This is a genomic window from Klebsiella sp. JB_Kp042, assembly GCF_040065275.1.
GTDB lineage: Bacteria > Pseudomonadota > Gammaproteobacteria > Enterobacterales > Enterobacteriaceae > Klebsiella > Klebsiella quasipneumoniae.
The window spans coordinates 1-104,421 of record NZ_JBEAJL010000008.1 but is presented as its reverse complement, the minus strand read 5'-3'; the positions used below and the strand labels follow the sequence as shown (position 1 = coordinate 104,421).

Below are 104,421 nucleotides of genomic sequence, written 5' to 3'. Positions count from 1 at the left end.
GCGCGTTATCGATCTGGTCGAATGCGCGAGCGGAACCACCGTAGGTTTTAGCCAGAACGGTAGTGATGGCAGCAGTCAGGGTAGTTTTACCATGGTCAACGTGGCCGATAGTACCAACGTTGACGTGCGGTTTTGTACGTTCAAATTTTTCTTTAGACACGGCTATATTCCTTACTATAGTGCTCTCCCCTTCGGAGAGAGCACGGGACTTAGGTTTTAATCCTGTGGATTATTTACCACGGGCTTCAATAACGGCCTGAGCAACGTTGTTCGGCGCATCATCATACTTCAGGAATTCCATGGTGTATGATGCACGACCTTTGGTCAGAGAACGCAGCTGAGTTGCATAACCGAACATTTCGGACAGCGGTACTTCAGCGTGGATCTTAACGCCGGTTACTTCGGATTCCTGACCGCGCAGCATACCGCGACGACGGCTCAAGTCACCGATAACGTCACCAGTGTTCTCTTCCGGAGTTTCTACTTCAACCTTCATGATCGGCTCAAGCAGAACTGGTTTTGCTTTCTTAAAGCCTTCTTTAAAGGCAATAGACGCAGCCAGTTTAAACGCCAGCTCAGAGGAGTCAACGTCGTGGTAAGAACCGAAGTGCAGACGGATACCCATATCAACTACCGGGTAACCTGCCAGCGGACCAGCTTTCAGCTGTTCCTGGATACCTTTATCAACGGCCGGGATGTATTCGCCAGGAATTACACCACCTTTGATGTCGTTGATGAACTCGTAACCTTTCGGGTTAGAGCCCGGCTCCAGCGGGTACATGTCGATCACAACGTGACCGTACTGACCACGACCACCAGACTGCTTGGCGTGTTTACCTTCGATATCGGTAACTTTCGCGCGAATTGCTTCACGGTAAGCAACCTGAGGTTTACCGACGTTCGCTTCAACGTTGAATTCACGCTTCATACGGTCAACGATGATGTCGAGGTGCAGCTCACCCATACCGGCGATAATGGTCTGGTTAGACTCTTCGTCAGTCCATACGCGGAAAGACGGGTCTTCTTTAGCCAGACGACCCAGAGCCAGACCCATTTTTTCCTGGTCAGCTTTGGTTTTCGGCTCAACGGCGATGGAGATTACCGGCTCAGGGAATTCCATACGCTCCAGAATGATCGGCGCATCCGGGTTACACAGGGTGTCACCAGTAGTTACGTCTTTCAGACCGATTGCAGCAGCGATGTCGCCCGCGCGAACTTCTTTGATCTCTTCACGTTTGTTAGCGTGCATCTGTACGATACGACCGAAACGCTCACGTGCAGCTTTCACGGAGTTCAGTACGGTATCACCAGAGTTAACCACACCGGAGTACACGCGGAAGAAGGTCAGGTTGCCCACGAACGGGTCAGTAGCGATTTTGAACGCCAGTGCAGAGAACGGCTCGTCGTCGCTTGCGTGACGCTCAGCCGGAGTATCTTTACCGTCGTCCAGGATGCCGTTGATCGCCGGAACGTCAACAGGGGATGGCAGGTAGTCAATTACCGCATCCAGCATCGCCTGAACACCTTTGTTCTTGAACGCAGAACCACAGGTTACCAGGATGATTTCGTTGTTCAGAACGCGCTGACGCAGAGCTTTTTTGATCTCTTCTTCAGTCAGTTCTTCACCACCCAGGTATTTTTCCATCAGCTCTTCAGAAGCTTCAGCTGCGGACTCGATCAGGTTCTGGTGCCATTCGTCAGCCAGATCCTGCATGTCAGCCGGGATATCTTCGTATTCGAAGGTTACGCCCTGGTCTGCATCGTTCCAGTTGATGGCTTTCATTTTCACCAGGTCAACAACGCCGGTGAAACCTTCTTCAGCACCAATTGCCAGCTGCAGCGGAACCGGGTTCGCGCCCAGACGGGTTTTGATCTGACCAACAACTTTCAGGAAGTTAGCGCCCATGCGGTCCATTTTGTTAACGAACGCGATGCGCGGAACTTTATATTTGTTTGCCTGACGCCATACGGTTTCAGACTGCGGCTGAACACCACCAACTGCGCAGTAAACCATTACCGCACCATCAAGAACACGCATGGAACGTTCTACTTCGATAGTGAAGTCAACGTGCCCCGGGGTGTCGATGATGTTTACACGGTGCGGTTCATACTGCTTAGCCATACCAGACCAGAATGCAGTAGTCGCAGCGGAAGTGATGGTGATACCACGTTCCTGCTCCTGCTCCATCCAGTCCATGGTAGCGGCGCCGTCATGAACTTCACCGATTTTGTGGTTTACACCGGTGTAGAACAGAATACGTTCGGTAGTAGTGGTTTTACCGGCGTCGATGTGCGCACTGATACCGATGTTACGGTAGCGTGCGATGGGTGTTGTACGAGCCATTTGATTCCTCGTTTATTTCTTTAGGCGTTCAGTTAAGTTATCCAGAGCGGGCGACTCATCTGAAGCGCCCGCCTGGTGACTATGACTCCGAAGGGATTACCAACGGTAGTGAGCGAACGCCTTGTTGGCTTCGGCCATACGGTGAACGTCTTCACGTTTCTTAACTGCAGTACCTTTGTTGTCTGCAGCATCAGTGAGTTCGTTCGCCAGGCGCAGAGCCATGGATTTATCACCGCGTTTACGAGCAGCTTCAACGATCCAACGCATTGCCAGGGCATTACGACGGACCGGACGAACTTCAACTGGAACCTGATAAGTAGAACCACCTACGCGGCGGGACTTAACTTCGACAGTCGGGCGCACGTTTTCGAGCGCAACTTCGAAGGCTTCCAGTTCAGATTTACCAGAACGCTGAGCCAGGGTCTCCAGCGCGCTGTATACGATAGTTTCTGCAGTAGATTTTTTACCATCTACCATCAGGATATTGACAAATTTAGCCAGCAGTTCTGATCCGAACTTCGGATCCGGCAGAATTTTACGCTGACCAATGACGCGACGACGTGGCATGGAAATACTCCGTTGTTAATTCAGGATTGTCCAAAACTCTAAGAGTTTAGTATGACATTAAGATAAATCAGTTTGGCCTTACTTAACGGAGAACCATTAAGCCTTAGGACGCTTCACGCCGTACTTGGAGCGAGCCTGCTTACGGTCTTTAACGCCGGAGCAGTCAAGCGCACCACGAACGGTGTGGTAACGAACACCCGGAAGGTCTTTAACACGACCGCCACGGATCAGGATCACGGAGTGCTCCTGCAGGTTGTGACCTTCACCACCGATGTAGGAGGTGACTTCGAAACCGTTAGTCAGACGCACACGGCAAACTTTACGCAGTGCGGAGTTCGGTTTCTTAGGAGTGGTGGTATATACGCGAGTACATACGCCACGTTTCTGCGGGCAGGCTTCCAGCGCTGGCACGTTGCTCTTTGCAACTTTGCGCGCGCGTGGTTTGCGTACCAGCTGGTTAATTGTTGCCATTAAATAGCTCCTGGTTTTAGCTTTTGCTTCGTAAACACGTAATAAATCGCCTCATATATTATGAGGACGCAGAATTTTAGGGCGGTGCCGAAAAGGTGTCAAGAAATATACAACGATCCCGCCATCACCAGGCCAACTGACCGGCATGTTTGACTGTGAGTCTGACGAAATCAGTATAGCTAACCCTGCCGACACTGTCCGCAATTTGACCAGTTAGCCCGCGGGCGTCAACGTCGTCTTGCAGCACGTAAAGGGTTATGGGGGCGGATTGCAGGATCTCAAGGAAGCGACCGCCGGCGATAGCCGCCGCGACGCCATCAGACAGCAGTAACAGATCGTCACCCTGCTCCATCAAGCGAAGCATTGCTGCGATATCGGCATGCCAGGGAGAAACACTGAGCGTATGGAGCATGGGGGCCTCAGAAACGCAAAATCACATCAAATTCATGCAGACGGGCGCGCAGGGCATCCGGCGCCAGGCATTCGACATCCACCACCCACGGTGTCGCGGGGTCCAGGCCGCGCTCTCGCGCCGACTCGGCGCACAGCCAGCACTGGTCGATATCATATAGCGACAGCAGTTTAAAAGTGGCGATGTAATCGCGGGCCAGCACAGCGCCAGGCCGCTGGGCGGGCAACAGCTGAAACACGCCGTCGCCCACGAAAAATACGCCAATCTCGTCGGTGAGGGCGGAGGTGGCTAATAAGGCGTCGAGGCCTTCCCTGCCGGCGGCGCTGCCGTGCGGCGCGGAGGAAAAAACGAAAGCCACACGTTTCATCAAAACTGTACCATCCGATCGCAAGTAAGCGCCGCTTCCGCCAGCGCGCCAAGTCCGCTCAACGTAAAACCCGGCTGCAGATTATGGCCAGGCAGAGCGAGCTGTTGCGCTTCGCGCTCGTCCGTTACGCCACGACGCAGGGCGGCCGCCACGCAGATATGCAGCGCGACGCCGTGCTCATCGTGGAGGGATTGCCACCCGCGCACCAGATCGAACTCATCGCTGGCGGGCGCCGTCAGCTGGTTAGCGTTAAGCACGCCTTCGCGATAGAAAAAAACGCACGCCAGCTCATGGCCTTCCTGCAGCACGGCCTGCGCAAATTGCCAGGCGCTGCTCGCCTGCTGCGTGCCATAGGCAGGGCCGGTCACCGTGAGGGCAAAACGCATTACTTATCCAGCCCCTGGAAATCGCCGCTTTTGAACTGGCGAATATAGAGGTAGACGGTGTGCTTGGAGATGTTCAGACGATCGGCCACCTGGTTAATGGCGTCTTTAATATCGAAGATCCCTTTCTCGTAGAGATTCAGCACGATTTGACGGTTTTTAGCATTGTTGGACACGCTGCGATCGGCATTCACCTCTTCGATGGTAAATTCCAGAGTCTGGGCGACCAGATCGTCAACCGAGGAAGCAAAGTTCACCGGCGAGTTAACCTCGGGCGTTTCTGGCGGAATAAAGGTGCTCATGATCTGGGAAAACGGCACATCCAGATTCATATTGATGCACAGCAGACCAATCACCCGGTGATCGCGGTTGCGGATGGCAATCGTCACCGACTTCATCAGGACGCCGCTTTTGGCGCGGGTAAAGTAGCATTTGGAAACGCTGCTATCGGCGCCCGTCATATCGTGCAGCATGCGCAGCGCAAGATCGGTAATCGGTGAACCGATTTGGCGGCCGGTATGTTCACCATTGGCGATACGGATGGCAGAGCATTTCAGATCCTGCAAAGAATGCAGCACGATTTCACAGTGCGAACCGATGAGCATCGCCAACCCGTCCACCACCGCTTCATAAGATTTAAGAATATCGAAATCGGTCTGGTCAAAGGGACGTTGATCCAGCAGGTCAAGCTCGCTGGTTTCGTTGGTTAAAAGCGACCTGGACATGAAAAAAAGCACTCCTTTTCAGGAGCCTGTCGTTATTGTCAGGGCAGGCTCATCATCATTATTAAGCTATCTAAAGTAATACAGCGCCTGAGGATCTTTCCAGTTTTAATTATATCTGCGCTCAATAAAAAAGCCGCCGCCTCTGACGAGACGGCGGCCTGAACCCGATTACTTCTTAGCGTCAGCTTTCGCGTCCGCGGCTTTCGCATCGCCAGCGGCTTCCGGCTGAGCATCTGCCTTCGGCGCCGGTTTGATATCCAGCAGCTCTACATCAAAGACCAGCGTAGAGTTGGCCGGGATGCCCGGGACGCCGGTTTTGCCGTAGGCCAGATCTGGCGGAATGACCAGCTTGATTTTGCCGCCTTTCTTGATGTTCTTCAGGCCTTCAGTCCAGCCCGGGATCACCCCGTCGAGACGGAAAGAGAGCGGCTCGCCGCGGGTATAAGAGTTATCAAACTCTTTGCCGTCGATCAGCGTACCTTTGTAGTTAACCACCACGGTGTCGCTGTCTTTCGGCGCATCGCCAGTGCCTTCTTTCTCGACTTTATACAGCAGGCCAGTTTTCGACGTTTTCACGCCCTTCTCTTTGGCAAAGCTGTCACGGAAAGCTTTACCTTTGGTTTCGTTCTCAGTGGCGTCTTTTTCCATTTTCTGCTGAGCCGCGGTCTTCACGCGCGTTTCAAAGGCCTGCAGAGTCTGTTCGATCTCCTGGTCGGACAGTTTGCTCTTATCGGCAAACGCGTCCTGTACGCCGGCGATCAGCTGGGCTTTATCCAGCTTAATGCCGAGTTTTTCTTGTTCTTTCAGGGAGTTTTCCATGTAACGCCCCAGGGACGCGCCCAGCGCATAGGCCGATTTCTGATCGTCATTTTTAAATGCCGATTTACTCTCAGCCGCCGGGGCTGCTTTCGCCGCGGTATCTGCAGCAAAGGTCAGCGGTGCATTCAGGGCGACGGCCATTGTGGTCGCCAGCAGCGTTACTTTAAACAGTGATTTCATCCATTTCTCCAGGGCCGGGGCCTCTCACCCCAGGGTTATCGTAAAAAGCAAAAAACGTACTATAGAACGTCGCCGTTAAAATCTACATACGGACGTTCCTGAATATCGCCTCTTTTAGGACTATTTTTGTATGAATAAGTTTCCTGTAGGACGCAGCGATGCTGCGCGCCGGGGGAAACTTAAGTAGAATCCGCCCGCAGGATCAGACTAAAGAGGTTACCCATGCACGATAGCACATTAGAAACGCGCCTTGCGGAGCTGGAAAGCCGGCTGGCGTTTCAGGAAATCACCATCGAAGACCTCAATAAAACCGTGACCGCCCACGAGATTGAGATGGCGAAGATGCGCGAGCATATGCGTCTGATGATCGAGAAGCTGAAGGCGACCCAACCCTCCCATATCGCCTCCCAGGCCGAAGAGACGCCGCCGCCGCATTATTGAGGCGTAAAAAAAGCGGGTCTCCCCGCTTTTTTGTCGTCTTCGTGCCAAAGCGCGAAGATTAGTGGCAACCGCAGCCACCGTGGCCGCCGCAGCCGCCTTTACCATGGTCGTGGCCATGATCGTGGTCGTGACCGTGACCGCCGCAGCAGCCATCGTGACCATGATCGTGGTCGTGATCATGACCATGCGCGCCGTGCACGTGACCGTGCTCCAGCTCTTCAGCGGTCGCTTCGCGGATGGCGACAACTTCCACATTGAACTTCAGGTTCTGGCCTGCCAGCATGTGGTTGCCATCAACCACAACGTGGTCGTCTTCAACTTCAGTAATCTCTACTGGTACCGGACCCTGATCGGTTTCCGCCAGGAAGCGCATGCCAACCTGCAGTTCATCAACGCCCATGAAGACGTCTTTCGGTACACGCTGCACCAGGTTTTCGTCATACTGACCGTAAGCGTCGTTAGCGCCAACGGCTACGTCAAATTTGTCGCCCACTTCGTGGCCATCCAGCGCGTTTTCCAGGCCGGAAATCAGGGAGCCGTGACCGTGCAGGTAATCCAGCGGCGCGCTTACCGGAGACTCATCAACCAACACACCGTCTTCTGTACGTACCTGATAGGCCAGGCTGACCACCAGGTCTTTTGCTACTTTCATGATATCTCCTGAGATGGGAAGAATAGTGGCGCAGATTGTAGCGGAATTCTGCTGCCGTGTACCCTTTAGCTTAAAAAAAGCCGACGGATAACGCTAGTCGGGATGAAAAATGCCAATCACCTGCTCCTCTTTGCGTACATGCTCACGGGCCTCTTTATCCGCCTCACGCATCTGATGACCGCACTTAACGCATTCAACAACATCGACATTATTTTCACGCCACATCGCCAGTGAATCCTGCGCCTGGCACGCCGGACATTTCGCCCCGGCAATAAAACGTTTACGTACTGCCATATGATTTACCTTTATTCAAACTCGTCCCAGCCGTCCAGCTGCCGGCTCTCTTTCTGCATTTCGCGCTGAAAAATCTCTTCCAGTTCGCGCCGGGCTTCCCGCACGCGTGATATCTGTACCGTATCAGTATGCACCGGCATTAACTCACGCAGCATTCGCATATCGAGGCGTCGGAAGTGCAGCTGCGCGCGCTGGGCCTGGTGAGGATGCATCCCCAGGGTGATGAGCGCTTTACGCCCCAGCTCCAGCGCGCTGGAGAAAGTCTCACGGGAAAACTGCGTCACGCCGGCCTGCAGAAGCTCATGCGCCTCGACGCGCCCGCGAGCGCGCGCCAGGATGTGCAGATGTGGAAAGTGTTGTTGACACATCTCCACCAGCCGCATGGTGTCTTCCGGCTCATTACAGGTAATGACGATCGACTGCGCCTCCTCCGCCCCCGCCGAGCGCAGCAGTTCCAGCTGGGTGGCGTCGCCAAAATAGACTTTATAGCCATAGTTGCGCATCAGATTCACCGCGCTGATGTCTCGCTCCAGTACCGTAATACGCATCTTATTGGCCATCAGCAGGCGACCGATGACCTGGCCGAAACGGCCAAAGCCAACAATAATCACCTGCGGTTTATCGTCCTCTACCCACGGCGCCTCATCGGTATCCTCCGCTGGATTCAGGCGTCGCGACAGTATCTTATCGATCCCTTTCATCAGCAGCGGCGTGGTCATCATCGACAAGGTGACGGCCACCAGCAGCAGCGCCATCTGGTCGTGCTGGAACAACCGCTGAGAAGCGGGCAGCGAAAAGAGGACAAACGCGAACTCGCCGCCCTGGCTTAATACGCCCGCAAACTGCATACGCTCGGAACTCCGCAGGCCATAGAGACGGGCCAGTAGATAGAGCACCAGCATTTTTACCGCCACCAGCACCGCCACGCTCACCGCCACCCACAGCAGATGGGTGTACAGCACGCCAAGGTTCAGCGCCATACCGACGGAGATAAAGAACAACCCAAGCAGCAGCCCCTTGAACGGATCGATGGCGATCTCCAGTTCATGGCGATACTCACTTTCCGCCAGCAGCACGCCGGCGATAAAGGTACCCAGCGCCATCGACAGCCCCAGCGCCTCCATAAACAGGGCTGATCCAAGGACCAGCAGCAGCGTGGCGGCAGTGAACACTTCCCTGACCCCGGAGCTGGCGATAAAGCGGAACACCGGCCGCAGTAAATAGCGTCCGCCAATCAGCATCCCGGCAAACGCCAGGACCTTCATGCCGACCGTTAGCCAGTTCACATGCTCATCCGCGGAACCCGCCAGCAGAGGCACCAGCGCCAGCGCCGGGATCACCGCCAGATCCTGAAACAGCAGGACCGAAAAGCCTAACTGCCCTGATTCGCTGCGGCTCATTCCCTTCTCGCGCATCAGCTGCAGTGCCATCGCGGTAGAGGACATCGCCAGGCCGATCCCGCCGACCACCGCCGCCTGCCATGAAAATCCTGTCGTCATCAACAGACCGCCGAGGATCGCCGCGCTGAGCATCACCTGCGCCGCGCCAACGCCGAAGATGGAGCTTCGCAGCCGCCATAGCTTGGCGGGATTGAGCTCCAGGCCGATGATAAACATCAGAAACACCACGCCGAGTTCAGAGAAATGGAGAATTTCATCCACATCGCTGATAAACCCGAGCCCCCACGGACCAATGGCGATCCCGGCCAGCAGATAGCCCAGCACCGCGCCAATCCCCAGTCTTGAAGCCAGAGGGACGGCGATAACGGCCGCGAACAAAAACAGCACCCCTGCCAGCAGCAAATCAAATCCCGCCATGGACACCTCCGGCGGCAAGGGGGTTGGCCAGCCAGTCCCGATAGGCCAGGGCGCGGCTGCGCAGCTCCTCTGGCTGTTGCCGCCGGGCCCAGTAGACGATAATGGGGCTCATCCAGTGCATACGGCACATGCCGGCGGTCAGTTCAAAAGGACGTAAAATATCGTTCATCGGATAGCGATTCGCATCGCGACGGTAGGCGCTCTCAGGTTCGCCGGTGGTGATCACGCTGCGCCAGTACTTTCCCGCCAGTTCGTTCCCTCCGGCGCCGCTGGCGAAGCCGCGGCTTAAGACACGATCCAGCCACTCCTTGAGCAGCGCCGGACAGCTCCAGGTATATAAAGGATGCTGGAAAACGATCACCTCATGCTGGCGCAGCAGGTCCTGTTCGTGAGCAATATCGATAAAAAAATCCGGATAGTGCGCGTAGAGATCGTGCACGGTGACGTTTGGCAACTGTAAGGCCGGTTGTAATAAAACCCGGTTGGCCACGGAATCCTGAGATTCTGGGTGGGCATACAGCAGCAACACTTTCGCTGTCTGAGACATCATTCCCCTCCCGTAGGTCTTCTGGCGGCCTGCACAGCCCTGGCGTTTTGACACAGCCAGAATGACTTTGTGTATCGTCTTCGTTTTGGGCTACCATGGCGGCCCGGTGAAGCGATTCGCTTCCACACTACATTATCATAATGACAAATTAACATAGTCTGAACATACGGCGCCTTATGATTGTTTTCTCCTCGTTACAAATTCGTCGCGGCGTACGCGTCCTGCTGGACAACGCCACCGCTACCATCAACCCTGGCCAGAAGGTCGGTCTGGTGGGGAAAAACGGCTGCGGGAAATCGACGCTGCTATCGCTTTTGAAAAACGAGATAAGCGCTGACGGCGGCAGTATGACCTTTCCCGGCAACTGGCAGCTGGCCTGGGTGAATCAGGAAACCCCGGCCCTGCCGCAGCCGGCAATCGATTATGTCATTGACGGCGATCGCGAATATCGCCAGCTGGAAGCCGCGCTCCAGCAGGCTAACGAGCGCAACGACGGCCATGCCATCGCCACCGTCCACGGCAAGCTGGACGCCATCGACGCCTGGACCATCCGCTCCCGCGCCGCCAGCCTGCTGCACGGCCTGGGTTTCAGCAATGAACAGCTCGAGCGGCCGGTCAGCGATTTTTCCGGCGGCTGGCGTATGCGTCTTAACCTCGCGCAAGCGCTGATCTGCCGCTCCGATCTGCTGCTGCTCGATGAACCGACTAACCACCTCGACCTTGATGCGGTGATCTGGCTGGAGAAGTGGCTGAAGGGCTACACGGGGACGCTGATCCTGATCTCCCACGATCGCGATTTCCTCGATCCTATCGTCGACAAAATTATCCATATCGAACAGCAGACGATGTTTGAGTACACCGGCAACTACAGCTCGTTTGAAGTGCAGCGCGCCACCCGGCTCGCTCAGCAGCAGGCGATGTACGAAAGCCAGCAGCAGCGTGTCGCGCATCTGCAAAGCTATATCGATCGCTTCCGCGCCAAAGCCACCAAAGCCAAGCAGGCGCAGAGCCGTATTAAAATGCTGGAGCGGATGGAACTCATCGCCCCGGCGCACGTGGATAACCCGTTCCACTTCAGCTTCCGCCAGCCGGAGAGTCTGCCAAACCCGCTGCTGAAGATGGAGAAAGTCAGCGCCGGCTATGGCGAGCGTATTATCCTCGACTCCATTAAGCTCAATCTGGTGCCGGGGTCGCGTATCGGCCTGCTGGGCCGCAACGGCGCAGGGAAATCGACGCTGATTAAGCTGCTGGCTGGCGAACTCCAGCCCGTGAGCGGCGAGATCGGCCTCGCCAAAGGCATCAAGCTCGGCTACTTCGCCCAGCATCAGCTGGAGTTCCTGCGCGCCGATGAGTCGCCGCTGCAGCACCTGGCGCGCCTGGCGCCGCAGGAGCTGGAGCAGAAGCTGCGTGATTATCTTGGCGGCTTTGGTTTCCAGGGGGATAAGGTCAGCGAAGAGACCCGCCGCTTCTCCGGTGGAGAAAAGGCGCGTCTGGTGCTGGCCCTGATCGTCTGGCAGCGCCCTAACCTGCTGCTGCTCGACGAACCGACCAACCATCTCGACCTCGATATGCGTCAGGCCTTAACCGAAGCGCTGATCGACTTTGAAGGGGCGCTGGTAGTCGTATCGCACGATCGCCACCTGATCCGCTCCACCACCGACGATCTGTACCTTGTCCACGATGGTAAAGTCGAACCGTTCGACGGCGATCTGGACGATTATCAGCAGTGGCTCAGCGACTCGCAAAAACAGGAGTCCCAGAGCGGCGACACGCCAAAAGAGAGCGGCAACAGCGCGCAAGCGCGCAAAGACCAGAAGCGTCGGGAAGCGGAGCTGCGCAGCCAGACCCAACCGCTGCGCAAAGAGATCGCCCGTCTGGAGAAAGAGATGGACAAGCTCAACGCGCAGCTGGCCAGTGCGGAAGAGAAACTTGGCGACAGCGAACTCTACGACGCCTCGCGGAAAGCGGAACTGACTGAATGCCTGCAGCAGCAGGCCAGCGCGAAATCCGGGCTGGAAGAGTGCGAAATGGCCTGGCTGGAGGCTCAAGAGCAGCTGGAGCGCATGCTTCAGGAAGGCTAACGCCGCCTCATCATTCTGCCTGCGACGGCGCGGGCAGAATGGGTTTCTGCCATTCCCATGCTCAGGCCATCAATGACATCAATGGTTTGTTTTCGGTGTCACCGGGCGTCATTGGCCACAAGACCACATATTGGCTAACTCCCGCGCGCCCTGCGCGGTATAGTCATCATCACGTTTATTAATTATTCTGGTGCTATGGTTGAAATCATCCCCACAGACATGACGCCCCCCGAAAACGATTCGCGTGAGTTCCATCCCATGCGCGGCGTGGGCAATCGTCATCTGCAAACCATGCTGCCGCGGCTGATCCGCCGTAAATTGCGCTTTACCCCGCACTGGCAGCGCCTTGAGCTGCCGGACGGCGATTTTGTCGATCTCGCCTGGAGCGAAGACCCGCACCAGGCGCGCCACAAGCCGCGCCTCGTCGTCTTTCATGGTCTGGAAGGGAGTCTGCACAGCCCGTACGCCCATGGCCTGATCCACGCGGCGATGCAGCGCGGCTGGCTGGGCGTGGTCATGCACTTTCGCGGCTGCAGCGGCGAACCTAACCGCAATCACCGCATCTATCACTCCGGCGAAACGGAAGATGGCACCTGGTTTCTCCACTGGCTGCAGCGCGAGTTTGGCCCCGCGCCGACCGCCGCCGTCGGCTATTCGCTGGGCGGCAACATGCTGGGCTGCCTGCTGGCAGAAGAAGGCGACCGCTGCCCGCTGGATGCGGCGGTGATCGTTTCCGCGCCTTTCATGCTGGAAGCCTGCAGCTATCATATGGATAAGGGCTTCTCGCGAGTTTATCAGCGCTATCTGCTCAATCTGTTAAAAGCCAACGCCTCACGTAAGCTGAAAGCGTATCCTGGCTCGCTGCCCGTCGATTTACGCCAGCTCAAAGGGATGCGCCGCATCCGGGAATTTGACGATATGATCACCGCCAAAATCCATGGCTTCGCCGATGCGCTGGATTATTACCGGCAATGCAGCGCCATGCCGCGGCTCAGCGATATCACTAAGCCGACGCTCATCATCCATGCGAAAGACGACCCGTTTATGGACCACCACTCCATTCCCCCGCAGGAGCAACTGCCGGCGAACGTTGAGTATCAATTGACTGAACAAGGCGGCCACGTCGGCTTCGTCGGCGGCACCCTGCGTAAACCGGAGATGTGGCTGGAAAGACGCATTCCCGACTGGTTAAACCGCTGGCTGGAGGTTCCCGTATGATTATTCCCTGGCAGGATCTGGATCCCGAAACGCTGGATAACCTGATTGAAAGCTTTGTGTTACGCGAAGGCACCGATTATGGTGAACATGAACGTTCACTTGCCGATAAAGTCGCCGATGTAAAACAGCAGCTGAAACGCGGAGAGGCGGTCCTCGTGTGGTCGGAACTGCATGAGACAGTCAATATTATGCCGCGCGCCCTGTTTAACGGCTAAGGCGACGCCACTACATCGTTTAACCAGGGAGTTGTTATGTCTGCCAAACATCCGGTGATCGCCGTCACGGGCTCCAGCGGCGCGGGCACTACCACCACCAGCCTCGCCTTTCGCAAAATCTTCGCGCAGCTAAATCTGCACGCCGCGGAGGTGGAAGGCGACAGCTTTCATCGCTACACCCGCCCGGAAATGGACATGGCGATCCGCAAAGCGCGGGATCAGGGAAAACATATCAGCTACTTTGGCCCGGAGGCGAACGACTTCGGCCTGCTGGAGCAGACCTTTGTCGACTATGGCCGCCATGGCAAAGGCCAGTCGCGTAAATACCTGCACACCTATGACGAAGCCGTGCCGTGGAATCAGGTGCCGGGAACCTTCACCCCATGGCAGCCGCTGCCGGAGCCGACGGACGTGCTGTTCTATGAGGGGCTGCACGGCGGGGTTGTCACGCCGCAGCATGATGTCGCCAGCCATGTCGACCTGCTGGTCGGGGTCGTGCCTATCGTTAACCTGGAATGGATCCAGAAACTCATTCGCGACACCAGCGAACGCGGCCACTCCCGGGAGGCGGTGATGGACTCCGTCGTCCGATCGATGGAAGATTACATCAACTTCATCACCCCGCAGTTTTCCCGCACCCACATCAACTTCCAGCGCGTACCGACGGTGGACACCTCCAACCCGTTTGCCGCGAAAGCGATCCCCTCTCTGGACGAGAGCTTTGTGGTGATCCATTTCCGCAATCTGCAGAACATCGACTTCCCCTGGCTGCTGGCGATGCTACAGGGCTCGTTTATTTCGCACATGAACACCCTGGTGGTGCCGGGCGGTAAAATGGGGCTGGCGATGGAGCTTATTATGGCGCCGCTGGTCGAGCGTCTGATGGAAGGCCGAAAGATCGGCTAACAGAAAAAACCCCGGCCAGGCCGGGGTTGAGATCATTCACATCAGCAGGCGAAGACTACGCCTCGATCACTTCATAGGAGTGGGTGATCTTCACCGCTTTTTCCAGCATCAGCGCCACCGAGCAGTATTTCTCTGCCGACAGATCCACCGCACGGGAGACTGCGGCATCTTTCAGCGCCTTACCGGTGACGATAAAGTGCAGATTAATATGCGTGAACAGGCGCGGCGCCTCTTCCCGACGCTCAGAGGTCAGCTTCACTTCGCAGTTGGTCACGTCGTGACGACCTTTTTGCAAAATAGAGACCACATCGATCGCACTGCAACCGCCCGCCGCCATCAGCACCATCTCCATCGGGCTGGGCGCCTTATCTCCGGAGTTGCCATCCATCAGAATCTGGTGTCCTGACGCGGACTCCCCGATAAAGGTTAACCCTTCAACCCATTTCACACGCGCTTGCATAAAATTTAACTCCAGTATCGCAATATTCCTGTCAGATTACGCGCACATAACAATTCTCGCAACGGAAGGCGACCTGCGTCATGCTGAAGCGAGACACCAGGAGACATGCGGCGAAAGCTATGCTAAAACAGTCTGGATGCTACAGTAATACATTGATGTACTGCATGTATGCAGAGGAGTTCACATTACAGGCTGTCGAAAAATCATCAGCCAGCTTCCCAGGTATAGGGAAACAATACGATTGCATGCCCGGACGCCGTGTAGTGTCGGCGCCCGGAGATAGCTTATAACAGAGGATAACCGCGCATGGTGCTTGGCAAACCGCAAACAGACCCTACCCTTGAATGGTTCTTGTCTCATTGCCACATTCATAAGTACCCATCAAAGAGCACGCTGATCCACCAGGGTGAGAAAGCAGAAACGCTGTACTACATCGTTAAAGGCTCCGTGGCTGTACTCATCAAGGATGAAGAAGGTAAAGAGATGATCCTCTCCTACCTCAACCAGGGCGATTTCATCGGTGAATTAGGCCTGTTTGAAGAGGGTCAGGAGCGTAGCGCCTGGGTACGGGCGAAAACCGCATGTGAAGTGGCCGAGATCTCTTATAAGAAATTCCGTCAGCTGATCCAGGTGAACCCGGACATTCTGATGCGTCTCTCTTCGCAAATGGCTCGCCGTCTGCAGGTGACGTCTGAGAAAGTGGGCAACCTCGCCTTCCTCGACGTGACGGGCCGTATCGCCCAGACGCTGCTGAACCTGGCGAAGCAACCCGATGCCATGACCCACCCGGACGGTATGCAAATTAAAATTACCCGTCAGGAAATTGGTCAGATCGTCGGCTGCTCTCGTGAAACCGTTGGCCGTATTTTGAAAATGCTGGAAGATCAGAACCTGATTTCCGCCCACGGTAAAACTATCGTCGTCTACGGCACCCGTTAAGTTGCTAAGCGGCGTATTGCTCCTGCAGTACGCCGTTTTTGTTTTTCCCTCATGTGGCGCAGGCTGATTTACCACCCGGAAGTCAACTATGCACTGCGGCAAACGCTGGTGCTGTGTCTGCCTGTGGCCATCGGTCTTCTGCTCGGCCATCTCCAGCAGGGACTCCTGTTTTCCTTAGTTCCCGCCTGCTGCAACATCGCCGGTCTCGACACTCCGCATAAGCGCTTTTTTAAGCGTCTGATTATCGGCGGCTGTCTGTTTGCCGGATGCAGCCTGGTGGTGCAGCTGCTGCTCGCCCAGACCATACCTTTGCCGCTTATTCTCAGCGGCCTGGCGCTATTGCTCGGCGTCACCGCGGAAATCAGTTCGTTGCACGCGCGCCTGCTGCCCGCGTCGCTGATCGCCGCCATCTTTACCCTGAGCCTGGCGGGCAATATGCCCGTCTGGGAGCCGCTGCTGATCTACGCCTTCGGCACGCTATGGTACGGCGTGTTTAACTGGTTCTGGTTCTGGCTGTGGCGCGAACAGCCGCTGCGGGAGTCGCTCAGTCTGCTCTACCGGGAACTGGCCAATTATTGCGAAGCCAAATATAGCCTGTTGACCCAGCATACCGATCCCTCGACCGCCCTGCCGCCGCTGCTCATCCGCCAGCAGAAGGTGGTCGATTTAATCACCCAGTGCTATCAGCAGATGCATATGCTGGCCGCCAACCAACGTAACGACCACAAACGTCTTCTGCGAGCGTTCCAGATGGGGCTGGATCTACAGGAGCATATTTCGGTCAGCCTGCATCAGCCGGAAGAGGTGCAAAAGCTGGTTGAGCGCAGCCATGCCGAAGCGGTGATCCGCTGGAACGCGCAGACCGTCGCCGCCCGCCTGCGGGTGCTGGCGGATGACATGCTCTATCATCGTTTTCCGCAGCGTTTCCAGATGGATAAACAGATCGGCGCCCTGGAAAAAATCGCCCGCCAGCATCCGGATAACCCGGTCGGCCACTTCTGCGCCTGGCACTTCAGCCGCATCGCCCGGGTGCTGCATACCCAGCGCCCACTGTATGCCCGGGATCTGATGGCTGACAAAGAGCGTCGTTTACCGTTGTTTCCCGCGCTAAAGAACTATCTGTCGCTGAAGTCGCCCGCGCTGCGCAACGCCGCCCGCATCAGCGTGATGCTGAGCATCGCCAGCCTGATGGGCAACGCCCTGCATTTGCCGAAGCCCTACTGGATCCTGATGACCGTCCTCTTCGTGACACAGAACGGCTATGGCGCCACGCGGGTACGTATTGTCCACCGGGCGGCGGGGACGCTCGCCGGCCTGATCATCGCCGGGCTGACCTTGCACTTTCACGTTCCGGAGAGCTATACCCTGAGCGGGATGCTGCTGATCACCCTGCTCAGCTATCTGATCATCCGCAAACACTATGGCTGGGCGATGGTGGGGTTTACGGTGACGGCGGTATATACCCTGCAGCTTCTGACGCTCAACGGCGAACAGTTTATTATCGCCCGGCTGATCGACACGCTGATCGGCTGCCTGATCGCCTTCGGCGGGATGGTCTGGCTGTGGCCGCAGTGGCAGAGCGGCCTGCTGAAAAAAAACGCCCACGATGCGCTGGAGGCCGACCAGCAGGCGATTCGCCTGATCCTCAGCCCCGACCCCAAAGCGCCCGCGCTGGCCTACCAGCGCATGCGCGTCAATCAGGCGCACAACGCGCTCTACAACTCCCTGAATCAGGCGATGCAGGAGCCCGGGTTTAATACCCACTACCTGGAAGATATGAAGCTATGGGTGACGCACAGCCAGTTTATCGTCGAACACATCAACGCCATGACCACTTTGGCCCGGGAGCATACGATGCTCACCCCGGATCTTGCCCAGCGCTATCTCGAATCCTGTGAGATTGCCCTGCAGCGCTGTCAGCAGCGGCTGGACAGCGATGGTCCCGGCAGCGCAGGGGATGTCAATATTATGGAGTCACCGGAAAGCGAGGTGCCGATCGGTCCGTTAAGCACCCTGGAGCAGCATCTGCAACGCATTCTGGGCCATCTGAACACCATGCACACCATTTCGTCAGTGGCATGGCGTCAGCGGCCGCATCACGGCATCTGGCTGCGGAAGATCAGCCGTTAATCACCTTTGCCACGGCCTGGGCAAAGCGCGCCATCCCCTCGGCAATATCCTGCTCTTCGATGATCAGCGAGGGAACAAAACGCATCACGTCCGGCCCGGCGTTAAGCACCATGACGCCGGCTTCCGCAGCGGCATAGAGGAAATCACGCGCGCGGCCCTTGTGCTGCGGCTTGAGTTCGGCGCCAATCAGCAGGCCCATCCCGCGAATATCACTGAACAGATCAAACTCGGCATCCAGCTGCTGCAGGTGTTTGACGAACAGTTCGCGTTTGGCGTTCACGCCATCCAGCACCGCCGGGGTATTGATCAGATCGAAAGCGGCGTTGGCGACCGCGCAGGCCAGCGGGTTGCCGCCGTAGGTTGAGCCATGGGAACCCGCATGGAAGGCGCTGGCGATCTCGTGGGTGGTCAACATGGCGCTGACCGGGAAACCGCCGCCCAGCGCTTTGGCGCTGGTGAGAATATCCGGGATTACGCCATAGTGCATATAGGCAAACAGCGATCCGGTACGCCCCATTCCGCACTGCACTTCATCAAAGACTAACAGCGCCTGGTGTTGATCGCACAGTTCGCGCAGCCCCTGCAGGAACGCCGGCGTCGCTGCCGTCACGCCGCCTTCGCCCTGAATCGGCTCCACCACCACCGCGCAGGTGTGGTCATCCATCACCGCTTTTACCGCCTGCAGGTCGTTGAAGGGAACATGGACAATATCCGCCGGTTTCGGGCCGAAACCATCGGAGTACTTCGGCTGCCCGCCGACGGAGACGGTAAACAGGGAGCGACCATGAAAGGCATTATGGAAAGCGATGATTTTGGTTTTGTACGGGCTATGGCGGGTCACCGCATAGTGACGCGCCAGCTTAAAGGCCGTTTCATTGGCTTCGGTACCGGAGTTCATAAACACCACTCGCTCGGCGAAGGTGGCATCGACAAGTTTACGTCCCAGGCGCAGCGCTGGCTCATTGGTAAAGACGTTGCTGGTATGCCACAGCGTTTCGCCCTGCTCGTGGAGCGCCGCCACCAGCGCCGGGTGGCAATGGCCGAGCGCCGTCACCGCGATACCGCCGGCGAAATCAACATACTCTTTGCCCTGCTGATCCCAGACGCGGCTGCCTTTTCCCTTTACCGGGATGAATTCTGCCGGTGCATAAATTGGCAAAATAACTTCATCGAATGTGGCGCGGGTGATTGCCGGTTGTTCAGTTGCCATGTCTTGCCCATCCCTCTTCGTTATGCAGATGCGATTATGATAATCTAATCACAAAATATGCATAAAAAATCAGTCAATGGCAACCGAAATCACCGCTTAATAAAGTTCGCCAGCAATTGATGGCCCTGTTCGCTGAGGATGCTTTCCGGATGGAACTGCACGCCCTCGAGATCCCAGTCGCGATGACGGATCCCCATAATCTCACCGCTGGCGCTGCGGGCGGTGACGATAAACTCAGGCGGCAGCGTCGGCGGGTCAATCACCAGCGAATGATAGCGGGTCACCGTCAAAGGATTATTCAGCCCCTGAAACACCCCTTCGCCGTTATGCTCGATAAGCGAGGTTTTTCCATGCATCACCTGCGCCGCCCGCACAATGGTCGCGCCAAACGCCTGGGCTATCGCCTGATGCCCGAGGCAGACGCCCAGCAGCGGCGTTTTCCCTGCATAGTGACGGATTACCGCGAGGGAAATCCCCGCTTCATCCGGCGTACAGGGACCAGGCGAAATCACTATCTTCTCCGGCGCCAGCGACGCTATCTCCTCCAGCGTCAACGCATCGTTGCGCCTGACCAGCACTTCCGCCCCCAGTTCGCAAAAGTACTGATACAGATTCCAGGTGAAAGAGTCATAGTTATCGATAAGCAGGATCATAGCGGCTCCGGAACAATCAAACCGGGCTATTCTACTCAGATTCCCGCGCTTCGCTTACCACTTTGCGAAAGATCGCCGCCAGCGGGTCCGGATCGCCCATCGCGCCCTGCTGACAGGCGGTGCTCCAGGCGGCAGGATCGACGTCACGCCAGTCAAGAAGGTAGCCGGCATGTATCGCCAGCTGTTCAAAGAAAATGCGCTGGGTCAGGCCATTGCCGAGACGAAAAGGGTGCAGCACATTAATTTCACCATAGAACCAGCTCAGGCGTTCGATAAAGGTATCCCGCGGCAGGCCGCAGAGATAATCCTCCTGCTCCAGGGCCTGCATCAGGGCATTCCCCTCCTCTTCGATGCGGGCAAAGTGGCAGAACGGCGTATCGCCCAGGTAGAGGTTCACTTCACGCAGCCTACCCGCCCAGTCAAACAGATCCTGATACAGCTGATGATGAATAGCGCACAGATAGGGTAAGCCGCGCACCCGCGGGCCCAGCGGCAGGGTGGCCGCCCGCAGGGACGTCATCTCCAGGGCAGCCTGCTGCAGCGTTTTAGCCTGGCGGATGCCGAGGCGGTTGCGCAGGACGTTCAGCGCCGGATAGAGGTAAGGATCGCGTTCATCGCCAAATTTATCGCTCATACTCCCTCCGCAGCGTCGCGAGGCGAGCCTGCGCCTCCTCGGCAGTCAGCGTAACCAGCGGCACCGATACGCCTTCGAGGCGACGGCTGGCCTGAAAATTGCTATTACGTGTCTGTTCCCAGAGCCGGGATTTTTGCTTATCGGTGAGTGGACGCATCGTCGCCCCCCTTATCGTCCCCTGTGTGCCACAAGTATAAGCAGCAATTACAGGTTATGCCGGGAGGCAACCGGGCGCGGCGATAAACCACCGCGCCGCGGGAGGATTAGGGCAGCACTTTCGCAGAGAGGATAACAACCGGTTTAGTCGGCACATTCTGGTATGGGCCGACGTTATGGGTCTGGACCTGGGAGATCTTATCCGCAACGTCCATGCCTTTGACTACCTTGCCAAACACCGCATAGCCAAAGTCGCGCTGGCCATGGTCGAGGAAGGCGTTATCCGCCACGTTGATGAAGAACTGGCTGGTGGCGCTATCCTGATCGGCGGTACGCGCCATCGCGATGGTGCCGCGGGTGTTGCGCAGGCCGTTGTCTGCTTCATTCTTGATCGGCGGGTTAGGCTGTTTCTGCTGCATCTGCTCGTTAAAGCCGCCGCCCTGCACCATGAATCCCGGGATCACGCGGTGGAAGGTGGTGTTGTTGTAGAAGCCGCTGTTAACGTACTTCAGGAAGTTATCCACTGAAATCGGGGCTTTCTGGCTGTTTAACTCAAGCTCAATGTTACCTGCCGAGGTGGTCAGCAGCACATGCGGATCGCCCTTTGCCGCCATGGCCGGGGAGAAAGCTGAAATGGCGAAAACGGCAGCCATCGCCGCCAGTGTTGATTTGAGCATGGAAATTCCTTAACGGAGCAGAATAAAAGCGAGTGCCTTGATTCTAAAGAGCCTTTGCATCCTGGGCCAGCCTTTTACCAAATTTTACTTAGCTGTAATAATTGTAACCGCGCAAACGTTCTCCCTTGCGCCGAAAAAAGCGTGATGCAAGTCACATTAAAACATGCAAAAGATAACGTATTTCACAATAAACATTTAATTACATCACCTGAACGACTAAAATCTGTCCGCCCGGCGCAGCGTCAACGCGCTTTACCTTTCTATTCACAGGCCAGTCATGACTAACAGCAACCGTATTAAGCTCACATGGATCAGCTTCTTCTCCTACGCCCTGACCGGCGCGTTGGTGATCGTCACCGGGATGGTGATGGGTAACATTGCGGATTATTTCCATCTGCCCGTTTCCAGTATGAGCAACACCTTTACCTTTCTGAACGCCGGTATTCTGATCTCCATTTTCCTCAATGCCTGGCTGATGGAGATCGTGCCGCTGAAAACTCAGCTGCGTTTTGGCTTTATTTTAATGGTGCTGGCGGTGGCCGGCCTGATGCTCAGCCACAGCCTGGCGCTGTTCTCCGCGTCGATGTTCGTTCTCGGCCTGGTCAGCGGGATCACCATGTCGATCGGAACCTTCCTGATCACCCATATGTATGAAGGCCGTCAGCGCGGGGCGCGTCTGCTGTTTACCGACTCCTTCTTTAGCATGGCGGGAATGATTTTTCCGATGGTCGCCGCGGTCCTGCTGGCGCGCAGCATCGAGTGGTACTGGGTCTACGCCTGTATCGGTCTGGTGTATGTCGCTATTTTCGTCCTGACATTCGGCTGTGACTTCCCGGTGCTCGGCAAAAAAGCGCAGAGCGAAAACAGCCAGCCGGTGGTGAAAGAGAAGTGGGGCATCGGCGTGCTGTTCCTCTCCGTCGCGGCGCTGTGCTACATCCTCGGTCAGCTGGGCTTTATCTCCTGGGTACCGGAATATGCCAAGAGCCTGGGCATGAGCCTCGGCGATGCCGGTAAACTGGTGAGCGATTTCTGGATGTCCTACATGATCGGCATGTGGTCATTCAGCTTTATCCTGCGCTTCTTCGACCTGCAGCGCATCTTAACCGTCCTCGCCGGCCTCGCGACGGTGCTGATGTACCTGTTTATCAATGGTTCGCCGGAGCATATGCCGTGGTTTATTCTGACACTGGGCTTCTTCTCCAGCGCCATCTACACCTCGATCATTACGCTCGGTTCGCAGCAAACTAAAGTCGCTTCACCAAAGCTGGTGAACTTTATCCTCACCTGCGGCACCATCGGCACCATGCTGACTTTCGTGGTCACCGGCCCGATTGTGGCTGCCAGCGGTCCGCTGGCAGCGCTGCACACCGCTAACGGCCTCTACGCCGTGGTGTTCGTGATGTGCTTTATCCTCGGCTTCGTCTCCCGTCACCGCCAGAACAACGCGCAGGCGGCGTCTCACTAAGCCTTCGGCCCCTTTGCGTCCGCAAGGGGGCTGTTCCTCATAAAGGAGAGCGCCTCGCCACCGCGGTCGGTCTGGATCCAGGTTTGCGCCAGCTGGGTAATCGCGATCACCCTTCCCTGGCGAATTGACCAGCGCACCGGCACCTGGCAGCGTACCGCCTCAAAGCCATTCTCCGCCGGGAGGATGATCAGGTTAGCCGGGTTGCCGCTGACGATGCCGTAATCGGTCAGGCCAAACGTGCGGGCGCTGTTGTCAGTGATAAGCTGCAGGCCGTCGTTAATCTGCTGGTAGCCCATCAGCTGGCAAACGTGCAGCCCCATATGCAGGACCTGCAGCATATTACCGGTCCCCAGCGGGTACCACGGGTCAAAGACATCATCATGACCAAAGCAAACGTTGATCCCCGCCGCCATCAGCTCCTTCACCCGGGTAATGCCCCGTCGCTTCGGGTAGTCGTCAAACCGGCCCTGCAGATGAATATTGACCAGCGGATTGGCGACAAAGTTGATGCCGGAGAGCTTTAGCAGGCGGAACAGGCGCGAGGTATAGGCGCCATTATAGGAGTGCATGGCGGTGGTATGGCTGGCCGTCACCCGCGGCCCTATCCCCGCCTTCAGCGCCAGCGCGGCAACGGTTTCAACAAAGCGCGACTGTTCATCGTCAATTTCATCGCAGTGAATATCCAGCGGGCGGTCATATTTCTGCGCCAGTCGAAAGGCGATATGCAGCGATTCCACCCCATATTCACGGGTGAACTCAAAGTGCGGGATCGCCCCGACGACATCCGCCCCCAGCTTCAGGGCCTCTTCCAGCAGCGCCTCGCCGTTGGGGTAAGAGAGGATCCCCTCCTGCGGAAAAGCGACAATCTGCAGCTCGACCCATGGCGCCACCTCCATTTTGACCTCCAGCATCGCCTTCAGCGCCGTCAACGTTGGATCGGAGACATCGACATGGGTACGGACAAACTGCACGCCATTGGCGATCTGCCACTTGAGGGTTTTCCACGCCCGGGCTTTAACGTCCTCATGGCTGAGCAGCGCTTTCCGCTCCGCCCAGCGCTCAATCCCCTCGAACAGGGTGCCGGACTGGTTCCAGTTCGGCTCACCGGCCGTCTGGGTGGTATCCAGATGGATATGCGGCTCAATAAAAGGCGGGATCGCCAGGCCGCCGCGAGCGTTCAACACCTCGTAGCTTTCGTCCCGCGCCTCCCCCATCGGTGTGATCTCGCCAAAGCGGCCCTTATCTATCGCTATCTGCCACAGGCCGTCGCGGTCTGCCAGGCGTACGTTCTGAATCAACCAAAGCGGCGCTGCTGTCATATCACCCTCTCTATTCAATACGGCTTGTTTTCTACTCAACCCCAATCGCGACCCACCCAATTCTTGTACACAAAATCGGCAAAAAGGAAAAGCCAGCGTTTTCCACAACTTAGAAAATTACAGACAAATCAATTATATACCCATTAAGTGGTAGGTGAAGTTGTCATTGATTTGCATCAATAAGCCTGATGGCTGAATCGTTAAGGTAGGCGGTAATAGAAAAGAAATCGAGGCAAAAATGAGCAAAGTCAGAATCGCTATTATCGGTAACGGCATGGTTGGCCATCGCTTTATCGAAGAGCTTCTCGATAAGGCGCCTGCCGGACAGTTCGACATTACCGTGTTCTGTGAAGAACCGCGTATCGCCTACGACCGTGTCCACCTGTCGTCTTATTTCTCCCACCATACCGCAGAAGAGCTGTCGCTGGTCCGCGAAGGTTTCTATGAGAAACACGGCGTCAAGGTGCTGGTCGGCGAACGGGCCATCACCATCAACCGCCAGGAGAAGGTGATCCACTCCAGCGCCGGGCGCACGGTGTTCTACGACAAGCTGATTATGGCGACCGGCTCATACCCCTGGATCCCGCCGATTAAAGGCGCGGAAACTCAGGATTGCTTCGTCTATCGCACCATTGAAGATCTTAACGCCATTGAATCCTGCGCCCGTCGCAGCAAACGCGGCGCGGTGGTCGGCGGCGGCCTGCTCGGCCTGGAAGCCGCAGGCGCCCTGAAAAACCTCGGTGTCGAAACCCATGTTATCGAATTCGCGCCGATGCTGATGGCCGAGCAGCTCGACCAGATGGGCGGCGAGCAGCTGCGGCGCAAAATTGAAAGCATGGGCGTGAAAGTTCACACCAGCAAAAACACCAAAGAGATCGTTCAGCAGGGCACCGAGGCGCGCAAAACCATGCGCTTCGCCGACGGTAGCGAGCTGCAGGTCGATTTCATCGTCTTCTCTACCGGGATCCGCCCGCGCGATAAACTGGCCACCCAGTGCGGACTGGCGGTTGCCCAGCGCGGCGGCATCATGGTCAACGATAGCTGCCAGACCTCCGACCCGGATATCTATGCCATCGGCGAATGCGCCAGCTGGAACAACCGCGTGTATGGCCTCGTCGCGCCGGGTTATAAAATGGCCCAGGTGGCCGTCGACCACCTCCTCGGCAGTGAAAACAGCTTCACCGGCGCCGACCTCAGCGCCAAGCTGAAGCTGCTGGGTGTAGACGTGGGCGGTATCGGCGATGCCCACGGCCGCACGCCGGGCGCCCGCAGCTACGTCTATCTCGACGAAAGCAAAGAAGTTTATAAGCGTCTGATCGTCAGCGCCGACAACAAAACCCTGCTCGGCGCGGTGCTGGTCGGCGACACCAGCGACTACGGCAACCTGCTGCAGCTGGTGCTGAACGCCATCGAGTTGCCGGAGAATCCGGATTCGCTGATCCTCCCGGCCCACGCCGGCAGCGGCAAGCCGTCGATCGGCGTCGATAAACTGCCGGACAGCGCGCAAATCTGCTCCTGCTTCGACGTCAGCAAAGGCGACCTGATCGCCGCCATCAACAAAGGCTGCCATACCGTCGCGGCGCTGAAAGCGGAAACCAAGGCCGGTACCGGCTGCGGCGGCTGTATCCCGTTGGTCACCCAGGTGCTCAACGCCGAGCTGGCGAAACAGGGTATCGAGGTCAACAACAACCTGTGCGAACACTTCGCTTACTCCCGCCAGGAGCTGTTCCACCTGATCCGCGTGGAAGGCATCAAAACCTTCGACGAACTGCTGGCCAAACACGGCCAGGGCTACGGCTGTGAAGTGTGTAAACCGACCGTCGGCTCCCTGCTGGCCTCCTGCTGGAATGAGTACATCCTCAAGCCTCAGCACACGCCGCTGCAGGACACCAACGACAACTTCCTCGCCAACATCCAGAAAGATGGCACCTACTCGGTCATTCCGCGCTCCGCGGGCGGCGAAATCACGCCGGAAGGGCTGGTCGCCGTGGGCCGTATCGCTCGTGAATTCAATCTGTACACCAAAATCACCGGTTCCCAGCGCATCGGCCTGTTTGGCGCGCAGAAAGACGACCTGCCGGAGATCTGGCGGCAGCTGATTGAAGCGGGCTTCGAAACCGGCCACGCCTACGCCAAAGCGCTGCGGATGGCGAAAACCTGCGTCGGCAGCACCTGGTGCCGCTACGGGGTCGGCGACAGCGTCGGCTTCGGCGTCGAACTGGAAAATCGCTACAAAGGCATCCGTACGCCACACAAAATGAAGTTCGGCGTCTCCGGCTGTACCCGCGAATGTGCGGAAGCCCAGGGCAAAGACGTCGGGATCATCGCCACCGAGAAAGGCTGGAACCTGTACGTGTGCGGTAACGGCGGGATGAAGCCGCGCCACGCCGATCTGCTGGCCGCGGACCTCGATCGCGAGACGCTGATTAAGTATCTCGACCGCTTTATGATGTTTTACATCCGCACCGCCGATAAGCTGACCCGCACCGCGCCGTGGCTGGACAACATGGAAGGCGGGATCGACTATCTGCGCAGCGTCATCATCGATGACAAGCTCGGTCTGAACGACCATCTGGAAGAGGAGCTGGCTCGCCTGCGCGCCGCCTTCGCCTGCGAGTGGACCGAGACCGTCAATAACCCGGCGGCGCAGACCCGCTTCAAACACTTTATCAACAGCGACCAGCGCGACCCGAACGTTCAGGTGGTGCCGGAACGTGACCAGCATCGCCCGGCCACGCCGTATGAGCGCATCCCGGTTACTCTGGTGGAGGAAAAAGCATGAGCCAGTGGGTAAACATCTGCAACATTGACGACATCCTGCCCGCCACCGGCGTCTGCGCCCTGCTCGGTCAGCAGCAGGTGGCGATCTTCCGTCCCTATCATGACGACAGGGTGTTCGCCATCAGCAACATTGATCCGTTCTTTAACGCCAGCGTACTGTCTCGCGGCATTATCGCCGAGCATGACGGCGCCCTGTGGGTTGCCAGCCCGCTGAAAAAACAACGTTTCCGCCTGAGCGACGGCCTGTGTATGGAAGATGCCAGCCACTCTATCGCCCGTTTCGACGCCCGGGTAAAAGACGGCCACGTTCAGCTTAAGGCGTGAGTCCCGCGTCCTCCCCCCGGCCACGGGGGGAGATATAAGTAACACTTCTGACCGACAGCGCATGAGTGCGGGATATGTCGCATGTTTTGTATTACCTTTGCTGCTATTCTACGACCACTCATTTTCTACCCCTTATTTTTATGAGGTTATTCTGTGGATCACTTACCCATATTCTGCCAGTTGCGCCAGCGTGATTGTTTACTGGTTGGCGGCGGGGATGTCGCCGAACGCAAGGCCCGTCTGCTGCTGGATGCTGGCGCAAACGTCACGGTCAATGCGCTCGACTTTACCCCGCAGTTTCATGTGTGGGCCGATTCACAGATGCTAACCCTGGTGCAGGGGGAGTTTATCCCCTCGCTGCTGGACAACTGCTGGCTGGCCATCGCCGCTACCGATAATGAGACGGTGAACCAGCAGGTCAGCGACGCGGCCGAAGCGCGGCGTATCTTCTGTAACGTGGTGGATGCCCCGCGCCAGGCCAGCTTTATCATGCCGTCCATTATCGACCGCTCGCCGCTGATGGTCGCCGTCTCCTCGGGCGGGACATCCCCGGTGCTGGCGCGCCTGTTGCGCGAGAAGCTGGAGTCAGTCTTACCCCTGCATCTTGGCCAGCTGGCCCGCTACGCCGGCCATCTGCGCGCGCGCGTGAAGCAGCAGTTTGCCACCGTAGGCGAACGCCGCCGCTTCTGGGAGAAGCTGTTCGTTAACGACCGGCTGGCGCAGTCGCTGGCCAATGACGATCGGCAGGCGGTGGCGGATACCACCGAGCAGCTGCTGACCGAGCCGTTAGAGCATCGCGGCGAGGTCGTCCTGGTTGGCGCCGGCCCAGGTGACGCCGGGCTGCTCACGCTCAAGGGCCTGCAGCAGATCCAGCAGGCCGACGTGGTGGTCTATGACCGGCTGGTCTCCGACGACATTATGAATCTGGTGCGCCGCGATGCCGACCGGGTGTTCGTCGGCAAGCGCTCAGGCTATCACTGCGTGCCGCAGGAGGAGATCAACCAGATCCTGCTGCGCGAAGCGCAAAAAGGAAGACGCGTGGTCCGGCTGAAAGGCGGCGATCCCTTTATCTTTGGCCGCGGCGGAGAGGAGCTGGAGACCCTCTGCGAGGCGGGGATCCCCTTCTCGGTTGTGCCCGGCATCACCGCCGCCTCCGGCTGCTCCGCCTACTCGGGGATCCCGTTGACCCATCGCGATTTCGCCCAGGGCGTCCGCCTGGTCACCGGCCATCTGAAAACCGGCGGCGAGCTGGACTGGGCGAACCTGGCGGTGGAGAAGCAGACCCTGGTGTTCTATATGGGTCTGAACCAGGCGCCGGCGATCCGCGAGAAGCTTATCGCCCACGGCATGGCGGAAGATATGCCTGCCGCCATCGTCGAGAACGGCACCGCCGTGACGCAAAAAGTGGTCAGCGGCACCTTAGGACAGCTGGATATTCTGGCGCAGCAGATGGCCAGCCCGGCGCTGATCATTGTCGGCCGCGTGGTCGGTCTGCGGGATAAACTGAACTGGTTCTCGAACCACTAACCTTCGCATGACGGCGTGAACGACAGGCATTAAAAAGGGCGGGATATCCCCGCCCTTTTTAGCTGTTGCGTCGCTTACGGCTTGGCGACAAAGCCAATCGCTTCGTATACCGCTTTCAGGGTTTGAGAAGCGCGCGCGCTGGCCTTTTCTGCGCCGTCCTTCATCACCTGATTGAGAAACGCTTCGTCGTTACGGAAACGGTGATAGCGCTCCTGCAGGTCAATCAGCATGCCCGATACCGCTTCGGCGACTTCGCCTTTCAGGTGGCCATACATTTTGCCTTCGAAATGCTGCTCCAGCTCAGGAATGGTTTTCCCGGTGACCGCGGAGAGGATATCCAGCAGGTTGGAGACGCCCGCTTTCTCTTTCAGGTCGTAGCGCACCACCGGCGGCTCGTCGGAGTCGGTGACCGCACGTTTGATCTTCTTGACCACCGATTTCGGGTCTTCCAGCAGGCCGATGACGTTGTTGCGGTTGTCGTCGGACTTGGACATCTTTTTCGTCGGCTCCAGCAGCGACATCACGCGCGCGCCGGATTTAGGGATAAACGGCTCAGGCACTTTAAAAATATCGCCGTAGATGGCGTTAAAACGCTGGGCGATATCGCGGCTCAGTTCAAGGTGCTGTTTCTGATCTTCGCCCACCGGAACCTGGTTGGTCTGGTACAGCAGAATGTCAGCGGCCATCAGTACCGGATAATCAAACAGACCGGCGTTGATGTTCTCCGCGTAGCGCGCGGACTTGTCTTTAAACTGGGTCATGCGGCTCAGTTCGCCGAAATAGGTGTAGCAGTTCAGCGCCCAGCCTAACTGGGCATGTTCCGGCACGTGAGACTGAACGAAAATAGTGCTTTTCTGCGGGTCGATGCCGCAGGCCAGATACAGCGCCAGGGTGTCCAGCGTCGCCTTACGCAGCTGCTGCGGATCCTGGCGCACGGTGATGGCGTGCTGGTCCACGATGCAATAGATGCAGTGGTAATCGTCCTGCATGTTTACCCACTGACGCAGCGCACCCATGTAGTTGCCAATGGTCAGTTCACCTGAGGGCTGTGCGCCACTAAAAACGATGGGCTTAGTCATGTTTCAATTCCTGAGTTTCACTGTGCGGTAACCCGAGAGCGGGTAAGAGTTCATTAAACTGGTCGAAGAGATAGTCCGGCTCGCTCAGCGCAAGCGGTTCGCCATAGTTATAGCCGTAGGTCAGGCCAACAGAGCAGCAGCCTGCCGCTTTGGCCGCCTGAATATCATTACGTGAATCGCCGACGAACAGCAGCGCCTCCGGCGTCAGGCCGAGCTTTTGCGCCACCAGCAGCAACGGTTCCGGATGCGGCTTTTTGTTCTGTACGTCATCGCCGCCGAGCACCACGGTAAAGTATTTCGCAATATCGAGCGCGTCCAGCAGCGGGGCGACGAACGGCGTCGGCTTATTGGTCACCAGCGCCAGCGGCAGGCCTTTGGCCTGCAGCGCGCCGAGCGTATCGGCCACTGCCGGAAACAGGAAACTGCCCTCTTCCGCCGCTTCGGCGTAATAGCGGTCAAACAGTTTACGCAAAATGCGCAGCTGTTCGTCTTGCGGAATATCATGATCGTCGACGGAAGGCTTGCCCATCGCCGCACGTAACGTTGCACGCTCCTGACGAGCCCAGGTCAGCGCCCGCTCCATCAGAACATCGGCGCCGTTGCCGATCCAGGTCACGACGCGTTCTTCTCCCGCCACCGGCAGCTCCAGGGCGTAGAGGGCGTTATCAACGGCGGCGGTCAGACCCGGCGCGCTGTCCACCAGCGTGCCGTCGAGATCAAACGCGATGCCGCGGATCGCCTGTAATTTATCCATGACTTACCTTCGCTAATTCATTACGCATGTGATCAATGACTTTCTTGTAGTCCGGCTGGCCGAAGATCGCCGAACCGGCAACGAACATATCCGCACCCGCCGCGGCGATTTCGCCGATATTGCTCGCTTTCACTCCGCCATCCACTTCCAGGCGAATGTCGTAGCCGGACGCATCGATGCGCTGGCGCACTTCACGCAGTTTATCCAGCGTCTGCGGAATAAAGGACTGGCCGCCAAAGCCCGGGTTAACCGACATCAGCAGGATCACGTCCAGCTTATCCATCACGTAATCGAGATAGCTCAGCGGCGTCGCGGGGTTAAACACCAGGCCCGCTTTACAGCCGTGCTCTTTGATAAGCTGCAGGCTGCGGTCGACGTGTTCGGAGGCTTCCGGGTGGAAGGTGATGATGCTGGCGCCAGCTTCGGCAAAATCAGGAATGATGCGGTCGACCGGCTTCACCATCAGGTGGACGTCGATCGGCGCGGTAATACCGTAGTTACGCAGCGACTTCAGCACCATCGGGCCAATCGTCAGGTTCGGCACGTAGTGGTTGTCCATGACGTCGAAGTGCACGACATCCGCACCCGCCGCCAGCGCCTTCGCGGTATCCTCACCCAGCCGGGCAAAATCAGCCGACAGAATCGAAGGGGCAATCAAATACTGCTTCATCCGCATCTCCTTGAAATTTATTTGGTCTTAGGCGGACGGTAGAGCGCTAAGAGCTCGTCCACCTTTTTACGCGTACCACCGTTGCTGCTGATGCTGCGCCGAACCTTCACAATATGCGTTTCTGCCGCGTTTTTATACCACTCCTGCGTCAACGGCGTGCGGTGGTTGGAAATCAGCACCGGGATCCGTTTCTTCATCAGCGATTCCGCCTTTTGCGCCAGCAGCACCTGTTGCTCCAGGTTGAAGCTGTTGGTGTGGTAGGCGGTAAAGTTCGCCGTCGCCGTCAATGGCGCATAGGGCGGATCGCAATACACCACCGTGCGGCTATCCGCACGCTGCATGCACTCTTCATAAGATTCGCAGTAAAACTCAGCGTTTTGCGCCTTGTCGGCAAAATGATAGAGCTCAGCCTCGGGGAAATAGGGCTTCTTATAGCGGCCAAACGGCACATTGAATTCGCCGCGCAAATTGTAGCGACACAGGCCGTTGTAGCCGTGACGGTTCAGATACAGGAACAGCACCGCGCGACGCAGCGGATCCTGGCTCTGGTTGAATTCATCACGGTACTGGTAGTAGCGCTCAGCGACGTTGTTTTCCGGGGTAAACATCTCGCGGGCGGCAGCGACATACTCGTCGGTGCGCAATTTGACGATGTTGTACAGGCCGATTAAATCACTGTTGATATCCGCGAGGATATAACGAGAAAAGTCGGTATTGAGAAATACCGACCCGGCGCCCACAAAGGGCTCGATTAAGCACTCACCTTCCGGCAAATGCTTTTTAATATCGTCAAGCAGGGGGTACTTCCCCCCTGCCCACTTTAGAAAAGCGCGATTCTTTTTCATGCTGCCTAACTAATTACACATTCTCCGGCTGTGGAGAAAGCTCCGACAGCATCCTGCGCTTAAGACTACCCCACGGCATTATTTCAGATCAGCCTGAACCTGATGCAGTGGTTTTGCCCATGGATTTTTCGCCTGCACGTCCGGCGGCAGCGAGGTGACCGCGCGTTTCGCTTCATCTTTCGATGAATAGATACCGCTCACCAGCACGTACCACGGTTGGCCGTTACGCGACGTTTCATAGACAACATATCTGTCCAGCTTCTCTTTCTTCGCCCAGTTATTCAGGTTTTCATAGTTAGAGGAGCTGCTGAGCTGCAGGGTATAGTTACCCGACGGCGCAGATTTCATCGAGCTGACGTCACCTGCCGTTTTACCGCTCTTCGCCGCCGGCGCTGCCGCGGCTGCCGTTGCGGCTGGCGCTGCGGTCGTCGCGGTCGTGGCTGGTTTGCTCTGCGCGGTGGCTGCCGGTTTACTTTCGCTGACGGTCGTTTTGGCCGGAGCGGTAGTGGCCGCGCTTTCAACATGCTTCGGCTGGACCGGTTTCGTTTCTACCGGCGCTTTCGCCACCGCCTGTGGTTTCGGCTGCGGCTTCGCTTCGATGACGGTGTGCTTACGCTCGGCCGGACGCGGCGTTGCCGCCGTCTGACGTTCGGTCGTCTGGCGCGGCGCCGCGGCGCCACTGGCGCCATTACGGATCGGCGCGACGGTTGCCGGTTCAGTTGGCAGCGTCGAGTTAGCTACGGCGCCGTCCAGCTGGCCCTGCTGCTGGGTCAGCGCGTTATTCAGATCGCCCTGAACTTCAACACGCTGCTGGCCCTGCGGCTCTGCCGCTGCCTGGCCCTGGGTCGGGTTCGCGGCAATAGGCGGTACCGTGACGTCCTGCTGTGTGGTGGTATTGGCGGCTGTCTGATCCTGGCCGGCAGCTGGCGTGCTGGCGGACTGGTCGTCAGACAGATTAATGCTCTTCTCGCCGGAAGCGGTCTGCTGGCTGGACGAAGATGGCGATTTCAGCGCGGAACCGATACCTACGATTAACAGCAACAGCACCAGAATCCCCACGCCCATCATGATGTACTGGCGGGAAGCGGGTTTCGCCGGCGCTTTTTTACGCTTACGCGGACGACGCTCTACAGGCTGCTCTTCGAGCATCTCCTCATCTTCCGCATCCAGTTCTTCTTCGAACTCTTCCTCTTCACGCTCACGACGGGCCTTGCCGGCGCGCGTCGGACGGCCTTCATCGGCATCAAGATCGACATCGTCAAAATTGATCTGCGGATCGGCATCACGCTCGGAAGACTGACGGGAACGACCAGCACGACGATCGTTGCGATCGGCTTTCATATCGTCTTCTGGTTTGAAATCATCCATTTAACACCCCACTAAAAGGCTTATGCTCACGATTATTGCACATCACCCGAAATGATAACGCCGCGCGAACGCGGCCAGACCTTCTTATTGTTGCGCCTGCTGAGTATCAGCAATCGCGCCAAGAACCACATCATGCGGCACTCCGCCGCGCAGCTCGCTGCTTCCTATTGCGAGCGGGAGCACCAGCCGCATTTCGCCAGCCAGTACTTTCTTATCGCGCATCATATGGGGCAAATACGCCTGCGCACTCATTTCCTGCGGGCCGCGTACCGGTAAACCTGCACGCTTGAGCAGATCGATAAGGCGCTGAGTATCCTGCGCGCGGAACTGCCCCAGCCGCTCGGACGTATGCGCCGCCATCACCATACCTGCCGCCACCGCTTCGCCGTGCAGCCAGTTACCGTAGCCCATTTCCGCCTCGATAGCATGGCCGAAGGTATGTCCAAGATTGAGTAAAGCACGTAACCCGGTTTCACGCTCGTCAGCAGCCACAACTTCCGCTTTCAGCTCACAGCAACGGCGAATGCAGTACGCCATGGCCTTTTCATCCAGCGCCAGCAGGGCATCAATGTTGTTTTCCAGCCAGCTGAAGAATGCGCCGTCGAGGATCACCCCATACTTGATGACCTCAGCCAGTCCGGAAGCGAGTTCGCGCTGCGGAAGCGTCTTCAGACAGTTAAGATCAACCACCACGGAAACCGGCTGCCAGAAGGCGCCAATCATGTTTTTGCCGAGAGGGTGGTTCACTGCGGTTTTGCCGCCGACCGACGAGTCGACCTGCGACAGCAAGGTGGTAGGGACCTGGATAAAACGCACGCCGCGCTGATAGCTTGCCGCGGCGAAACCGGTTAAATCACCGATAACACCGCCGCCGAGCGCCACCAGCGTGGTGTCGCGGCCATGGGGTTTTTGCAACAGCGCGGTAAATACGGTATCCATCACCGCCAGGCTTTTATACTGTTCGCCGTCGGGCAGGATCACGCTGTCAACGTTGACCCCTGCCTGCTCCAGCGCAGAGCGGACGGTATCCAGATAAAGCGGCGCCAGCGTTTCGTTGGTGACCAGCATAGCCTGGTCGCCCGACTTGAGTGGCAGGAAGGAAGCTGGATCGTTAAACAAACCAGCCGCGATGGTAATCGGGTAACTACGTTCCCCGAGGGTAACAGTAAGCCTCTCCATAACGCGACATCCACCTCAATGACTTTTACTCTGACGCACTTTTATTAAGCCAGAATCAGTTGCTTTCCAGCATATGAATAATCTGGTTCGCGACGACTTTCGCACTCTGATCGTCTGTGCGGATAGTCACATCGGCGATCTCTTCATACAGCGGGTTACGCTCGTCAGCCAGCGCTTCCAGTACTTCACGAGGCGGCGCATCGACTTGTAGCAAAGGACGCTTTTTATCGCGCTGCGTACGGGCCAACTGCTTCTCGATCGTTGTTTCCAGGTAGACCACCACGCCGCGGGCGGAGAGACGGTTACGCGTTTCACGGGATTTTACAGAGCCGCCGCCAGTCGCCAGCACAATCCCCTGTTTTTCCGTCAACTCATTGATAATTTTTTCTTCACGGTCGCGGAAGCCTTCTTCGCCTTCAACATCGAAGACCCAGCCCACATCAGCGCCAGTGCGTTTCTCAATCTCTTGATCAGAATCGTAAAATTCCATGTTGAGCTGTTGGGCTAACTGGCGCCCAATAGTGCTTTTGCCGGCACCCATAGGCCCAACCAGAAAGATATTGCGTTTCTCTGCCATTTTTTCGGTACTACTAAGACTATTCGTTAATGATAAACCCGCTTCGCAGACACCCAGCGCCGCAGGGCATGAACTGAAACCTCATATGCAATAGAGCGAGAGTCAGACTAAAAATTATCTCAATACTCCGGCTGGTTTGGCAACTGAATAAAATCGCCGGACAATAAAGGGAGGATTGATGTCGTACCCGACTCTCAAATCGGTACCCCTTGTATGCTAAATCCGTCCTCACGTCAAACACCTGAAACGTGTTTAGCATGAAAAACCTGCTTAACGTACTGCCAGAATCCGTGGCGTAATAAAGACAACCAGTTCACGGCGTTCATTATCTTTCCCGTCGCGGCGAAACAGACGCCCTAGCACCGGGATATCGCCAAGCAGCGGGACGCTGTCGCGGGCGGTTTTGTTTTTCTGCGAAAAGATGCCGCCCAATGCCAGGGTCTCGCCGCTGCGGACTTCCACCAGGGTCTCGATCTCCTGTTTATCAATGGCCAGCGCCTCGCCGTTATCCTGCTTCAGCACCTGGCCTGGCGTGTTCTCGCTTATTCGCAGCTTCAACCGCACTCTCCCCTGCTGCAGCACCGTCGGCGTCACCTCCATGCCCAGCACCGCCTCTTTAAACTCCACCGACGTGGCGCCGCTTTCACCGCTGGAGACCTGATAGGGGATCTCGCTCCCCTGCTTGATGCTGGCGGGCTGCATATGGGAGGCGAGCAAACGAGGACTGGCGATAATCTCGACCTGCTGCTTGCGCTCCAGCGCGGAAAGCTCCAGCTCAAGCAAGCGCCCGTTAATTTTGCCGATGTTAAAGCCTGCGCGGGTGCTGGCATCGTTGACCGACACATCGCTGCTTAGGGTGGTGATGTGCCCGGATCCCGGGGTGCTTTCAGCCTCCGCCAGCCGCCACTTCACCCCCAGTTCACGCAGGCTGGTTTCGCTCATCGACACGATATGGGCGGCCAGCTCCACCTGTCCGACCGGCAGATCCATCTCCTGCGCCCAGGCCTTCAGCGCCGGCAGATGCCGCGCATCATCGCGGATCAGCAGCCGATTGGTCCGCTTGTCCGCCATCAGGTTTCCCCGGGCGCTAAGCAACTTACCGCCGCTTTTAGCCAGCTCCTCGGCATCGGCATAGTGCAGCGTCACGCTCTCCGCCAGCAGCGGCAGGTTCTGCAGACGTTTCGCCTGTTCAGCTTCGCGCTGCGCCAGATTGGCTTTTTGCCAGGCCTGCGTATGCGCGTAGATGACCGTCCCCTGCTGTTGCAAAGAGAGGCCTGCGCTATCCGCCACTGCCCGCAGCGCCTGGGTCCAGGGGACCTTCTGCAGGCGCAGGGAGAGCGTGCCGCTGACGTCCGGTGCGACAACGAGGTTCTTATGGTTCATTTCGGCCAGGGCTTGCAACACCTGGGCCACTGGCGCGTCGTCAACGACCAGCGAAACCGGCTTGTCATTTCGCGCGGCGACCACCGCCAGCGGTAGCAGCAGAAGCAGCAGGCTTATCCATCGCATCATCTTGTTTTCCTTCACGTTGCCAGCGCCACGCTGGCGGTTCACATCCCGGGGGCGTGACGATGTCCAGCTCGCCGGCCGTCAGCCGACTCACCCGCCAGCCCGTGGGCAATTGCTCATCCAGCCGTACCCGTCGCCACATGCCGCTTCCGTCCTGCAAAAACCCCGTCCAGCCTGCGCCATCGCCGGCCGCGCCGCCATAGCGCCATTGCGACAGCTGCGCCGTGCGGCAAGGATCTTCAACCGGCAGGAAAGGATCGCGCCCGCCCGCCAGCAGCGACAGCGGCAACCACAGCAAAATCCAGCATTTACCGCCCATCTTCCGCCTCCAGCTGCAGCCGCATGCGCAGCGCCTGCCCCTCGCGCTCCAGCGAGAACGAACGCGGGTTCATCCCGCAGCGCGCCAGCCATGAGAACAGGGCGGGTACCGTCGGCCAGGGGAGAGACAGCGCCATCTCACCGCCGCTCCCCTGCGGATGCCAGGCGATTAGCTTCGCGCCGGCGAGCGGAATGGCGATGGGCGAGAACGGCTGCTTGTCGATGCGTTCCTCGGAACTTTCACCGGCGGGGATGCGCAGCGCCATGATCCGCCGCCACTGCGTTTGCAGAGCGCCATCGCGGGACAGCGCCGCCAGCGGCGGGCGGGCATCGCGCCAGAGCGCCACGCCGCCCCCCATCAGCCCCATCGCGAGCAGGATCAACAGCCCCGCCCGGGTGCGCCGGGTGTTAATCCGCATCGGCGCGCGCTCCCGACAGGGTAAAACTGAACCGCCAGCGCCCCTCGGCGTCGCGCTGCGTTCCGCCGGCTTTAGCCGGCGCGAATCCCGCGACGCTGGCCAGAGCAGCCTCCACCCGGGCCAGCGCCTGCAGGTTGAGGGCCAGACCATCCAGCGTCAGGCGCGCCCCCTGGTACTCCAGCCGCGTCAGCCATGCCTGAGCGGGCAGGCCTGCCGCGAGCGCCATTAGTCGGGGTTGCCAGGCGGCGATCGTCGATCTGCGCTGGCGCTGCTCGCGCTGGCGTTGATGCTGCTGCCATGCCTCGCGCATCGCCTGTTCGCGCTGTTTGAGCGAGGCGAGCAACGCTGCGTCGGCTGTCCTGTGGATCCTCGCCAGGGCGTCGCGCTGTAGACCCGCTGTTCGCCCCGCCTGCAGAGTCGTCCCCACCAGCAGCACGATACCGGTGGCTAACAACAGGGCGTAGCGCAGGCGCTGGCGGCGACGCAGGTCACGCCAGGGGAGAAGATTAACGACATGCGTCATGGCGCCCGCCTCCCAGCGCCAGCCCAAGGGCAATGGCGTAGCGATCGCCGTCGGCTGGCAGCGGAGGCTGCCGGCGGTGAACCACCTGCCAGACATCAAAACGACTGGCCTCGTCGCCCGCATCAGCGCACAGGCGCAGAGGAACCTGAAGTTGCCCCGCCAGCTGGCTTAAGGACCCTATCGCATCGCAGGCGTCACAGCCCCAGGCCTCCTGGGTCGCCCATAGCCAGTACTTTTCATCCCGCCACGCCAGGCCTTGCTCTGCTGCCGTCATCCAGGGGAAAAAGGCGCCGAGCGCGCTGGCATCCGGTACGATGGCCGCCACCCGCAGCCGCAGCCGCCCTGCCAGCTCCCGCAGAACATTGATATCCAGCCGCTGCGCCGCCGTCACCTGCCAGCCGTCATCCCGCGAGGTGGGCGCATAATCAATACATAGAGAGGAGGCGGGCATCGCCAGCTGCTGGGTCATGGCGCTGGCTATCCACATCGCCTGTTCCCGCTCTCGCAGGGCGAACTGGGGATAAGGCAGGCGTTTTTGCAGCGTGCGAGCCGCGGGAAAGGCGATACTGATCTGATGCTGCGCCGGTAGCTCCCGCCGCCAGGCTGCCAGCCGTGAGCCGAGGGCGCTAACGTCCTCCACCATCCCCTGCCGCACCAGACCTGGCGGCAGCGGAATGCGCCACCAGCGGCGCAGTGCCCAGCGTGAGCGCTCATGCAGTAGCGCGACAATGGCAATGCTATCCTGTTGGATATGCATTCCGATCCGCCAGTTTCTGAAAGCCATGCTTACGATCTCCTTATCCGGCAAAACTGTCCGGCTATATCAATGCACCTGGCTTGCCTTTATACTACCGCGCGTTTGTTTATAAACTGCCCAAATAAAACTAAATGGGAAAACACCGGTGAAGTTCGTAAAGTATCTATTGATCCTTGCAGTCTGTTGCGTACTGCTGGGAGCAGGCTCGATTTTTGGCCTCTACAAATACATAGAGCCGCAACTCCCCGACGTCGCAACCCTGAAGGATGTGCGTTTGCAGATCCCGATGCAGGTCTATAGCGCCGACGGTGAGCTTATTGCGCAGTACGGCGAAAAGCGCCGTATCCCTGTAACGTTGCAGCAAATTCCCCCCGAGCTGGTGAAAGCGTTTATCGCCACCGAAGACAGTCGTTTCTATGAGCATCACGGCGTCGATCCGGTGGGTATTTTCCGCGCCGCCAGCGTGGCGATGTTCTCAGGCCACGCCTCGCAGGGCGCCAGCACCATCACCCAGCAGTTAGCGCGTAACTTCTTCCTCAGCCCCGAGAAGACGTTGATGCGTAAGATTAAAGAGGCCTTTCTGGCCATCCGCATCGAGCAGCTGCTGAACAAAGATGAAATCCTTGAGTTGTATCTGAACAAGATTTACCTCGGCTACCGCGCCTATGGCGTCGGCGCCGCGGCGCAGGTCTATTTTGGCAAACCTATCGACCAGCTGACCCTCAGCGAAATGGCGGTGATTGCCGGTCTGCCGAAAGCCCCGTCCACCTTTAACCCGCTCTATTCGATGGATCGCGCCACAGCCCGTCGCAACGTGGTGCTGTCGCGTATGCTGAGCGAGGGGTACATCACCCAGGCGCAATACGATGAAGCGCGCAGCGAACCCATCGACGCCAGCTACCACGCGCCGAAAATCGCCTTCTCAGCGCCTTATCTGAGCGAAATGGTGCGCCAGGAGATGGTGAATCGCTATGGCGAGCAGGCCTATGAAGATGGCTACCGGGTGTACACCACGATTACCCGCAAAAACCAGCAGGCGGCCCAGCAGGCGGTCCGCAATAACGTGCTGGATTACGATATGCGTCACGGCTACCGCGGCCCGGCCAGCGTGCTGTGGAAGGTCGGCGAAACGCCGTGGGAGGCGAAAAAGATCGTCGACGCCCTGAAGCGCCAGCCTGGCTTAGGCCCGCTTTCTCCTGCGGTGGTCACCTCCGCGAATGCCCAGGAGGCCGTCGCGCTGTTGGCTAACGGCGACTCCGTTTCACTGACGATGGACGGCGTGCGCTGGGCTCGTCGCTTTATCTCCGATACGCAGCAGGGAGCGACTCCGCGTAAAGTCAACGACGTCGTGCAGGCCGGGCAGCAGATCTGGGTTCGCAAAGTGGGTGACAGCTGGTGGCTGTCGCAGGTCCCGGACGTCAACTCGGCGCTGGTCTCCATTAACCCGCAAAACGGCGCGATTATTGCCCTTGTCGGTGGGTTTGACTTTAACCAGAGCAAGTTTAACCGCGCCACCCAGGCGCTGCGCCAGGTCGGCTCCAACATCAAGCCGTTCCTCTACACCGCTGCGATGGATAAAGGCTTAACTCTGGCAAGCATGCTCAACGATGTGCCAATCTCGCGCTGGGACGCCGGGGCCGGCTCCGACTGGCGGCCGAAAAACTCGCCGCCGCAGTATGCCGGTCCGATTCGTTTACGCCAGGGCCTGGGGCAGTCGAAAAACGTGGTAATGGTGCGCGCCATGCGCGCCATGGGCGTTGACTATGCCGCCGAGTATCTGCAGCGCTTTGGTTTCCCGGCGCAAAACATTGTCCACACCGAATCGCTGGCGCTGGGCTCCGCCTCCTTTACGCCTCTGCAGGTCGCCCGCGGGTATTCGGTGATGGCCAACGGCGGCTTCCTGGTCAACCCGTTCTTTATCAGTAAGATTGAGAATGATCAGGGTGGGGTCCTCTTCGAGGAGCGCCCGAAAATCGCCTGCCCGCAGTGTGATTTACCGGTGATTTACGGCGATACGCCAAAATCCAATGTGCTGGAAAACAAAGATGTGGAAGATGTCGCCACCTCGACGGAACCGCAGAATGGCAACGTGCCGCCGCAGCCGCAGCTGGAGCAGGCCAATCAGTCACTGGTGGCGCAGAGCGGCGCCCAGGAATACGCGCCGCATGTGATCAATACCCCGCTAGCCTTCCTGATCAAGAGCGCGCTGAACAGCAACATCTTTGGCGAACCGGGCTGGATGGGAACCGGCTGGCGCGCCGGACGGGATCTGCAGCGGCATGATATCGGCGGCAAAACCGGAACCACCAACAGCTCGAAGGACGCCTGGTTCTCAGGCTACGGGCCGGGCGTGGTGACCTCGGTTTGGATCGGCTTTGACGATCATCGTCGCGATCTTGGCCGGACCACCGCGTCAGGGGCGATTAAAGATCAGATCTCCGGCTACGAAGGCGGCGCCAAAAGCGCCCAACCGGCCTGGGACAGCTTTATGAAGAGCGTGCTGGAAGGCGTTGCGGAAGAGCCGTTAACGCCGCCGCCGGGAATCGTCACGGTGAATATCGATCGCAGCACCGGTCAGCTGGCGAACGGGGGCAACAGCCGGGCGGAATACTTTATTGAGGGTACCCAGCCCACGCAGCAGGCGGTCCATGAGGTGGGCACCACCTTGACGGACGGCGGCGGTGAAACCCACGAGCTGTTCTGACAAAAAAAGCGCCTGCGGGCGCTTTTTTATTGCTGCTTAGCGTAAACGCTCGTTCAGAGTCGGCCCTGGGCCTGCAGCCATTCCCGCACTAAAAACAGCGCGCTGACGTTGCGGGCCTCGTTAAAATCTTCTTCATCCAGCAGCGACATCAGCTGCGCCAGCGGCCAGCGCACCTGCGGCAGCGGCTCGGGCTCATCGCCCGGCAGCGACTCCGGATAGAGATCTTCCGCCACCAGGATGTTCATTTTACTGGAGAAGTAAGAGGGAGCCATACTGAGCTTCTTCAGGAACGTCAGCTTATTGGCGCCGAAGCCAACCTCTTCTTTCAGCTCGCGATTGGCCGCTTCATCCACGGTTTCACCCGGATCAATCAGCCCTTTGGAGAAGCCCAGCTCGTAGGATTCCGTCCCGACGGCATACTCGCGAATCAAAATAATATGATCATCCACAATCGGCACAATCATTACCGCTTCGCGGGTGGAAGGCCGCATACGTTCATAAACGCGACGCACACCGTTGCTGAATTCCAGATCGACGCTTTCGACATTAAAGAGGCGCGAACGGGCGACAGTTTCAACATTGAGAATGGTGGGTTTTTGTAATGATTTGCTCATTGTCATCGGTCTATGCTGTGATTAAGCAGTCATTGTGCGATACGCAACACGCTTTCGGCAATCCAAATCGCCACTTATTTACAGAGTTGTAACCTTTTCCCTGCAAAGGTGAAAGTAATAAAGATAAAAAAGTCAATAGCTTGAATTCTGTTTGAGAATTTACCGATTTCTGCGCTTTAACGTTTTTGGTAAGCTTATACACTGCTGCATGACATATTCACTACCCTGCAAGCAGGTGCGCCGCTAACACTGCAGCTTGACGTTAGTCTTCACGTTCGCCGACGATTTCGTAAGAAAAATATAACTATGATGGGATGGGCATGGGCACCTTTCTGATATTCCTTACAGCTCTGCTAATCTGCGTATTGCTCATTGGATGGTGGTATCGCACGCACGCCAGACGCCGCCGGCTCCCCCTACTGCACGCCTTTAGCGATGCCACCACGCGGCCGCTCCCTGCCGATGAGCGCCAGGCCATCGAAAAGTATCTTGCCGAACTGAGCCGCGCCCAGCAGGTGCCCGCGTCCGGCGCCACCAGCGCGCCCGTCGCTCTGGCGCTAAACGAACAGAGCGATACCGTCTATGGGTTGACGCGAGCCATCACCCGCTACGGGATCACCACCGACGCGCCGAATAAATGGCGCTATTTTCTCGATTCGGTGGAGGTACATCTGCCGCCGTTCTGGGAACAGCATATCAACGATGAAAACAGCGTCGAGCTGATCCCCACCGACAGCCTGCCGCTGGTTATCACCCTTAACGGTCATACCCTGAGCGACTATCGTCAGGAAGCGCAAAGCTACGCTCTGGAACGCGCCTCGGCCACCCAGGCCTCGATTCGCGGCGAAGAGAGCGAACAGGTAGAGCTGCGGCAGATCCGGCGGGAAAGCCCGGAAGAGCACGCCCTGAATCGCCCGGACGGTCTGCGGGAAGCGATCCTGATCGTCGCCTCTTTCCTGTTCTTTTATTTCAGCCTGATTGGGCCAGCCGTCTTTACCCCGTGGCTGGTGGCCGCCGGTTTGCTGCTGCTCGCCGCCGGCCTGTGGGGGATCTATGCCCCGCCGCGCCGCGCCGCGCTGCGCGAAATCCACTGCCTGCGCGGCGTCCCGAAGCGCTGGGGGCTGTTCGGCGAAAACGATCAGGAACATATCAATAATATCTCGCTGGGCATTATCGATCTCATCTATCCGCGCCACTGGCAGCCCTGGATCGCCCAGGACCTCGGACAGCAGACCGATATTGATATCTATCTCAACCGCCATGTGGCCCGTCAGGGACGCTACTTGTCGCTTCATGATGAAGTGAAAAATTTCCCGCTGCAGTACTGGCTGCGCAGCGCGATTATCGCCGCCGGCGCCCTGGTCGTGGTGATCATGCTATGGGCCAGCGTACCGCTGAATATGCCGTTTAAGTTCACCCTGTCGTGGCTGAAGGGGGCGCAGACGATTGAAGCCACGACCGTCAGCCAGCTGGAAAAGGCCCATGTGCGCATTGGCGATACGCTGCGCCTGACCGGTACCGGGATGTGCAATATCCGCACGCCGGGCAGTTGGACGGCCAAAGAGGATTCGCCGTTCCTGCCTTTCGATTGTTCGCAGATTGTGTGGAACGATGCCCCTCCTCTGCCGCTGCCGGAGTCTGACATTGTCAGCAAAGCGACCGCCCTGATGGAGTCCGTCCAGCGTCAGCTGCACCCGGAAACCGACGACGACTCCCGCGTCAGCCCGGCGCTGCGCTCCGCCATTCAAAAATCTGGCATGGTGCTGCTGGATGATTTCGGCGATATTGTCCAGAAAACCAACGATCTCTGCTCGGCAAAAGATGATTGCCTGCGCCTGAAGAATGCGCTGGTTAATCTCGGCAATACCCGTAACTGGGAGACGTTAACCAAGCGCGCGTCCGCCGGGAAACTGGATGGTGTGAACGTGCTCCTGCGACCAGTCAGCGCCGAGTCGCTGGAGAATCTGGTGACCACCTCAACCGCCCCCTTTGTAATGCGTGAAACCTCGCGAGCGGCGCAGGCGCTCAACAGCCCGGCCCCGGGCGGCTTCCTCATCGCCAGCGACGAGGGCAGCGTGCTGGTCAATCAGCCGTGGCCGGCGGTAAGCCTGTATGATTACCCGGCGCATGAGCAGTGGGGCGAACTGCGGCGGCTGGCCGGTATGCTGATGCATACCCCCTTCCACGCCGAAGGGATCGTCACCAATCTGTTTACTGACGCCAACGGCACCCAGCATATCAACCTGCACCGCATTCCCGACCGCAGCGGCCTGTGGCGCTATCTGGGCATCACTCTTCTGCTGCTGTCGATGGTGGGATGCATGGCTTACCACGGCGTGCAGGCGCTGCGTCGTTATCAACGCCATCGCCAGCGTATGGAAGAGATTCAGAAATATTACGAAAGCTGCCTGAACCCGGTGCTGCTCCCCTCGTCTGACCCGCAAGATTAATTTCCCCGGCGGCAGGGTGTGATACCCTGTCGCCCATTTCCCGCTCGCTGGAGAGTCATCATGCATTTTGATATCGCCTGGCAGGAGGTCGATACCGTTCTGCTGGATATGGACGGCACGCTCCTGGATCTCGCTTTCGATAACTATTTCTGGCAAACGCTGGTGCCGGAAACCTGGGGGGCCGCCCGCGGCCTCAATCTGCAACAGGCGAAAGAGGCCATGCACCAGGAGTATCATGCCGTGCAGCATACGCTAAACTGGTACTGTCTGGATTACTGGAGCGAGCGCCTGGGTTTGGATATTTGTGCGATGACCAGCGAACAGGGTCCGCGCGCCACGCTGCGTGAGGATACCGTGCCGTTCCTTGATGCGCTCAAGGCCAGCGGTAAGCGACGTATTCTGTTGACCAATGCCCATCCCCACAATCTGGCGGTGAAACTCAAACACACCGGCCTGGATGCGCACCTTGATTTATTACTTTCCACCCACACATTTGGTTATCCGAAAGAGGATCAGCGTCTGTGGCGCGCCGTGGCGGAGGAAACCGGCCTTGAGGCGCATAAAACGCTGTTTGTCGACGACAGCGAGGCGATTCTGGATGCCGCGAGGGAGTTTGGCATTCGCTACTGCCTGGGCATTACCAATCCCGACTCCGGGCTGGCGGAAAAGCAGTATCTGCGCCATCCGGGGCTGAATGATTACCGACGACTGATCCCTTCGCTTACCCCGAAGGAGAGGCGATGAAAGAGAAGCCTGCCGAAACCGTCAGACTGGATAAATGGCTTTGGGCCGCCCGCTTTTACAAGACCCGCGCGCTGGCGCGGGAGATGATTGAAGGCGGCAAGGTGCATTACAACGGACAACGCAGCAAACCAGGGAAAATCGTCGAACTGGACGCCATGCTGACGCTGCGTCAGGGCAACGACGAGCGGACGGTGCGCATCGTCGGTATCACCGAGCAGCGCCGCCCGGCAAGCGAAGCCGTCACCCTGTATGAAGAGACGGCGGAGAGTATCGAGAAGCGTGAAAAAATGGCCCTGGCGCGCAAAATGAACGCCCTGACCATGCCGCACCCTGACAGACGTCCGGACAAGAAAGAGCGCCGCGACCTGATGAGATTTAAACACGGCGAGAGTGAGTAACTCGCGCCAGAAAGAGAGATGATTATGACTCAACACGATCAATTACATCGTTATCTGTTTGAAAACTATGCCGTGCGCGGCGAGCTGGTGACGGTGTCGGAAACCCTGGAACAGATTCTGGCGAATCACACTTATCCCCAGCCGGTGAAAACGGTGCTGGCGGAGCTGCTGGTCGCCACCAGTCTGCTGACTGCGACCCTGAAGTTTGCCGGCGACATTACCGTGCAGCTGCAGGGCGATGGGCCTTTACAGCTGGCGGTGATCAACGGCAATAACCAGCAGCAGCTGCGCGGCGTCGCGCGCGTGCAGGGCGAGATTGCGGACGATGCGGATCTAAAAGCGATGGTCGGCAACGGTTATCTGGTCATTACCATCTCCCCGGAAGAGGGTGAGCGCTATCAGGGCGTGGTCGGTCTGGAAGGCGATACGCTGGCCGCCTGCCTGGAAGATTACTTCCAGCGTTCAGAGCAGCTGCCGACGCGCCTTATCATCCGCACCGGCGAACATGAAGGCCAGCCGATGGCGGGCGGGATGCTACTGCAGGTGATGCCGGCCCAGGATGCCCAGACTGCCGACTTTGAGCACCTGGCGACGCTCACCGAGACCATCAAGGCGGAAGAGCTGTTCACCCTGCCGGCGAACGATGTGCTGTGGCGTCTGTACCATGAAGAAGAAGTCACGGTCTACGATCCGCAAAGCGTGGAGTTCAAGTGCACCTGCTCCCGCGAACGCTGCGCCGGCGCGCTGAAGACGCTGCCGGACGAAGAGATAGATAGCATCCTTGCCGACGAAGGCGAGATTGATATGCACTGCGACTACTGCGGTAACCACTATATCTTCAACGCCATGGACATCGCCGAGATCCGTAACAACGCCTCTCCGGCCGACCCGCAGGTCCATTAATCCTCACTTCTTCTTCAGGCACCGGGCGGCGATGTGGTTTGTCGCCCGGTGCCTGACTTTTATTTATTCACGAGTTGAATCGATTCTCGCTGAAAGAGTTACGTAATTTTATTCCAGGAAAGCGATTACATTCACATTTCAGCAGTTTTTTTAATTACTTTTTAACCATTGAGAAACATCTAACCCCACCATCCGGCCATTTCCTGAGATAATCCACTTCACTTCGTGACAGGAGTCACCGTTTTTTTCGTCATTCTGCGGAATGTCGAGATACGTAAATCTATGAGCCTGGTCGCGGTCAATACCCGGTAATAAACCCTACAATTTACAGCAGTACATCTTGGCTAAGGAGCAGTGACATGCGCGTTAATCATGGTTTAACCCCGCAGGATCTCAAGGCTTATGGTATCAATGACGTTCAGGATATCGTCCACAACCCCAGCTACGACATGTTGTTTCAGGAAGAGCTCGACCCCAACCTGGAAGGCTACGAACGTGGCGTATTAACCAGTCTGGGTGCTATCGCCGTCGACACGGGCATTTTTACCGGTCGTTCTCCGAAAGATAAGTACCTCGTGCGCGACGACACCACCCGCGATACCGTCTGGTGGTCCGATAAAGGCAAGGGTAAAAACGACAACAAGCCGCTTTCGCAGGAAACCTGGCAGCATCTGAAAGGGCTGGTGACACAGCAGCTGTCCGGTAAACGCCTGTTTATCGTCGACGCCTTCTGCGGCGCTAACGCCGATACCCGTCTCAGCGTACGTTTCATTACCGAAGTGGCCTGGCAGGCGCACTTCGTGAAAAACATGTTCATTCGCCCGAGCGACGAAGAGCTGGCGGAATTCGCGCCCGACTTCATCGTGATGAACGGTGCGAAGTGCACCAACCCGCAGTGGAAAGAGCAGGGCCTGAACTCGGAAAACTTCATCGCTTTCAACCTCACCGAGCGCATTCAGCTGATCGGCGGCACCTGGTACGGCGGCGAAATGAAGAAAGGGATGTTCTCGATCATGAACTACCTGCTGCCGCTGAAGGGCATCGCCTCCATGCACTGTTCTGCCAACGTCGGCGAGAAAGGCGATGTCGCCATTTTCTTCGGCCTCTCAGGCACCGGCAAAACCACCCTTTCCACCGATCCGAAACGCCGCCTGATTGGCGATGACGAACATGGCTGGGATGACGATGGGGTGTTTAACTTCGAAGGGGGCTGCTACGCCAAGACCATCAAGCTCTCTGAAGCGGCCGAGCCGGATATCTATCACGCCATCCGCCGCAACGCCCTGCTGGAAAACGTGGTGGTGCGCGCCGACGGCACAATCGATTTCGATGACGGTTCAAAAACCGAAAACACCCGCGTCTCCTACCCCATCGACCATATCGATAATATCGTCAAGCCGGTCTCCAAAGCGGGTCACGCCACCAAAGTGATCTTCCTGACGGCCGATGCGTTCGGCGTACTGCCGCCGGTCTCCCGCCTGACCGCCGATCAGACGCAGTACCATTTCCTGTCCGGGTTTACCGCCAAACTGGCCGGCACCGAGCGCGGCGTGACCGAACCCACGCCAACCTTCTCCGCCTGCTTCGGCGCCGCTTTCCTGTCGCTGCACCCGACGCAGTACGCCGAAGTGCTGGTCAAACGTATGCAGGCGGCTGGCGCGCAGGCTTATCTGGTCAATACCGGCTGGAACGGCACCGGCAAGCGCATCTCGATTAAAGATACCCGCGCCATCATCGACGCCATCCTCAATGGCTCGCTGGACAACGCGGAGACCTTTACCCTGCCGATGTTTAATCTGCAGATCCCGACGGCGCTCCCGGGCGTGGATACCCAGATCCTCGATCCGCGCAGCACCTATGGTTCCCCGGAGCAGTGGCAGGAAAAAGCCGACCAGCTGGCGAAGCTGTTTATTGAGAACTTTGAGAAGTATACCGATACGCCAGCGGGCGCCGCGCTGGTGGCGGCAGGGCCGCAGCGCTAACGGACGCAGAGATGAAAAAGCCGGGCTTGCCCGGCTTTTTATTGCGCAACGTTTTGACCAGCCAACCGCGGGCGCGATCAGCTCTCTTTGGCCGGTTTCATCGGCGTCAGCACCCGGTGCACCGGCAGCCAGGCGCGGATCAGTAACCCGCCGCGTTCGCTGGAGCCAATCTCCAGCCGGCCGTTGTGATTGTCGATAATACGCTGAACAATCGCCAACCCCAGCCCGGTTCCGCTGGTGCTGCGGGCGCTGTCGCCGCGCACAAACGGCTGAAACAGGTGCTCCCGCTGCTCAGGTTTAATCCCCGGTCCGTCATCTTCAACCTGGAACCACGCCCGGCTCGCTTCGCTGCCGCTGCTGACCTTGATCCAGCCATTGCCATAGCGGGCCGCGTTGACCACCATATTCGCCAGCGCGCGCTTGATAGACAGAGGATGCATGCGTACCGGAATTTCGCCGGCCTGCAGGGCGGTGGCGATCTCCCGCTCATAGCCGCTCTCCGCAGCGATCACTTCCCCCAGCACCGCATTCAGATCCGCCAGCTCCAGCGGCATCTCCTGCCCGGTGCGCAGGTAGTCGATAAACTGCTCGATGATGGCGTTGCACTCTTCGATATCTTTGTTGATCGACTCTGCGAGATAGCCGTCCTGCTCGCCCATCATCTCGGTGGCCAGACGAATGCGGGTCAGCGGAGTACGTAAATCATGGCTGACCCCGGCCATCAGCAGCGTACGGTCGTCGGCCAGCTGCTTCACGCCCGCGGCCATGTGGTTGAAGGCGCGGGTCACCGATCGCACCTCAGAGGCGCCGTACTCGCGCAGCGGCGGCGGGATAATGCCGCGCCCGACCTGCAGCGCCGCATGCTCCAGATCCACCAGCGGGCGGTTCTGAATTCGGATAAACAGCCAGGCGCCGCCTATCGCCAGCAGCATGATCGCCAGGGTATAGCGGAACAGCGGCGAGAAGTCGCCCTGATGGATCTCGGTCAGCGGCACCCGCACCCAGATATTGGGCGACAGCCAGGTCTTCAGCCACACCACAGGGGAGCTTTTATTGACCTCCACCCGCACCTCAGTGGGGCCGCCAAGCTGATGAGCCATCTGCTGGCTCAAGAATTCATAATGCTGCGCCCAGCGCAGGCCTGCGTCTTCCGCCGCTTCATTGGAATAGAGCGAAATCCCCAGCTCGCGATAAATTTCACGACGAAACGCCGGGGGCACCACCAGTTGGGTGCCATCCTCCAGCTGCAGCTTATCGGTCATCAGCATACGCACTTCGTAGGCCAATACTTTATTAAACTGCTGGAGACTCGGCAGGATCGCGAAATTCAGTACCACCAGATAGGTCGTCACCAGGCTGACGAACAGCAAGGTGACGATCAGGAGCAGCGTGCGAGCAAAGGAGCTGCGCGGCGAAAAGCGCACGCGTTTCATGCCTTAGAACCGTCCGGGACGAAGACGTAGCCCAGACCCCAGACGGTCTGGATATAGCGCGGATGCGCCGGGTCCTCTTCCACCATGCGGCGCAGGCGGGAGATCTGTACGTCGATGGAACGCTCCATCGCAGAGTATTCGCGGCCGCGAGCGAGGTTCATTAACTTATCGCGCGACAGCGGCTCACGAGGATGGCTCACCAGCGCCTTCAGGACCGCGAACTCGCCGCTGGTCAACGGCATCGGCTCGTCTTCACGGAACATTTCGCGGGTGCCCAGGTTCAGTTTGAATTTACCAAAGGCGATAACCGCCTCTTCCTGCGACGGCGCGCCCGGCAGCTCGTTCGCCTGACGGCGCAGCACCGCGCGGATGCGGGCCAGCAGTTCGCGCGGGTTGAACGGCTTCGGAATATAGTCGTCAGCCCCGATCTCCAGGCCCACGATCCGATCGACCTCTTCGCCTTTCGCCGTCACCATAATGATCGGCATCGGGTTGCTCTGGCTGCGCAGACGGCGGCAAATCGAGAGACCATCTTCCCCGGGCAGCATCAGATCCAGCACCATCAGGTGGAAGGATTCGCGGGTTAACAGACGATCCATCTGTTCGGCGTTCGCCACGCTACGAACCTGGAAGCCCTGCTCGGTCAGATAACGTTCGAGCAGCGCACGCAGGCGCATGTCGTCATCCACAACCAGAATCTTATAATTCTCTTGCATTGTTTGTACTCCCAAAGGTTCACTGCAATAGTCAGTGCGTATTCTCAAAAAAGCCCGGCGCGCTCACCAGCTAAATCTGGTATACATTCCAGGCTAAATTGTTACAAAGCATATTTAACAGCAGGTTAAGTATACATTTAATCATAAGACACAGTATTTATCCTGTCGGTATTATTGCGCGCTACAAATTGTGCGCAACGACAGACTGTCAGAAGGTTGAACTCACGATGAAAACGCCGCTGATCACCCGCGAGGGATATGAAAAACTGAAGCAGGAGATGGACTACCTGTGGCGCCAGGAGCGCCCGGAAGTGACCAAAAAGGTGACCTGGGCCGCCAGCCTTGGCGACCGCAGCGAGAACGCGGATTACCAGTACAACAAAAAGCGCCTGCGCGAGATCGATCGCCGGGTCCGCTATCTGACCAAATGTCTGGAACAGTTAAAGATCGTCGATTACTCCCCGCAGCAGGAGGGCAAAGTCTTCTTCGGCGCCTGGGTAGAAATTGAAAACGATGAAGGCGATATCAAGCGCTTTCGCATCGTCGGTTACGATGAAATTTTTGGCCGCAAAGACTATATCTCCATCGACTCGCCGATGGCGCGCGCGCTGTTAAAAAAAGAGGTCGGCGATCTGGCCATCGTTAACACGCCGGCGGGGGAAGCCAGCTGGTATGTCAACGAGATCGAATACGTAAAATAGACAAGAACTTTCCGAGAGACGCCGGGCGCGGCTGGCATTTTCAGCCGCCAGTCCGTATAACTAGTCCCTGTTTTTTGACCCTAAAGATGAATTAAAAGCCATGATGAATGATTCGCTCTGCCGCATTATTGCGGGTGAACTTCAGGCCAGAGCCGAACAGGTAGAAGCTGCCGTTCGCCTGCTTGATGAAGGGAACACCGTGCCGTTTATTGCACGATATCGTAAAGAAGTCACCGGCGGTCTGGATGACACGCAGCTGCGTAATCTGGAAACCCGCCTCGGCTACCTGCGCGAACTCGAAGACCGTCGTCAGGCGATCCTCAAATCCATCGCTGAACAGGGCAAACTGACCGACGCGCTGGAAAAAGCCATCAATACCACGCTCAGCAAAACCGAACTGGAAGACCTCTACCTGCCGTACAAGCCGAAGCGCCGTACCCGCGGACAGATCGCCATCGAAGCCGGGCTGGAGCCGCTGGCTGACCTGCTGTGGAACGAACCGTCCCACGATCCGGAAACGGAAGCCGCAAAATATATTGACGCCGATAAAGGCGTGGCCGACAGCAAAGCGGCGCTGGATGGCGCGCGCTATATTCTGATGGAGCGTTTTGCCGAAGACGCCGCGCTGCTGGCGAAGGTCCGTGACTATCTGTGGAAAAACGCCCACCTGGTCTCCACCGTCGTCAGCGGCAAAGAAGAGGAAGGCGCCAAATTCCGCGACTACTTCGATCACCACGAACCGATCGCCGCCGTGCCGTCGCATCGTGCGCTGGCGATGTTCCGCGGCCGCAATGAAGGCGTCCTGCAGCTCTCTTTAAACGCCGACCCGCAGTTTGACGAGCCGCCGAAAGAGAGCCACGGCGAGCAGATTATTATCGACCACCTGGGCCTGCGCCTGAACAACGCCCCGGCGGACAGCTGGCGTAAAGGCGTCGTCAGCTGGACCTGGCGGATCAAAGTCCTGATGCACCTCGAAACCGAGCTGATGGGCACCGTGCGCGAGCGCGCCGAAGACGAAGCCATTAACGTCTTCGCCCGTAACCTGCACGACCTGCTGATGGCCGCGCCCGCCGGGCTGCGCGCCACCATGGGCCTTGACCCGGGTCTGCGCACCGGGGTGAAAGTGGCCGTGGTTGACGGTACCGGCAAACTGGTGGCGACGGACACCATTTACCCCCACACCGGCCAGGCCGCCAAAGCGGCCGTCGCCGTCGCCGCGCTGTGTGAGAAATACAACGTTGAGCTGGTGGCCATCGGCAACGGTACCGCCTCGCGTGAAACCGAGCGTTTCTTCCTCGACGTGCAGAAGCAGTTCCCGAAGGTCACCGCCCAGAAGGTGATCGTCAGCGAAGCCGGGGCTTCCGTTTACTCCGCCTCCGAGCTGGCGGCGCAGGAGTTCCCGGACCTCGACGTGTCGCTGCGCGGCGCGGTCTCCATCGCCCGCCGTCTGCAGGATCCTCTGGCCGAGCTGGTGAAAATCGACCCGAAATCCATCGGCGTCGGTCAGTATCAGCATGATGTCAGCCAGACCCAGCTGGCGCGTAAGCTGGACGCGGTGGTGGAAGACTGCGTGAACGCCGTCGGCGTTGACCTGAACACCGCCTCCGTGCCGCTGCTGACCCGCGTTGCCGGCCTGACCCGCATGATGGCGCAGAACATCGTCGCCTGGCGCGACGAGAACGGCCAGTTCCAGAACCGTCAGCAGCTGCTGAAGGTCAGCCGTCTGGGGCCGAAAGCCTTTGAACAGTGCGCCGGCTTCCTGCGTATCAACCACGGCGACAACCCGCTGGACGCCTCCACCGTTCACCCGGAAGCCTATCCGGTGGTCGAGCGCATTCTGGCCGCCACTCAGCAGGCGCTGAAAGATCTGATGGGCAACAGCAGCGAGCTACGGAACCTGAAAGCCGTCGATTTCACCGATGAGAAGTTCGGCGTACCGACCGTTACCGACATCATCAAAGAGCTGGAAAAACCGGGCCGCGACCCGCGTCCGGAATTTAAGACGGCGAAGTTCGCCGACGGCGTAGAGACCATGAACGATCTGCTGCCGGGGATGATTCTGGAAGGGGCCGTCACCAACGTCACCAACTTCGGCGCGTTTGTCGATATCGGCGTCCATCAGGACGGACTGGTCCACATTTCGTCGCTTTCTGACAAGTTTGTTGAAGATCCGCACACCGTGGTGAAAGCGGGCGACATCGTGAAGGTCAAGGTCATGGAAGTCGATCTGCCGCGTAAGCGTATCGCCCTGACCATGCGTCTCGACGAGCAGCCGGGCGACAGCAACGCCCGCCGCGGCGGCGGTCAGGATCGCCCGCAGGGCAATCGCCCGGCCGCGAAAGCCGCCAAACCCCGCGGTCGCGACGCGCAGCCTGCCGGCAACAGCGCGATGATGGATGCCCTCGCCGCGGCGATGGGTAAAAAACGCTAATCCCTCCCTGCCCCTTTTCAGGGGCAGTTTTCCTTTTCATTGTCACTGCCCTATAGCCGCCTTTTCGCGCAAAAGGCTCTCAGTTATTTCTGATAACCTGCATTTATTCCACGCCGGGCAGATAGCGAAATTAATATTTTCATTTCGTTAACTTAAGAAACCTTAATTAAACATTAGAGCGACGAAATAATATTTCGCATATTTTCGATCACAGGCGGACTTTGCGGCATATCAATAAAAAGGTGAATTTCACTTTAAAAATGGCATAAAGCGCATCATATGTATTGATGATAAAAACCATTCTCATTATCATCGCTTGCAGAATGTTTTTTCTTTTTCGTTGGCTACGGTCCCCGGCGCAACTGCCTCCAGGCGTCCGGAAAATTCTTCTTCGGTTAGCGATAGACAAGTAGGCCCTATGCAATTCACACCTGATAGTGCGTGGAAAATTACCGGATTTTCCCGCGATATTAGCCCAGCATACCGTCAGAAATTGCTCTCCCTCGGCATGCTGCCCGGATCCTCTTTTCATGTGGTGCGCGTGGCGCCGCTCGGCGATCCTGTTCATATTGAAACCCGACGCGTCAGTCTGGTATTACGCAAAAAAGATCTCGCCTTAATCGAACTGGAAGCGGTTGCACAATAACGGCTGACCCGGCACAAGAGTTTGAAATATGAAAAAATTAACCGTTGGTTTAATTGGTAATCCTAATTCCGGCAAGACTACCCTGTTTAATCAGCTGACCGGCGCCCGCCAGCGCGTGGGCAACTGGGCCGGGGTCACCGTTGAGCGTAAAGAGGGCGTGTTCGCCACCACTGACCACCAGGTCACGCTGGTCGACCTCCCGGGAACCTACTCTCTGACCACCATCTCTTCGCAAACCTCGCTGGACGAGCAGATCGCCTGCCACTACATCCTCAGCGGCGACGCCGACATGCTGATTAACGTGGTCGACGCCTCCAACCTCGAGCGAAACCTCTATTTGACGCTGCAGCTGCTCGAGCTGGGGATCCCCTGCGTCGTGGCGCTGAACATGCTGGATATTGCCGAAAAGCAGCAGGTGCGTATCGATATCGATGCCCTCGCCGCACGCCTCGGCTGCCCGGTCATTCCGCTGGTTTCGACCCGCGGACGCGGGATCGAAGCGCTGAAGATTGCCCTCGACCGTCATCAGGCGAACAGCGATATCGAGCTGGTCCACTATCCACAGCCGCTGCTGCGCGAAGCCGACCTGCTGGCGCAGCAGATGTCAGCGCAGATCCCGGCCCGGCAGCGGCGCTGGCTCGGTCTGCAGATGCTGGAGGGCGACATCTACAGCCGGGCCTATGCCGGCGACGCCGCCGATAAACTGGATATCGCCCTGGCGAATCTCAGCGACGAGATCGACGACCCGGCCCTGCATATCGCTGACGCGCGCTATCAGACCATCGCCGCCATTTGCGACGCCGTCAGCAACACCCTGACCGCCGAGCCGAGCCGTTTCACCGCGGCGATGGACAAAGTGATCCTCAACCGCTTCCTCGGGTTGCCGATTTTTCTCTTTGTTATGTACCTGATGTTCCTGCTGGCCATCAACATCGGCGGCGCGCTGCAGCCGATTTTCGACGCCGGCTCGGTCGCTGTCTTTATTCACGGTATTCAATGGCTGGGTTACACCCTGCACTTCCCGGACTGGCTGACCGTCTTCCTCGCCCAGGGGATCGGCGGCGGTATCAACACCGTACTGCCGCTGGTGCCGCAGATCGGCATGATGTATCTGTTCCTCTCCTTCCTCGAGGACTCCGGCTACATGGCGCGCGCCGCCTTTGTCATGGACCGCCTGATGCAAGCTCTCGGCCTGCCGGGGAAATCCTTTGTCCCGTTGATTGTCGGTTTCGGCTGCAACGTGCCGTCGGTGATGGGCGCCCGCACCCTCGACGCACCGCGCGAACGTCTGATGACCATTATGATGGCGCCGTTTATGTCCTGCGGCGCGCGGCTGGCGATCTTCGCCGTCTTCGCGGCCGCCTTCTTTGGTCAGAACGGCGCGCTGGCGGTCTTCTCGCTCTACGTGCTGGGCATTGTGATGGCCATTCTCACCGGCCTGATGCTGAAGCACACCATTATGCGCGGCGAAGCCTCGCCGTTCGTGATGGAGCTGCCGGTGTACCACGTCCCGCATATTAAGAGCCTGATTATCCAGACCTGGCAGCGCCTGAAAGGCTTTGTGCTGCGCGCCGGGAAGGTGATCGTCATTGTCAGCATCTTCCTCAGCGCGCTGAACAGCTTCTCGCTGAGCGGTAAGGTCGTCGACAACATCAACGACTCCGCGCTGGCCTCGGTGAGCCGGGTCATTACTCCGCTGTTTAAGCCGATCGGCGTGCATGAAGATAACTGGCAGGCCACCGTGGGTCTGTTTACCGGCGCAATGGCGAAGGAGGTGGTGGTCGGTACGCTGAACACCCTCTATACCGCCGAAGATATCCAGAACGAGGAGTTCAATCCGCAGACCTTCAGCCTCGGCGAGGAACTGCTGGCCGCCGTCGACGAAACATGGCAGGGACTGAAAGACACCTTCAGCCTCAGCGTCCTGGCTAACCCCATCGAAGCCAGCAAAGGCGATGGCGAAATGGCCACCGGCGCGATGGGCGTGATGGGCAGTAAATTTGGCAGCGCCGCGGCGGCTTACAGCTACCTGATCTTCGTTCTTCTCTATATCCCCTGCATCTCGGTGATGGGGGCCATCGCCCGCGAATCGAGCCGCGGCTGGATGACCTTCTCCATTCTGTGGGGACTGAATATCGCCTATTCGCTCTCGACGCTCTACTACCAGACCGTCAGCTTTAGCGACCATCCGCGCTACAGCCTGGTGTGTATCCTGGCGGTGATATTGTTCAACGTGGTGCTCTTCGGTCTGCTGCGTCGGGCGCGCAGCCGGGTTGACGTCTCGCTGCTGGCCACCCGGAAAACGCCGGCCTCCTGCTGTTCCAGCCCGGCTGGCGATTGCCACTAAGGAGGATCTGTGGCGTCGTTAATGGAAGTCCGCGATATGCTGGCCCTGCAGGGCCGCATGGAGGCGAAACAGCTCAGCGCCCGCCTGCGGACGCCTCAGCCGCTGATTGACGCCATGCTCGAACGCATGGAAGCCATGGGTAAGGTGGTACGGATCAGCGAAACCAGCGAGGGCTGTCTCTCCGGCAGCTGTAAAAGCTGTCCTGAAGGGAAAGCGGCGTGCCAGCAGGAGTGGTGGGCGCTGCGATGAAGGGAGTAAGGCCTGCCAGCGCCACGGGATAAAACGAGTGCGACAGCAGGGAAAAACGGGCCAGCAGGCCCGTTTTTTATGACTGGATTATTTATACACGTCAGCGTTAGCGTGAACGGTTTTTTCGTTTTTCTGCCCGGCAATCACCACAAAGTATTTTCCACCCAGCTCATCGGCTTTTTTCGACAGATCGCGTCGGGCGTCCATCGGCGAGGTCGTCCTTGAGGTCGTGATGCTGCCGACCTTGGTCAGATTCATCTTCGCCACGTCCTCTTTTTGGATCTCTTTCGCTGCGAATGCGCCAAAAGACAGACAGCCAATCACCAGAGATGCAACCATTCCTGTAACAAGTTTCATAGCCTCTACTCTCCATTAGGTTGTTATTTTAGGTCACGGTGGCGGAATGAAATAATCAACCACCGTAACAACCTAAGTATTGCTGTGAATGGCCCTTTTACCATGGCGCGGCAAAAAAAATTACCCCAGCCGTTTTTTCAACGCCAGCAGCGGCTCGCAGAAGGCCGCAGGATGGGAAACAAACGGCGCATGCGCTGCCTTGTCAAAGAGAATGGACTCACTATCCGGCCATAGCTTATCCAGCAGCGGGACAATCTTGCGCGGCACCAGCCCGTCCAGCCGACCGTACAGCCGCAGAAACGGCATCGGCAGTCCGACCAGCGCCTGACGCAGATCGACGGTTCTGAGGATCTCCAGACCGCCGTTCAGCGCCTCAGCGGAAGGCATCGGCAGCGAGAGCACCGTCTGCTTTAACGCCCGCGCATCCTGACGGGCGCTCTCCGTTCCCATGGTTTGCAGGGCGAGGAACCGCTCGACGGTACGCTGGAAATCCTCGCTCAGCTGCTGCTGAAACCCGGCCAGCACCTCCGGCTTGATGCCCGGCCAGTCCTCATGGGCCGCGAAACAGGGGGAAGAGGCGACCGTTACCAGCGCCTGCACCCGTTGCGGGCACCTTATCGCTATCTGGCTGGCCACCAGCCCGCCCAGGCTCCAGCCCAGCCACACCGCCTGAGGCGGAGCCTGCTCCAGCACCCGCTGCGCCATCGCCTCCAGCGACATCGCCCCAAACCCGCCGCTACGGCCATAGCCCGGCAGGTCCACCAGGTGAAGGGTAAAATGCGAAGCCAGCTGCGGCGTGATGCAATCCCAGACCTGAGCGTTCAGCCCCCAACCGTGCAGCAGCACAAGATGACAATCACCTTCGCCGATTGTTTGCCACCAGATGTCGTTCATCCGTTACCGTTCTCTTTTTTACTGGACAGAAGGCCAAATATGCTAACAGCACACAGCTTATGCTGGCTATGCCAAATGCCGCTGGTGGTCGCCCGCTGGGGGATCTGCTCTCGCTGCAGCCGCGCCCTGCTCGCCTGCCCCCCGCTCTGCCCGCAATGCGGCCTGCCGTCGGCAATGTCCCGGCATCCCTGCGGCCGCTGCCTGCAAAAGCCGCCTCCCTGGCATCGGATGGTGGCGGTCAATGACTATCGTCCGCCGCTGAGCGATCTGGTGCGGCAGCTGAAGTTTCACCATCGTCCGGAACTGGGCCCCGCCCTGGCGCGCCTGCTGCTGCTGCGCCTTAAACAGCGTGACGATTTGCCGCCGGTAGACGCGCTGGTCGGCGTGCCGCTGGGGCATCGCCGCCGCTGGCGCCGGGGTTATAATCAGTGCGATGAGCTTTGCCGACCGTTAGCCCGCTGGCGTGGGTGCGTCTGGCGTCGCGACGGCCTGACGCGCCAGCGAGCGGGCGCCGTGCAGCATTCGCTTAATGCCCGCCTGCGCAGGCAGAACCTGAAAAATGCCTTTCAGCTTGAATTTGCCGTGCAGGGACTCCATATCGCTCTGGTGGATGATGTCGTCACGACTGGCAGCACCGTCGCCGAGATATCCCGCCTGCTTTTGCGAAACGGCGCCGCGACGGTTCAGGTATGGTGTGTATGCCGTACCTTGTAGACCCCCGCTGATGGGCGTATTATAACCCAGTAAAATAGTCAACTATTAGGCCAACGCTATGATCCGTATTTCCGATGCTGCACAAGCGCACTTTGCCAAACTGCTGGCAAATCAGGAAGAAGGGACGCAAATTCGCGTATTTGTGATTAATCCCGGCACCCCAAACGCTGAGTGCGGCGTATCCTACTGCCCACCGGATGCGGTGGAAGACACCGACACGGCGCTGAAATTTGAACAGCTGACCGCCTATGTCGATGAGCTCAGCGCGCCCTATCTGGAAGACGCTGAAATTGATTTCGTCACCGACCAGCTTGGCTCGCAGCTGACCCTGAAAGCGCCGAACGCCAAAATGCGCAAAGTCGCTGACGATGCCCCGCTGATGGAGCGCGTCGAGTACCTGCTGCAGTCGCAGATTAACCCGCAGCTGGCCGGGCACGGCGGCCGCGTGTCGCTGATGGAGATCACCGACGACGGTCTGGCTATCCTGCAGTTCGGCGGCGGATGCAACGGCTGCTCGATGGTCGATGTGACCCTGAAAGAAGGTATTGAAAAACAGCTGCTGAACGAGTTTCCGGAGCTGAAAGGGGTTCGCGATCTGACCGAGCACCAGCGCGGCGAGCACTCCTACTACTAAGCCTTCCCTCCGGCGGCAGCCTGTCGCCGGCTCTCCTTTCTCCTTTCTGTGTTACCGCGCAACATCTCCCGCTACACGACCGGCAAAAACCGGGGAAAGAGTATGACTTAAGTCTCATATTTAACATTTTCCCCCGCCAGGTGATTCTCAACCCTCACATGTTACCCGTATCATCCCCTTCAGGCGCCACCGGCAAAAAAATAGCCAGCTATCCTTTCTCTGGGTAAGGATAATGCAAGCGTTTACGGTGCCAGACTATTTTGCTCCCTGACGGAGCGAATGTTGTAAAGGTTGAAACTTTGACGTTACCCATAACAAATTAAGGCCAGGTAAATCATGCCATTAATCATCGTTGCTATCGGGGTTGCCCTGTTATTGCTGTTAATGATCCGTTTCAAAATGAACGGCTTCATTGCGCTGGTTCTGGTGGCGCTCGCCGTCGGATTAATGCAGGGTATGCCGCTGGATAAAGTGATCGTCTCCATCAAGAACGGCGTCGGCGGTACCCTTGGCAGCCTCGCGCTGATCATGGGCTTCGGCGCTATGCTCGGTAAGCTGCTGGCAGACTGCGGCGGCGCTCAGCGTATCGCCACCACGCTTATCAATAAATTCGGTAAGAAGCATATTCAATGGGCCGTGGTCCTGACCGGCTTCACCGTCGGTTTCGCCCTGTTCTATGAGGTGGGCTTCGTGCTGATGCTGCCGCTGGTGTTTACCATCGCCGCCTCGGCCCGTATTCCGCTGCTGTACGTCGGCGTACCGATGGCCGCCGCGCTCTCCGTCACCCATGGCTTCCTGCCGCCGCACCCGGGTCCGACCGCGATCGCCACCATCTTCCACGCCGATATGGGTAAAACGCTGCTCTACGGCACCATTCTGGCTATCCCGACGGTTATTCTCGCCGGCCCGGTTTTCGCCCGATTCCTGAAAGGCATTGATAAGCCGATCCCGGAAGGCCTGCATAACCCGAAAGTGTTCACTGAAGAAGAGATGCCTGGCTTTGGCGTCAGCGTCTGGACCTCGCTGGTTCCGGTGATCCTGATGGCGATGCGCGCCGTTGCCGAGATGATCCTGCCGAAGGGCCACGCCTTCCTGCCGATTGCCGAGTTCTTCGGCGACCCGGTCATGGCCACCCTGATTGCGGTACTGATCGCGCTGTTCACCTTCGGTTTGAACCGCGGCCGCTCCATGGAGCAGATCAACGATACCCTGACCTCTTCGATTAAAATCATCGCCATGATGCTGTTGATCATCGGCGGCGGCGGCGCCTTCAAACAGGTGCTAGTGGATAGCGGCATGGATAAATATATCGCTTCTATCATGCACGAATCGAATATGTCTCCGCTGTTTATGGCCTGGTCCATCGCCGCGGTGCTGCGTATCGCGCTGGGTTCGGCGACCGTTGCCGCCATCACCGCGGGCGGGATCGCCGCGCCGCTGATCCCCACCACCGGCGTCAGCCCGGAGCTGATGGTTATCGCGGTCGGCTCCGGCAGCGTTATCTTCTCCCACGTGAACGATCCGGGCTTCTGGCTGTTCAAAGAGTACTTTAACCTGACCATTGGCGAGACCATCAGGTCCTGGTCGGTGCTGGAAACCATTATCTCGGTCTGCGGCCTGGTAGGCTGTCTGCTGCTGGGGATGGTGGTGTAAGGTTACTCCCGCCATAGAAAAAGGCCGGTCCGCATGATGCGGACCGGCCTTTTTTATCGGACATACTCTTCGCCGCGCTGAGGTGTGCGCGGCGGGGAGTCATCAGGAGGCGGCTTTTTTGCTCGCCGCCTTGCGCCGTTTATCCAGATCCTTAATCAGCTTATTGACCTGTTCATCGGCAAACATCTGCTCAAGGGTGACGGACAGCTTCCGGCGCCAGTTTGGGTACTCAGTGCTGGTGCCCGGAATATTGACCGGCGACGCCATCTCCAGCCAGTCTTCCGGCTGCAGGCCCAGCAGGGCGCTGTTGCTGTCGGCAATATAACGTTGCATCCCCCGGTTGAGGATCCCCGTCATGCTCATCAGGGAGGCCTTATGGCCGGCACGCTTGGGCAGACAGCCGTACTTATGCAGCGCATCCAGCAGCCCTTGCTTCGCCAGCTCACGGTCCTGGTACAGCCCGCGCAGCACCACCTCATCAGGATAGAGACCCAGCGCTTTGCCTAACGTCAGATCGCCGCTTTCCCAGTAGCCGCGGAGGGTGGGCAGGTCGTGCGTCGTCGCCACAGCCATTGATTGCTCCGGGTACAGCGCCGGCGCGCGGAACGTTTTCTCTGCATCACTCTCAAAATAGAGCACCTTATACGAATAGACGCCGCTGTTGCGTAACTTGCTGACGATCTCCACCGGTACCGTGCCCAGATCTTCGCCGATCACCATGCAGCGATGACGCTGGCTTTCCAGCGCCAGAAGCGACAGCAGATCGTCGACGGGATACTGAACGTAAGCGCCATGGTCGGCGGTTTCACCATAGGGGATCCACCACAGACGCAGCACCGACATCACGTGATCGATACGCAGCGCGCCGCAGTTCTGCATATTGGCGCGCAGCAGGTCGATAAACGGCTCATAGGCGCGAGCGGCAATAATATGCGGATCCATCGGCGGCAGGCCCCAGTTCTGGCCCAGCGGGCCCAGAATATCCGGCGGCGCGCCCACGGACGCTTTCAGACAGTACAGCTCACGGTCGCACCAGGTCTCCGACCCGCCTTCGGCGACGCCCACCGCCAGATCGCGGTAGAGGCCGATCGGCATCCCGTCGCGCTGGCTGGTTTCCCAGCAGGCGGCAAACTGGCTCCAGGCCAGCCACTGCAGCCAGAGATAGAAACTGACGTCGTCCTCATGCTCGACGCAGAAGGCTTTCACCTCCGGGCTGTCGATATCCTGAAAGGCCTTCGGCCAGGCCGGCCAGCCCCAGCGCAGCGGGTCCTGTTGAACCTGCCAGGCGTGCAGCGCATCGAAAGCGGCCTGCCAGTAGAGGCTTTCCCCTTCGCGCAGAACAAACTCGCGGAACGCCGTCATCTGTTCATCTTCACGACGGGAGAATCGTTTCCACGCCATACGCAGCGCGGTCATTTTCAGCGTGGTGACGGCGGTGTAATCCACATCATCCGTTTGCCGCGCCGCCTGCAAGGCCTGCTGGGTCGCAGCGGACTGCCACCACGCCTGCGCCTCTTCGCTACGCTGGAAATCTTCAACCGCGTTGACGTCGATGTAGATGACGTTCAGCCAGCGCCGTGAAGACGGGCTATACGGACTGGCGCTCTCCGGGTTCGCCGGATAGAGGGCATGGATCGGGTTGAGGCCAATAAACGACCCGCCGCGGCGGGCGATTTCCGGGAGCATGGCGCGCAGATCGCCAAAATCGCCGATCCCCCAGTTTTTCTCCGAACGCAGGGTATACAGCTGCACGCAGGTGCCCCACAGCTTTTTCCCCTCTTTCAGCGGCTGCGGCTCATAGCAGCGGGCCGGGGCGACGATGGTCCGGCAGTGCCAGCGCTCCCCCTCCTGGGTGAGCGTCAGGGAGTGATACCCCTCCGGCAGTCTGGCCGGCAGCGGCAGCGTCTCGCCGCCGCGGGTTTTACCCTGATACTGCTTACCGTCCTCAGTGGTCAGGATCCACTGATACTCACCGCGTCCTGCCACCGGCAGCGACATTTTTTTGCCGTGGGTGAAGATCTTCACGTTCGGCAGCGGGTTAACCGCCACTTTCGTGGCGGCGGTTGAGCGATGCATCGCATCCAGCAGACGCTGTTTGGTGACAGCCGCGATAGACTGCGGCTTGCCGTGCGCGTTGATATAGCTGGGGCTGATGCCCGCCGCCAGCGCGGCATTATCGAGGCGTTTACTCTCCATAGGCCTTCCTTTAGCGTTTCGCCTGCCAGATACGTTGCTGATAATCGCGGATCGAGCGGTCGGAGCTGAACATGCCGCAGCGCGCAGTGTTGAGGATTGTCGCGCGGGTCCAGGCCTCCTGGTCGCGATACAGCTCATCTACCCGTTTTTGCGCCGCCACGTAGGCTTCGAAATCGGCCAGCACCAGATACGGGTCGCCGCCCTGCAGCAGACTATGCAGCATCTGGTCGAAGGCATGCTTATCGCCGTTGCTATAGGTGCCGTTCTCCAGCTCCTTAAGCACTGCATCGAGCAGTTTGTCTTTTTTACGCCATTTCAGCGGATCGTAGCCTTTCGCTTTCAGGGCTTTCACTTCTTCTACCGTGTGGCCGAAGATAAAGATGTTCTCTTCACCGACCTGCTCGGCGATTTCCACGTTGGCGCCATCCAGCGTCCCGACGGTCAGCGCGCCGTTCAGCGCCAGCTTCATGTTGCCGGTGCCAGAGGCTTCTTTGCCCGCGGTGGAGATCTGCTCGGAGATATCCGCCGCCGGGATCAGTTTTTCCGCAGCCGATACACAATAGTCCGGCAGGAAGACCACTTTCAGCTTATCGCCGACTTTCGGGTCGTTGTTAATCGCTTCCGCTACCTTGTTGATGGCAAAAATAATGTTTTTCGCCAGATAGTAGCCCGGCGCCGCTTTCGCGCCGAACAGGAAGACGCGCGGAACGCGGTCGGCCTGCGGGTTTTCGCGGATCTCTTTGTACAGCGCAAGGATATGCAGCAGGTTGAGGTGCTGACGCTTGTACTCGTGCAGACGTTTGATCTGAATGTCGAAAATCGCCTGCGGGTTGATCTCAATCCCGGTACGTTGCTTCACAAACTCAGCCAGATGAACTTTGTTGGCCTGCTTGATATCGCGATAAGTCTGACGGAATGCCGCATCGTCAGCGTATTTTTCCAGATTGATCAGCTGGTCGAGGTCATTGGCCCACTCTTTTTTCAGCGTCTCATCCAGCAGCGTGGCCAGCGCCGGGTTGCACTGCTTGATCCAGCGGCGCGGCGTGATGCCGTTGGTCACGTTATGGAATTTGTTCGGCCACAGCTGGTTATATTCCGGGAACAGATCTTTCACCACCAGGTCCGAGTGCAGCGCCGCCACGCCGTTGACGGCAAAACCGCCCACCACGCACATGTTGGCCATCCGCACCTGCTTGTCATGCACCACCGCCAGTTTCGCCCAGACCTGCTTATCGCCCGGCCAGGTTTTGTCCACCAGCAGTTTAAATTTGTCGTTAATCGCGTTGATGATCTGCATATGGCGCGGCAGCAGCGCTTTCACCAGCTTCTCATCCCAGCACTCCAGCGCTTCCGGCATCAGGGTATGGTTGGTGTAAGCAAAGGTTTTGCTGGTGATCGCCCAGGCGTCGTCCCAGCTCAGCTGGTGCTCGTCGATCAGCACGCGCAGCAGTTCCGGGATGGCGATGGTCGGGTGCGTATCGTTCAGCTGGATCACTTCGTAATCCGCCAGCTCGGCCAGCTTGCGGCCTGCCAGATGATGACGACGCAGGATATCGGCCACTGAGCAGGCGCACTGGAAGTACTGCTGCATCAGGCGCAGTTTTTTACCGGCCTGATGGTTGTCGTTCGGGTACAGCACCTTAGTCAGTTTTTCCGCGTCGATGCCCTGCTGCTCGGCGCGCAGGAAATCGCCGTCGTTGAATTTGGTCAGGTTAAACGGATGGGCGTGTTTAGCCTGCCACAGACGCAGCGGCTGGGCGACGTTGTTGCGATAGCCGAGCACCGGCAGGTCCCAGGCTTCGCCGGTAATGACGAACGCCGGCTGCCATTCGCCGTTTTTGCTGACTTTGCCGCCGATGCCGACCTGGACATCCAGCGCCTCGTTATGGCGGAACCACGGGTAGCTGCTGCGACCCCAGTCGTCCGGGGCTTCCTTCTGCTGGCCATCGTCAAAGGATTGGCGGAACAGACCATACTGGTAATTGAGGCCGTAGCCGGTCGCCGACTGCCCCACGGTCGCCATGGAGTCGAGGAAGCAGGCTGCCAGACGGCCCAGGCCGCCGTTACCCAGCGCCGGGTCGGTCTCTTCTTCCAGCAGATCGGTGAGGTTGACGTCATAGCCTTTCAGCGCGTCGCTTACGCCCTCGTACCAGCCCAGGTTGAGCAGGTTGTTGCCGGTCAGGCGACCAATGAGAAACTCCATCGAGATGTAGTTAACGTGACGTTGTCCTTGCGCTGGTTTTGCCACCGGCTGCGCCGACAGAAGTTCCGCCAGCGCTCCGCTGACGGCGCGCCACCATTGACGCTGCGTCATCTCGGAAGCGGACTGTAAACCAAAACGCTGCCACTGACGCGTCAGTGCAGCCTGAAACTGAGCTTTGTTAAATGAAGTCTGTGACATAATGAGATCCGGGTCCTTTACTAAAACGATGGCGCTAGTGTGCCGACCTCCCGATTCATCGTCCTCATCCCGACGGGGATTAGACAGGGAGGAGTACCGGGGATGAGCGAAAAGTGTGATCCTGGCCACTATAGTGTGGGTGAGAAGGCCAAAATATGCTGTAAAAATCACCGCTGTATGACAGTTGAGATGTCACCTGTGCAGGGTAAAAATTTGTTACAGGCCACTACGCGGCAAAACGCTTCCCGCCTTTCGCCTGGTTATTAAAAAAATGAATTGCGACCTCCGGGAAAATAAGCACATTTCATCACATTAATCCGCAAAAAAGATTACTTCTAAGAAATCACTGACAATAATTTAATAAAAACAAACAACTACTCCCGATATAAAATAAATCTCTCCCCGCTCCGCCAGCTGCCGGCTAAAAACCGCTGAGGACGAGTCCTGCCTGCGATTTTTACCCATTCGCAACCAATGTCGAAATTTGTGACATAGAGCAAATTCAAGAGCATAAACTTCGGACATAACTTGCAATAAATTTCATAATCACCGACCTTATTAGATATTAATTACGAAGCGCAAAAAAAATCGCAACCTCTCTCTTGCACAGCGAAATGTAGAACTATGTTGATTCCGTCCAAATTAAGTCGTCCGGTCCGCCTTGAACACACCGTGGTTCGTGAGCGTTTACTGGCGAAACTTTCCGGCGCGAACAATTATCGTCTCGTGCTGATCACCAGTCCTGCCGGGTACGGTAAAACAACGCTCATTTCTCAGTGGGCCGCAGGTAAAAACGATCTTGGGTGGTTTTCGCTGGACGAAGGCGACAACCAGCAGGAGCGTTTTGCCAGCTATCTGATCGCGGCGATCCAGCAGGCCACCGGCAACCACTGCGCGGCCAGTGAAGCGATGGTGCAAAAGCGCCAGTACGCCAGCCTCTCCTCTCTTTTTGCGCAGCTGTTTATTGAACTCGCCGACTGGCAGCGCCCGCTGTACCTCGTCATTGATGATTATCACCTGATCAATAATCCGGTGATCCATGACGCGATGCGCTTTTTCCTGCGCCATCAGCCGGAGAATATGACCCTCGTGGTCCTGTCGCGGAACCTGCCGCAGCTGGGCATTGCCAACCTGCGCGTCCGCGATCAGCTGCTGGAGATTGGCAGCCAGCAGCTGGCCTTTACCCACCAGGAAGCGAAACAATTTTTCGACTGTCGTCTGACGTCGCCTATCGAAGCCGACGACAGCAGTCGGCTGTGCGACGACGTCGCCGGGTGGGCCACCGCGCTGCAGCTCATCGCCCTCTCCGCCCGCCAGAATAACTCCTCCGCCCAACACTCCGCCCGTCGCCTCGCCGGGATTAACGCCAGCCATCTGTCGGATTATCTGGTGGATGAAGTGCTGGATAACGTCGACGCCCGCACGCGCAACTTTTTGCTAAAGAGCTCTCTGCTGCGCTCAATGAACGACGCGTTAATCGTGCGCGTCACCGGCGAAGAGAATGGCCAGATGCAGCTGGAGGAGATCGAACGTCAGGGGCTGTTCCTGCAGCGGATGGATGATTCCGGCGAATGGTTCCGCTATCACCCGCTGTTTGGCAGTTTCCTGCGCCAGCGCTGTCAGTGGGAGCTGGCGGTTGAACTGCCGGAGATCCACCGCGCCGCGGCGGAGAGCTGGATGGCGCAAGGCTTCCCCAGCGAGGCCATCCATCATGCGCTGGCGGCCGGCGATGCCAAAATGCTGCGCGATATCTTGCTCAATCACGCCTGGGGCATGTTCAACCATAGCGAACTGGGTCTGCTGGAGCAGTCGCTGTCGGCGCTGCCCTGGTCAAATCTGCTGGAAAATCCGCGCCTGATCCTGCTGCAGGCCTGGCTGATGCAGAGCCAGCATCGCTACAGCGAAGTCAACACCCTGCTGGCGCGCGCCGAGCAGGAGATGAGCGTCGAAATGGATACCGCGATGCATGGCGACTTCAACGCCCTGCGCGCGCAGGTGGCGATTAACGACGGCGACCAGGACGAAGCGGAACGTCTGTCGATGGTGGCGCTGGAAGAGCTGCCGCTGGCCAACTATTACAGCCGCATCGTCGCCACCTCAGTACATGGCGAAGTCCTCCACTGTAAGGGGAAACTGACCAAATCTCTCGCCGTGATGCAGCAGACCGAACAGATGGCCCGCCGTCACGACGTCTGGCATTACGCCCTGTGGAGCATCATTCAGCAAAGCGAAATTCTGTTCGCCCAGGGCTTCCTGCAGGCCGCCTGGGAGAGCCAGGAGAAAGCCTTCCATCTGGTACGCGAACAGCATCTTGAGCAGCTACCGATGCATGAGTTCCTGCTGCGCATCCGCTCTCAGCTGCTGTGGGCATGGGCGCGCCTCGACGAGGCTGAAGCCTGCGCCCGCCAGGGGATGGCGGTTCTCTCAACTTATCAACCGCAGCAGCAGCTGCAGTGCCTGGCGCTGATGGTGCAATGCTCGCTGGCGCGCGGCGATCTGGATAATGCCCGTAGCCACCTGAACCGGCTGGAAAATCTGCTCGGTAACGGTCACTACCACAGCGACTGGGTCTCCAACGCCGACAAGGTGCGGGTGATCTACTGGCAGATGACCGGCGATAAAACCGCGGCGGCCAACTGGCTGCGCCAGACGCCGAAGCCGGAATTCGCCAATAACCACTTCCTGCAGAGCCAGTGGCGCAATATTGCCCGCGCGCAGATCCTGCTGGGCGATTTCGAACCGGCGGAAATGGTGCTGGAAGAGCTGAACGAAAATGCGCGTTCACTGCGTTTGATGAGCGATCTCAACCGCAACCTGCTGCTGCTCAACCAGCTGTACTGGCAGGCAGGACGCAAGAGCGAAGCGCAGAAAGCCCTGCTGGAAGCCCTGACGCTCGCCAACCGCACCGGCTTTATCAACCACTTTGTGATTGAAGGCGAGGCGATGGCCCAGCAGCTGCGCCAGCTGATCCAGCTGAACACCCTGCCGGAGCTGGAGCAGCATCGCGCCCAGCGTATTCTGCGCGACATCAACCAGCATCATCGCCACAAATTCGCCCACTTTGACGAAGGGTTCGTCGAGCGGCTGCTGAATCACCCCGAGGTGCCGGAGCTTATCCGCACCAGCCCGCTGACCCAGCGCGAATGGCAGGTGCTTGGCTTAATCTATTCCGGCTACAGCAACGAGCAGATTGCCGGCGAGCTTGACGTGGCGGCCACCACCATCAAGACCCATATTCGCAACCTGTATCAGAAACTGGGCGTCGCCCACCGTCAGGACGCGGTGCAGCATGCCCAGCAGTTGCTTAAGATGATGGGATACGGCGTCTGACGACGCCGTTGTCGCTTAGCACAGCTCGAGCTGGAGGTTGTTATCGGTGATGACCTTGAGCACGCCCGCCGGGGGCAGCACATCGGTATAGACCGCATCGACCATGCTGATGCTGCCCATGTTGACCATCGCGTTACGGCCAAACTTGGTATGATCCACCACCAGCATCACGTGGCGTGAATTCTCAATAATCGCGCGCTTGGTGCGCACTTCATGATAATCAAACTCCAGCAGCGAGCCATCGCTGTCGACGCCGCTGATGCCGAGAATGCCGAAGTCGAGACGGAACTGCGAGATAAAGTCGAGGGTGGCTTCCCCGATGATCCCGCCGTCGCGGCTGCGCAGTTCGCCGCCGGCGAGAATAATGCGGAAGTCCTCTTTCACCATCAGCGTGTTGGCGACGTTCAGGTTATTGGTCACAATCCGCAAATCGTTGTGATCGAGCAGGGCGTGCGCCACCGCTTCCGGCGTGGTGCCGATATCGATAAACAGCGTCGCCCCGTCCGGGATCTCGCTGGCCACCCGCCGGGCGATACGCTCTTTCTCCGCCGTCTGGGTCGCTTTGCGATCGTGCCAGGAGGTGTTCACCGAGCTGGAGGGCAGCGCCGCGCCGCCGTGATGACGGAGGATCATTTTCTGTTCGGCTAAATCGTTCAGGTCGCGGCGGATGGTCTGCGGGCTGACCGCGAACTGCTCAACCAGCTCTTCCGTGCTGACGTAACCCTGTTTTTTTACCAGCTCGATAATGGCGTCATGACGTTGTGTTTGTTTCATGAAATATCCCTGGAAAAATGTCGCCTACCCGACCCCTGTCGGTAAGTCTTTATGCGCGTTTTCGCCCATGCAAGGTATCGACAAACGCCATCGCCAGGCCGGTCGCCAGACCAGCCACGTGCGCGCCGTTAGCGATCGCCATGCCGAAAACGTCAAACCAGCCAGCAATTAACCACACTAAAGAGAAGAGTATCAACCCGCGCTGCAGATAAATACCGCTCTGCGGATCGCGCTCGCCCCGCAGCCAGACATAGCCCATCAGCGCGTAAACCACGCCCGACAGCCCGCCAAACCACGGGCCGCTAAACTGGTGCTGCACAAAGCCGCTCAGCAGGGCGCTGATGACGGTGATCACCACCAGCTTGCCGCTGCCGATGCGCTTTTCCACCGCGCCGCCGAGATACCACCACCATAGCAGGTTGAAGAGAATATGCATCAGCGAGAAATGCATGAAAGCATGGCTGAAATAGCGCCAGGCTTCGAACTGCAGCGAAGGATCGTAGGGCCAGGCCAGCCAAATCATCACCGGCTGATCGCCCAGCAGATTTTGCAGGATGAACACCGCGATGCAGATCAGCAGAATCGCCCAGGTGAACGGGCCGGCGTTATGCCGCAGCGTGGCAAAGAAAGGAAAGCGCTGATAGCGCAACCCGCTGTTGGTCTGTCCGGACTGCCAGCTCGCCGCCAGATAGCGCGGGTCCGCCGGGTTTTCGAGAAAACGCGCCAGCTCAGCCCTGACGCGCCCGGCCTGACTCTCATCAGCCAGCCAGACGTCGCTCTGGGTGTGCTGCTGGATAGTCAGGATAATCCCCTGCGTCGCCATATAATCGACAAACGCCTGGGCCACGCGCGGGTTGGCAAAAGAGGTAATCATTAACATGCAGCGAATCGCTTATTCCACACAAAGGGAGATAGTATACCTGCCAGTCGTTAAAACGTCCCGTGCGCCACTTCCGCCGGGAAATGGCGATGCCAGGCGTCGAACCCGCCGTCAACGCTGTAGACCTTATCAAACCCCTGCTGCAGCAGATACTGCGCGGCGCCCTTGCTGCTGTTGCCGTGATAGCACATCACCATCACCGCCGTGTCAAAGTCGTTGTCACGCATAAACGCGCCCAGGGTATCGTTGGTCAGATGAAACGCGCCCGGCGTATGGCCCATCGCATAGCTTTGCGGATCGCGGATATCGACCAAAACCGCCGTCTGCTGATGCAGTTTCTGGTGCGCTTCTTCAACGTTGATACATTCAAACTGTTCCATGGTTCTCTTCTCTTTCTCGTCATGACGGGCAGTGGCCGGCCCAATTTTACCCTGTAGTGTACCGTCAGGCGGTAAAGAAACGCCAATATGTTACACCCATCACTCCAAAATGTTTTTTTGATGTTACCAAAAGCGCGTTTGTTTGCTATAGTGAGCGATATCGAGCATTTGTGAGCTTAAACGAAAGTGTGAGAGGGTAAGAACGTGGAAACCAAAGATCTGATTGTGATAGGCGGAGGCATCAACGGTGCCGGTATCGCGGCAGATGCCGCCGGGCGTGGTTTATCCGTACTGATGCTGGAAGCGCGCGATCTCGCCTGCGCCACCTCCAGCGCCAGTTCCAAACTGATCCACGGCGGGCTACGCTACCTCGAACACTATGAGTTCCGCCTGGTCAGCGAAGCGCTGGCCGAACGCGAAGTGCTGTTAAAAATGGCCCCGCATATCGCCTTCCCGATGCGCTTTCGTCTCCCGCATCGCCCGCATCTGCGTCCGGCATGGATGATCCGCATCGGCTTGTTTATGTACGATCATCTGGGCAAACGCACCAGTCTGCCGGGATCCACCGGCTTGCGTTTTGGCGCAGAATCGGTACTTAAGCCGGAAATTGTGCGCGGTTTCGAATATTCCGACTGCTGGGTCGACGATGCCCGCCTGGTGCTGGCCAACGCGCAGATGGTCGTCCGCAAAGGCGGCGAGGTGCGGACCCGCACTCGCGCCATCTCGGCAAAACGGGAGAACGGCCTGTGGGTGGTGGAAGCGGAAGATATCGATAGCGGCGAGAAGTTTACCTGGAAGGCGCGCGGTCTGGTCAATGCCACCGGTCCATGGGTCAAACAGTTCTTCGACGAAGGGATGCATCTCCGCTCGCCTTACGGTATCCGCCTGATCAAGGGCAGCCACATCGTGGTGCCGCGGGTGCATACCCAGAAGCAGGCCTACATTCTGCAAAACGAAGATAAACGTATTGTGTTTGTTATCCCGTGGATGGATGAGTTCTCCATCATCGGCACGACGGACGTCGAGTATAAGGGCGATCCGAAAGCGGTGGCCATTGATGATAAAGAGATTAATTACCTGCTGAACGTCTATAACGCGCACTTTAAAAAGACCCTCAGCCGGGACGATATCGTCTGGACCTACTCCGGCGTCCGTCCGCTGTGCGACGACGAGTCGGATTCACCGCAGGCGATCACCCGCGACTACACGCTGGATATTCACGATGAGAACGGCCAGGCGCCGCTGCTCTCCGTCTTCGGCGGGAAGCTGACCACCTATCGCAAACTGGCCGAGCATGCGCTGGAAAAACTGACCCCCTATTACAAAGGGATCGGCCCGGCATGGACCAAAACCGCGGTGCTCCCAGGCGGCGATATCGGCGGCGACCGCGACGACTACGCGGCAAAACTGCGCCGTCGCTTCCCGTTCATCAGTGAATCACTGGCCCGCCATTATGCCCGCACCTACGGGAGCAACAGCGAGTGGATCCTCAAGGAAGCCAGCGCCCTGAGCGATCTGGGGGAAGATTTCGGCCATGAGTTTTATGAAGCCGAGCTGAAGTATCTGGTTGAGCATGAATGGGTGCGCAGCCTGGATGACGCCATCTGGCGTCGAACCAAACAGGGCATGTGGCTGAATGGCGAGCAGCAGGCGCGCATCAGCGAATGGCTGGCGCAGCATGCGGGAAAGTCTGAGCTGTCGTTAGCGTCTTAACGCGCCCGGCTGCGCGGGCCTGGGGAAACGCCTGAGGCCGGATCCAACCGCAATAATGAAACAACGGGGCCAAATGGCCCCGTTGTGTTGCGTTGACTGGCTTACAGCCTTACCGGGTCGATATGCCAGATATATTTCGCGTACTCCTGGATCGTCCGGTCGGAAGAGAAGTAGCCCATATTGGCAATATTCAGCATCGCCTTGTAGGCCCACTCTTCCGGATGTTGATACAGCTCGTCGACGCGATCCTGGCAGTCCACATAGCTACGATAGTCCGCCAGCACCTGGTAGTGGTCGCCAAAGTTAATCAGCGAATCCAGCAGGTCGCGGTAGCGCCCCGGTTCCGCCGGACTGAAAACGCCGGTACCGATCTGCGTCAGCGCCTGGTGAAGCTCTTCATCCTGCTCGTAATATTCGCGAGGTTTATAGCCGCTGCGACGCAGCTCCTCCACCTCTTCCGCGGTGTTGCCGAAGATAAAGATATTCTCTTCGCCCACGTGCTCCTGCATCTCCACGTTCGCCCCGTCGAGGGTGCCGATCGTCAGCGCGCCGTTAAGGGCAAACTTCATATTACTGGTGCCGGAGGCTTCCGTGCCTGCGAGCGAGATCTGTTCCGACAGGTCTGCCGCCGGAATGATCAGCTGCGCCAGGCTGACGCTGTAGTTGGGGATAAAAACGACCTTCAGCTTGTCGCCAATCTGCGGATCGTTATTGATCACCGCCGCCACATCGTTGATCAGGTGAATAATATGCTTGGCCATGTAGTAGGCTGAAGCCGCCTTACCGGCGAAAATGTTCACCCGCGGCACCCACTCCGCCTGCGGATCGGCTTTGATCCGGTTATAGCGGGTAATGACGTGCAGCACATTCATCAGCTGGCGTTTGTACTCGTGAATGCGTTTGATCTGCACATCAAACAGCGCCTTCGGATTCACCACCACATTAAGCTGCTGCGCAATATAGCTGGCCAGCCGCTGTTTGTTTTCCAGTTTAGCCTGACGCACTGCCTGATTGACCGTCGGATAGTCGATATGCTGCTTCAGCTCGTCAAGCTGGCTCAGATCGGTCCGCCAGGTGCGGCCGATATGCTCATCCAGCACTTTCGACAGCGGCGGGTTGGCCAGCGCCAGCCAGCGGCGCGGCGTGACGCCGTTGGTCACGTTGATAAAGCGCATCGGGAAAATTTTGGCGAATTCGGCAAACAGCGACTCCACCATCAATCGGGAATGTAGCTCCGACACCCCATTGACCTTGTGGCTGACCACCACCGCCAGCCAGGCCATCCGCACGCGACGGCCGTTTGACTCGTCGATAATCGAGGTCCGGCTGAGCAGCGCGGTATCGTTGGGATACTGCTCCTGCAGGGTCTTGAGGAAGTAGTCGTTAATCTCAAAGATAATCTGCAGATGGCGCGGGAGAATTTTGCCCAGCATATCCACCGGCCAGGTCTCGAGCGCTTCGCTCATCAGGGTATGGTTGGTATAAGAGAAGACCTGACAGGTCACCTCGAACGCCTCGTCCCAGCTGAATTTATGCTCGTCGATAAGCAGGCGCATCAGCTCCGGTATCGACAGCACCGGGTGGGTGTCATTCAGGTGGATGGCTATCTTGTCCGCCAGGTTGTCATAGGTCTTATGCAACAGATAGTGGCGGTTCAGAATATCCTGCACCGTGGCCGAGACGAGGAAATACTCCTGGCGCAGGCGCAGCTCGCGGCCGGAGTAGGTCGAGTCGTCCGGATAGAGGACGCGGGAGACGTTTTCGGAGTGGTTCTTATCCTCTACCGCGGCGAAGTAGTCGCCCTGGTTAAACTTACCGAGGTTAATTTCGCTACTGGCCTGCGCGCTCCACAGACGCAGCGTGTTGGTGGCGTCGGTGTCAAAGCCGGGGATAATCTGATCGTAGGCTTCGGCAATGATCTCTTCCGTCTCTATCCAGCGGGTTTTCTTCCCCTCCTGCTGAATGCGGCCGCCGAAGCGCACTTTATAGCGGGTGTTGTGGCGCTCAAACTCCCACGGGTTACCGTACTCCAGCCAGTAGTCAGGGGACTCTTTTTGCCGGCCATCGACGATATTCTGTTTAAACATCCCGTAGTCGTAGCGGATCCCGTAGCCACGTCCCGGCAGCCCCAGCGCCGCCAGGGAGTCAAGGAAGCAGGCCGCCAGGCGGCCCAGACCGCCGTTGCCAAGCCCCGGGTCGTTCTCTTCATCGATCAGCTCTTCGAGATCGAGCCCCATCTCCGCCAGCGCGCTGCTCACATCGTCATAGATGCCGAGCGACAACAGGGCATTCGAGAGGGTACGGCCGATCAGGAACTCCATCGACAGATAGTATACCTGGCGCACTTCCTGCGAGAGCTGCGCGCGGTTGGAGCGCAGCCAGCGCTCCACCATGCGATCGCGAACGGCAAACAGCGTGGCGTTAAGCCATTCATGCTTGTTGGCGATGGCCGGATCTTTACCGATGATAAACATCAGCTTATAGGCAATAGAATGTTTTAACGCCTCAACGCTCAGCGTCGGTGATGCATAGCTAAAGGGTACATTCATAACAATGACTCCAGTGATTACATCAAGCGTTGATAAAGTTCGCGATAGGAGTTCGCGGCAACCTGCCAGCTAAAATCCATATTCATCGCCTGACGCTGCACATAGCGCCAGAGCGATGGGCGCGACCAGAGGACAAAGGCGCGACGTATAGCGCGCAGCAATGACAGCGCATTGCTGTCCTCAAAGACAAAACCTGTCGCCAGACCATCGGCAAGGTTCTCCAGCGAACTGTCAGAGACCGTGTCCGCCAGCCCGCCGGTGCGGCGCACCAGCGGCAACGTACCGTACTTCAGACCGTACAGCTGGGTCAGGCCGCAGGGTTCAAAGCGGCTCGGGACCAGAATGACGTCGGCGCCCCCCATAATGCGGTGGGAGAAGGCCTCATGATAGCCAATCTGCACCCCCACCTTGCCCGGGTGTTCGGCAGCGGCGGCGAGGAACCCTTCCTGCAGCACCGGGTCGCCGGCGCCCAACAGCGCCAGCTGGCCGCCCTGCTCAAGCAGGCCCGGCAGCGCTTCAAGCACCAGATCGAGCCCTTTCTGGCTGGTGAGACGGCTGACGACGGCAAACAGCGGCGCTTTATCATCGACCTTCAGGCCCATGGCGATCTGCAGCTGACGCTTGTTCTCCGCCTTCTCCTCCAGCGTGTCGCGATCGTAGCGCATCGGCAGCAGGAGGTCGTTTTGCGGGCTCCAGATACCGTCGTCAACGCCGTTGAGAATTCCCGACAGCCGCCCTTCATGATGGCGCTGACGCAGCAGCCCCTCCATGCCGTAGGCGTACTGCGGCTCGGTGATCTCGCGCGCATAGGTCGGGCTCACCGCCGTAATATGGTCGGCGTAGTAAAGACCGGCCTTCAGAAACGAGATCTGGCCGTTAAACTCGAGGCCATGCATGTTGTAAAACGACCACGGCAGCTCGATATCATTCATATGCCAGGAGTAAAACATCCCCTGGTACGCCAGGTTGTGCACGGTAAAGACCGATTTAGCCGGACGCCCGCGCGCCGCCAGGTAGGCCGGCGTCAGGCCGGCGTGCCAGTCGTGGGCATGGACCACATCCGGGCGCCAGAACGGATCCAGTCCGCTGGCCATTTCGCTTCCCACCCAGCCCAGCAGCGCAAAGCGCAGAACGTTGTCGGTATAAGCGTGCTGGTTGGTATCGTGGTAAGGGCTCCCCGGCCGGTCATAGAGATGCGGGGCGTCTATCAGATAGATCCCCACGCCGTTAAAGTGGCCGTACAGCAGCGTGATCCGCCCGGCGAACGTATCCCGGCGGGTCACCACCTGGGCATCCACCACGCCGCGGCGGATATCGGGAAACGCCGGCAACAGCACGCGCGTATCGATACCCTCCGCGATTTGCGCCGCCGGCAGCGCGCCGATGACGTCCGCCAGACCGCCCGTCTTTAACAGCGGGAACATCTCAGAACATACATGTAAGACCTGCATTAGCGCTCCTGTTTGTGCCCCAATTTCCGCAGCATGTCGCGGGTCACCAGCACGATACCTTCCTCTGAGCGATAGAAGCGGCGTGCATCCTCTTCCGCGTTCTCACCAATCACCATTCCTTCCGGGATGACGCAGGCGCGGTCAATCACGCAGCGACGCAGGCGGCATGAGCGCCCCACCCAGACATCTGGCAACAAGACTGCCGAATCAATGTTACAGAATGAGTTCACCCGCACGCGCGGGAACAGCACCGACTGCACCACCACCGACCCGGAGATAATGCAGCCCCCGGAGACCAGCGAGTTCAGGGTCATGCCGTGGCTTCCGGAACGGTCCTGCACGAACTTCGCCGGCGGCAGCGATTCCATATGGGTACGGATCGGCCAGTTCTGGTCGTACATATCCAGCTCCGGCGTAACTGACGCCAGATCGAGGTTGGCCTTCCAGTAGGCCTCAAGCGTCCCCACGTCGCGCCAGTACGGCTCGGCGTTCGGGTCGGACTGCACGCAGGAGAGCGGGAAAGGATGTGCATAAGCCATGCCAGCTTCGGTGATCTTCGGAATGATGTCTTTGCCGAAATCATGGCTGGAGTTCTCGTTGCGATCGTCTTCTTCCAGCAGCTCATAAAGATAGGCGGCGTCGAAGACATAAATGCCCATGCTGGCCAGCGATTTGGTCGGGTCGGTCGGCATCGCCGGCGGGTTGGCGGGTTTCTCGACAAACTCAATGATTTTTTCGTTTTCGTCGACCGCCATGACGCCGAAGGCGGATGCCTCTTCAATGGGCACCGGCATGCAGGCCACGGTGCAACGCGCCCCTTTTTCGACATGGTCGATCAGCATGCGCGAGTAGTCCTGCTTATAAATATGGTCGCCCGCGAGGATCACCACGTACTCGGCCTTGTAGCGGCTGATGATGTCCAGGTTCTGCGTCACCGCGTCCGCCGTGCCGCGATACCAGTTTTCGCCGTGTACGCGCTGTTGGGCCGGCAGCAGATCGACAAACTCGTTCATCTCTTCGCTGAAGAACGACCAGCCGCGCTGGATGTGCTGCACCAGCGTATGCGACTGATACTGGGTAATAACGCCGATGCGGCGGATCCCTGAGTTAATGCAGTTAGATAATGCGAAATCGATAATACGGAACTTGCCGCCGAAGTGAACAGCAGGTTTCGCACGCTTAATGGTGAGATCCTTAAGCCGGGTGCCACGGCCGCCCGCGAGGATCAACGCCACGGATTTGATAGGTAATTGACGCGCCAGCATCAGCGGATCGTTTTTTTCAAGCCTAACCATGATTAACTCCTTTTTACACCCCCGCTTTCCTGCTCATCCCGCCGCGCCGCCGCCACGGGTTCAACCGGAAGCTTCAGGGCTTACGACCTTTGAAATACGCACACTCCGTGCGCGGGCCCATGCCAGACAGCCATGATGACCGGATTATCCTCTCCGGCGAATGGAGGAACGGCGCGCCATTCCCCCTCGGGTAAAACCATATCGACCACCTCTGCGGTGGCGTTCAGCGTGAGCAGCCAGCGATCCGACAACTGGATCTGCATACACGCTGCCCCCTGCTGCCACTCCCCGGCAGTCAGCGGCTGGGCATGGCGATTAAGCCAGCGGACGCTGCCATCCCCCTCCTGCCACCAGCGGTTGCGGGTGAGCGCCGGAATGCGCCGGCGCAGGTGGATCAGCGCCGCGGTAAAGGCGGTTAATCCCGGGTTCGCCTGGCGCCAGTCGAGCCAGGTCAGGGCGTTGTCCTGACAGTAGGCATTATTGTTGCCGTGCTGGCTGTGGCCCTGCTCATCGCCCGCCAACAGCATCGGCGTCCCCTGAGCCAGCAGCAGCGTCGTCAGCAGCGCATGCACGCTGGCGCGTCGCCGTTCAATCACCGCAAAATTAGCTTCTAATCCTTCTATACCATGATTGTTGCTGTAGTTATTGTTAGTCCCATCGCGATTCTCCTCCCCGTTCGCCTCATTGTGTTTCTGATTGAAACAAACGCAGTCGCGCAGCGTGAAGCCATCGTGGGCCGTCACCAGATTGACCGTCGCCGATGGCGGCTTGCCATCACGGGCAAAGAGATCGCTGGAGGCCGCGAAGCGTTGCGCGAAATCCCCCAGGGAGACGTTTTGCTGCAGCCAGAAGCGGCGGGCGCTATCGCGAAAATGGTCGTTCCACTCGGCGAACAGCGGGGGAAAATTGCCCACCTGGTAGCCCCCCGGGCCGATATCCCAGGGTTCGGCGATCAGTTTCACCTGCGACAGCACGCTGTCGTGGCGGATAGCCTCGAACAGCGGCGCATCCTGGCGGAATTCCGGCGTCCGCCCCATCACTGAGGCGAGATCGAAGCGAAAACCGTCGACATGGCACTCATCCACCCAGAAGCGCAAACACTGGCGCGCCAGTTCCACTACCCCCGGGTGGCTGAGATTGAGCGTATTCCCGCACCCGGTCCAGTTGTGATAATCGCCATCTTCCCTTACCCAATAATAGCTACGGTTGTCGATTCCGCGCAGGGAGACGGTGGGACCTTCAAGATCGATTTCCGCGCTATGGTTGAGCACGATATCCAGAATCACCTCGATACCGGCGGCGTGCAGCGCCTTAACCGCATCGCGAAACTCATCCAGGGCGCGCGTCGGGTCGCTGGCATAGCGCGGATCCAGCGCGAACCAGGCCAGCGGGTTGTAGCCCCAGTAGTTGCTCAACCCCATCCGCTGCAGTCGCGGCTCGCTGGCGAACTGCGCCACCGGCAACAGTTCAAGGGCGCTGATGCCCAGCGATTTGAAGTAAGCGATCATCACCGGGTGGCCCAGCGCCTTATACGTTCCGCGGATGGCTTCCGGCAGCTGCGGATTAAGCAGGGTGAGCCCTTTCACGTGCGCTTCATAAAGCACCGTTTCCCCCCACGGGGTACGCGGCGGTTTATCGCCCAGCCAGTCGTAACGCAGATCCACTACCTGCGATTTTGGCGCTATCGCGGCGCTATCGCGATGATCCGGTTGCCACATTCCGCCGTGCAGGCGCTCGTCGTCCGGCAGATCGCCCTCAACCCGGTGAGCGCAGGGATCGAGCAGCAGCTTGGCCGGGTTAAAGCGGTGTCCCTGCGCCGGATCCCAGGGGCCATGCACCCGGTAGCCGTAGCGCAGGCCCGGCCCGACGGCAGCCAGCCAGCCGTGCCAGATGTCGCCGCTGCGCGCCGGGAGATCGAAGCGTTGCTCGTTGCCCTGCTCGTCGAACACGCACAGCTCCACCCGCTCCGCGTGGGCGGAGAAGAGGGCGAAGTTCACCCCCTTGCCGTCATAGCTGGCGCCCAACGGCGCAGGCTTGCCTGCCGCGAGGTTGGTCATTGCGCCTCCCGGACCAGCCAGATCGTCGCCAGCGGCGGCAGGGTCAGGGACAGCGAATGTTCGCGACCGTGGCTGGGGATGGCATCGCTTTCCACCACCCCGCCGTTGCCCTGGTTGCTGCCGTGATAGTGCATTGAGTCGGTATTCAACGCCTCGCGCCAGCGGCCCGGCTGGTTGATGCCGAAGCGGTAGTCGTGGCGCGGCACCGGCGTGAAGTTGCTGGCGACGATAATCTCGTTCCCCGCCCGGTCGCGGCGCACAAAGACAAACACTGAGCGCTCGTGGTCGTCCACCACCAGCCATTCGAAGCCGTACGGGTCAAAGTCCAGCTCGTGCAGCGCCTTATGGTGGCGATAGGTATGGTTCAGGTCGCGCACCAGCCGCTGGACGCCGTGGTGCCAGTTGTCGCCGCCCTCCAGCAGATGCCAGTCGAGGCTGCCGTCGTGGTTCCACTCGCGGCCCTGGGCGAACTCATTGCCCATAAACAGCAGCTTTTTCCCCGGGAAGGCGAACAGCCAGCCGTAGTAGGCGCGCAGGTTGGCGAACTTCTGCCAGGCGTCCCCCGGCATGCGGTCGAGAATCGATTTTTTGCCGTGCACCACTTCATCGTGGGAGAGCGGCAGCACAAAGTTCTCGGTGTAGTTGTAGAGCATGCCGAAGGTCATTTTGTCGTGATGGAAGCGGCGGTGCACCGGATCGAGTTTCATGTAATCCAGGGTGTCGTGCATCCAGCCGAGGTTCCATTTGAACCAGAAACCGAGGCCGCCGCCGGCTGGCGGACGGGTTACCCCGGCGAAATCGGTGGACTCTTCCGCCATGGTGACCGCGCCCGGCGTCTGTTCGCCAAGGATGCGGTTGGTGTTGCGCAGAAACTCAATGGCTTCCAGATTTTCCCGGCCGCCGTATTCGTTGGGGATCCACTCCCCCGCCTTGCGGCTATAGTCGCGATAGATCATCGAGGCCACCGCGTCGACGCGCAGAGCATCGATGCCGAAGCGTTCGATCCAGTACAGCGCATTTCCCACCAGGAAGTTGCTGACTTCGCGGCGTCCGTAGTTGTAGATCAGGGTATTCCAGTCCTGGTGATACCCCTCGCGCGGATCGCTGTGCTCATACAGGGCGGTGCCATCGAAAGAGGCAAGGGCAAAATCATCCGCCGGGAAGTGGCCAGGCACCCAGTCCAGAATGACGTTTAGCCCGGCGGCGTGCGCGGCGTTGATAAAGTAACGGAAATCATCGCGGGTGCCGAATCGGCGGGTCGGCGCATAGAGGCCGGTGGGTTGATAGCCCCAGCTGCCGTCGAACGGGTGCTCATTAACCGGCAGCAGCTCGAGATGGGTGAAGCCCATCCATTTTGCGTAGGGCACCAGCTGGTCGGCCAGCTCGCGGTAGCTCAGCCAGAAATTATTGTCGGTATGACGACGCCATGAGCCAAGATGCACTTCATAGATAGAGACAGGGGCATCGAACTGGTTCGCCGCTTTGCGGTCCGCCGGCTGTTCGACTTTAGGCGGCAGGTCGCAGATAAGCGAGGCGCTTTCCGGACGCATTTGCGATTCAAAGGCGTAAGGGTCGGCTTTGACCCGCAGATGGCCGTGGGCGTCAATCAGCTCGAATTTATACAGCTGGCCATTGTGCGCGCCGGGGACGAACAGTTCCCAGATGCCGGACTCTTTGCGGAATCGCATCGGGTGGCGCCGGCCGTCCCAGTAGTTAAACTGCCCCACCACTGAGACGCGACGGGCGTTCGGCGCCCATACCGAGAAACGGGTGCCGGTGACGCCGTCCATGGTGGCGGCGTGCGCGCCCAGCGTTTCGTAAGGGCGCAGGTGGGTCCCTTCCGACAGCAGCCAGACGTCAAGATCCTGCAGCAGCGGACCAAAGCGATAAGGGTCATCAATCAGATTCTGCTGCCCGTGCCAGGTGACGGCCAGCTGATAGCGAAAGGCGTTTTTACGCCGCGGCAGAACGCCGCTGAAGAAACCACGCGAGTCGAGGCATTCGAGCTTGCCGACTTTGCGTCCGGTTTTCGGTTCAATAACCCACACATCGGTGGCATCGGGTAATAATGCGCGCACTTCCAGCCCGGCGTCGGTACGGTGCATGCCGAGCACGGAAAAAGGGTCCGCGAAATGACCGGCGATTAGCGCATTAATCACGTCTCTATCGATATGATTAGACATGCTTTCATCCTGTTGTAAGTGTCGCTCATTCCTGTAACTGGCGACTTTTTTTGACCTGAACGGCGCAGCGCTTTCTGCATCCTTCTGCTCCGTCCCACCTTCAGGTAAGGAATTCCTTACTTAAAGCATAGCCAAGGCTGAGTTACCTCCGTGGGGAAAAATCTAACATCCGCGTTTACTCCTTGTATTACGCAAAAAAAAAGGGGGCTCGAAGACCCCCTTTCTGTTCATCCTGCGCTTACGCCAGCTGGCGAAGCATCCGGCGCAGCGGCTCCGCGGCGCCCCACAGCAGCTGGTCGCCAACGGTAAAGGCCGACAGATACTCCGGCCCCATATTCAGTTTACGCAGGCGACCTACCGGGGTGGTCAGGGTGCCAGTCACCGCGGCTGGGGTCAGCTCGCGCATGGTAATGTCGCGATCGTTCGGTACCACTTTGGCCCACGGGTTGTGCGCGGCCAGCAGCTCCTCAACGGTCGGGATAGAGACATCTTTTTTCAGCTTAATGGTGAACGCCTGGCTGTGGCAGCGCAGCGCGCCAACGCGGACGCACAGGCCGTCTACCGGGATAACGGACGAGGTGGCGAGGATCTTGTTGGTCTCCGCCTGGCCTTTCCACTCTTCGCGGCTCTGGCCGTTATCCAGCTGTTTGTCGATCCACGGGATCAGGCTGCCCGCCAGCGGTACGCCGAAGTTATCCACCGGCAGCTCGCCGCTGCGGGTCAGCGACGTCACTTTGCGCTCGATATCCAGAATGGCGGAAGCCGGGTCCGCCAGCTCTGCCGCGACGTGGTTGTGCAGCTGGCCCATCTGGCTCAGCAGTTCGCGCATATGACGCGCGCCGCCGCCGGAAGCCGCCTGGTATGTCGCCACGCTGACCCACTCCACCAGATCCTGGGCAAACAGGCCGCCGAGGGACATCAGCATCAGGCTGACGGTACAGTTGCCGCCGACAAAGGTTTTTACGCCGTTGTTCAGGCCGGCGGTGATCACGTCCTGGTTAACCGGGTCGAGGATAATGATCGCATCGTCCTTCATGCGCAGCGAAGAGGCGGCGTCAATCCAGTAACCCTGCCAGCCGCTTTCGCGCAGCTTCGGGTAAATCTCGTTGGTGTAATCGCCGCCCTGGCACGTGACAATAATGTCCAGTGCCTTCAGCGCGTCCAGATCGAACGCATCCTGAAGCGTGCCACCGGTGCTACCGCCGAAAGACGGCGCTGGCTGTCCCAGCTGGGAGGTAGAGAAGAACACCGGGCGAATGGCGTCGAAATCGCGCTCTTCAACCATGCGTTGCATGAGAACAGAGCCGACCATTCCGCGCCAGCCGATAAAACCAACATTTTTCATAACGTATTCCTGCGAGGTGTGTGCTGTTTGTGCCTGACCAGTTTCCAACTGGATTATCCCTCACCTTACAAAATGCAGCTAAAGTCGCAAGTGAAATTAATCAATGATTGCTGAACAATCAGAAAAGCAACTTATCCTGCACATTGTCCACCGTCGCTGGTCGTCGTCAAAGCGCAATGATTATCGGGGAAATCACCCAGGGAATGGAACATTTTCCGTCGCGATTTTATTGATCCTGATTATGGATTAAGCGCGAAATCCGCTGATTTTCCCCTTGCCAAAAAGAGGCAACAAACCCAGGTGCAGCAAGGCTTGCCGAAGGATACGAGCATCGTCGTAGCGCTAATAAGGGCGAGGAGCGGGAAGAGAAAAGAGGGAAAAAGCGCGGCTTATCGCCGGGAAGCCAGGGTAAACGGCGTTACCCTGGCTTTTGGCCGCCCGCGAGCGGGTGGCGAACAGACTTAGCTCAGCAGCTGGAAGGCAATCATGCCGACAATCGCCCCGGTGGTGCCGAGGATGGTTTCCATCATCGTCCAGGTTTTCAGCGTCTGGGCTTCGGTGGCGCCGGTAAATTTACCGAACAGCCAGAAGCCGGCGTCGTTCACATGGCTCACGACAATCGAGCCGCCGGCGATACAGATAGACAAGGCCGCCATCTGCGCGCCGCTGTAGTTCAGCTGCTCAATCACCGGCATCACCAGGCCGACCGCCGTCAGGCACGCCACGGTGGCGGAGCCCTGGATGATACGCACCGCCGCCGCCAGCACGAAGCAGGTAATGGCGATCGGCAGCCCCATACCGGTCAGCGCTTCACCCAGCGCCGGGCCGACGCCGGAGTCAACCAGCACCTGCTTGAAGACGCCGCCTGCCCCGATCACCAGCAGGATAATGCCCGCCGGCTGCAGCGCATGACCGCAGATCTCCATCACCCGGTCTTTCGCCATCCCCTGACGTACCGCCAGGCCGTAGATCGCCACCAGGCAGGCTACCAGGATCGCGGTGAATGGGTGACCGATAAATTCAAACCATTCGTAAGCGGTCGACCCCACCGGCACAAAGCGCGCGGCGATGGTTTTCAGGCCTACCAGCACCAGCGGCAGCAGGATCAGCGACAGGCTGAAGCCGAAGGAGGGCATTTTGCCTTCGCCGAGATGCGGCTCCGTCACGTCGTCAGGAATATGCAGCTCAACGTAGCGGCTGATGAAGTTGCCCCACAGCGGCCCGGCGATAATCATTCCCGGAATGGCCGCGCACAGGCCAATCAGGATCATCCAGCCAAAGTCGGCGTGCATTTGCGACGCCAGCAGCATCGGCGCCGGTCCCGGCAGCAGGAACGCCGCGGCGGCGGCCACCCCGGCAAACAGCGGGATCACCAGCTTCACGAGGTTAGTGCCGGTATGGCGCGCCATCGAGAAGGCGACGCTGATCAGTAGCACGATCGCCACTTCGAAAAACAGCGGCAGCGCGCAGATGAGGCCGGCGAGACCAATCGCATAGTGCGCGCGATTGTGGCCGAAGGATTTGAGCATCTTGACGGCAATCTGATCGACCGCCCCCGTTTCATGCAGGATCTTCCCGAACATCGCGCCCAGCGCGACGACGATCGCCAGGAAGCCCAGCGTACCGCCCATCCCCTTCTCCATCGTCGCCGCGATTTTATCCAGCGGCATGCCGGAGAAGAGACCTGCGCCAATAGAAACCACCATCAAAGCCACGAAGGCGTGCATCCGCGCCTTCATGACTAAAAACAGCAGTAGCAATACCGAGCCGACTGCTGTTAAAACAAGCGTTAAAGTACTCACTAGTGACTGCCTTTGTTGATCACCTCAATGGTGCTGGCCACCACGCCTTCCAGCGGCTGGTCGATATCGACGATAAGCACATCGCTCTCGTCGGCGCCTGGTTCCTGCAGCGTTTCAAACTGCGTCACCAACATTTGGGTTTTGAAGAAGTGCCCTTTACGCGCCTTCAGACGGTTTTCGATCACCTCGAAGTCGCCTTTCAGGTAGATGAAGGAGAGGTTCGGGTTGCCCTTGCGCAGAATGTCGCGATAGCTCTTCTTCAGCGCCGAACAGACGATCAGCGACACCTTATTGGTACGCTGCATGGCAAACGCGGCGTCATTTAGCGCCTGCAGCCACGGGGTACGGTCGTCATCGTTGAGCGGCTCACCGGAGGCCATCTTGGTGATATTGCTGCGCGGATGCAGAAAGTCGCCGTCGAGAAACGCGGCATGCAGCTGATGCGCCACTTCGCTGGCGACAGCGGATTTCCCGCTGCCGGAAACGCCCATCAGAACGTAGACGTGGTGATCATGATTAGTCGTGCTCAAAGCATCCTCCCACCGGACAGGTACGCCGCGCCGGGGCTGACTCATTGAGCGCGAAGGCGGCGTATCGGTTAATTGTTACGGGTAACTGTTATCGGTAACATTGTCATGCCGGACCTGTGGAGAAGCAATATCCATTCGTGCCAGATGTGAATATGTGTGATCTACTTCAAACTTGTCAGTTTAAATTGATCCGCCCGGTGACAATGTGAAACCTAAATCTAACATCTTAGGGGTAATCGCTTCGCCACGAATGCGCGCCAGCAGACGTTCGGCGCCAATGCGCCCCATCCGCTCGCGCGGGGTCAGGACGCTGGCCAGCCGCGGCTCCATCACCTGGCCGATATCGTGGCCGTGGAAACCGGCTATCGCCATGTCGTCCGGGATCTTCAGCCCCAGGCGCTGGCACTCAAAGGCCGCGCCGACCGCGAGGTCATCGTTGGTGCAAAAGATGCCGTCAAGCTGCGGGTATTCGCGGCGCGCCTGGCGCATCAGCTCAATCCCGGATGAATAGGACGAGGACTGCTCCACCATCACGCTGTAGGGCGTCATGCCCGCATCGAGCATCGCCTGCTCGTACCCCTTCTGTTTGATGATAGTACGTTCATCAAGACGCGCGCCGAGATAAGCAACGTGGCGGTGGCCGCGGGCGATAATCGCCGCCGTCATCTGCCGCGCCGCTTCGAAGTTATCGAAACCGACCGCGATATCGAGGCACGGTGACTGGCTGTCCATTAGCTCCACCACCGGAATGCCGGCGACTTCAATCATCTTCAGGGTGCGGGGCGTATGGGTGCGTTCGGTGAGGATCAGGCCGTCAATGTTCCAGGAGAGCATCGATTCGAGGCGTTTCTCTTCCATTTCCGGCTTGTAGCCGTAGTGCGCCAGCATGGTTTGATAGCCGAAGGCGTCAGTGACGCTTTCAATCCCGCGCAGCACTTCCGAGAATACCTGGTTGGTTAACGATGGCAGCAGCACGCCAATAGCGCGGCTGGTGGCGTTGGAGAGAATGTCAGGGGCGCGATTGGGAATATAACCCAGTTCATCGAGGGCAACGGCAATCTTGCCACGCAGCGCTTCGGAGACCTGCTCCGGGTTGCGTAAATAGCGACTGACCGTCATTTTGGTCACGCCGACAAGATCGGCTACATCCTGAAGTACGGGTCTTTTCTTTTTCATCGTCCTGACTGTGATCAACGGGGAACATTTTCTCAGTTTATCACGGACAAAGCGCAACCTTCCCTAACATGAGGGAAGGCTACGCAATTTATTTATACCTATCATACTTCGAGTTGCATGCGCGTTGGCTTTCCTCGCTCACCCCCAGTCACTTACTTAAGTAAGCTCCTGGGGATTCTCTGCGTCGCCGCCTTTCTGCAACTCAAATTATTTTGGGTATAGACGACCTCAGATAACGATCAAACCGGCGGCAGATCGAACAGCAGGATTTCGCTATCGCTGTCGGCATGAACCGAAATCGCCTGCTCGTCCCAGATAGCCAAACCATCGCTGGTAGTGGCTTTGGTACCGTTGATGGTCACTTCGCCTTTGACGACCTGGATCCAGACGCGACGTTCCGCGGCAATCTGGTGAACCGACTGCTCATCTTTCAGCAGCGCCCAGCGATACAGCTCCATATCCTGATAGACCTTCAGCGAGCCATCCCGTGCATCCGGCGACAGCACCAGCTGTTTGCCCTGGGCGGCGTCGAAGCGGCGCTGCTCGTAGCGCGGGGTAATGCCGGTTTCTTCCGGAATAATCCAGATCTGGTACAGACGCAGACGATCGGTTTTGCTCGGGTTGTACTCAGAGTGACGCACCCCGGTACCCGCGCTCATGATCTGGAACTCGCCCGCCGGCACCTGCTCTTTGTTGCCCATGCTGTCCTGGTGCTCCACCGCCCCTTCCAGTACATAGGTCAGGATCTCCATATCTTTATGCGGGTGGGTACCGAAGCCCTGACCGGCGTCGATGACGTCGTCGTTAATCACCCGCAGGGCGGAGAAGCCCATAAAGTTCGGGTCGTAGTAGTTGGCGAAAGAGAAAGTATGCCAGGAATCCAGCCAGCCATGGTTAGCGTGGCCACGTTCGTTCGCTTTGCGTAAGTAGATCATGTTGCACCCCCATATGTTTTCGATGGAATCAGTGTGGACCCATTTCGCCGACGATCATAGAGGGTGAAAATTGACTCCTCTGTTCAAAAAATATGAACAAGCGCAGAGGAGCCGCTTGGGCTTATTTCACCAGAGTAATGGTGGCCGGTGAGGGCTGCTCAAAGCCGCGCTGCAGGATCTCCATATTGGTAAGAACGTCAGATTCCTTGACGTAATTTGGCTGGCCGTTGACGAGGGTGTCGTACAGCGCGTCGTAGACCCGGCCATAGTCGCCGCTCTCCAGCGGGACCGCTTCGCGCACCGTCTCCCCTGCCTCGTTGACATACACCAGCTCGCCGACGCTGTCGTCCGCGCCAAAGCCCGGCTCGCCCGGCATGATATTGGCTTTCAGGCTGGTCTCCTGCTGGTCGATACCATATTTCACAAACGAGCCTTTATGGCCGTGGACGATGAATTTCGGGTAGTCGATCTGCACCAGGTGGCTGGTCTTAACGATGGCCTTCAGATCGCCGTAGAACAGCTGGGCCTCAAAGGTATCATCCGGGTTAGCTTTGTTGCGCAGCGAGCGCAGATCGTAAGCGACATGGTCCGGGCGGCCGAACAGCGAAATAATCTGGTCCAGGGTATGCACGCCAAGGCCATAGAACTCGCCGTTTTGCGGGCCGCCGGGGTTGTTCTCCGCCAGCGGGCGGTAGTTGTCAAAATGGCTTTCAATCTCCACCAGTTCGCCAAGTTTGCCGCTCTCAATCACCTTTTTAGTGGTCAGGAAGCAGGAGTCGAAGCGGCGGTTCTGGTAGGGCGTCACCGTCAGGCCTTTGCTGTTCGCCAGCGCAAACAGGGTCTTGGCTTCCTCCAGCGTCGGGGTGAACGGCTTTTCCACCAGCACGTTTTTCCCCGCCTCCAGCGCCTTTTTCGCATAGTCAAAATGGCTGTCGGCATGGGTGCAGACCACCACCAGCCTGACCTGCGGGTCGTTTAACACTTCATCGAGATCGCTGGTGAAATGGATGTGGGAATACTGCGGCGCCTGCTCCTCGGGCTTCGCCCGACGGCGATAGATGTGCGCCACCTGCCAGCGGTCCTGGCGGTGTAACACGTAAGGAAGATGGTAGCGGGTGGTGCTTTTGCCGAAGCCAATAAATGCGCAGTGCAGAGTCATAACGCTGTCCTTAGTTAATGAGCTACCTTCAACCATAGCGCAAGCCGGGACATGACTTCATCCTCTCAGTCCGTTTTCCGTGAAGATTCGTCAAAAAAATAGGTCGCGTACCACCCATACGTAATTATTAATAACTCATTGATTAACAACAGATTAAATCGACATTTTTCGGTTAAGTATCTTGATCTCAATGGCGAAACTGCGGATAAGTGGAGGGCAAACCAGGACGTTGCTGATGACTAACGGAGTAGCCAGCCGCTACGGATGGACAAACAGTATCTCGCCTTAAACGGCGCCCTTTTTTTCTGGCTTCTCGCGCTGATCGCCTGGTCTGTCGATGCGATCGTGCCGGCGCGCCTGGCGGCCGCCTGCGCACTGGTCGCCTTTCTCCTCCATAGCCAACGGAACAAAATTAACGCGATGTTTATTAAGAAAAATAAAACGGAACCTCAGACGTCAGAAGTGGCCACGCCTCCGGCAAACAACCCAGAATCCCAGGCGGTCGCCAGCAAAAAACAAGAGACTACGGTCATCGCCAGCGGGGTGCATTTCGTCGGCAATATTGTCGCCAGCGGCCATGTCTATATTCACGGCCAGCTTACCGGCAACATTGAGGCGAAAGAACATCTGATTAAGGTGATGCGTGAAGGTCAGGTCGAGGGCAACATCAGCTGCCGTGAGCTGATTATTGATGGCAAGGTTCAGGGCCAGTGCCGCGGCGACAGCATCACCATTGAGGAGCACGGCAATCTGGATGGCACCCTCGCCTATCGCTCGCTGGCGATTAAAAAGGGCGGCCAGTTCACCGGCAGCGCCGAGGTGCTGGCCGCGGCGGAAAGCAAAAGTCATCTCATCGGCCTGGTTGCGGAAGACGGCGTGATGTCCGCCAGGCCGCCAAGCGCCTGAGGTTGCAGCAAAAAAAAAAGCCAGCACCCGGCTGGCTAAAGTAATACTGGAAGCAATGTGAGCAATGTCGTGCTTTCAGGCTTTCCGCAAGGGTCTTCCTGAATGCAGGACAATAATAATCATTCTCATTCGCACTTGTCTATCTTTTTTTTTGCAAAAAACGGCATTGACTCCCCGGCTGCCGTCAGAGATGGTGAAGGAGAATCAACCACCAAAAAGAGGACAAGGGAATGAGTGACATAGTGATACGCCATGCCGAACCGCGCGATGCTGAACCTTTACGTATGCTGATGGCGCACCCGGAGGTCTATCATGACACGCTACAGATCCCTTACCCCGCCATGGAAGCCTGGCAGGAGAAGCTACAGCCCAAACCCCATACCTTCCATCTGGTGGCGACGCTGGACGATCGGGTTACCGGGCATCTGTCGCTCCATGTCGAACCGCGCCCTCGTCGCAGCCACGTGGCGACCTTTGGCATGGCGGTTGCCGCCGGCCATCAGGGGCGCGGTATCGGCAGCGCGCTGATGCGCGAGATGATCGACCTGTGCGATAACTGGCTGCGCGTTGACCGCATTGAGCTGACGGTGTTCGCTGATAACAAGCCGGCGATTGCGGTGTACAAAAAACACGGATTTGAGATCGAAGGCACCGGCAAGCGTTACGCGCTGCGCAACGGTGAATATGTGGATGCATATTATATGGCGAGAATGAAGTAGCATGTTGCCGGGTGGCGGCTTCGCCTTACCCGACCTGCGTTCGTGCAGTGGTTGGCCCGGTAAGCGCAGCAGCGCCACCGGGCAACATATCAATACCCCGCCGTTAAATCATCCGGCGAACGCGGGTCGGAGGCGCCATACAGCATCCCGTCCGGCCCCACCATAATGCTCTGAGTGCTGCCCATCGCCTCTTTCAGCGCCACTTTCTGCCCTTTCGCCTCCAGCAGCTTCAGGGTATCCGGACTAAAGCCTTTCTCCACCCGCAGCTCATCCGGCAGCCATTGATGATGGAAGCGCGGGGCGTTGGTGGCTTCTGCGACGTTCATCCCGAAATCGATGGTATTGACCACCATCTGCAGCACAGTGGTGATGATCCGGCTGCCGCCCGGGCTGCCGGTCACCAGCCAGGTTTTGCCGTCTTTCACCACAATGGTCGGCGACATCGACGACAGCGGGCGTTTTTTCGGCTCCACCGCATTGGCGTCGCCGCCCACCAGGCCATAGACGTTAGGTACGCCGGGCTTCGCCGAGAAATCATCCATCTGGTTATTCAGCAGAATGCCGGAGTCCCCCGCCACAATGCCGGTGCCGAAGGTGGTATTCAACGTATAGGTCACCGCCACCGCATTGCCGTCTTTATCGACCACCGAGAAGTGGGTGGTCTGGTTGCTTTCATAGGGCGCCAGCTTGCCCGGGCGGATCTGGCTGGAAGGCTTCGCCTTATTGACGTCGATCTCGGCGGCAATCGCTTTGGCGTAGGCTTTGCTGGTCAGCGCCTGCCACGGCACTTTGACGAAGTCAGGGTCGCCGAGATATTCAGAGCGGTCGGCATAGGCGTGTTTCTCCGCCTCCGCCATCACCTGCATAGCGTCGGCGCTGCCGAAGCCATATTTCTGCAGATCGAAATTTTCGAGGATATTGAGGATCTGCACGATGTGGATCCCGCCGGAGGAGGGCGGCGGCATAGAGTAGATCTCATACCCGCGATATTCGCCTCTAATCGGCGTGCGCTCCACGGCCTTATAGTTAGCGAGGTCGGCTTTGGTGATAAGCCCGCCGTGCTTTTTCATCTCGTCCGCGATCTGGTCGGCAATAGCGCCTTTATAGAAGGCATCCGGACCGTGCTCGGCAATCAGCTCGAGGCTTTTCCCCAGGTTCTTCTGTACCAGCCGGTCGCCCTTCTTCAGCGGCTCGCCGTTCTTCCAGAAGATCGCTTTACTGTTTTCGTGCTGCGGGATCACTTCGCTGCCGTAGGTCTTCAGATCGTCCGCCAGCGCATCGTTAACAATAAAGCCCTCTTCCGCCAGCTTGATTGCCGGGCGGATCACTTTGTTCAGCGGCATGGTGCCGTATTTTTCCAGGGCAAGAGAGAAGCCCGCCACGCTGCCTGGCGTGCCAGAGGCCAGATGCGAGGTGAGCGATTTTTTACTGTCCGGGTTACCCTGGTCGTCGAGGAACATGTCGCGGGTGGCCTGCTCTGGCGCCATTTCGCGGAAATCGATCGCCGTAGTCTTGCCGTCTTTCGTCCGCAGCATCATAAAACCGCCGCCGCCAATATTCCCCGCCTGCGGATGAGTGACCGCCAGCGCGTAGCCAACCGCCACCGCCGCATCGACGGCGTTGCCGCCCTGGCGCAGAATATCCACCCCGACGCGGGTGGCCAGCGCATCCACCGAGGCCACCATGCCCTGCCGGGCGCGCACCGGGTGGAATACATCCTCCTCTACGCCATAAGAGACCGGCGGCGGCGGCGGTGGACTGGCGGCGACGGTAAAACTACCGCCCGCCAGCAACGCAGCGATGACCACCTGACGCCAGATTGTTGTTTTTATCATTGTCTTACTCCTGATAGGTAGGTTTCATTCCCCGCTTAAGCCTGGTTGATAACTCCTAAAAAATCATTGTTATGGCGGATTCGAGGTACACTTAAGTGATCCCACGCACGGGAGGAGAAAACCATGAAAGCGATGTTATTTCTGGCGGCGCTGATGCCGCTCGGCGTTTTAGCCCAGCCAATCAATATTGATAACAACCCCAACCAGCCGGGTTACGTGGTCCCCAGCCAGCAGCGCATGCAAAATGAGATGAAGGTGCAGCAACAGCAGCAACAGAGCATGCTGAAGCAGAATCTGAACAATCAGACTCGCTCCCAGCAGCAGCATCTGCAAAACCAGCTGCAGACCAATCAGCAGCGCGCGGCGCAGGGCGGGAATCTCAATCCGCCGCAGCAGGTGCTGCCGAACAACAACGGAGGGATGCTGCGGCAGACCAACCCGTAAAGGCCAGCCGCCGCGCAGCGGTTATTAAGGCTGGAAATGGGGCCCGATGACGTCAATGGCATCGGTGCAGATGCAGTCTACGCCCCAGCGCAGCAGCTCGGCGGCGCGCTGGGGTTTGTTAACGGTATACACCAGGATATGCAGGCCGGCCTGTTTCAGGCTTGCCACCCGCCCGGCGTCCAGCAGCTTGTGGTTAAGGTGAATGGAGACGCAGCCCAGCCGGGTGGTCAACTCCCGCCAGTCCTCACGCCACTCATCCAGCAACAGCCCGCGCGGTAGCTCGGGGGCGGCTTCCTGCGCCGCTTCCAGGGCATCGATTTCAAACGACGACAGCAGCGGCGCGGTCATTCCCGCCCACAGCTCCCGCGCCGCCAGGGCCACCACGTTGCCGGTCTGCGGCCCAAGGCCGGTGGTCGGTTTAATTTCGATATTCGCCATCATGCCGTGACGGCGGCAGCGCTCCGCCACCTGGGAGAGCAGCGGCAGCGGCTCGCCCTTAAATTCACGGCTGAACCAGCTACCGGCATCCACCTTCAGCAGATCGTCCCATGGCAGCTCCCCCGCCACGCCCCAGCCGTTGCTGGTGCGTTCGAGATTATCGTCATGCAGCAGAAAGATCTGCCCGTCCTTTGACAGCTTGGCGTCAAATTCAATCATCGTGTGCCCGTAGCGAGCGCCGACGTCGATAGCCGCCAGGGTGTTCTCCGGCGCCAGTTTACCGCCGCCGCGATGGGCGACGATACGGGGATAAGGCCAGTTACTCATGCGCGTTGTCCTGTTTCACCATCAAAGAGGTGCAGATGTTCCAAAGGCAGATGCAGCCATAGCGTGCTGCCTGCCGCCGGGCGCTGCTGGTGCGGCAGTCTGACCACCAGCTTCTGTTCGCCCCAGCGCCCGTGGGCAAGGTTATCGGCGCCTAAAATTTCCAGGGAGTCCATCAGCAGCGGAATGCCGCCTTGCGCCTGCGAGCTTAAGATAAAATGCTCCGGGCGGATACCGAGGGTCATTTTACGCCCGGCGTGGCGCCGGTGCTCATGATTCGTCGGCAGCTGGATGCCGCCCGCCAGCTCAAAGCGACCGCCGTCATCGCTGATGCGCCCTTCCAGCAGGTTCATGGCCGGGCTGCCGATAAAGCTCGCCACAAAGCGGCTGGCCGGCTTCTCATACACTTCCACCGGGGTGCCGATCTGCTCGGCAACGCCTTTATTCATCACCATCACCCGCTGAGCGAGGGTCATCGCCTCCACCTGATCATGGGTAACGTACAGCGAGGTGGTTTTCAGGCGGCGATGCAGCTGCTGCAGCTCAAGACGCATCTGCACGCGCAGCTTGGCGTCGAGGTTTGACAACGGTTCGTCGAAGAGGAATACCGCCGGGTCACGCACGATGGCGCGGCCCATCGCCACGCGCTGGCGCTGGCCGCCGGAGAGCTCGCGCGGGCGGCGCTTGAGCAGGCCGTCCAGCTCAAGAATACGCGCCGCCTCCTGCACCCGCTCGGCGATCAATCCCTTACCCATGCCGCGGATCTTCAGCCCCCACGCCATGTTCTCTTCCACGCTCATATGCGGATAAAGGGCATAGTTCTGGAACACCATGGCGATGCCGCGATCCTTCGGCTCCATCTCGGTGACCCGCTTGCGGTCGATCCAGATATCGCCGCTGGTCACCCGCTCCAGTCCGGCGACCATCCGCAGCAGCGTTGATTTCCCGCAGCCCGACGGGCCGACCATGACGATAAATTCCCCGTCCGCCACGTCCAGCGTCAGCGGTTGAATCACCTGGGTTTTGCCATCCCAGCTTTTGCTTACTGCCTGTAGTTTTAAACCAGCCATTTTATTTCTCACTATCGACCAGGCCACGCACAAATGCGCGCTGCATGGCTAAAACGATGACAACCGGCGGGATCAGGGTCAGCAGCATCGCCGCCATCACCTGATTCCACTGGGTAGTACCTTCGCCGGTGGCGATCATGCCTTTGATGCCGGCGACGGCGGTGCCAAGATTCACATCCTGAATAATCAGCAACGGCCACAGATACTGGTTCCAGCCGTAGATAAAAGTGATGACGAACAGCGCCGCGAGGTTGGTTTTCGACAGCGGCAGCACGATGTCGCGAAAGAAGCGCATCGGCGAAGCGCCATCGATACGCGCCGCTTCAATCAGCTCGTCCGGCAGGGTCATAAAGAACTGGCGGAACAGGAAGGTGGCGGTGGCCGAGGCCATTAGCGGCAGCGTAAGCCCGGCGTAGCTGTCGAGCATGTTGAGATTGGCGATCACTTCCACCGTCGGGAAAATACGCACCTCGACCGGCAGCATTAGCGTGATAAAAATCATCCAGAAGAACAGGTTACGCAGCGGAAAGCGGAACCAGACGATGGCGAACGCCGACAGCATCGACACGACGATTTTGCCCACCGTAATGGCGAACGCCATGATGAAGCTGTTGAGCATCATCAGCCAGAACGGCGCGCTGTTGACGCCAACGCCGTTCACCCAGATGGTCTTCATGTTCTCCAGCAGATGTCCGCCGGGGATCAGCGTCATCGGCGTTTCGAACACCGATTGGTTATCCAGCGTCGCCGCCACGAAGGCGACGTACAGCGGGAATAAAATGACGGCGATGCCCAGAATCAGCATGGTGTGGCTGAAAATCGTCAGCCCGCGACGGTTCTCAATCATTGGTAACGCACCTTACTTTCAACGTAACGGAACTGCACCACCGTCAGGATAATGACGAGGAACATCAGCACCACCGACTGCGCGGCGGAAGCGGAAAGATCGAGCCCGGCGAAACCTTCGCGATAGATTTTGTAAATCAGGGTGGTGGTCGCCTGCACCGGGCCGCCGGCGGTGGCGGCATCGATCACCGGGAAGGTGTCGAAGAAGGCGTAAACCAGGTTGACCACCAGCAGGAAGAAACTCACCGGCGCAATCAGCGGCAGCGCCAGCCTGAAGAAGCGGCGGATTGGCCCGGCGCCGTCGATAGCGGCAGCCTCAACCAGCGAACGCGGGATCGACTGCAGCGCGGCGAAGAAAAACAGGAAGTTGTAGCTTATCTGCTTCCATACCGAGGCGAAGACCACCAGGAACATCGCCTGGCCGCTGTTCTGCGCGTGGTTCCAGTCGTAGCCCAGCTCGCCGAGGAAATGGGTGATCAGTCCGCGTCCGGGGTTAAAGAGAAAGATCCACAGCACCGCCGCCACCGCGGGGGCCACGGCATACGGCAGCAGCATCAGGGTCTGATAGAAGCGACTGCCGCGCACCACGTAGTCGACCAGCGCAGCGAAAAAGAGCGAAATAAGCAGGCCGCTGACGGTCACCAGGGCGCTGAATTTGATAGTGGTCCAGAACGAGTCCAGATAGTACGGGTCATGGAACAGCGCTACGAAGTTATCCAGGCCGACAAACTGGCTGGACAGGCCAAACGGATCGACGCTCTGCAGCGAATACCACAGCGCTTCGCCCGCGGGCCAGATAAAGAAAATCAGCGTGATAATCAGCTGCGGCGCGACCAGGACATAGGGCAGCCAGCGCGAGCGGAATACCGGACGGGATGATGACATTGAGATTGGGTTCCTGAACAATGCCGGGTGGCGGCTACGCCCTACCCGGCCTACATAAGGCACATCGTAGGCCCGGTAAGCGCAGCGCCACCGGGCAAGTTACAGATTACGATTTGGTCGCTTGTTCGAAGCGGCGCAGCAGCTGATTCCCACGCTGAACGGCGGAATCCAGCGCCTGTTGCGGGGTTTTCTTGCCGGTCCACACGCTCTCCAGCTCTTCATCGACGATGGTGCGGATTTGCGGCATGTTGCCCAGACGCAGACCTTTGGTGAACGGCAACGGCGGCTTGTTCAGCATCTGGCGCGTGGCGATATCGGCGCCCGGGTTCTTATCATAGAAGCCCTGCTGGCGGGTCAGATCGTAGGCCGCGGTGGTGATCGGCAGATAGCCGGTTTTCTGGTGCCATTCGGCGGCATTTTCCGGTTTAGTCAGGAAGTCGAGGAACTTCGCCACGCCGGTGTAGGTCTCTTTGTCTTTACCCTGCATCACCCACAGGCTGGCCCCGCCGATGATGGCGTTCTGCGGCGCGCCTTTCACGTCGGCATCGTAGGGCATCATGCCGACGCCGTAGTTAAATTTGGCGTACTGGCGGATATCGGCCAGCGAGCCGGACGAGGCAGTGGTAATGGCGCAGTCGCCGTTATAGAACTTTTCGGTGGACTCGTCTTTACGCCCGAAGTAGCTGAAATCGCCCTTCTTGTTCATCTCTTCGAGCAGCGCGATATGCTTCACCTGCTCCGGCTTGTTGAACTCAAGAACCGCGTCGGTGCCGTCAAAGCCATTGTTTTTCGTCGCCACCGGCAGGCCGTGCCAGGCGCTGAAGTTCTCAATCTGGATCCAGCCCTGCCAGCCGCTGGCGTAGCCGCACTTCATTCCGGCGGCTTTCAGCTTCGCGGTGTAGGCCGCCAGATCCTGCCAGGTCTTCGGCGGCTGCTCTGGATCTAAACCGGCTTTTTTGAAGGCGTCTTTGTTGTAGTACAGCACCGGCGTGGAGCTGTTAAACGGCTGGGAGAGCAGATGGCCGGTTTTCGAATCGGTGTAATACCCGGCGACCGTCGGCACAAACTGCGATTCATCAAACGTGATGCCCGCCTCGCTGAACACCTGGTAGACCGGCTTAATGGCTTTTGACGCCATCATGGTGGCGGTACCCACTTCATACACCTGCAGGATCGCCGGCGCGTTGCCGGTACGGAAGGCGGCGATACCGGCGCTCAGGCTCTGTTCATAGTTGCCCTTGTATACCGGAACGATTTTGTAATCAGGATTGGCCGCGTTAAAGCGTTGCGCCAGAGAATCCACTTCTTTACCCAGTTCGCCTTCCATTGAGTGCCAGAACGGGATGGTGGTAACCGCCAGGGCCTGACCGGCAAAAGCCAGGCTCAGCGCCAGTCCTAAAGCTGTATGTCGTAACGATATCATCGGTTATCTCTCTTGTTGTGCCGGATGCGCGATTTCACGCGTTTTATGCTCGCGGGGTAACATGACATGTTCGAATTACAGAAAAATAACTTTTTTATTACAAAAAAAAGATAGTAACGGGTCAGAGAGATGACAAGCCGATGAAAGGACGGGGGAAGTAAAGTGGGAGCTGAGACACGGATAATAGTTGTGCGATCGGCTCCCGGGGTCGGCGCAAGCGCCTCACCCGGGCTACTATCCGGCGAAGTGAATGACGCCGGGTTGCGATGAATTAACCGCCGAGATAGGCGCTGCGCACCGCCTCGTTGGCCAGCAGCGCGTCGCCGGTATCCTCCAGCACCACGTGGCCGTTCTCCAGCACGTAGCCGCGATCGGCCAGCTTCAGCGCCTGGTTGGCGTTCTGCTCAACCAGGAAGATAGTCATCCCCTGCTCGCGCAGCTGCTCGATGGTATCGAAGATCTGCTGAATGATGATCGGCGCCAGCCCCAGCGACGGTTCATCCAGCAGCAGCAGACGCGGCTGGCTCATCAGGGCGCGGCCGATGGCCAGCATCTGCTGTTCGCCGCCGGACATGGTGCCGGCGCGCTGGATACGGCGCTCGTGCAGACGCGGAAACAGCTCATACACCCATTTGATGCGGGTCTGGAACTGATCGCGGTCGGCAAAAAAACCGCCCATCGCCAGGTTCTCTTCCACCGTCATTCGCGAAAAGACGCGCCGCCCTTCCGGGACGATCGCCACCGCCTCGCGCATGATCTTCGCCGTCTGCCAGTCGGTAATATCCTTACCGTCAAAGACAATACGCCCGCTGGAGGCGCGCGGATCGCCGCACAGCGTGCCGAGCAGGGTGGTTTTCCCCGCGCCGTTGGCGCCGATAAGCGTGACGATCTCGCCCTGTTTGATATGCAGGCTGACGTTGTGCAGCGCCTGAATCTTGCCGTAGTGGGCGCTGACGTTGTCAAAAGTTAACATCGCGTTTTCCATCTTATGCCTCACCAAGGTATGCGCGGATCACGTCCGGGTTATTACGAATCTCTTCCGGCGTCCCGTTGGCCAGCGGTGTCCCCTGGTTCACGACGTAGATGCGATCGGAAATGCCCATCACCAGCTTCATATCGTGTTCGATAAGCAGGATGGTGGTGTTGTGATGGTTACGCAGCTCGGCGATAAGCTCGTCCAGCTCTTTGGTCTCTTTCGGGTTCAGCCCCGCCGCCGGTTCATCGAGCATTAGAATTTCCGGCTGGGTGACCATGCAGCGGGCAATCTCCAGCCGGCGCTGGTCGCCATAGGCCAGGTTGCTGGCCTGCCGGTTAGCGTGCTCCAGCAGGCCGATACGCTCAAGCCAGGTGGCTGCGCGGTCCAGCGCTTCGCTCTGCGCCCGACGGAAGGCCGGCGTTTTCAGCAGGCCGGAGAAGAGCCCGGTTTTCAGCTGCTGATGTTGCGCCACCAGCAGGTTTTCAATGACCGTCATTTCGCGGAACAGGCGCACGTGCTGGAAGGTCCGCACCACGCCCATCCGGGCAATCTGCTGGCCTGGCAGCCCTTCCAGATGCTGGTCGCGCAGCAGAATGGTGCCGCCGGTGGGCTTGTAAAAACCGGTCAGGCAGTTAAAGACGGTGGTCTTCCCGGCGCCGTTGGGGCCGATCAGCGAGACGATCTCGCGCTCTTTGAGCTCCAGCGACACATTGTTGACGGCCAGCAGACCGCCGAAACGCATCATCAGGCCGCTGACGGATAATAATGGCTGACTCATGCCTGCTCTCCTTTCGCCTGACCGTTTTTCAGCTTCAACTGCACGCGCGTCATTGGCAGAAGCCCCTGCGGACGCCAGATCATCATCAGCACCATCAGGCCGCCGAGCATTAACATGCTGTATTCGTTAAAGTCACGCATCAGCTCACGCGACACCACCAGCAGAATAGCCGCCAGGATCACCGCAAACTGCGAGCCCATCCCGCCCAGCACGACGATCGCCAGTACAAAGGCGGACTCGGCGAAGGTAAAGGATTCCGGGCTGACGAAGCCCTGGCGCGCGGCGAACAGCGTCCCGGCGAAGCCGGCAAACGCGGCGCTGATGGTAAAGGCGGTCAGCTTGATGCGCGTCGGGCTCAGGCCCAGCGAACGACAGGCGATCTCATCTTCACGCAGCGCTTCCCACGCCCGCCCCAGCGGCATCCGCAGCAGGCGGTTGATAACGAACAGGCTCAGCACCACCAGCAGCAGCGCCACCAGATAGAGGAAAATGACCCGGTCGGAGGGATCGTATTTGACGCCGAAGAAGTTGCTGAAGGTATCCCAGCCGCCTTCGCGGGCGCTGCGGCTGAATTCGAGGCCAAAGAAGGTCGGTTTCGGGATCTGGCTGATGCCGTTTGGCCCGCCGGTGATTTCGGTATTGTTGAGCAGCAGAATACGCACGATCTCGCCGAAGCCTAAGGTCACGATCGCCAGGTAGTCGCCGCGCAGACGCAGCACCGGGAAGCCAAGCAGGAAGCCAGCCGCCGCGGAGACCAGGCCGGCCAGCGGCAGACAGGTCCAGAAGCCGAGACCGTAATAGTGGTTCAGCAGCGCGAAGGTATACGCGCCGATGGCGTAGAACCCGCCGTAGCCCAGGACCAGCAGGCCGGAAAGGCCGACCACCACGTTCAGCCCAAGGCCGAGAATGATATAGATCATCGTCAGGGTGGCGATATCCACCGTACCGCGCGACACCATAAACGGCCAGGCCACGGCAATCACCAGCAGGGCTATCAGGAACAACTTCTGCTTCACCGTCGAGCCGTCAATCGCCGGCATAATAAACTTCGGCCCGGAGACGTTCTTAACCGCTTTCTGAAACAGCGGCCGCAGCAGCTGGAAGAAAAAGACCACCGCGGTGCCGATGAAGATCCACTGCCAGCGAATATCGGCGGCGGTATCCACCACCAGTTTGGTGCCGTTCAGCTCCAGCTGCACGCCCATAAAGACGCCCGCCAGAATGAAGAACATCGCAGCAGAGAGCAGCGCCATTGCAATTTGCATCGGTTTCATACTTTTTCCACCTCCGGGCGGCCCAGAATGCCGGTCGGCATCACTAACAGCACCAGAATCAGCAGCGCAAAGGAAACCACGTCCTTATATTCGGTGCTGAGATAGGCAGAAGAGAGCGCCTCGGCAATACCCAGGATCAGGCCGCCGATCATCGCGCCGGGGATACTGCCGATACCGCCGAGCACGGCGGCGGTGAAGGCCTTCATCCCGGCCATAAAGCCGATGTAGGGGTTAATCACGCCGTAGAACTGACCCAGCAGCACGCCCGCCACCGCCGCCATCGCTGCGCCGATGACAAAGGTCAGGGCAATGACGCGATCGGTGTTAATGCCGAGCAGGCTCGCCATTTTCAGGTCTTCGGCACAGGCGCGGCAGGCGCGCCCCATCCGCGAGTAGCGAATGAACAGCGTCAGGGCCAGCATGGCGATAAAGGTCACCACCCAGATCACCAGCTGCATGGTGGTGATCGTCGCGGAGAAGCTGTCGCTGTGGCCGACGACCCACTGGCCGTTAAACAGGCTCGGCAGCGCCACGTCGCGGGAGCCCTGGGTCAGGCTGACGTAGTTCTGCAGGAAGATAGACATCCCGATAGCGGAGATCAGCGCAATCAGACGCTTGGAATTACGCACCGGCCGATAGGCCACGCGCTCAATGCTCCAGCCGTAGGCGCTGGCAATCACAATGGCGCCCACGAAGCCGGCGGCGACCAGCAGCCAGCTGGTGTCGATACCCATCATCATCAGCGCGGCGATGATCATGAAGGAGACATAGCTGCCAATCATGTAGACCTCGCCATGGGCGAAGTTGATCATGCCGATAATGCCGTACACCATCGTATAGCCGATGGCGATCAGCGCGTAGGTACTGCCCAGCGTGACGCCGTTAAACATCTGCTGCAGAAAATAGAGAAACTGCTCGGACATAAGGTAACCTTTTTCAAACCGCCCGCGGCTCGCGGGCGGAGGGATAACTCATCTTCAGCGCTTATTTCGCCGCGCTCGAAGAGCCGTCGGCGTGCCACTGGAAGACACCAAACTCAAATCCCTTCAGATCGCCTTTTTCATCCCAGGTCAGCGGCCCAATCACGGTTTTCGCCCCGTGCGCTTTCAAATCTTTTATTAAATCCAGCGGCTGCTGGCTGCCGGTTCTGTCCATCGCCTGCGCCAGCGACTGAACCGCGGCGTAAGTGATCCAGACATACGGCCCGCTCGGATCTTTCTTCTCCGCTTTCAGCGCGTTGACGATGGCGCTGTTGGCAGGGTCCTGATCGTAGCGTTTTGGCATCGTCACCAGCATCCCTTCCGCCGCGGCGCCCGCGATATTGGACAGCGAGGCGTTGCCGACCCCTTCCGGCCCCATAAACACGGTTTTCAGCCCCACGGAGCGCGCCTGGCGCAGCATCTGGCCCATTTCCGGGTAGTAACCGCCGTAGTAGACGAAGTCGATGTTCTCTTTCTTCAGGCGCGCCAGCAGCGCGGAGAAATCTTTCTCGCCCGCGGTGATGCCGTCAAAGAAGACGATGTTGGCCCCGGCTTTTTTCAGGTTGTCCTGCACCGAACGCGCCAGCCCTTCGCCGTACTGCTGCTTGTCATGAATGATGGCGATACGCTGCGGTTTGACGTTCTCGACGATATATTTCGCCGCGGTCGGCCCCTGCGAGGAGTCGAGGCCGGCGGTACGCATGATGTACTGATAGCCGCGCTGGGTCAGCTCCGGGTTGGTCGCTCCCGGGGAGATCATCAGGATGCCTTCATCCTCATAGATATCGGAAGCCGGCTGGGTGGAAGAGGAGCACAGGTGGCCGATAACGTACTGAATACCGTCGTTGACGATTTTGTTGGCCACCGCGACCGCTTGCTTCGGATCGCAGGCGTCGTCATATTCGACGGCCACCAGCTTGTCGCCCTTAATACCGCCGCTGGCGTTGATGTCTTTAATCGCCTGACGCGCGCCGTTGAACTCCATGTCGCCCCACTGGGCCACCGGACCCGACATCGCGCCGACCACGGCGACCTTAATATCCTTGGCCATCGCCGCGTGCGACATCGCTAATGCGACAATGCCCGCGACGATGGTTTTCGCGTTCCTTTTCATGCTGCAGAACCCCGTTCGTGATGTGGTGTAAATGTTTTGTATTTTTATGGTTAAAAAGCATTCTGTGCTTTTATTAAACAACGCCATTTTTACCATTGAGTTTAATGGTTTAGCGCAGCTTTTCACTAAAAAACAGATTAAAATCTCTATTTTTCAGTCGATTAAGCAAAGATAATATTCTGTATTTTGCTGAAGATAAACAAAAAAAAGTCCATGCGGCAGCATAAAATAACGATACATAAGGCGGAATAAAACGCTGCACATTAGGTTAAAATCCTGCTTATTTTTCGATCCATGACGGATTGCGCTACCCCAACAACGCCAGGAAAACGAATCCCCTGATGTATGCGCAAAAAACAGCGCTCCGCCAGACAGCAATTTTGGGTACACTGGCGCCTCTGTTTTGCACTGGACTTGCCGCCCATGAAACTGACTATTATCCGTTTACAGCACTTCAGCGATCAGGATCGCATTGATCTGGGGAAAATCTGGCCGTCGCAGGATCTGTCGACGCTGACCCTGGATGAAAACCATCGTCTCTATGCCGCCCGTTTTAACGAGCGCCTGTTGGGCGCTGTGCGCGTTACCCTGCGCGGCGTCGAAGGTGAGCTCAGCGATCTGTGCGTGCGTGAAGTGACCCGCCGCCGCGGCGTCGGGCAATATTTAGTGGAAGAGACATTGCGTGATAACCCGGCGATCAATAGCTGGCGCGTCGCCGACCGCGGGGTGGAAGACCGCGGCGTGATGGCGGCCTTTATGCAGGCGCTCGGCTTTAGCGCCCAGCAGACCGGTTGGGAAAAGCATTAAGCCGTAGTAAGTGACCGGGGTTGAGGGGCGCAGACAACGCATTAGCAGCGTGAAAGGCGCCCCACCCATTTAACCCGGCATTTCGCGTTGCAAAAAGGCGTCAAGACCTGAAATCCCCGGGAGCTTACATCAGTAAGTGACCGGGGTTGAGGGATGCAGACAAC

General features: G+C 58.4%; 95 protein-coding genes and 1 pseudogene. 32 read left to right on the top strand and 64 right to left on the bottom strand.

Going from position 1 to position 104,421, the window contains the following annotated elements:
* The 9 genes from ABLV54_RS01510 to fkpA all read right to left on the bottom strand — a co-directional run.
* The coding region (locus ABLV54_RS01510; protein WP_227507214.1) for a GTP-binding protein at window positions 1–160 on the bottom strand (160 nt) is incomplete at its 3' end.
* A gap of 69 nt (window positions 161–229) precedes the next feature.
* The gene (gene fusA, locus ABLV54_RS01505; RefSeq protein ID WP_023291175.1) at window positions 230–2,344 is read right to left on the bottom strand and encodes an elongation factor G; all 2,115 of its coding nucleotides are present in this window, start codon (window positions 2,342–2,344) and stop codon (window positions 230–232) included.
* Window positions 2,345–2,440: 96 nt separating this feature from the next.
* Window positions 2,441–2,911: a 30S ribosomal protein S7 gene (rpsG, locus tag ABLV54_RS01500; RefSeq protein ID WP_002920113.1), complete on the bottom strand. Its 471-nt coding sequence runs from the start codon at window positions 2,909–2,911 to the stop codon at window positions 2,441–2,443.
* A 96-nt stretch (window positions 2,912–3,007) separates the two neighbouring features.
* Window positions 3,008–3,382, bottom strand: coding sequence for a 30S ribosomal protein S12 (gene rpsL, locus ABLV54_RS01495; RefSeq protein WP_002920115.1), 375 nt, complete (start codon window positions 3,380–3,382; stop codon window positions 3,008–3,010).
* A 124-nt stretch (window positions 3,383–3,506) separates the two neighbouring features.
* Window positions 3,507–3,794 carry a sulfurtransferase complex subunit TusB gene (gene tusB / locus ABLV54_RS01490; protein ID WP_004202221.1) on the bottom strand — a complete coding sequence of 96 codons (288 nt, stop codon included), beginning with the start codon at window positions 3,792–3,794 and terminating at the stop codon, window positions 3,507–3,509.
* 7 nt (window positions 3,795–3,801) lie between these two features.
* On the bottom strand, window positions 3,802–4,161 hold the full coding sequence (tusC, locus tag ABLV54_RS01485; RefSeq protein ID WP_032454214.1) for a sulfurtransferase complex subunit TusC: 360 nt from the start codon (window positions 4,159–4,161) through the stop codon (window positions 3,802–3,804).
* Window positions 4,161–4,547 carry a sulfurtransferase complex subunit TusD gene (gene tusD, locus ABLV54_RS01480; protein WP_002920128.1) on the bottom strand — a complete coding sequence of 129 codons (387 nt, stop codon included), beginning with the start codon at window positions 4,545–4,547 and terminating at the stop codon, window positions 4,161–4,163. Before tusD ends, tusC begins: the two co-directional genes overlap by 1 nt.
* Window positions 4,547–5,269, bottom strand: coding sequence for a transcriptional regulator (locus ABLV54_RS01475; protein WP_002920130.1), 723 nt, complete (start codon window positions 5,267–5,269; stop codon window positions 4,547–4,549). Before ABLV54_RS01475 ends, tusD begins: the two co-directional genes overlap by 1 nt.
* Window positions 5,270–5,437: 168 nt before the next feature.
* A complete protein-coding gene (gene fkpA / locus ABLV54_RS01470) occupies window positions 5,438–6,268 on the bottom strand; it encodes an FKBP-type peptidyl-prolyl cis-trans isomerase (protein ID WP_004202215.1) in 831 nt (276 codons plus the stop codon).
* 222 nt (window positions 6,269–6,490) lie between these two features.
* Between fkpA and ABLV54_RS01465 the strand changes: the two genes are divergently transcribed.
* Window positions 6,491–6,709 (top strand): protein SlyX, encoded by a 219-nt coding sequence (locus tag ABLV54_RS01465; RefSeq protein WP_002920136.1) that lies wholly within the window; start codon window positions 6,491–6,493, stop codon window positions 6,707–6,709.
* 58 nt (window positions 6,710–6,767) lie between these two features.
* On the opposite strand, the gene slyD is transcribed toward ABLV54_RS01465, so the two are convergent.
* The 4 genes from slyD to kefG form a co-directional block, all read right to left on the bottom strand.
* Window positions 6,768–7,361, bottom strand: coding sequence for a peptidylprolyl isomerase (slyD, locus tag ABLV54_RS01460; protein WP_004202213.1), 594 nt, complete (start codon window positions 7,359–7,361; stop codon window positions 6,768–6,770).
* A 93-nt stretch (window positions 7,362–7,454) separates the two neighbouring features.
* The gene (locus tag ABLV54_RS01455) at window positions 7,455–7,655 is read right to left on the bottom strand and encodes a YheV family putative zinc ribbon protein (protein WP_002920143.1); all 201 of its coding nucleotides are present in this window, start codon (window positions 7,653–7,655) and stop codon (window positions 7,455–7,457) included.
* A gap of 11 nt (window positions 7,656–7,666) precedes the next feature.
* A complete protein-coding gene (gene kefB, locus ABLV54_RS01450) occupies window positions 7,667–9,472 on the bottom strand; it encodes a glutathione-regulated potassium-efflux system protein KefB (RefSeq protein WP_004202210.1) in 1,806 nt (601 codons plus the stop codon).
* Window positions 9,459–10,022 carry a glutathione-regulated potassium-efflux system ancillary protein KefG gene (gene kefG, locus ABLV54_RS01445; RefSeq protein WP_004202208.1) on the bottom strand — a complete coding sequence of 188 codons (564 nt, stop codon included), beginning with the start codon at window positions 10,020–10,022 and terminating at the stop codon, window positions 9,459–9,461. The genes kefB and kefG overlap by 14 nt, the downstream gene beginning before the upstream one ends.
* 173 nt (window positions 10,023–10,195) lie before the next feature.
* On the opposite strand from kefG, the gene ABLV54_RS01440 reads away from it, so the two are divergent.
* The 4 genes from ABLV54_RS01440 (at window position 10,196) to ABLV54_RS01425 (ending at window position 14,439) form a co-directional block, all read left to right on the top strand.
* Window positions 10,196–12,100, top strand: coding sequence for an ABC transporter ATP-binding protein (locus tag ABLV54_RS01440; protein WP_050533983.1), 1,905 nt, complete (start codon window positions 10,196–10,198; stop codon window positions 12,098–12,100).
* 219 nt (window positions 12,101–12,319) lie between these two features.
* Window positions 12,320–13,318 carry a hydrolase gene (locus ABLV54_RS01435; RefSeq protein ID WP_072096663.1) on the top strand — a complete coding sequence of 333 codons (999 nt, stop codon included), beginning with the start codon at window positions 12,320–12,322 and terminating at the stop codon, window positions 13,316–13,318.
* On the top strand, window positions 13,315–13,533 hold the full coding sequence (locus ABLV54_RS01430; RefSeq protein WP_002920151.1) for a YheU family protein: 219 nt from the start codon (window positions 13,315–13,317) through the stop codon (window positions 13,531–13,533). The genes ABLV54_RS01435 and ABLV54_RS01430 overlap by 4 nt, the downstream gene beginning before the upstream one ends.
* A gap of 36 nt (window positions 13,534–13,569) precedes the next feature.
* Window positions 13,570–14,439, top strand: coding sequence for a phosphoribulokinase (locus ABLV54_RS01425; protein WP_004202201.1), 870 nt, complete (start codon window positions 13,570–13,572; stop codon window positions 14,437–14,439).
* 55 nt (window positions 14,440–14,494) lie between these two features.
* On the opposite strand, the gene ABLV54_RS01420 is transcribed toward ABLV54_RS01425, so the two are convergent.
* Complete coding sequence (locus ABLV54_RS01420) at window positions 14,495–14,899, bottom strand: OsmC family protein (protein ID WP_023291180.1); 405 nt, start codon at window positions 14,897–14,899, stop codon at window positions 14,495–14,497.
* Between the two features lie 306 nt (window positions 14,900–15,205).
* Here ABLV54_RS01420 and crp point away from each other — a divergent pair, with 306 nt between their 5' ends.
* Together crp and ABLV54_RS01410 are read left to right on the top strand one after the other, a co-directional pair.
* Complete coding sequence (gene crp / locus ABLV54_RS01415; protein ID WP_000242758.1) at window positions 15,206–15,838, top strand: cAMP-activated global transcriptional regulator CRP; 633 nt, start codon at window positions 15,206–15,208, stop codon at window positions 15,836–15,838.
* A 51-nt stretch (window positions 15,839–15,889) separates the two neighbouring features.
* Window positions 15,890–17,968 carry a YccS/YhfK family putative transporter gene (locus tag ABLV54_RS01410; protein ID WP_023291181.1) on the top strand — a complete coding sequence of 693 codons (2,079 nt, stop codon included), beginning with the start codon at window positions 15,890–15,892 and terminating at the stop codon, window positions 17,966–17,968.
* Here the strand turns inward: ABLV54_RS01410 and ABLV54_RS01405 are convergent.
* The 5 genes from ABLV54_RS01405 to ppiA all read right to left on the bottom strand — a co-directional run bounded on the left by ABLV54_RS01405 (window position 17,958) and on the right by ppiA (window position 21,298).
* On the bottom strand, window positions 17,958–19,178 hold the full coding sequence (locus tag ABLV54_RS01405) for an aspartate aminotransferase family protein (protein ID WP_023291182.1): 1,221 nt from the start codon (window positions 19,176–19,178) through the stop codon (window positions 17,958–17,960). The genes ABLV54_RS01410 and ABLV54_RS01405 overlap by 11 nt on opposite strands.
* 89 nt (window positions 19,179–19,267) lie before the next feature.
* Window positions 19,268–19,831, bottom strand: coding sequence for an aminodeoxychorismate synthase component 2 (gene pabA, locus ABLV54_RS01400; protein WP_044524952.1), 564 nt, complete (start codon window positions 19,829–19,831; stop codon window positions 19,268–19,270).
* Window positions 19,832–19,862: 31 nt separating this feature from the next.
* Complete coding sequence (locus ABLV54_RS01395; RefSeq protein ID WP_032454217.1) at window positions 19,863–20,465, bottom strand: putative adenosine monophosphate-protein transferase Fic; 603 nt, start codon at window positions 20,463–20,465, stop codon at window positions 19,863–19,865.
* The gene (locus ABLV54_RS01390) at window positions 20,455–20,622 is read right to left on the bottom strand and encodes a YhfG family protein (protein ID WP_004202194.1); all 168 of its coding nucleotides are present in this window, start codon (window positions 20,620–20,622) and stop codon (window positions 20,455–20,457) included. The genes ABLV54_RS01395 and ABLV54_RS01390 overlap by 11 nt, the downstream gene beginning before the upstream one ends.
* Window positions 20,623–20,728: 106 nt before the next feature.
* A complete protein-coding gene (gene ppiA / locus ABLV54_RS01385) occupies window positions 20,729–21,298 on the bottom strand; it encodes a peptidylprolyl isomerase A (RefSeq protein WP_002920238.1) in 570 nt (189 codons plus the stop codon).
* Window positions 21,299–21,575: 277 nt separating this feature from the next.
* Between ppiA and tsgA the strand changes: the two genes are divergently transcribed.
* Window positions 21,576–22,763, top strand: a complete 1,188-nt coding sequence (gene tsgA, locus ABLV54_RS01380; protein WP_004202192.1) for an MFS transporter TsgA — start codon at window positions 21,576–21,578, stop codon at window positions 22,761–22,763.
* Here tsgA and ABLV54_RS01375 read toward each other — a convergent pair.
* Window positions 22,760–24,082, bottom strand: a complete 1,323-nt coding sequence (locus ABLV54_RS01375; protein ID WP_050533984.1) for a cytosine deaminase — start codon at window positions 24,080–24,082, stop codon at window positions 22,760–22,762. The genes tsgA and ABLV54_RS01375 overlap by 4 nt on opposite strands.
* Before the next feature lie 238 nt (window positions 24,083–24,320).
* Between ABLV54_RS01375 and nirB the strand changes: the two genes are divergently transcribed.
* From nirB to cysG, 3 genes are all read left to right on the top strand, one after another.
* Complete coding sequence (gene nirB / locus ABLV54_RS01370) at window positions 24,321–26,864, top strand: nitrite reductase large subunit NirB (RefSeq protein ID WP_050533985.1); 2,544 nt, start codon at window positions 24,321–24,323, stop codon at window positions 26,862–26,864.
* A complete protein-coding gene (gene nirD / locus ABLV54_RS01365; protein WP_023291187.1) occupies window positions 26,861–27,187 on the top strand; it encodes a nitrite reductase small subunit NirD in 327 nt (108 codons plus the stop codon). Before nirB ends, nirD begins: the two co-directional genes overlap by 4 nt.
* Window positions 27,188–27,340: 153 nt before the next feature.
* A complete protein-coding gene (gene cysG, locus ABLV54_RS01360; RefSeq protein ID WP_023291188.1) occupies window positions 27,341–28,714 on the top strand; it encodes a siroheme synthase CysG in 1,374 nt (457 codons plus the stop codon).
* A gap of 74 nt (window positions 28,715–28,788) precedes the next feature.
* Here cysG and trpS read toward each other — a convergent pair whose 3' ends face one another.
* The 12 genes from trpS to ABLV54_RS01300 all read right to left on the bottom strand — a co-directional run bounded on the left by trpS (window position 28,789) and on the right by ABLV54_RS01300 (window position 38,739).
* Complete coding sequence (trpS, locus tag ABLV54_RS01355) at window positions 28,789–29,793, bottom strand: tryptophan--tRNA ligase (RefSeq protein ID WP_002920253.1); 1,005 nt, start codon at window positions 29,791–29,793, stop codon at window positions 28,789–28,791.
* A complete protein-coding gene (gph, locus tag ABLV54_RS01350; protein WP_050533986.1) occupies window positions 29,786–30,547 on the bottom strand; it encodes a phosphoglycolate phosphatase in 762 nt (253 codons plus the stop codon). The genes trpS and gph overlap by 8 nt, the downstream gene beginning before the upstream one ends.
* Window positions 30,540–31,217 (bottom strand): ribulose-phosphate 3-epimerase, encoded by a 678-nt coding sequence (gene rpe / locus ABLV54_RS01345; protein ID WP_023291190.1) that lies wholly within the window; start codon window positions 31,215–31,217, stop codon window positions 30,540–30,542. The genes gph and rpe overlap by 8 nt, the downstream gene beginning before the upstream one ends.
* A gap of 17 nt (window positions 31,218–31,234) precedes the next feature.
* Complete coding sequence (dam, locus tag ABLV54_RS01340) at window positions 31,235–32,062, bottom strand: adenine-specific DNA-methyltransferase (protein ID WP_004202178.1); 828 nt, start codon at window positions 32,060–32,062, stop codon at window positions 31,235–31,237.
* A 78-nt stretch (window positions 32,063–32,140) separates the two neighbouring features.
* A complete protein-coding gene (gene damX, locus ABLV54_RS01335) occupies window positions 32,141–33,430 on the bottom strand; it encodes a cell division protein DamX (protein WP_032429003.1) in 1,290 nt (429 codons plus the stop codon).
* An 84-nt stretch (window positions 33,431–33,514) separates the two neighbouring features.
* Window positions 33,515–34,609, bottom strand: a complete 1,095-nt coding sequence (gene aroB, locus ABLV54_RS01330) for a 3-dehydroquinate synthase (protein WP_050533987.1) — start codon at window positions 34,607–34,609, stop codon at window positions 33,515–33,517.
* A 55-nt stretch (window positions 34,610–34,664) separates the two neighbouring features.
* A complete protein-coding gene (aroK, locus tag ABLV54_RS01325; protein WP_002920267.1) occupies window positions 34,665–35,186 on the bottom strand; it encodes a shikimate kinase AroK in 522 nt (173 codons plus the stop codon).
* 270 nt (window positions 35,187–35,456) lie between these two features.
* Window positions 35,457–36,698 (bottom strand): DNA uptake porin HofQ, encoded by a 1,242-nt coding sequence (hofQ, locus tag ABLV54_RS01320; protein ID WP_032429004.1) that lies wholly within the window; start codon window positions 36,696–36,698, stop codon window positions 35,457–35,459.
* Window positions 36,634–37,014, bottom strand: coding sequence for a HofP DNA utilization family protein (locus tag ABLV54_RS01315; protein WP_050533988.1), 381 nt, complete (start codon window positions 37,012–37,014; stop codon window positions 36,634–36,636). Before ABLV54_RS01315 ends, hofQ begins: the two co-directional genes overlap by 65 nt.
* Window positions 37,004–37,432, bottom strand: a complete 429-nt coding sequence (locus ABLV54_RS01310) for a hypothetical protein (protein ID WP_049013527.1) — start codon at window positions 37,430–37,432, stop codon at window positions 37,004–37,006. Before ABLV54_RS01310 ends, ABLV54_RS01315 begins: the two co-directional genes overlap by 11 nt.
* On the bottom strand, window positions 37,422–37,955 hold the full coding sequence (locus ABLV54_RS01305; RefSeq protein ID WP_050533989.1) for a PilN domain-containing protein: 534 nt from the start codon (window positions 37,953–37,955) through the stop codon (window positions 37,422–37,424). The genes ABLV54_RS01310 and ABLV54_RS01305 overlap by 11 nt, the downstream gene beginning before the upstream one ends.
* The gene (locus ABLV54_RS01300; RefSeq protein WP_050533990.1) at window positions 37,939–38,739 is read right to left on the bottom strand and encodes a hypothetical protein; all 801 of its coding nucleotides are present in this window, start codon (window positions 38,737–38,739) and stop codon (window positions 37,939–37,941) included. Before ABLV54_RS01300 ends, ABLV54_RS01305 begins: the two co-directional genes overlap by 17 nt.
* Before the next feature lie 118 nt (window positions 38,740–38,857).
* Here ABLV54_RS01300 and mrcA point away from each other — a divergent pair, with 118 nt between their 5' ends.
* Entirely contained in the window at window positions 38,858–41,416 is a 2,559-nt protein-coding gene (mrcA, locus tag ABLV54_RS01295) for a peptidoglycan glycosyltransferase/peptidoglycan DD-transpeptidase MrcA (RefSeq protein ID WP_032454231.1), read from the top strand.
* Between the two features lie 53 nt (window positions 41,417–41,469).
* On the opposite strand, the gene nudE is transcribed toward mrcA, so the two are convergent.
* Complete coding sequence (gene nudE, locus ABLV54_RS01290) at window positions 41,470–42,030, bottom strand: ADP compounds hydrolase NudE (protein ID WP_004202164.1); 561 nt, start codon at window positions 42,028–42,030, stop codon at window positions 41,470–41,472.
* A 320-nt stretch (window positions 42,031–42,350) separates the two neighbouring features.
* Between nudE and ABLV54_RS01285 the strand changes: the two genes are divergently transcribed.
* From ABLV54_RS01285 to pckA, 5 genes are all read left to right on the top strand, one after another.
* The gene (locus tag ABLV54_RS01285) at window positions 42,351–44,480 is read left to right on the top strand and encodes an intracellular growth attenuator family protein (RefSeq protein ID WP_050533991.1); all 2,130 of its coding nucleotides are present in this window, start codon (window positions 42,351–42,353) and stop codon (window positions 44,478–44,480) included.
* 60 nt (window positions 44,481–44,540) lie between these two features.
* Window positions 44,541–45,224 carry a GMP/IMP nucleotidase gene (gene yrfG / locus ABLV54_RS01280; RefSeq protein ID WP_004202162.1) on the top strand — a complete coding sequence of 228 codons (684 nt, stop codon included), beginning with the start codon at window positions 44,541–44,543 and terminating at the stop codon, window positions 45,222–45,224.
* Window positions 45,221–45,622 (top strand): ribosome-associated heat shock protein Hsp15, encoded by a 402-nt coding sequence (hslR, locus tag ABLV54_RS01275; RefSeq protein ID WP_023291201.1) that lies wholly within the window; start codon window positions 45,221–45,223, stop codon window positions 45,620–45,622. The genes yrfG and hslR overlap by 4 nt, the downstream gene beginning before the upstream one ends.
* Window positions 45,623–45,640: 18 nt before the next feature.
* The gene (hslO, locus tag ABLV54_RS01270) at window positions 45,641–46,525 is read left to right on the top strand and encodes an Hsp33 family molecular chaperone HslO (RefSeq protein ID WP_017899960.1); all 885 of its coding nucleotides are present in this window, start codon (window positions 45,641–45,643) and stop codon (window positions 46,523–46,525) included.
* Between the two features lie 359 nt (window positions 46,526–46,884).
* Window positions 46,885–48,507 carry a phosphoenolpyruvate carboxykinase (ATP) gene (gene pckA, locus ABLV54_RS01265; RefSeq protein ID WP_023291202.1) on the top strand — a complete coding sequence of 541 codons (1,623 nt, stop codon included), beginning with the start codon at window positions 46,885–46,887 and terminating at the stop codon, window positions 48,505–48,507.
* A 77-nt stretch (window positions 48,508–48,584) separates the two neighbouring features.
* Here pckA and envZ read toward each other — a convergent pair whose 3' ends face one another.
* Window positions 48,585–49,940, bottom strand: coding sequence for a two-component system sensor histidine kinase EnvZ (gene envZ, locus ABLV54_RS01260; protein WP_023291203.1), 1,356 nt, complete (start codon window positions 49,938–49,940; stop codon window positions 48,585–48,587).
* Window positions 49,937–50,656, bottom strand: coding sequence for a two-component system response regulator OmpR (gene ompR, locus ABLV54_RS01255; RefSeq protein WP_001157751.1), 720 nt, complete (start codon window positions 50,654–50,656; stop codon window positions 49,937–49,939). The genes envZ and ompR overlap by 4 nt, the downstream gene beginning before the upstream one ends.
* A 227-nt stretch (window positions 50,657–50,883) precedes the next feature.
* Here ompR and greB point away from each other — a divergent pair, with 227 nt between their 5' ends.
* The 5 genes from greB (at window position 50,884) to feoC (ending at window position 57,030) form a co-directional block, all read left to right on the top strand.
* Entirely contained in the window at window positions 50,884–51,357 is a 474-nt protein-coding gene (greB, locus tag ABLV54_RS01250; RefSeq protein WP_002920503.1) for a transcription elongation factor GreB, read from the top strand.
* 100 nt (window positions 51,358–51,457) lie between these two features.
* Window positions 51,458–53,788: a Tex family protein gene (locus tag ABLV54_RS01245; RefSeq protein ID WP_050533992.1), complete on the top strand. Its 2,331-nt coding sequence runs from the start codon at window positions 51,458–51,460 to the stop codon at window positions 53,786–53,788.
* 418 nt (window positions 53,789–54,206) lie between these two features.
* Complete coding sequence (feoA, locus tag ABLV54_RS01240; RefSeq protein ID WP_002920506.1) at window positions 54,207–54,434, top strand: ferrous iron transporter A; 228 nt, start codon at window positions 54,207–54,209, stop codon at window positions 54,432–54,434.
* A 28-nt stretch (window positions 54,435–54,462) separates the two neighbouring features.
* Window positions 54,463–56,781, top strand: a complete 2,319-nt coding sequence (gene feoB / locus ABLV54_RS01235; protein WP_032454235.1) for a Fe(2+) transporter permease subunit FeoB — start codon at window positions 54,463–54,465, stop codon at window positions 56,779–56,781.
* A 9-nt stretch (window positions 56,782–56,790) separates the two neighbouring features.
* A complete protein-coding gene (feoC, locus tag ABLV54_RS01230; RefSeq protein ID WP_004202151.1) occupies window positions 56,791–57,030 on the top strand; it encodes a [Fe-S]-dependent transcriptional repressor FeoC in 240 nt (79 codons plus the stop codon).
* 87 nt (window positions 57,031–57,117) lie between these two features.
* Here feoC and ABLV54_RS01225 read toward each other — a convergent pair whose 3' ends face one another.
* Window positions 57,118–57,387 carry a YdgH/BhsA/McbA-like domain containing protein gene (locus tag ABLV54_RS01225; protein ID WP_004202149.1) on the bottom strand — a complete coding sequence of 90 codons (270 nt, stop codon included), beginning with the start codon at window positions 57,385–57,387 and terminating at the stop codon, window positions 57,118–57,120.
* A gap of 120 nt (window positions 57,388–57,507) precedes the next feature.
* A complete protein-coding gene (gene bioH / locus ABLV54_RS01220) occupies window positions 57,508–58,281 on the bottom strand; it encodes a pimeloyl-ACP methyl ester esterase BioH (RefSeq protein ID WP_050533993.1) in 774 nt (257 codons plus the stop codon).
* 39 nt (window positions 58,282–58,320) lie between these two features.
* On the opposite strand from bioH, the gene gntX reads away from it, so the two are divergent.
* The 3 genes from gntX to gntT all read left to right on the top strand — a co-directional run bounded on the left by gntX (window position 58,321) and on the right by gntT (window position 61,282).
* On the top strand, window positions 58,321–58,995 hold the full coding sequence (gene gntX, locus ABLV54_RS01215; RefSeq protein WP_050533994.1) for a DNA utilization protein GntX: 675 nt from the start codon (window positions 58,321–58,323) through the stop codon (window positions 58,993–58,995).
* A gap of 58 nt (window positions 58,996–59,053) precedes the next feature.
* Entirely contained in the window at window positions 59,054–59,629 is a 576-nt protein-coding gene (gene nfuA, locus ABLV54_RS01210) for a Fe-S biogenesis protein NfuA (RefSeq protein WP_004202143.1), read from the top strand.
* Between the two features lie 336 nt (window positions 59,630–59,965).
* Entirely contained in the window at window positions 59,966–61,282 is a 1,317-nt protein-coding gene (gntT, locus tag ABLV54_RS01205; protein WP_348813526.1) for a gluconate transporter, read from the top strand.
* Window positions 61,283–61,384: 102 nt separating this feature from the next.
* On the opposite strand, the gene malQ is transcribed toward gntT, so the two are convergent.
* On the bottom strand, window positions 61,385–63,478 hold the full coding sequence (malQ, locus tag ABLV54_RS01200; protein ID WP_023291208.1) for a 4-alpha-glucanotransferase: 2,094 nt from the start codon (window positions 63,476–63,478) through the stop codon (window positions 61,385–61,387).
* A gap of 10 nt (window positions 63,479–63,488) precedes the next feature.
* Window positions 63,489–65,879, bottom strand: a complete 2,391-nt coding sequence (gene malP / locus ABLV54_RS01195; protein ID WP_023291209.1) for a maltodextrin phosphorylase — start codon at window positions 65,877–65,879, stop codon at window positions 63,489–63,491.
* Between the two features lie 624 nt (window positions 65,880–66,503).
* On the opposite strand from malP, the gene malT reads away from it, so the two are divergent.
* On the top strand, window positions 66,504–69,209 hold the full coding sequence (gene malT / locus ABLV54_RS01190; RefSeq protein WP_023291210.1) for an HTH-type transcriptional regulator MalT: 2,706 nt from the start codon (window positions 66,504–66,506) through the stop codon (window positions 69,207–69,209).
* Between the two features lie 15 nt (window positions 69,210–69,224).
* Here the strand turns inward: malT and ABLV54_RS01185 are convergent, their stop codons facing one another.
* Genes ABLV54_RS01185 through glpE form a run of 3 tightly spaced genes read right to left on the bottom strand, consistent with a single transcriptional unit; the run spans window position 69,225 to window position 71,243 of the window.
* On the bottom strand, window positions 69,225–69,983 hold the full coding sequence (locus tag ABLV54_RS01185) for a DeoR/GlpR family transcriptional regulator (protein ID WP_002920548.1): 759 nt from the start codon (window positions 69,981–69,983) through the stop codon (window positions 69,225–69,227).
* Between the two features lie 49 nt (window positions 69,984–70,032).
* Window positions 70,033–70,863: a rhomboid family intramembrane serine protease GlpG gene (gene glpG / locus ABLV54_RS01180; RefSeq protein ID WP_004151408.1), complete on the bottom strand. Its 831-nt coding sequence runs from the start codon at window positions 70,861–70,863 to the stop codon at window positions 70,033–70,035.
* 50 nt (window positions 70,864–70,913) lie between these two features.
* A complete protein-coding gene (glpE, locus tag ABLV54_RS01175) occupies window positions 70,914–71,243 on the bottom strand; it encodes a thiosulfate sulfurtransferase GlpE (protein ID WP_023291211.1) in 330 nt (109 codons plus the stop codon).
* Between the two features lie 204 nt (window positions 71,244–71,447).
* On the opposite strand from glpE, the gene glpD reads away from it, so the two are divergent.
* A complete protein-coding gene (gene glpD, locus ABLV54_RS01170) occupies window positions 71,448–72,956 on the top strand; it encodes a glycerol-3-phosphate dehydrogenase (protein WP_004202136.1) in 1,509 nt (502 codons plus the stop codon).
* Between the two features lie 101 nt (window positions 72,957–73,057).
* Here glpD and glgP read toward each other — a convergent pair whose 3' ends face one another.
* From glgP to asd, 6 genes are all read right to left on the bottom strand, one after another.
* Window positions 73,058–75,505, bottom strand: a complete 2,448-nt coding sequence (gene glgP / locus ABLV54_RS01165; RefSeq protein WP_023291212.1) for a glycogen phosphorylase — start codon at window positions 75,503–75,505, stop codon at window positions 73,058–73,060.
* A 17-nt stretch (window positions 75,506–75,522) separates the two neighbouring features.
* On the bottom strand, window positions 75,523–76,956 hold the full coding sequence (gene glgA, locus ABLV54_RS01160; protein ID WP_004202133.1) for a glycogen synthase GlgA: 1,434 nt from the start codon (window positions 76,954–76,956) through the stop codon (window positions 75,523–75,525).
* Entirely contained in the window at window positions 76,956–78,251 is a 1,296-nt protein-coding gene (gene glgC, locus ABLV54_RS01155) for a glucose-1-phosphate adenylyltransferase (RefSeq protein WP_002920566.1), read from the bottom strand. Before glgC ends, glgA begins: the two co-directional genes overlap by 1 nt.
* 80 nt (window positions 78,252–78,331) lie before the next feature.
* Window positions 78,332–80,308, bottom strand: coding sequence for a glycogen debranching protein GlgX (gene glgX / locus ABLV54_RS01150; protein WP_023291213.1), 1,977 nt, complete (start codon window positions 80,306–80,308; stop codon window positions 78,332–78,334).
* The gene (glgB, locus tag ABLV54_RS01145) at window positions 80,305–82,491 is read right to left on the bottom strand and encodes a 1,4-alpha-glucan branching enzyme (RefSeq protein ID WP_023291214.1); all 2,187 of its coding nucleotides are present in this window, start codon (window positions 82,489–82,491) and stop codon (window positions 80,305–80,307) included. The genes glgX and glgB overlap by 4 nt, the downstream gene beginning before the upstream one ends.
* A 238-nt stretch (window positions 82,492–82,729) precedes the next feature.
* A complete protein-coding gene (asd, locus tag ABLV54_RS01140; RefSeq protein WP_023291215.1) occupies window positions 82,730–83,836 on the bottom strand; it encodes an aspartate-semialdehyde dehydrogenase in 1,107 nt (368 codons plus the stop codon).
* 103 nt (window positions 83,837–83,939) lie between these two features.
* Here asd and ABLV54_RS01135 point away from each other — a divergent pair.
* Window positions 83,940–84,301 (top strand): annotated as a pseudogene (locus tag ABLV54_RS01135) (hypothetical protein).
* Here ABLV54_RS01135 and gntU read toward each other — a convergent pair.
* The 5 genes from gntU to ABLV54_RS01110 form a co-directional block, all read right to left on the bottom strand.
* Entirely contained in the window at window positions 84,298–85,638 is a 1,341-nt protein-coding gene (gntU, locus tag ABLV54_RS01130; RefSeq protein ID WP_004202127.1) for a gluconate transporter, read from the bottom strand. The pseudogene ABLV54_RS01135 and the gene gntU sit on opposite strands and share 4 nt — an antisense overlap.
* Window positions 85,638–86,168 (bottom strand): gluconokinase, encoded by a 531-nt coding sequence (gene gntK, locus ABLV54_RS01125; RefSeq protein WP_004202126.1) that lies wholly within the window; start codon window positions 86,166–86,168, stop codon window positions 85,638–85,640. The genes gntU and gntK overlap by 1 nt, the downstream gene beginning before the upstream one ends.
* A gap of 180 nt (window positions 86,169–86,348) precedes the next feature.
* Window positions 86,349–87,344 carry a gluconate operon transcriptional repressor GntR gene (gene gntR, locus ABLV54_RS01120; RefSeq protein ID WP_023291217.1) on the bottom strand — a complete coding sequence of 332 codons (996 nt, stop codon included), beginning with the start codon at window positions 87,342–87,344 and terminating at the stop codon, window positions 86,349–86,351.
* A gap of 239 nt (window positions 87,345–87,583) precedes the next feature.
* Window positions 87,584–88,279 carry a pirin family protein gene (locus ABLV54_RS01115; protein WP_002920779.1) on the bottom strand — a complete coding sequence of 232 codons (696 nt, stop codon included), beginning with the start codon at window positions 88,277–88,279 and terminating at the stop codon, window positions 87,584–87,586.
* Between the two features lie 121 nt (window positions 88,280–88,400).
* Window positions 88,401–89,438, bottom strand: a complete 1,038-nt coding sequence (locus tag ABLV54_RS01110; protein WP_048298507.1) for an oxidoreductase — start codon at window positions 89,436–89,438, stop codon at window positions 88,401–88,403.
* A gap of 264 nt (window positions 89,439–89,702) precedes the next feature.
* Between ABLV54_RS01110 and ABLV54_RS01105 the strand changes: the two genes are divergently transcribed.
* Both ABLV54_RS01105 and yhhY read left to right on the top strand, forming a co-directional pair.
* The gene (locus ABLV54_RS01105; protein ID WP_050533997.1) at window positions 89,703–90,344 is read left to right on the top strand and encodes a polymer-forming cytoskeletal protein; all 642 of its coding nucleotides are present in this window, start codon (window positions 89,703–89,705) and stop codon (window positions 90,342–90,344) included.
* A 242-nt stretch (window positions 90,345–90,586) separates the two neighbouring features.
* Window positions 90,587–91,063: an N-acetyltransferase gene (yhhY, locus tag ABLV54_RS01100; protein WP_072096665.1), complete on the top strand. Its 477-nt coding sequence runs from the start codon at window positions 90,587–90,589 to the stop codon at window positions 91,061–91,063.
* Window positions 91,064–91,152: 89 nt separating this feature from the next.
* Here the strand turns inward: yhhY and ggt are convergent, their stop codons facing one another.
* Window positions 91,153–92,898, bottom strand: a complete 1,746-nt coding sequence (ggt, locus tag ABLV54_RS01095; RefSeq protein ID WP_044524972.1) for a gamma-glutamyltransferase — start codon at window positions 92,896–92,898, stop codon at window positions 91,153–91,155.
* Window positions 92,899–93,021: 123 nt separating this feature from the next.
* Between ggt and ABLV54_RS01090 the strand changes: the two genes are divergently transcribed.
* Window positions 93,022–93,342, top strand: coding sequence for a DUF2756 family protein (locus tag ABLV54_RS01090; RefSeq protein WP_023291222.1), 321 nt, complete (start codon window positions 93,022–93,024; stop codon window positions 93,340–93,342).
* Window positions 93,343–93,366: 24 nt separating this feature from the next.
* Here ABLV54_RS01090 and ugpQ read toward each other — a convergent pair whose 3' ends face one another.
* The 10 genes from ugpQ to livK all read right to left on the bottom strand — a co-directional run bounded on the left by ugpQ (window position 93,367) and on the right by livK (window position 103,450).
* Window positions 93,367–94,107 (bottom strand): glycerophosphodiester phosphodiesterase, encoded by a 741-nt coding sequence (ugpQ, locus tag ABLV54_RS01085; protein WP_023291223.1) that lies wholly within the window; start codon window positions 94,105–94,107, stop codon window positions 93,367–93,369.
* Window positions 94,104–95,174 carry a sn-glycerol-3-phosphate import ATP-binding protein UgpC gene (locus ABLV54_RS01080; RefSeq protein WP_023291224.1) on the bottom strand — a complete coding sequence of 357 codons (1,071 nt, stop codon included), beginning with the start codon at window positions 95,172–95,174 and terminating at the stop codon, window positions 94,104–94,106. The genes ugpQ and ABLV54_RS01080 overlap by 4 nt, the downstream gene beginning before the upstream one ends.
* 1 nt (window position 95,175) lies before the next feature.
* Window positions 95,176–96,021 (bottom strand): sn-glycerol-3-phosphate ABC transporter permease UgpE, encoded by an 846-nt coding sequence (gene ugpE, locus ABLV54_RS01075; RefSeq protein WP_008806976.1) that lies wholly within the window; start codon window positions 96,019–96,021, stop codon window positions 95,176–95,178.
* The gene (ugpA, locus tag ABLV54_RS01070) at window positions 96,018–96,905 is read right to left on the bottom strand and encodes a sn-glycerol-3-phosphate ABC transporter permease UgpA (RefSeq protein WP_032454247.1); all 888 of its coding nucleotides are present in this window, start codon (window positions 96,903–96,905) and stop codon (window positions 96,018–96,020) included. Before ugpA ends, ugpE begins: the two co-directional genes overlap by 4 nt.
* A gap of 106 nt (window positions 96,906–97,011) precedes the next feature.
* The gene (gene ugpB / locus ABLV54_RS01065; protein ID WP_032454248.1) at window positions 97,012–98,328 is read right to left on the bottom strand and encodes a sn-glycerol-3-phosphate ABC transporter substrate-binding protein UgpB; all 1,317 of its coding nucleotides are present in this window, start codon (window positions 98,326–98,328) and stop codon (window positions 97,012–97,014) included.
* 271 nt (window positions 98,329–98,599) lie between these two features.
* Entirely contained in the window at window positions 98,600–99,313 is a 714-nt protein-coding gene (gene livF / locus ABLV54_RS01060; RefSeq protein ID WP_004145133.1) for a high-affinity branched-chain amino acid ABC transporter ATP-binding protein LivF, read from the bottom strand.
* A 1-nt stretch (window position 99,314) separates the two neighbouring features.
* Complete coding sequence (gene livG, locus ABLV54_RS01055; protein WP_023291227.1) at window positions 99,315–100,082, bottom strand: high-affinity branched-chain amino acid ABC transporter ATP-binding protein LivG; 768 nt, start codon at window positions 100,080–100,082, stop codon at window positions 99,315–99,317.
* The gene (gene livM / locus ABLV54_RS01050; protein ID WP_004202111.1) at window positions 100,079–101,356 is read right to left on the bottom strand and encodes a branched chain amino acid ABC transporter permease LivM; all 1,278 of its coding nucleotides are present in this window, start codon (window positions 101,354–101,356) and stop codon (window positions 100,079–100,081) included. The genes livG and livM overlap by 4 nt, the downstream gene beginning before the upstream one ends.
* The gene (gene livH / locus ABLV54_RS01045; RefSeq protein WP_002920807.1) at window positions 101,353–102,279 is read right to left on the bottom strand and encodes a high-affinity branched-chain amino acid ABC transporter permease LivH; all 927 of its coding nucleotides are present in this window, start codon (window positions 102,277–102,279) and stop codon (window positions 101,353–101,355) included. Before livH ends, livM begins: the two co-directional genes overlap by 4 nt.
* A 61-nt stretch (window positions 102,280–102,340) precedes the next feature.
* Window positions 102,341–103,450: a high-affinity branched-chain amino acid ABC transporter substrate-binding protein LivK gene (gene livK, locus ABLV54_RS01040; protein WP_048298510.1), complete on the bottom strand. Its 1,110-nt coding sequence runs from the start codon at window positions 103,448–103,450 to the stop codon at window positions 102,341–102,343.
* Between the two features lie 423 nt (window positions 103,451–103,873).
* Between livK and panM the strand changes: the two genes are divergently transcribed.
* A complete protein-coding gene (gene panM, locus ABLV54_RS01035) occupies window positions 103,874–104,257 on the top strand; it encodes an aspartate 1-decarboxylase autocleavage activator PanM (protein WP_023291228.1) in 384 nt (127 codons plus the stop codon).
* The last annotated feature ends 164 nt before the right edge of the window (window positions 104,258–104,421 follow it).

Excerpts from the sequence above, each read along its gene's own strand:
- fusA (WP_023291175.1), bottom strand. The coding sequence starts at position 2,344 with ATGGCTCGTACAACACCCATCGCACGCTACCGTAACATCGGTATCAGT.
- rpsG (WP_002920113.1), bottom strand. The coding sequence starts at position 2,911 with ATGCCACGTCGTCGCGTCATTGGTCAGCGTAAAATTCTGCCGGATCCG.
- rpsL (WP_002920115.1), bottom strand. The coding sequence starts at position 3,382 with ATGGCAACAATTAACCAGCTGGTACGCAAACCACGCGCGCGCAAAGTT.
- tusB (WP_004202221.1), bottom strand. The coding sequence starts at position 3,794 with ATGCTCCATACGCTCAGTGTTTCTCCCTGGCATGCCGATATCGCAGCA.
- tusC (WP_032454214.1), bottom strand. The coding sequence starts at position 4,161 with ATGAAACGTGTGGCTTTCGTTTTTTCCTCCGCGCCGCACGGCAGCGCC.
- tusD (WP_002920128.1), bottom strand. The coding sequence starts at position 4,547 with ATGCGTTTTGCCCTCACGGTGACCGGCCCTGCCTATGGCACGCAGCAG.
- ABLV54_RS01475 (WP_002920130.1), bottom strand. The coding sequence starts at position 5,269 with ATGTCCAGGTCGCTTTTAACCAACGAAACCAGCGAGCTTGACCTGCTG.
- fkpA (WP_004202215.1), bottom strand. The coding sequence starts at position 6,268 with ATGAAATCACTGTTTAAAGTAACGCTGCTGGCGACCACAATGGCCGTC.
- ABLV54_RS01465 (WP_002920136.1), top strand. The coding sequence starts at position 6,491 with ATGCACGATAGCACATTAGAAACGCGCCTTGCGGAGCTGGAAAGCCGG.
- slyD (WP_004202213.1), bottom strand. The coding sequence starts at position 7,361 with ATGAAAGTAGCAAAAGACCTGGTGGTCAGCCTGGCCTATCAGGTACGT.
- ABLV54_RS01455 (WP_002920143.1), bottom strand. The coding sequence starts at position 7,655 with ATGGCAGTACGTAAACGTTTTATTGCCGGGGCGAAATGTCCGGCGTGC.
- kefB (WP_004202210.1), bottom strand. The coding sequence starts at position 9,472 with ATGGCGGGATTTGATTTGCTGCTGGCAGGGGTGCTGTTTTTGTTCGCG.
- kefG (WP_004202208.1), bottom strand. The coding sequence starts at position 10,022 with ATGATGTCTCAGACAGCGAAAGTGTTGCTGCTGTATGCCCACCCAGAA.
- ABLV54_RS01440 (WP_050533983.1), top strand. The coding sequence starts at position 10,196 with ATGATTGTTTTCTCCTCGTTACAAATTCGTCGCGGCGTACGCGTCCTG.
- ABLV54_RS01435 (WP_072096663.1), top strand. The coding sequence starts at position 12,320 with ATGACGCCCCCCGAAAACGATTCGCGTGAGTTCCATCCCATGCGCGGC.
- ABLV54_RS01430 (WP_002920151.1), top strand. The coding sequence starts at position 13,315 with ATGATTATTCCCTGGCAGGATCTGGATCCCGAAACGCTGGATAACCTG.
- ABLV54_RS01425 (WP_004202201.1), top strand. The coding sequence starts at position 13,570 with ATGTCTGCCAAACATCCGGTGATCGCCGTCACGGGCTCCAGCGGCGCG.
- ABLV54_RS01420 (WP_023291180.1), bottom strand. The coding sequence starts at position 14,899 with ATGCAAGCGCGTGTGAAATGGGTTGAAGGGTTAACCTTTATCGGGGAG.
- crp (WP_000242758.1), top strand. The coding sequence starts at position 15,206 with ATGGTGCTTGGCAAACCGCAAACAGACCCTACCCTTGAATGGTTCTTG.
- ABLV54_RS01410 (WP_023291181.1), top strand. The coding sequence starts at position 15,890 with ATGTGGCGCAGGCTGATTTACCACCCGGAAGTCAACTATGCACTGCGG.
- ABLV54_RS01405 (WP_023291182.1), bottom strand. The coding sequence starts at position 19,178 with ATGGCAACTGAACAACCGGCAATCACCCGCGCCACATTCGATGAAGTT.
- pabA (WP_044524952.1), bottom strand. The coding sequence starts at position 19,831 with ATGATCCTGCTTATCGATAACTATGACTCTTTCACCTGGAATCTGTAT.
- ABLV54_RS01395 (WP_032454217.1), bottom strand. The coding sequence starts at position 20,465 with ATGAGCGATAAATTTGGCGATGAACGCGATCCTTACCTCTATCCGGCG.
- ABLV54_RS01390 (WP_004202194.1), bottom strand. The coding sequence starts at position 20,622 with ATGCGTCCACTCACCGATAAGCAAAAATCCCGGCTCTGGGAACAGACA.
- ppiA (WP_002920238.1), bottom strand. The coding sequence starts at position 21,298 with ATGCTCAAATCAACACTGGCGGCGATGGCTGCCGTTTTCGCCATTTCA.
- tsgA (WP_004202192.1), top strand. The coding sequence starts at position 21,576 with ATGACTAACAGCAACCGTATTAAGCTCACATGGATCAGCTTCTTCTCC.
- ABLV54_RS01375 (WP_050533984.1), bottom strand. The coding sequence starts at position 24,082 with ATGACAGCAGCGCCGCTTTGGTTGATTCAGAACGTACGCCTGGCAGAC.
- nirB (WP_050533985.1), top strand. The coding sequence starts at position 24,321 with ATGAGCAAAGTCAGAATCGCTATTATCGGTAACGGCATGGTTGGCCAT.
- nirD (WP_023291187.1), top strand. The coding sequence starts at position 26,861 with ATGAGCCAGTGGGTAAACATCTGCAACATTGACGACATCCTGCCCGCC.
- trpS (WP_002920253.1), bottom strand. The coding sequence starts at position 29,793 with ATGACTAAGCCCATCGTTTTTAGTGGCGCACAGCCCTCAGGTGAACTG.
- gph (WP_050533986.1), bottom strand. The coding sequence starts at position 30,547 with ATGGATAAATTACAGGCGATCCGCGGCATCGCGTTTGATCTCGACGGC.
- rpe (WP_023291190.1), bottom strand. The coding sequence starts at position 31,217 with ATGAAGCAGTATTTGATTGCCCCTTCGATTCTGTCGGCTGATTTTGCC.
- dam (WP_004202178.1), bottom strand. The coding sequence starts at position 32,062 with ATGAAAAAGAATCGCGCTTTTCTAAAGTGGGCAGGGGGGAAGTACCCC.
- damX (WP_032429003.1), bottom strand. The coding sequence starts at position 33,430 with ATGGATGATTTCAAACCAGAAGACGATATGAAAGCCGATCGCAACGAT.
- aroB (WP_050533987.1), bottom strand. The coding sequence starts at position 34,609 with ATGGAGAGGCTTACTGTTACCCTCGGGGAACGTAGTTACCCGATTACC.
- aroK (WP_002920267.1), bottom strand. The coding sequence starts at position 35,186 with ATGGCAGAGAAACGCAATATCTTTCTGGTTGGGCCTATGGGTGCCGGC.
- hofQ (WP_032429004.1), bottom strand. The coding sequence starts at position 36,698 with ATGATGCGATGGATAAGCCTGCTGCTTCTGCTGCTACCGCTGGCGGTG.
- ABLV54_RS01315 (WP_050533988.1), bottom strand. The coding sequence starts at position 37,014 with ATGGGCGGTAAATGCTGGATTTTGCTGTGGTTGCCGCTGTCGCTGCTG.
- ABLV54_RS01310 (WP_049013527.1), bottom strand. The coding sequence starts at position 37,432 with ATGCGGATTAACACCCGGCGCACCCGGGCGGGGCTGTTGATCCTGCTC.
- ABLV54_RS01305 (WP_050533989.1), bottom strand. The coding sequence starts at position 37,955 with ATGACGCATGTCGTTAATCTTCTCCCCTGGCGTGACCTGCGTCGCCGC.
- ABLV54_RS01300 (WP_050533990.1), bottom strand. The coding sequence starts at position 38,739 with ATGGCTTTCAGAAACTGGCGGATCGGAATGCATATCCAACAGGATAGC.
- nudE (WP_004202164.1), bottom strand. The coding sequence starts at position 42,030 with ATGAGCAAATCATTACAAAAACCCACCATTCTCAATGTTGAAACTGTC.
- ABLV54_RS01285 (WP_050533991.1), top strand. The coding sequence starts at position 42,351 with ATGGGCACCTTTCTGATATTCCTTACAGCTCTGCTAATCTGCGTATTG.
- yrfG (WP_004202162.1), top strand. The coding sequence starts at position 44,541 with ATGCATTTTGATATCGCCTGGCAGGAGGTCGATACCGTTCTGCTGGAT.
- hslR (WP_023291201.1), top strand. The coding sequence starts at position 45,221 with ATGAAAGAGAAGCCTGCCGAAACCGTCAGACTGGATAAATGGCTTTGG.
- hslO (WP_017899960.1), top strand. The coding sequence starts at position 45,641 with ATGATTATGACTCAACACGATCAATTACATCGTTATCTGTTTGAAAAC.
- pckA (WP_023291202.1), top strand. The coding sequence starts at position 46,885 with ATGCGCGTTAATCATGGTTTAACCCCGCAGGATCTCAAGGCTTATGGT.
- envZ (WP_023291203.1), bottom strand. The coding sequence starts at position 49,940 with ATGAAACGCGTGCGCTTTTCGCCGCGCAGCTCCTTTGCTCGCACGCTG.
- ompR (WP_001157751.1), bottom strand. The coding sequence starts at position 50,656 with ATGCAAGAGAATTATAAGATTCTGGTTGTGGATGACGACATGCGCCTG.
- greB (WP_002920503.1), top strand. The coding sequence starts at position 50,884 with ATGAAAACGCCGCTGATCACCCGCGAGGGATATGAAAAACTGAAGCAG.
- ABLV54_RS01245 (WP_050533992.1), top strand. The coding sequence starts at position 51,458 with ATGATGAATGATTCGCTCTGCCGCATTATTGCGGGTGAACTTCAGGCC.
- feoA (WP_002920506.1), top strand. The coding sequence starts at position 54,207 with ATGCAATTCACACCTGATAGTGCGTGGAAAATTACCGGATTTTCCCGC.
- feoB (WP_032454235.1), top strand. The coding sequence starts at position 54,463 with ATGAAAAAATTAACCGTTGGTTTAATTGGTAATCCTAATTCCGGCAAG.
- ABLV54_RS01225 (WP_004202149.1), bottom strand. The coding sequence starts at position 57,387 with ATGAAACTTGTTACAGGAATGGTTGCATCTCTGGTGATTGGCTGTCTG.
- bioH (WP_050533993.1), bottom strand. The coding sequence starts at position 58,281 with ATGAACGACATCTGGTGGCAAACAATCGGCGAAGGTGATTGTCATCTT.
- gntX (WP_050533994.1), top strand. The coding sequence starts at position 58,321 with ATGCTAACAGCACACAGCTTATGCTGGCTATGCCAAATGCCGCTGGTG.
- nfuA (WP_004202143.1), top strand. The coding sequence starts at position 59,054 with ATGATCCGTATTTCCGATGCTGCACAAGCGCACTTTGCCAAACTGCTG.
- gntT (WP_348813526.1), top strand. The coding sequence starts at position 59,966 with ATGCCATTAATCATCGTTGCTATCGGGGTTGCCCTGTTATTGCTGTTA.
- malQ (WP_023291208.1), bottom strand. The coding sequence starts at position 63,478 with ATGGAGAGTAAACGCCTCGATAATGCCGCGCTGGCGGCGGGCATCAGC.
- malP (WP_023291209.1), bottom strand. The coding sequence starts at position 65,879 with ATGTCACAGACTTCATTTAACAAAGCTCAGTTTCAGGCTGCACTGACG.
- malT (WP_023291210.1), top strand. The coding sequence starts at position 66,504 with ATGTTGATTCCGTCCAAATTAAGTCGTCCGGTCCGCCTTGAACACACC.
- ABLV54_RS01185 (WP_002920548.1), bottom strand. The coding sequence starts at position 69,983 with ATGAAACAAACACAACGTCATGACGCCATTATCGAGCTGGTAAAAAAA.
- glpG (WP_004151408.1), bottom strand. The coding sequence starts at position 70,863 with ATGTTAATGATTACCTCTTTTGCCAACCCGCGCGTGGCCCAGGCGTTT.
- glpE (WP_023291211.1), bottom strand. The coding sequence starts at position 71,243 with ATGGAACAGTTTGAATGTATCAACGTTGAAGAAGCGCACCAGAAACTG.
- glgP (WP_023291212.1), bottom strand. The coding sequence starts at position 75,505 with ATGAATGTACCCTTTAGCTATGCATCACCGACGCTGAGCGTTGAGGCG.
- glgA (WP_004202133.1), bottom strand. The coding sequence starts at position 76,956 with ATGCAGGTCTTACATGTATGTTCTGAGATGTTCCCGCTGTTAAAGACG.
- glgC (WP_002920566.1), bottom strand. The coding sequence starts at position 78,251 with ATGGTTAGGCTTGAAAAAAACGATCCGCTGATGCTGGCGCGTCAATTA.
- glgX (WP_023291213.1), bottom strand. The coding sequence starts at position 80,308 with ATGACCAACCTCGCGGCAGGCAAGCCTGCGCCGTTGGGCGCCAGCTAT.
- glgB (WP_023291214.1), bottom strand. The coding sequence starts at position 82,491 with ATGTCTAATCATATCGATAGAGACGTGATTAATGCGCTAATCGCCGGT.
- asd (WP_023291215.1), bottom strand. The coding sequence starts at position 83,836 with ATGAAAAATGTTGGTTTTATCGGCTGGCGCGGAATGGTCGGCTCTGTT.
- gntR (WP_023291217.1), bottom strand. The coding sequence starts at position 87,344 with ATGAAAAAGAAAAGACCCGTACTTCAGGATGTAGCCGATCTTGTCGGC.
- ABLV54_RS01115 (WP_002920779.1), bottom strand. The coding sequence starts at position 88,279 with ATGATCTACTTACGCAAAGCGAACGAACGTGGCCACGCTAACCATGGC.
- ABLV54_RS01110 (WP_048298507.1), bottom strand. The coding sequence starts at position 89,438 with ATGACTCTGCACTGCGCATTTATTGGCTTCGGCAAAAGCACCACCCGC.
- ABLV54_RS01105 (WP_050533997.1), top strand. The coding sequence starts at position 89,703 with ATGGACAAACAGTATCTCGCCTTAAACGGCGCCCTTTTTTTCTGGCTT.
- ggt (WP_044524972.1), bottom strand. The coding sequence starts at position 92,898 with ATGATAAAAACAACAATCTGGCGTCAGGTGGTCATCGCTGCGTTGCTG.
- ABLV54_RS01090 (WP_023291222.1), top strand. The coding sequence starts at position 93,022 with ATGAAAGCGATGTTATTTCTGGCGGCGCTGATGCCGCTCGGCGTTTTA.
- ugpQ (WP_023291223.1), bottom strand. The coding sequence starts at position 94,107 with ATGAGTAACTGGCCTTATCCCCGTATCGTCGCCCATCGCGGCGGCGGT.
- ABLV54_RS01080 (WP_023291224.1), bottom strand. The coding sequence starts at position 95,174 with ATGGCTGGTTTAAAACTACAGGCAGTAAGCAAAAGCTGGGATGGCAAA.
- ugpE (WP_008806976.1), bottom strand. The coding sequence starts at position 96,021 with ATGATTGAGAACCGTCGCGGGCTGACGATTTTCAGCCACACCATGCTG.
- ugpA (WP_032454247.1), bottom strand. The coding sequence starts at position 96,905 with ATGTCATCATCCCGTCCGGTATTCCGCTCGCGCTGGCTGCCCTATGTC.
- ugpB (WP_032454248.1), bottom strand. The coding sequence starts at position 98,328 with ATGATATCGTTACGACATACAGCTTTAGGACTGGCGCTGAGCCTGGCT.
- livF (WP_004145133.1), bottom strand. The coding sequence starts at position 99,313 with ATGGAAAACGCGATGTTAACTTTTGACAACGTCAGCGCCCACTACGGC.
- livG (WP_023291227.1), bottom strand. The coding sequence starts at position 100,082 with ATGAGTCAGCCATTATTATCCGTCAGCGGCCTGATGATGCGTTTCGGC.
- livM (WP_004202111.1), bottom strand. The coding sequence starts at position 101,356 with ATGAAACCGATGCAAATTGCAATGGCGCTGCTCTCTGCTGCGATGTTC.
- livH (WP_002920807.1), bottom strand. The coding sequence starts at position 102,279 with ATGTCCGAGCAGTTTCTCTATTTTCTGCAGCAGATGTTTAACGGCGTC.
- livK (WP_048298510.1), bottom strand. The coding sequence starts at position 103,450 with ATGAAAAGGAACGCGAAAACCATCGTCGCGGGCATTGTCGCATTAGCG.
- panM (WP_023291228.1), top strand. The coding sequence starts at position 103,874 with ATGAAACTGACTATTATCCGTTTACAGCACTTCAGCGATCAGGATCGC.